The 115,343-nt window shown below is 54.2% G+C and carries 105 protein-coding genes, 2 tRNA genes, 1 other RNA gene, 2 pseudogenes and 1 other annotated feature (1 of these 111 running past the window's edge); of the genes and pseudogenes, 63 read left to right on the top strand and 47 right to left on the bottom strand.

The genetic code is table 11. The features are described from left to right. The 3 genes from nirB to ACOTX7_RS11375 form a co-directional block, all read left to right on the top strand. Positions 1-2,922 carry the 3' portion of a nitrite reductase large subunit NirB gene (gene nirB, locus ACOTX7_RS11385; RefSeq protein ID WP_221256097.1) on the top strand. 1,065 nt of this gene lie to the left of the window's left edge, so 2,922 of the gene's 3,987 nt are visible here — the last part of the coding sequence; the start codon falls outside the window, past its left edge; its stop codon occupies positions 2,920-2,922. After that, the gene (locus tag ACOTX7_RS11380; RefSeq protein WP_221256096.1) at positions 2,919-5,396 is read left to right on the top strand and encodes a nitrate reductase; all 2,478 of its coding nucleotides are present in this window, start codon (positions 2,919-2,921) and stop codon (positions 5,394-5,396) included. The genes nirB and ACOTX7_RS11380 overlap by 4 nt, the downstream gene beginning before the upstream one ends. Positions 5,397-5,553: 157 nt before the next feature. After that, positions 5,554-6,972 (top strand): YchO/YchP family invasin, encoded by a 1,419-nt coding sequence (locus ACOTX7_RS11375; protein WP_006810900.1) that lies wholly within the window; start codon positions 5,554-5,556, stop codon positions 6,970-6,972. Position 6,973: 1 nt separating this feature from the next. On the opposite strand, the gene narL is transcribed toward ACOTX7_RS11375, so the two are convergent. Then, positions 6,974-7,624, bottom strand: coding sequence for a two-component system response regulator NarL (gene narL, locus ACOTX7_RS11370; protein ID WP_003856701.1), 651 nt, complete (start codon positions 7,622-7,624; stop codon positions 6,974-6,976). Beyond that, positions 7,617-9,413, bottom strand: coding sequence for a nitrate/nitrite two-component system sensor histidine kinase NarX (gene narX / locus ACOTX7_RS11365; protein ID WP_047353346.1), 1,797 nt, complete (start codon positions 9,411-9,413; stop codon positions 7,617-7,619). Before narX ends, narL begins: the two co-directional genes overlap by 8 nt. A 309-nt stretch (positions 9,414-9,722) precedes the next feature. On the opposite strand from narX, the gene ACOTX7_RS11360 reads away from it, so the two are divergent. The 5 genes from ACOTX7_RS11360 to narI all read left to right on the top strand — a co-directional run bounded on the left by ACOTX7_RS11360 (position 9,723) and on the right by narI (position 18,162). Beyond that, positions 9,723-11,120, top strand: a complete 1,398-nt coding sequence (locus tag ACOTX7_RS11360; protein WP_221256095.1) for a NarK family nitrate/nitrite MFS transporter — start codon at positions 9,723-9,725, stop codon at positions 11,118-11,120. 382 nt (positions 11,121-11,502) lie between these two features. Further along, a complete protein-coding gene (locus tag ACOTX7_RS11355; RefSeq protein WP_221256094.1) occupies positions 11,503-15,246 on the top strand; it encodes a nitrate reductase subunit alpha in 3,744 nt (1,247 codons plus the stop codon). Beyond that, positions 15,243-16,778 (top strand): nitrate reductase subunit beta, encoded by a 1,536-nt coding sequence (gene narH, locus ACOTX7_RS11350; protein WP_017384243.1) that lies wholly within the window; start codon positions 15,243-15,245, stop codon positions 16,776-16,778. Before ACOTX7_RS11355 ends, narH begins: the two co-directional genes overlap by 4 nt. After that, on the top strand, positions 16,775-17,485 hold the full coding sequence (narJ, locus tag ACOTX7_RS11345) for a nitrate reductase molybdenum cofactor assembly chaperone (RefSeq protein WP_221256093.1): 711 nt from the start codon (positions 16,775-16,777) through the stop codon (positions 17,483-17,485). The genes narH and narJ overlap by 4 nt, the downstream gene beginning before the upstream one ends. Next, complete coding sequence (gene narI, locus ACOTX7_RS11340) at positions 17,485-18,162, top strand: respiratory nitrate reductase subunit gamma (RefSeq protein ID WP_006810894.1); 678 nt, start codon at positions 17,485-17,487, stop codon at positions 18,160-18,162. Before narJ ends, narI begins: the two co-directional genes overlap by 1 nt. 237 nt (positions 18,163-18,399) lie before the next feature. Here narI and ACOTX7_RS11335 read toward each other — a convergent pair. The 5 genes from ACOTX7_RS11335 to ACOTX7_RS11315 all read right to left on the bottom strand — a co-directional run bounded on the left by ACOTX7_RS11335 (position 18,400) and on the right by ACOTX7_RS11315 (position 20,286). Continuing rightward, a non-coding RNA gene (locus ACOTX7_RS11335) (RtT sRNA) lies at positions 18,400-18,530 on the bottom strand. Between the two features lie 45 nt (positions 18,531-18,575). After that, positions 18,576-18,660, bottom strand: a tRNA-Tyr gene (locus ACOTX7_RS11330). A gap of 35 nt (positions 18,661-18,695) precedes the next feature. Further along, positions 18,696-18,780 (bottom strand) — tRNA-Tyr (locus tag ACOTX7_RS11325). 157 nt (positions 18,781-18,937) lie between these two features. Continuing rightward, entirely contained in the window at positions 18,938-19,780 is an 843-nt protein-coding gene (gene purU, locus ACOTX7_RS11320; RefSeq protein WP_003856715.1) for a formyltetrahydrofolate deformylase, read from the bottom strand. A gap of 41 nt (positions 19,781-19,821) precedes the next feature. Next, a complete protein-coding gene (locus ACOTX7_RS11315; RefSeq protein WP_023303849.1) occupies positions 19,822-20,286 on the bottom strand; it encodes a YchJ family protein in 465 nt (154 codons plus the stop codon). A 113-nt stretch (positions 20,287-20,399) separates the two neighbouring features. Here ACOTX7_RS11315 and rssA point away from each other — a divergent pair, with 113 nt between their 5' ends. From rssA to galU, 3 genes are all read left to right on the top strand, one after another. Continuing rightward, positions 20,400-21,302: a patatin-like phospholipase RssA gene (gene rssA, locus ACOTX7_RS11310; RefSeq protein WP_006810892.1), complete on the top strand. Its 903-nt coding sequence runs from the start codon at positions 20,400-20,402 to the stop codon at positions 21,300-21,302. An 89-nt stretch (positions 21,303-21,391) separates the two neighbouring features. Further along, complete coding sequence (gene rssB / locus ACOTX7_RS11305; RefSeq protein WP_221256092.1) at positions 21,392-22,405, top strand: two-component system response regulator RssB; 1,014 nt, start codon at positions 21,392-21,394, stop codon at positions 22,403-22,405. Positions 22,406-22,604: 199 nt separating this feature from the next. Beyond that, positions 22,605-23,510, top strand: coding sequence for a UTP--glucose-1-phosphate uridylyltransferase GalU (gene galU / locus ACOTX7_RS11300; protein WP_047353343.1), 906 nt, complete (start codon positions 22,605-22,607; stop codon positions 23,508-23,510). Between the two features lie 203 nt (positions 23,511-23,713). Here galU and hns read toward each other — a convergent pair whose 3' ends face one another. Next, positions 23,714-24,127 carry a histone-like nucleoid-structuring protein H-NS gene (gene hns / locus ACOTX7_RS11295; protein WP_003856724.1) on the bottom strand — a complete coding sequence of 138 codons (414 nt, stop codon included), beginning with the start codon at positions 24,125-24,127 and terminating at the stop codon, positions 23,714-23,716. Between the two features lie 550 nt (positions 24,128-24,677). On the opposite strand from hns, the gene tdk reads away from it, so the two are divergent. After that, positions 24,678-25,292 (top strand): thymidine kinase, encoded by a 615-nt coding sequence (gene tdk / locus ACOTX7_RS11290; RefSeq protein ID WP_205921670.1) that lies wholly within the window; start codon positions 24,678-24,680, stop codon positions 25,290-25,292. A 69-nt stretch (positions 25,293-25,361) separates the two neighbouring features. Here tdk and adhE read toward each other — a convergent pair whose 3' ends face one another. Beyond that, positions 25,362-28,043: a bifunctional acetaldehyde-CoA/alcohol dehydrogenase gene (adhE, locus tag ACOTX7_RS11285; RefSeq protein WP_205921669.1), complete on the bottom strand. Its 2,682-nt coding sequence runs from the start codon at positions 28,041-28,043 to the stop codon at positions 25,362-25,364. Positions 28,044-28,523: 480 nt separating this feature from the next. On the opposite strand from adhE, the gene ACOTX7_RS11280 reads away from it, so the two are divergent. The 7 genes from ACOTX7_RS11280 to ACOTX7_RS11250 all read left to right on the top strand — a co-directional run bounded on the left by ACOTX7_RS11280 (position 28,524) and on the right by ACOTX7_RS11250 (position 36,404). Next, a complete protein-coding gene (locus tag ACOTX7_RS11280) occupies positions 28,524-29,171 on the top strand; it encodes a YchE family NAAT transporter (RefSeq protein ID WP_006810888.1) in 648 nt (215 codons plus the stop codon). A gap of 769 nt (positions 29,172-29,940) precedes the next feature. Next, positions 29,941-31,572, top strand: coding sequence for an oligopeptide ABC transporter substrate-binding protein OppA (gene oppA / locus ACOTX7_RS11275; RefSeq protein WP_006810885.1), 1,632 nt, complete (start codon positions 29,941-29,943; stop codon positions 31,570-31,572). 82 nt (positions 31,573-31,654) lie between these two features. Then, a complete protein-coding gene (oppB, locus tag ACOTX7_RS11270) occupies positions 31,655-32,575 on the top strand; it encodes an oligopeptide ABC transporter permease OppB (protein WP_006810884.1) in 921 nt (306 codons plus the stop codon). A gap of 12 nt (positions 32,576-32,587) precedes the next feature. After that, positions 32,588-33,496, top strand: a complete 909-nt coding sequence (oppC, locus tag ACOTX7_RS11265; RefSeq protein WP_003856740.1) for an oligopeptide ABC transporter permease OppC — start codon at positions 32,588-32,590, stop codon at positions 33,494-33,496. A gap of 11 nt (positions 33,497-33,507) precedes the next feature. Beyond that, the gene (locus ACOTX7_RS11260) at positions 33,508-34,521 is read left to right on the top strand and encodes an ABC transporter ATP-binding protein (protein ID WP_017384234.1); all 1,014 of its coding nucleotides are present in this window, start codon (positions 33,508-33,510) and stop codon (positions 34,519-34,521) included. Beyond that, the gene (oppF, locus tag ACOTX7_RS11255; RefSeq protein WP_003856743.1) at positions 34,518-35,522 is read left to right on the top strand and encodes a murein tripeptide/oligopeptide ABC transporter ATP-binding protein OppF; all 1,005 of its coding nucleotides are present in this window, start codon (positions 34,518-34,520) and stop codon (positions 35,520-35,522) included. The genes ACOTX7_RS11260 and oppF overlap by 4 nt, the downstream gene beginning before the upstream one ends. A 45-nt stretch (positions 35,523-35,567) precedes the next feature. Continuing rightward, on the top strand, positions 35,568-36,404 hold the full coding sequence (locus ACOTX7_RS11250) for an ion transporter (RefSeq protein ID WP_221256091.1): 837 nt from the start codon (positions 35,568-35,570) through the stop codon (positions 36,402-36,404). Positions 36,405-36,435: 31 nt separating this feature from the next. Here the strand turns inward: ACOTX7_RS11250 and ACOTX7_RS11245 are convergent, their stop codons facing one another. After that, positions 36,436-36,765, bottom strand: a complete 330-nt coding sequence (locus tag ACOTX7_RS11245) for an HI1450 family dsDNA-mimic protein (RefSeq protein ID WP_023292232.1) — start codon at positions 36,763-36,765, stop codon at positions 36,436-36,438. 33 nt (positions 36,766-36,798) lie between these two features. Next, a complete protein-coding gene (cls, locus tag ACOTX7_RS11240; protein WP_003856750.1) occupies positions 36,799-38,259 on the bottom strand; it encodes a cardiolipin synthase in 1,461 nt (486 codons plus the stop codon). Positions 38,260-38,401: 142 nt separating this feature from the next. On the opposite strand from cls, the gene ACOTX7_RS11235 reads away from it, so the two are divergent. The 4 genes and pseudogenes from ACOTX7_RS11235 to leuE all read left to right on the top strand — a co-directional run bounded on the left by ACOTX7_RS11235 (position 38,402) and on the right by leuE (position 39,945). Next, entirely contained in the window at positions 38,402-38,575 is a 174-nt protein-coding gene (locus ACOTX7_RS11235; RefSeq protein WP_017384232.1) for a YciY family protein, read from the top strand. A 131-nt stretch (positions 38,576-38,706) separates the two neighbouring features. Further along, positions 38,707-38,820: pseudogene (locus tag ACOTX7_RS11230) on the top strand (KPN_01571 family protein); the annotation flags it as partial. An 11-nt stretch (positions 38,821-38,831) separates the two neighbouring features. Continuing rightward, complete coding sequence (locus ACOTX7_RS11225) at positions 38,832-39,242, top strand: Exc2 family lipoprotein (protein WP_047353338.1); 411 nt, start codon at positions 38,832-38,834, stop codon at positions 39,240-39,242. A gap of 67 nt (positions 39,243-39,309) precedes the next feature. Further along, complete coding sequence (gene leuE, locus ACOTX7_RS11220; protein ID WP_006810877.1) at positions 39,310-39,945, top strand: leucine efflux protein LeuE; 636 nt, start codon at positions 39,310-39,312, stop codon at positions 39,943-39,945. A 34-nt stretch (positions 39,946-39,979) separates the two neighbouring features. Here leuE and ACOTX7_RS11215 read toward each other — a convergent pair whose 3' ends face one another. Continuing rightward, positions 39,980-40,276 (bottom strand): YciI family protein, encoded by a 297-nt coding sequence (locus tag ACOTX7_RS11215; protein ID WP_221256090.1) that lies wholly within the window; start codon positions 40,274-40,276, stop codon positions 39,980-39,982. Between the two features lie 221 nt (positions 40,277-40,497). Between ACOTX7_RS11215 and tonB the strand changes: the two genes are divergently transcribed. After that, on the top strand, positions 40,498-41,226 hold the full coding sequence (gene tonB / locus ACOTX7_RS11210; protein ID WP_032673866.1) for a TonB system transport protein TonB: 729 nt from the start codon (positions 40,498-40,500) through the stop codon (positions 41,224-41,226). Between the two features lie 38 nt (positions 41,227-41,264). Here the strand turns inward: tonB and yciA are convergent, their stop codons facing one another. From yciA to ACOTX7_RS11185, 5 genes are all read right to left on the bottom strand, one after another. After that, a complete protein-coding gene (gene yciA / locus ACOTX7_RS11205; protein ID WP_006810875.1) occupies positions 41,265-41,660 on the bottom strand; it encodes an acyl-CoA thioester hydrolase YciA in 396 nt (131 codons plus the stop codon). Positions 41,661-41,758: 98 nt separating this feature from the next. Further along, complete coding sequence (locus ACOTX7_RS11200; protein WP_313771850.1) at positions 41,759-43,900, bottom strand: TonB-dependent siderophore receptor; 2,142 nt, start codon at positions 43,898-43,900, stop codon at positions 41,759-41,761. A gap of 224 nt (positions 43,901-44,124) precedes the next feature. After that, positions 44,125-44,664, bottom strand: a complete 540-nt coding sequence (locus tag ACOTX7_RS11195) for a septation protein A (RefSeq protein WP_047353334.1) — start codon at positions 44,662-44,664, stop codon at positions 44,125-44,127. Positions 44,665-44,677: 13 nt separating this feature from the next. After that, positions 44,678-45,421, bottom strand: coding sequence for a YciC family protein (locus ACOTX7_RS11190; RefSeq protein ID WP_045347760.1), 744 nt, complete (start codon positions 45,419-45,421; stop codon positions 44,678-44,680). Between the two features lie 25 nt (positions 45,422-45,446). Next, the gene (locus ACOTX7_RS11185) at positions 45,447-45,851 is read right to left on the bottom strand and encodes a YkgJ family cysteine cluster protein (protein ID WP_214591960.1); all 405 of its coding nucleotides are present in this window, start codon (positions 45,849-45,851) and stop codon (positions 45,447-45,449) included. A 282-nt stretch (positions 45,852-46,133) separates the two neighbouring features. Between ACOTX7_RS11185 and ompW the strand changes: the two genes are divergently transcribed. Further along, positions 46,134-46,766, top strand: coding sequence for an outer membrane protein OmpW (gene ompW / locus ACOTX7_RS11180; RefSeq protein WP_006810871.1), 633 nt, complete (start codon positions 46,134-46,136; stop codon positions 46,764-46,766). 39 nt (positions 46,767-46,805) lie between these two features. Here ompW and ACOTX7_RS11175 read toward each other — a convergent pair whose 3' ends face one another. The 9 genes from ACOTX7_RS11175 to trpL form a co-directional block, all read right to left on the bottom strand. Then, positions 46,806-47,087: a hypothetical protein gene (locus ACOTX7_RS11175; protein WP_226865019.1), complete on the bottom strand. Its 282-nt coding sequence runs from the start codon at positions 47,085-47,087 to the stop codon at positions 46,806-46,808. A gap of 479 nt (positions 47,088-47,566) precedes the next feature. Continuing rightward, positions 47,567-47,800 carry a sulfurtransferase-like selenium metabolism protein YedF gene (gene yedF, locus ACOTX7_RS11170; protein WP_003856774.1) on the bottom strand — a complete coding sequence of 78 codons (234 nt, stop codon included), beginning with the start codon at positions 47,798-47,800 and terminating at the stop codon, positions 47,567-47,569. Beyond that, positions 47,797-49,008: a selenium metabolism membrane protein YedE/FdhT gene (yedE, locus tag ACOTX7_RS11165; RefSeq protein ID WP_221256088.1), complete on the bottom strand. Its 1,212-nt coding sequence runs from the start codon at positions 49,006-49,008 to the stop codon at positions 47,797-47,799. Before yedE ends, yedF begins: the two co-directional genes overlap by 4 nt. Before the next feature lie 175 nt (positions 49,009-49,183). Further along, the gene (gene trpA, locus ACOTX7_RS11160; protein ID WP_006810867.1) at positions 49,184-49,993 is read right to left on the bottom strand and encodes a tryptophan synthase subunit alpha; all 810 of its coding nucleotides are present in this window, start codon (positions 49,991-49,993) and stop codon (positions 49,184-49,186) included. Next, on the bottom strand, positions 49,993-51,186 hold the full coding sequence (gene trpB, locus ACOTX7_RS11155) for a tryptophan synthase subunit beta (protein WP_221256087.1): 1,194 nt from the start codon (positions 51,184-51,186) through the stop codon (positions 49,993-49,995). The genes trpA and trpB overlap by 1 nt, the downstream gene beginning before the upstream one ends. Positions 51,187-51,196: 10 nt before the next feature. Next, on the bottom strand, positions 51,197-52,555 hold the full coding sequence (gene trpCF / locus ACOTX7_RS11150; protein WP_221813579.1) for a bifunctional indole-3-glycerol-phosphate synthase TrpC/phosphoribosylanthranilate isomerase TrpF: 1,359 nt from the start codon (positions 52,553-52,555) through the stop codon (positions 51,197-51,199). Positions 52,556-52,558: 3 nt separating this feature from the next. Next, positions 52,559-54,154 (bottom strand): bifunctional anthranilate synthase glutamate amidotransferase component TrpG/anthranilate phosphoribosyltransferase TrpD, encoded by a 1,596-nt coding sequence (trpD, locus tag ACOTX7_RS11145; RefSeq protein ID WP_221256085.1) that lies wholly within the window; start codon positions 54,152-54,154, stop codon positions 52,559-52,561. Next, entirely contained in the window at positions 54,154-55,716 is a 1,563-nt protein-coding gene (locus ACOTX7_RS11140; RefSeq protein ID WP_205921661.1) for an anthranilate synthase component 1, read from the bottom strand. Before ACOTX7_RS11140 ends, trpD begins: the two co-directional genes overlap by 1 nt. A gap of 23 nt (positions 55,717-55,739) precedes the next feature. Next, positions 55,740-55,833: a sequence feature (Trp leader region), on the bottom strand. Next, a complete protein-coding gene (gene trpL, locus ACOTX7_RS11135; protein WP_125357719.1) occupies positions 55,810-55,854 on the bottom strand; it encodes a trp operon leader peptide in 45 nt (14 codons plus the stop codon). (Overlaps the previous feature by 24 nt.) Before the next feature lie 127 nt (positions 55,855-55,981). Between trpL and rnm the strand changes: the two genes are divergently transcribed. From rnm to rluB, 3 genes are all read left to right on the top strand, one after another. Then, entirely contained in the window at positions 55,982-56,875 is an 894-nt protein-coding gene (rnm, locus tag ACOTX7_RS11130; protein ID WP_221256084.1) for an RNase RNM, read from the top strand. Further along, complete coding sequence (locus ACOTX7_RS11125) at positions 56,872-57,492, top strand: L-threonylcarbamoyladenylate synthase (RefSeq protein ID WP_003856793.1); 621 nt, start codon at positions 56,872-56,874, stop codon at positions 57,490-57,492. Before rnm ends, ACOTX7_RS11125 begins: the two co-directional genes overlap by 4 nt. A 97-nt stretch (positions 57,493-57,589) precedes the next feature. Then, positions 57,590-58,465, top strand: a complete 876-nt coding sequence (gene rluB, locus ACOTX7_RS11120) for a 23S rRNA pseudouridine(2605) synthase RluB (RefSeq protein WP_003856794.1) — start codon at positions 57,590-57,592, stop codon at positions 58,463-58,465. 35 nt (positions 58,466-58,500) lie between these two features. On the opposite strand, the gene cobO is transcribed toward rluB, so the two are convergent. Both cobO and ACOTX7_RS11110 read right to left on the bottom strand, forming a co-directional pair. Further along, entirely contained in the window at positions 58,501-59,091 is a 591-nt protein-coding gene (cobO, locus tag ACOTX7_RS11115) for a cob(I)yrinic acid a,c-diamide adenosyltransferase (RefSeq protein ID WP_221256083.1), read from the bottom strand. Continuing rightward, positions 59,088-59,849 (bottom strand): YciK family oxidoreductase, encoded by a 762-nt coding sequence (locus tag ACOTX7_RS11110; RefSeq protein ID WP_006810847.1) that lies wholly within the window; start codon positions 59,847-59,849, stop codon positions 59,088-59,090. Before ACOTX7_RS11110 ends, cobO begins: the two co-directional genes overlap by 4 nt. 252 nt (positions 59,850-60,101) lie before the next feature. Here ACOTX7_RS11110 and sohB point away from each other — a divergent pair, with 252 nt between their 5' ends. Then, complete coding sequence (gene sohB, locus ACOTX7_RS11105) at positions 60,102-61,148, top strand: protease SohB (protein ID WP_221256082.1); 1,047 nt, start codon at positions 60,102-60,104, stop codon at positions 61,146-61,148. Positions 61,149-61,183: 35 nt separating this feature from the next. On the opposite strand, the gene ACOTX7_RS11100 is transcribed toward sohB, so the two are convergent. Further along, positions 61,184-61,435, bottom strand: coding sequence for a YciN family protein (locus tag ACOTX7_RS11100; protein ID WP_003856804.1), 252 nt, complete (start codon positions 61,433-61,435; stop codon positions 61,184-61,186). A 398-nt stretch (positions 61,436-61,833) separates the two neighbouring features. Here ACOTX7_RS11100 and topA point away from each other — a divergent pair, with 398 nt between their 5' ends. The 6 genes from topA (at position 61,834) to acnA (ending at position 69,319) form a co-directional block, all read left to right on the top strand. Next, entirely contained in the window at positions 61,834-64,431 is a 2,598-nt protein-coding gene (topA, locus tag ACOTX7_RS11095) for a type I DNA topoisomerase (RefSeq protein ID WP_221256081.1), read from the top strand. 186 nt (positions 64,432-64,617) lie between these two features. Then, positions 64,618-65,592, top strand: a complete 975-nt coding sequence (gene cysB, locus ACOTX7_RS11090) for an HTH-type transcriptional regulator CysB (protein ID WP_006810844.1) — start codon at positions 64,618-64,620, stop codon at positions 65,590-65,592. Between the two features lie 336 nt (positions 65,593-65,928). Continuing rightward, positions 65,929-66,069: a YmiA family putative membrane protein gene (locus ACOTX7_RS11085; protein ID WP_213083754.1), complete on the top strand. Its 141-nt coding sequence runs from the start codon at positions 65,929-65,931 to the stop codon at positions 66,067-66,069. Positions 66,070-66,077: 8 nt separating this feature from the next. After that, complete coding sequence (locus ACOTX7_RS11080; RefSeq protein ID WP_162183706.1) at positions 66,078-66,242, top strand: hypothetical protein; 165 nt, start codon at positions 66,078-66,080, stop codon at positions 66,240-66,242. 137 nt (positions 66,243-66,379) lie between these two features. Beyond that, the gene (ymiC, locus tag ACOTX7_RS11075; RefSeq protein ID WP_241017413.1) at positions 66,380-66,478 is read left to right on the top strand and encodes a small membrane protein YmiC; all 99 of its coding nucleotides are present in this window, start codon (positions 66,380-66,382) and stop codon (positions 66,476-66,478) included. Positions 66,479-66,643: 165 nt separating this feature from the next. Beyond that, positions 66,644-69,319: an aconitate hydratase AcnA gene (gene acnA, locus ACOTX7_RS11070; protein WP_047353321.1), complete on the top strand. Its 2,676-nt coding sequence runs from the start codon at positions 66,644-66,646 to the stop codon at positions 69,317-69,319. Between the two features lie 37 nt (positions 69,320-69,356). On the opposite strand, the gene ribA is transcribed toward acnA, so the two are convergent. After that, positions 69,357-69,947: a GTP cyclohydrolase II gene (gene ribA, locus ACOTX7_RS11065; RefSeq protein ID WP_003856813.1), complete on the bottom strand. Its 591-nt coding sequence runs from the start codon at positions 69,945-69,947 to the stop codon at positions 69,357-69,359. Positions 69,948-70,144: 197 nt separating this feature from the next. Here ribA and pgpB point away from each other — a divergent pair, with 197 nt between their 5' ends. The 5 genes from pgpB to yciH all read left to right on the top strand — a co-directional run bounded on the left by pgpB (position 70,145) and on the right by yciH (position 73,793). Continuing rightward, the gene (gene pgpB / locus ACOTX7_RS11060; RefSeq protein ID WP_205923771.1) at positions 70,145-70,912 is read left to right on the top strand and encodes a phosphatidylglycerophosphatase B; all 768 of its coding nucleotides are present in this window, start codon (positions 70,145-70,147) and stop codon (positions 70,910-70,912) included. A 148-nt stretch (positions 70,913-71,060) separates the two neighbouring features. Next, positions 71,061-71,369: a LapA family protein gene (locus ACOTX7_RS11055; RefSeq protein ID WP_006810839.1), complete on the top strand. Its 309-nt coding sequence runs from the start codon at positions 71,061-71,063 to the stop codon at positions 71,367-71,369. Positions 71,370-71,375: 6 nt separating this feature from the next. Continuing rightward, positions 71,376-72,545: a lipopolysaccharide assembly protein LapB gene (gene lapB / locus ACOTX7_RS11050; RefSeq protein ID WP_006810838.1), complete on the top strand. Its 1,170-nt coding sequence runs from the start codon at positions 71,376-71,378 to the stop codon at positions 72,543-72,545. Between the two features lie 184 nt (positions 72,546-72,729). Further along, on the top strand, positions 72,730-73,467 hold the full coding sequence (gene pyrF / locus ACOTX7_RS11045; RefSeq protein ID WP_221256080.1) for an orotidine-5'-phosphate decarboxylase: 738 nt from the start codon (positions 72,730-72,732) through the stop codon (positions 73,465-73,467). After that, positions 73,467-73,793, top strand: a complete 327-nt coding sequence (yciH, locus tag ACOTX7_RS11040) for a stress response translation initiation inhibitor YciH (protein WP_221256079.1) — start codon at positions 73,467-73,469, stop codon at positions 73,791-73,793. The genes pyrF and yciH overlap by 1 nt, the downstream gene beginning before the upstream one ends. Before the next feature lie 104 nt (positions 73,794-73,897). Here the strand turns inward: yciH and osmB are convergent, their stop codons facing one another. From osmB to ACOTX7_RS11025, 3 genes are all read right to left on the bottom strand, one after another. After that, positions 73,898-74,116 (bottom strand): osmotically-inducible lipoprotein OsmB, encoded by a 219-nt coding sequence (gene osmB / locus ACOTX7_RS11035; RefSeq protein ID WP_003856823.1) that lies wholly within the window; start codon positions 74,114-74,116, stop codon positions 73,898-73,900. A gap of 262 nt (positions 74,117-74,378) precedes the next feature. Next, positions 74,379-75,131, bottom strand: a complete 753-nt coding sequence (locus ACOTX7_RS11030) for a DNA-binding transcriptional regulator YciT (RefSeq protein WP_032673861.1) — start codon at positions 75,129-75,131, stop codon at positions 74,379-74,381. A gap of 37 nt (positions 75,132-75,168) precedes the next feature. Then, the gene (locus ACOTX7_RS11025) at positions 75,169-75,351 is read right to left on the bottom strand and encodes a hypothetical protein (protein ID WP_205921655.1); all 183 of its coding nucleotides are present in this window, start codon (positions 75,349-75,351) and stop codon (positions 75,169-75,171) included. Positions 75,352-75,542: 191 nt separating this feature from the next. Between ACOTX7_RS11025 and ACOTX7_RS11020 the strand changes: the two genes are divergently transcribed. Beyond that, complete coding sequence (locus ACOTX7_RS11020; RefSeq protein ID WP_221813580.1) at positions 75,543-76,187, top strand: crotonase/enoyl-CoA hydratase family protein; 645 nt, start codon at positions 75,543-75,545, stop codon at positions 76,185-76,187. Here ACOTX7_RS11020 and pdeR read toward each other — a convergent pair. From pdeR to ACOTX7_RS10995, 5 genes are all read right to left on the bottom strand, one after another. Further along, the gene (gene pdeR / locus ACOTX7_RS11015; RefSeq protein WP_047353318.1) at positions 76,184-78,175 is read right to left on the bottom strand and encodes a cyclic di-GMP phosphodiesterase; all 1,992 of its coding nucleotides are present in this window, start codon (positions 78,173-78,175) and stop codon (positions 76,184-76,186) included. The two genes, ACOTX7_RS11020 and pdeR, sit on opposite strands and share 4 nt — an antisense overlap. 204 nt (positions 78,176-78,379) lie before the next feature. Continuing rightward, positions 78,380-80,314 (bottom strand): exoribonuclease II, encoded by a 1,935-nt coding sequence (locus ACOTX7_RS11010; protein WP_006810830.1) that lies wholly within the window; start codon positions 80,312-80,314, stop codon positions 78,380-78,382. Between the two features lie 88 nt (positions 80,315-80,402). Next, on the bottom strand, positions 80,403-81,389 hold the full coding sequence (locus ACOTX7_RS11005) for a CMD domain-containing protein (RefSeq protein WP_221256078.1): 987 nt from the start codon (positions 81,387-81,389) through the stop codon (positions 80,403-80,405). Between the two features lie 147 nt (positions 81,390-81,536). Beyond that, positions 81,537-82,325 (bottom strand): enoyl-ACP reductase FabI, encoded by a 789-nt coding sequence (gene fabI, locus ACOTX7_RS11000; protein WP_003856831.1) that lies wholly within the window; start codon positions 82,323-82,325, stop codon positions 81,537-81,539. Between the two features lie 285 nt (positions 82,326-82,610). Beyond that, a complete protein-coding gene (locus ACOTX7_RS10995; RefSeq protein ID WP_047353315.1) occupies positions 82,611-83,012 on the bottom strand; it encodes a RidA family protein in 402 nt (133 codons plus the stop codon). A 131-nt stretch (positions 83,013-83,143) separates the two neighbouring features. Here ACOTX7_RS10995 and ACOTX7_RS10990 point away from each other — a divergent pair, with 131 nt between their 5' ends. Further along, complete coding sequence (locus tag ACOTX7_RS10990) at positions 83,144-83,734, top strand: TetR/AcrR family transcriptional regulator (protein WP_221256076.1); 591 nt, start codon at positions 83,144-83,146, stop codon at positions 83,732-83,734. Here the strand turns inward: ACOTX7_RS10990 and sapF are convergent. The 6 genes from sapF to pspF all read right to left on the bottom strand — a co-directional run bounded on the left by sapF (position 83,731) and on the right by pspF (position 90,091). Further along, complete coding sequence (gene sapF / locus ACOTX7_RS10985) at positions 83,731-84,537, bottom strand: putrescine export ABC transporter ATP-binding protein SapF (protein WP_006810825.1); 807 nt, start codon at positions 84,535-84,537, stop codon at positions 83,731-83,733. The two genes, ACOTX7_RS10990 and sapF, sit on opposite strands and share 4 nt — an antisense overlap. Position 84,538: 1 nt before the next feature. After that, entirely contained in the window at positions 84,539-85,531 is a 993-nt protein-coding gene (gene sapD, locus ACOTX7_RS10980; RefSeq protein WP_003856840.1) for a putrescine export ABC transporter ATP-binding protein SapD, read from the bottom strand. Beyond that, positions 85,531-86,421 carry a putrescine export ABC transporter permease SapC gene (gene sapC / locus ACOTX7_RS10975; RefSeq protein ID WP_006810824.1) on the bottom strand — a complete coding sequence of 297 codons (891 nt, stop codon included), beginning with the start codon at positions 86,419-86,421 and terminating at the stop codon, positions 85,531-85,533. The genes sapD and sapC overlap by 1 nt, the downstream gene beginning before the upstream one ends. Beyond that, positions 86,408-87,373 carry a putrescine export ABC transporter permease SapB gene (sapB, locus tag ACOTX7_RS10970; RefSeq protein WP_032648486.1) on the bottom strand — a complete coding sequence of 322 codons (966 nt, stop codon included), beginning with the start codon at positions 87,371-87,373 and terminating at the stop codon, positions 86,408-86,410. The genes sapC and sapB overlap by 14 nt, the downstream gene beginning before the upstream one ends. Continuing rightward, positions 87,370-89,010 carry an ABC transporter substrate-binding protein SapA gene (sapA, locus tag ACOTX7_RS10965; protein WP_221256073.1) on the bottom strand — a complete coding sequence of 547 codons (1,641 nt, stop codon included), beginning with the start codon at positions 89,008-89,010 and terminating at the stop codon, positions 87,370-87,372. Before sapA ends, sapB begins: the two co-directional genes overlap by 4 nt. An 88-nt stretch (positions 89,011-89,098) precedes the next feature. After that, the gene (pspF, locus tag ACOTX7_RS10960; RefSeq protein ID WP_214591971.1) at positions 89,099-90,091 is read right to left on the bottom strand and encodes a phage shock protein operon transcriptional activator; all 993 of its coding nucleotides are present in this window, start codon (positions 90,089-90,091) and stop codon (positions 89,099-89,101) included. A 151-nt stretch (positions 90,092-90,242) separates the two neighbouring features. On the opposite strand from pspF, the gene pspA reads away from it, so the two are divergent. The 15 genes and pseudogenes from pspA (at position 90,243) to ACOTX7_RS10885 (ending at position 104,681) form a co-directional block, all read left to right on the top strand. Further along, entirely contained in the window at positions 90,243-90,911 is a 669-nt protein-coding gene (gene pspA / locus ACOTX7_RS10955) for a phage shock protein PspA (protein ID WP_221256072.1), read from the top strand. A gap of 49 nt (positions 90,912-90,960) precedes the next feature. Then, the gene (gene pspB, locus ACOTX7_RS10950; protein ID WP_003856853.1) at positions 90,961-91,185 is read left to right on the top strand and encodes an envelope stress response membrane protein PspB; all 225 of its coding nucleotides are present in this window, start codon (positions 90,961-90,963) and stop codon (positions 91,183-91,185) included. Then, on the top strand, positions 91,185-91,544 hold the full coding sequence (gene pspC, locus ACOTX7_RS10945; RefSeq protein WP_006810819.1) for an envelope stress response membrane protein PspC: 360 nt from the start codon (positions 91,185-91,187) through the stop codon (positions 91,542-91,544). Before pspB ends, pspC begins: the two co-directional genes overlap by 1 nt. A 12-nt stretch (positions 91,545-91,556) precedes the next feature. Next, positions 91,557-91,781, top strand: coding sequence for a phage shock protein PspD (pspD, locus tag ACOTX7_RS10940; protein ID WP_221256071.1), 225 nt, complete (start codon positions 91,557-91,559; stop codon positions 91,779-91,781). 195 nt (positions 91,782-91,976) lie between these two features. Next, positions 91,977-93,674 (top strand): sugar phosphorylase, encoded by a 1,698-nt coding sequence (locus tag ACOTX7_RS10935; protein ID WP_421626079.1) that lies wholly within the window; start codon positions 91,977-91,979, stop codon positions 93,672-93,674. 13 nt (positions 93,675-93,687) lie between these two features. Then, positions 93,688-94,980 (top strand): ABC transporter substrate-binding protein, encoded by a 1,293-nt coding sequence (locus tag ACOTX7_RS10930; RefSeq protein ID WP_350364010.1) that lies wholly within the window; start codon positions 93,688-93,690, stop codon positions 94,978-94,980. A gap of 21 nt (positions 94,981-95,001) precedes the next feature. Beyond that, complete coding sequence (locus ACOTX7_RS10925; RefSeq protein ID WP_003856862.1) at positions 95,002-95,883, top strand: carbohydrate ABC transporter permease; 882 nt, start codon at positions 95,002-95,004, stop codon at positions 95,881-95,883. Then, the gene (locus ACOTX7_RS10920; protein WP_221256068.1) at positions 95,870-96,712 is read left to right on the top strand and encodes a carbohydrate ABC transporter permease; all 843 of its coding nucleotides are present in this window, start codon (positions 95,870-95,872) and stop codon (positions 96,710-96,712) included. Before ACOTX7_RS10925 ends, ACOTX7_RS10920 begins: the two co-directional genes overlap by 14 nt. A 28-nt stretch (positions 96,713-96,740) precedes the next feature. After that, on the top strand, positions 96,741-97,793 hold the full coding sequence (locus ACOTX7_RS10915) for a zinc-dependent alcohol dehydrogenase (RefSeq protein ID WP_221256067.1): 1,053 nt from the start codon (positions 96,741-96,743) through the stop codon (positions 97,791-97,793). 17 nt (positions 97,794-97,810) lie between these two features. Continuing rightward, positions 97,811-98,607 (top strand): annotated as a pseudogene (locus ACOTX7_RS10910) (sugar phosphate isomerase/epimerase family protein). 11 nt (positions 98,608-98,618) lie between these two features. Then, positions 98,619-99,677 carry a Gfo/Idh/MocA family protein gene (locus ACOTX7_RS10905; protein WP_214591975.1) on the top strand — a complete coding sequence of 353 codons (1,059 nt, stop codon included), beginning with the start codon at positions 98,619-98,621 and terminating at the stop codon, positions 99,675-99,677. Then, positions 99,671-101,950, top strand: coding sequence for a glycoside hydrolase family 65 protein (locus ACOTX7_RS10900; protein ID WP_221256065.1), 2,280 nt, complete (start codon positions 99,671-99,673; stop codon positions 101,948-101,950). Before ACOTX7_RS10905 ends, ACOTX7_RS10900 begins: the two co-directional genes overlap by 7 nt. After that, a complete protein-coding gene (pgmB, locus tag ACOTX7_RS10895; RefSeq protein ID WP_221256064.1) occupies positions 101,940-102,605 on the top strand; it encodes a beta-phosphoglucomutase in 666 nt (221 codons plus the stop codon). The genes ACOTX7_RS10900 and pgmB overlap by 11 nt, the downstream gene beginning before the upstream one ends. A gap of 13 nt (positions 102,606-102,618) precedes the next feature. Next, a complete protein-coding gene (locus ACOTX7_RS10890; RefSeq protein ID WP_006810808.1) occupies positions 102,619-103,701 on the top strand; it encodes an ABC transporter ATP-binding protein in 1,083 nt (360 codons plus the stop codon). 65 nt (positions 103,702-103,766) lie between these two features. Beyond that, the gene (locus tag ACOTX7_RS10885; protein ID WP_047353305.1) at positions 103,767-104,681 is read left to right on the top strand and encodes an OmpG family monomeric porin; all 915 of its coding nucleotides are present in this window, start codon (positions 103,767-103,769) and stop codon (positions 104,679-104,681) included. 33 nt (positions 104,682-104,714) lie between these two features. Here ACOTX7_RS10885 and ACOTX7_RS10880 read toward each other — a convergent pair whose 3' ends face one another. After that, positions 104,715-105,725: a LacI family DNA-binding transcriptional regulator gene (locus tag ACOTX7_RS10880; RefSeq protein WP_000075349.1), complete on the bottom strand. Its 1,011-nt coding sequence runs from the start codon at positions 105,723-105,725 to the stop codon at positions 104,715-104,717. Positions 105,726-105,880: 155 nt separating this feature from the next. Between ACOTX7_RS10880 and ACOTX7_RS10875 the strand changes: the two genes are divergently transcribed. From ACOTX7_RS10875 to tyrR, 3 genes are all read left to right on the top strand, one after another. After that, entirely contained in the window at positions 105,881-107,278 is a 1,398-nt protein-coding gene (locus ACOTX7_RS10875) for a YcjX family protein (RefSeq protein ID WP_221256063.1), read from the top strand. Further along, positions 107,275-108,327 carry a YcjF family protein gene (locus ACOTX7_RS10870; RefSeq protein ID WP_006810805.1) on the top strand — a complete coding sequence of 351 codons (1,053 nt, stop codon included), beginning with the start codon at positions 107,275-107,277 and terminating at the stop codon, positions 108,325-108,327. The genes ACOTX7_RS10875 and ACOTX7_RS10870 overlap by 4 nt, the downstream gene beginning before the upstream one ends. Before the next feature lie 111 nt (positions 108,328-108,438). Beyond that, positions 108,439-109,980 (top strand): transcriptional regulator TyrR, encoded by a 1,542-nt coding sequence (gene tyrR / locus ACOTX7_RS10865; RefSeq protein WP_221256062.1) that lies wholly within the window; start codon positions 108,439-108,441, stop codon positions 109,978-109,980. 34 nt (positions 109,981-110,014) lie between these two features. Here the strand turns inward: tyrR and tpx are convergent, their stop codons facing one another. Then, positions 110,015-110,521 carry a thiol peroxidase gene (gene tpx / locus ACOTX7_RS10860; RefSeq protein ID WP_221256061.1) on the bottom strand — a complete coding sequence of 169 codons (507 nt, stop codon included), beginning with the start codon at positions 110,519-110,521 and terminating at the stop codon, positions 110,015-110,017. Positions 110,522-110,626: 105 nt separating this feature from the next. On the opposite strand from tpx, the gene ycjG reads away from it, so the two are divergent. Next, positions 110,627-111,592: an L-Ala-D/L-Glu epimerase gene (gene ycjG, locus ACOTX7_RS10855; RefSeq protein ID WP_221256060.1), complete on the top strand. Its 966-nt coding sequence runs from the start codon at positions 110,627-110,629 to the stop codon at positions 111,590-111,592. On the opposite strand, the gene mpaA is transcribed toward ycjG, so the two are convergent. After that, the gene (gene mpaA, locus ACOTX7_RS10850) at positions 111,583-112,296 is read right to left on the bottom strand and encodes a murein tripeptide amidase MpaA (RefSeq protein WP_032673856.1); all 714 of its coding nucleotides are present in this window, start codon (positions 112,294-112,296) and stop codon (positions 111,583-111,585) included. The genes ycjG and mpaA overlap by 10 nt on opposite strands. A 183-nt stretch (positions 112,297-112,479) precedes the next feature. Here mpaA and ACOTX7_RS10845 point away from each other — a divergent pair, with 183 nt between their 5' ends. Beyond that, positions 112,480-114,096, top strand: a complete 1,617-nt coding sequence (locus tag ACOTX7_RS10845) for a peptide ABC transporter substrate-binding protein (protein WP_221256059.1) — start codon at positions 112,480-112,482, stop codon at positions 114,094-114,096. 612 nt (positions 114,097-114,708) lie between these two features. Then, positions 114,709-115,200, top strand: coding sequence for a type VI secretion system contractile sheath small subunit (gene tssB, locus ACOTX7_RS10840; protein WP_003856899.1), 492 nt, complete (start codon positions 114,709-114,711; stop codon positions 115,198-115,200). Positions 115,201-115,343 lie beyond the last annotated feature (143 nt).

Below are 115,343 nucleotides of genomic sequence, written 5' to 3'. Positions count from 1 at the left end.
CTGATGGGCGACTGCCGCAGCGCGGCAACCTTTACCGATTTACTGGCAACGGCTGCGCCCGCACATGCGGACTGGCTGTTCGATCGTTTCACTACGCAACCGCGGGTTGCAGGACAGAACGCTATGACAAAACCTACTCTGGTGGTGGTTGGGCACGGTATGGTCGGCCATCATTTCCTCGAAGACTGCGTTAACCGCAATCTGCATCAGCAGTATCAGATTGTTGTCTTTGGCGAGGAGCGCTATGCCGCCTATGACCGCGTACATCTGTCGGAATATTTTGGCGGCCGCAGCGTGGACTCGCTCTCGCTGGTGGAGGGGGATTTCTTTGCCGACAACGGCATTGAGCTACGCCTCTCGCAGCAGATCGTCGCTCTCGATCGTGATGCACACGTAGTGCGTACCGCCAGCGGGCATGAAACCCACTGGGACAAGCTGGTGCTGGCGACCGGCTCATATCCGTTCGTCCCGCCCGTGCCGGGCAACGATCTGCCGGGCTGCTTTGTCTACCGCACCCTTGACGATCTGGACAACATTGCGGCCCATGCGGCAGGCTCTCGCCGCGGCGTGGTGATTGGCGGCGGCCTGCTGGGGCTGGAGGCGGCGAATGCCCTGAAACAGCTCGGGCTGGAAACCCACGTGGTGGAGTTTGCGCCGAATCTTATGGCGGTGCAGCTCGACAATGACGGCGCGGCAATGCTGCGCAGGAAAATTGAGGCGCTGGGCGTAGGGGTACACACCAGTAAATCGACGACGGAGATTGCCAACGCAGACGGCGGGCTGGTGCTGCGCTTTGCCGATGGCGAGCAGCTGGAAACGGATATGGTGGTCTTTTCTGCCGGTATTCGCCCGCAGGACGCGCTGGCGCGCAGCAGCGGGCTGGCTACAGGTGAGCGCGGCGGGATCTGTATTGACGACGGCTGCCGGACCTCCGATCCGGACGTGTTCGCCATCGGCGAATGCGCCCTGTGGGAGGGGAAAATCTTTGGCCTGGTGGCACCGGGCTACCAGATGGCGCGCGTGGCCGCCGCTGTGCTGGCGGGTGAAGATAAAACCTTCACCGGCGCGGATATGAGTACCAAACTCAAGCTGCTCGGCGTCGACGTGGCCTCGTTCGGGGATGCTCACGGTCGCACGCCGGGGGCGCTGAGCTACCAGTGGACGCACGGCCCGCAGCAAATCTACAAGAAAATTGTGGTCAGCCACGACGGCAAAACCCTGCTGGGCGGCGTGCTGGTGGGTGACGCCAGCGAATACGCCACGCTGGTGCAGATGATGCTCAACGGCATCAGTCTGCCGAAAGAGCCGGAAACGCTGATTTTGCCCGCGCTGTCAGGCAGCGCGCCGAAAGCGCTGGGCGTGGCGGCGCTGCCGGAAAGCGCGCAGATCTGTTCATGTCATAACGTCAGCAAAGGGGATATCTGCCAGGCAGTAAGCGCGGGCGCAACGGATATCGGCGCCATTAAACAGTGCACCAAAGCGGCAACCGGCTGCGGAGGCTGTAGCGCGCTGGTGAAGCAGGTCATGGAGTGCCAGCTTGCGGAGCAGGGCGTGGAGGTGAAAAAGGATATCTGCGAACACTTCCCGTACTCGCGTCAGGAGATTTACCACCTGGTGCGCGTCAACCATATCCGCACCTTCGACCAGCTTATCAGCCGCTACGGTCAGGGGCACGGGTGCGAGATCTGTAAGCCGCTGGTGGGATCGGTGCTGGCGTCCTGCTGGAACGAGTATCTGCTGAAACCGGCTCACCTGCCGTTGCAGGACACCAACGACCGTTATTTCGCCAATATTCAGAAGGACGGAACGTACTCCATTGTGCCGCGGATGCCCGCAGGGGAAGTGACCGCCGACGGGCTGATCGCCATCGGCCAGATTGCGAAACGCTATAGCCTGTACAGCAAAATCACCGGCGGGCAGCGTATTGACCTGTTTGGCGCCACGCTCGAACAGTTGCCTGAGATCTGGCAGGCGCTGGTGGAGGCCGGGTTTGAGACCGGGCACGCCTACGGGAAATCCCTGCGCACGGTGAAATCCTGCGTCGGGTCAACCTGGTGTCGCTACGGCGTGCAGGACTCCACCGGCCTCGCGGTCCGGCTGGAGCACCGTTACAAGGGTCTGCGCGCGCCGCACAAAATCAAAATGGCGGTCTCCGGCTGTACCCGCGAGTGCGCGGAGGCGCAGAGCAAAGACGTGGGGGTGATTGCCACGGACAAAGGCTGGAACCTCTATCTGTGCGGCAACGGCGGGATGAAGCCGCGCCATGCAGATCTCTTCGCCAGCGATCTGGACGACGAAACGCTGATCCGCACCGTTGACCGTTTCCTGATGTTCTACATTCGCACGGCAGATCGTCTGCAACGCACCAGTACCTGGATGGATAACCTGGAAGGCGGGCTCGACTATCTGCGCGAGGTGATCCTGAACGACAGCCTCGGCATCGCCCACGAACTGGAGCAGGAGATGGCCCGGGTGGTGGAGACCTACCAGTGCGAGTGGCAAACCACCCTTAACGATCCCGATCGCCTGGCGCTGTTCCGCACCGCCGTGAATGCCCCTGCCGGGGAGGAGAACAAGCGCTGGCAGGAAATTTGCGCTATCGACGAGATCCCGGAGCAGGCGGGCATCGGCGCGCATCTTGGGCACAAACCGATTGCGCTGTTCCGCTTTGGCAAAACCGTTTATGCCCTCGACGATCGGGAGCCGGGCAGCCGCGCGAACGTGCTCTCGCGCGGCATCCTTGGCGATGCAGCGGGTGAACCGGTGGTGATCTCGCCGCTCTACAAGCAACGTATTCGTCTGCGCGACGGGTGTCAGGCTGAGAGCGGGGCGCCTGCGGTGCGTGCCTGGCCGGTAAAAATTGAAAACGGCAGGGTGTGGGTTGGAAATGAAGAGCTGGTGATGCGTGCGGAGGCCTCATGACGGAAACCCGGACAACGTGCCCATACTGCGGTGTGGGCTGCGGCGTGGTCGCCAGCACAGACGGTGAAAAGGTGAGTATTCGCGGAGATGAAACCCATCCTGCGAATTTCGGTCGCCTGTGCGTAAAAGGCTCTGCCCTTGGGGAAACCACAGGGTTGCAGGGACGCCTGTTGCGCCCGGTTGTCGACGGCCTGGAGGTGGAATGGACGCAGGCGCTGGGCGAAGCGGGCGAGCGGCTGCGGAACATCATTAACGAATGGGGGCCGCAGGCGGTGGCGTTTTACGCCTCCGGCCAGCTGTTGACCGAGGATTACTATGCCGCCAACAAGCTGATGAAAGGCTTTATCGGGGCGGCGAACATTGATACCAATTCGCGGCTGTGTATGTCGTCGGCGGTGGTGGGCTACAAGCGCGCCTTCGGTGAAGACGTGGTGCCGTGCAGCTACGAGGATGTGGAAAACAGCGATCTGGTGGTACTCGTTGGATCAAACGCGGCCTGGACGCATCCGGTGCTGTATCAGCGGCTGGTGCAGGCAAAACACAACAATCCGCAGATGAAAGTGGTCGTGATCGATCCGCGTAAAACCGCCACCTGCGATATCGCTGACCTGCATCTGGCGCTTAAGCCCGGCAGCGACGCCGGGCTGTTTGTGGGGTTGCTCAATCTGATTCAGGGCACCGATGAGTGGCCGGTCCCTCGCGTGGCGGCGTTTTGCGATCTGCATTCAGACGAGACTGGCACCTTCTACGACTGGTTTGTCACCGCGCCTCGCGCCATTACGCTCTACACCATGGGGATCAACCAGTCCTCCAGCGGCAGCGACAAGTGTAACGCCATCATTAACGTGCATCTTGCCAGCGGGAAGTTCAACCGTCCGGGCTGCGGCCCGTTTTCGCTGACCGGACAGCCAAACGCCATGGGCGGGCGGGAAGTGGGCGGGCTGGCGAACCAGCTGGCAGCGCACATGAACTTCGAGCCGGACGATCTCTCGCGGGTGGCGCGTTTCTGGGGAACGGAACGGCTGGCGCAGACGCCGGGTCTGATGGCGGTGGAATTGTTTGACGCCATTGCCCGCGGCGAGGTGAAGGCGGTGTGGATCATGGGCACCAATCCTGCCGTGTCGCTTCCCGACAGCCACGCGGTGTGCCAGGCCCTGGCGACCTGCCCGCTGGTTATCGTATCTGAGGTGATGCAGGAGACCGACACCAGCCGGTTTGCCCATATTCGTTTTCCCGCCCTGGGCTGGGGCGAGAAAAACGGCACGGTGACCAATTCTGAACGCCGTATCTCCCGCCAGCGCGCCTTTCTGCCAGCGCCGGGCGAGGCTAAACCGGACTGGTGGATCATCGCCCGGATCGCAGAGCAGCTCGGCTATGGCGATGCCTTCGCCTGGGAACATCCTCAGGAGATATTTTGTGAACATGCGGCGCTGACGGCGTTTGAAAATAACGGCGAACGGGCGCTGAATCTGCGCGAACTGGCGTCGCTGACGCGAGAGGCGTGGGACGGGCTGGCGCCGTACCAGTGGTGTGCGGGGGATTTCCCGCAAAGAACGATTGTTCCGGTCAGCCCGTCCTCGCATGGGGCAGGAGTCGACGAATTGTATCCCCTGATACTGAACACCGGGCGGATCCGCGATCAGTGGCACACCATGACGCGCACGGGGTATGTTCCGCGCCTGATGCAGCATATCGACGAGCCTGTTGTTGAGATGAACGCAAACGATGCGGCGCGCGCCGGGATGACGGACGGCCAGCTGGCGCGGATAAGCTCCCCGCGCGGGGTCATGGTGGCCAGAGTCCATATTTCCTCCTGTCAGCGTGCGGGAGAACTGTTCGCGCCGATGCACTGGAACGCGCAGTTTGCCCGGCAGGGAAAGGTCAATGCGCTGGTGGAAGGGCGGGTGGATGCCTGCTCCGGCCAGCCGGAGAGTAAACAAACCGCGGTGAGGATCATGCCCTGGCTACCCGCCTGGCAGGGGGAGCTGTATGCCCGCGAGCTGCCAGCGTTGCCGTCGTCGGTCTGCTGGTGGCGTAAGGCCTCACGTCTGACGGTGGCGGGGGATAGGCCGTTGTTGTCGTGGGTGATGGAGTATGCCAGCGGTCGGGGCTGGCAGCTACAGGTGGCACAGACGGGGGAACGCAGCAGCGTGCTCGCCTGGCATCACGGCGCGCTGATGCTGGGCTACTGGGAAGGCCATACGCTGCCAGCGCTGGCGCATGCGTTTATTGAAGACGCCTTCGCCGCTGCGCCCGTACAGATCGCTGAACGCCATGCGCTGCTGCACGGACAACGGCCGGGCGAAAGTGCCGATCCCGGGCGAATTATCTGTAGCTGCTTTAGCGTGGGTGAAAATACGATACGTAAGGCGATAGCCGAAGGCTGTGATTCTGCCGCAGCGCTGGGAGCGAAGCTGCGCTGCGGCACGAACTGCGGCTCCTGCGTGCCGGAGTTGAAAGGGCTGTTTGGATAAGAGTGTAAGGGCGTCGGGTGGCGGCGTTGCCTTACCCGACCTACGGGCCGCCACCCGACAATTCTGTTCAGGATATTCCTGAAATTTACGTTAAGACTGGTTTTCAGGGCTTATGGCGTTAACATAATACGTGTTTGTTCATAAACACAGGTTCTGATTGACGACGTTGAAGGCTGTATCGTCCCGCATCCGTTTTCTTCTGTTACTCCCCCTTCTTACGGCTGGAGCCGTTCACGGTGCGCCGAAATCCTTCGTGCAGCAGGCGCAAAATCCGTTTGATAACAACGGCGACAGTCTGCCGGATCTGGGTATGGCGCAACCGACCAGCGAAGGTGAAAAGCACCTGGCTGAAATGGCAAAAGCCTTCGGGGAAGCCAGTATGACCGATAACGGCCTGACGGCCGGGCAGCAGGCGCGACAGTTCGCGTTCGGTCAGGTGCGGGATGCCGTCAGCGGGGAGGTTAACGAGCAGATCGAATCCTGGCTTTCACCCTGGGGGAACGCCAACGTCAATGTATTGGTGGATGACGACGGTAACTTCAACGGCAGCAGCGGAAGCTGGTTTATCCCCTGGAACGATAACAGCCGTTATCTGAGCTGGAGCCAGCTTGGCCTGACGCAGCAGACAGACGGGCTGGTGAGCAACATCGGGGCAGGCCAGCGCTGGGTTGCCGGTGACTGGCTGTTGGGCTACAACACTTTTTACGACAATTTGCTTGAAGACAACCTGCAACGTGCCGGATTGGGGGCTGAGGCGTGGGGGGAAAACCTGCGTCTGTCGGCCAATTACTACCAGCCGTTCGCTGGCTGGCAGCCGCGTTCCGACATCCGTGAGCAGCGCATGGCGCGCGGATACGACGTGACGGCCAAAGCCTGGCTTCCCTGGTTTCATCATCTGAACACCAGCGTCAGCTTTGAACAGTATTTTGGCGATAACGTCGATCTGTTTAACAGCGGTACGGGGTATCACAACCCGGTGGCGGTCAACCTGGGGCTGAACTATACCCCCGTTCCGCTGGTCACCCTGACGGCTGCCCATAAGCAGGGGGAGAGCGGCGTTAGCCAGAATAACCTCGGGCTGAAACTCAACTATCGCTTTGGCGTGCCGCTGGCGAAACAGCTTTCCGCCGGTGAAGTGGCAGCGACGCGCTCGCTGCGGGGCAGCCGCTATGATTCACCCGAGCGCGATAATCTCCCGGTCATGGAATTTCGTCAGCGCAAGACCCTTTCTGTCTATCTGGCTACGCCGCCGTGGGATCTTAAACCGGGCGAAACTGTCATGCTGAAGCTGCAAATTCGCAGCACGCACGGTATCCGTCAGATCCACTGGCTGGGTGATACCCAGGCCCTGAGCCTGACTTCACCGACAAACAGCAACAGCAGCGATGGCTGGAGCGTAATCATGCCCGCCTGGAACGACGCGGAAGGGGCGAAAAACGAATGGCGGCTCGCGGCCGTGGTGGAAGATAAGGATGGGCAGCGTGTCTCTTCCAATGAGATCACGCTTTCCGTGGTGCAACCGCTCGTCGCAATGCCTGACGACGATCCACGGTGGAAGTTGCTGCCGGATGAGTAAGTTAAAAAATGCGCTCCTGATGCACCCAGACGGCGGCTTCGACGCGGGATTTTAGCTTCATTTTCTTCAGCATGTGTTTCACATGCACTTTGACCGTACTCTCGGTGATGTCCAGACGGCGGGCGATCATTTTGTTAGGCAGACCCTGGGCAATCAGCTTCAGAATGTCGCGTTCGCGCGGGGTCAACTGGCTGACGTCACGGTCAGACGTGGCGCGGTTCGCACGCAGGCTGGCGGCCAGCACCGGCGTTAACGCTTCACTCAGCACCATCTCGCCTGCGGCAGCCTGTTGCAGCGCCTTGAGCAGATCTTCCGGCTCCATATCTTTCAGCAGATAGCCGTCTGCCCCACGCTTGAGGGCCGTGACCACGTCTTCTTCATGGTTGGAAACGCTAAAGACCACCACCCGGCCAGAGAGGGATTTCTCCCGCAGCTTGTCGAGGGTTTCAAGGCCATTCATGCCCGGCATGTTGAGATCGAGCAAGATCAAATCAGGATCGAGCGATTCGGCAAGTTCAATACCCTGTTCGCCATTGCTGGCTTCCCCGACGACGGTGATATCTGGCGCCATGCTGACAAGCTGTTTAACGCCGGTACGCAGCATCGGATGATCGTCAATCAACAGGATAGATGCCGGTTCCTGATTAGTCATGGTTTTCTCCTTGAGCAGTTATGAGGGGCTTTTCGGGTATAAAGGTGACCACGACTTCGGTGCCACCTGACTCTCCCCGGCGAACCTGGCAATCACCGCGCAGGCTTTGCGCGCGGTCTCGCATGATAATTAAACCATAGTGGTTCGTTCGTTCGGCATTTTCCGGCACGCCGCGGCCGTTATCCTGAACCCTGAGCTTGACCTGATTGTCCTGGCAACTGACGGTCACCGTGACGGCCGTCGCTTCGGCATGCTTGAGCACGTTGCTCAGGGCTTCACGGGCAATTTGCAGCAAATGGATCGCCTGGTGAGAGGGGACAAAACGCGGTGGAAGCTGGTAATCCAGCTTCACCGGGAAGCCCAGCCGGGCGCTAAATTCCTGACAGCTGGATTCCAGCGCAGGGCGCAGCCCCGGCTCGGTGAGCTGCAAACGGAAGGTGGTCAGCAGCTCGCGAAGCTGTATCCACGAGGTGTTCAGTTCGTTGCGGATTTGGCTGAGCAACGCTTTGTTGCTCTCGGGCATCCCTTCGTCCTGCATTTGCAGGCAGCTCACCTGCATCTTCATGCAGGAGAGGGACTGGGCAATGGAGTCATGCAGCTCGCGGGCGATGGTGGCGCGCTCCTCCATGACGATCAGCTGCTGCTGTTTTTCCTGGTGACGGTCGAGCGCCAGCGTGGCCGTGAGCTGCTCAACCAGCGTATCCACCAGCTGCTGCTGGTCGTGGCTGAGATGGCGCCCCGCAGGCAAGGTTGCCAGTAAAATACCGTATTGGGTATGAGCGTCCATCAGCCGCCACTTCAGGGTTGTGCCGCTGGTGGTGAGCGGAGGCAACCCGCGCGGGCACAGATGACACCCTTTATCGTCGCAGGAGATATCCGACTGGCAGGTAAATTCCTGGTGGTTTTCCTCATCTTCAACGTCGTAAACCCGTAGCTCAAGATCGTGGAGCAGCGTCAGGTTTTGCAGGCCGTTCAGTACCGGCGAGAGACGCTCGCAAAGCGGGACCTGCATATGCAGGCGGCGGTTCGCCTGCCACAGGAAAGAGAGGATCTCGTTTTTCTGCTCAAGCCCGGCGGTTTTTTCCTGGACGCGTTTTTCCAGTACCGCGTAGCTTTCTGATAGCTCCGCCGACATGGTATTGAGCGCCTCGCCGAGCATCGCCATTTCGTTGCGTCCGCTGATGTGCGTGCGTTGGGTAAAATCGCGCTGGGTGACGGCGCGGGCCATCGCCAGCAGCTGTTTCCAGGGATTAAGCAACCGTGCGCGCAGCCAGATCACCGTGAAAATCAGCAGTAAGCCCATAAACAGCGCCATTGCGCGGTGAACCATCACCACACGGTCAATGCGTAACTCTGTGGTGCGATCGAACGAGGAGACAAGATGATCGATACGTGACACAAACCCGGCGACATCCTGGGCGACCGTTTCCCGATCTTTCGCCCGCTTTAACCCGGGCTCCAGCTGGGTATGCCAGTAGCCCTGAAGTGCCTTAAGCTGCAACTGCTGACCGTCACGGATCGCGGCTCTTTCCAGCTCAGGGCTGAATGCGGTACGCTCCATTTCGTCGATAAGCGATTGGTCAGCCTGCGTCAGCGGTACCGACGCCAGCAGCCGGTAACTCTGCATACGTAACGAGCCTGCCTCGTTGATGGCATGCGCATTACCCTGTACACCCTGTACCAGCCAGCCAGAAATAGCCATGCCGGTCACACCAATTGCGGTGGACAGCAGAACAATGAGCGCCAGCTGGTTAACCAGCGTCAGCGGGGATAAACATCTTTTTAACATAGAGTTGCCGGGCTCCTGACGTGACCTGATTGCAGGAATGGCGCTATTCTGGTGCATACCCTGGAGTATACCCATACCAATAAAGGATTACCTCTAAATTGCCAGAGGGGTAACGGTTAGTGGGTGGACGAAGCAGGGATGCGTCAGCACCGTGAAAAACCACACCTTTTTTACGTTTTGCATCTACTCATTAAGAGTGATGGCTTTTTTTTCGCCGCAAAACCTCCCACTTTTCCTTTGATTTATATCAACTTACCGCCGCTCTAAAGCCCTAATGTTTGCAGCATCATTCGAGAATCAGAGGTGTCTATGAGTCACTCTTCCGCTCCCGAAAGGGAAACTGATGCCGTAATTACAGACTGGCGTCCAGAGGATCCGGCGTTCTGGCAACAGCGCGGCCACCGTGTAGCAAGTCGTAATCTGTGGATTTCCGTTCCATGTCTGTTACTGGCGTTTTGCGTCTGGATGTTGTTCAGTGCGGTTGCGGTTAACCTGCCAAAAGTGGGCTTTACCTTTACCACCGATCAGCTGTTTATGTTGACCGCGTTGCCGTCGCTTTCAGGCGCACTGCTGCGTGTTCCTTATGCCTTTATGGTGCCGGTCTTTGGCGGTCGCCGCTGGACGGCTTTCAGTACCGGGATCATGATCGTGCCGTGCGTGTGGCTCGGTTTTGCGGTGCAGGATACCTCCACGCCGTTTAGCGTATTCGTGATTATCTCTCTGCTGTGCGGTTTTGCCGGGGCGAACTTTGCGTCCAGTATGGCAAACATCAGCTTCTTCTTCCCGAAAGCGAAGCAGGGCGGCGCGCTGGGCATTAACGGTGGCCTGGGTAACATGGGCGTGAGCGTGATGCAGCTGATTGCTCCGCTGGCGATCTCTGTCTCTATCTTTGCAGCCTTTGGTGGCGGCGGTGTGACGCAGCCCGACGGCTCTGTGCTGTTCCTGCAAAACGCCTCCTGGATTTGGGTTCCGTTCCTGGTGGTCTTTACCCTGGCGGCGTGGTTCTTCATGAACGACCTGTCCGCGTCCAAAGCGTCCCTGAGCGAGCAGCTGCCGGTTCTGAAACGCGGCCACCTGTGGGTGATGGCGCTGCTGTATCTGGCGACCTTCGGCTCGTTCATCGGTTTTTCCGCAGGCTTTGCCATGCTGTCGAAAACCCAGTTCCCGGACGTGCAGATCCTTCAGTTTGCCTTCTTCGGTCCGTTTATTGGTGCGCTGGCACGTTCGCTGGGCGGCATGATCTCCGACCGTCTGGGTGGGACGCGCGTTACGCTGGTGAACTTTGTTGTAATGGCGATCTTCTGTGCGCTGCTGTTCCTGACGCTGCCTGCGGGTGGTGAGGGCGGTAACTTCTTTGCCTTCTTCGGCGTCTTCATGGTGCTGTTCCTGACGGCCGGGCTGGGCAGTGCGTCTACATTCCAGATGATCTCTGTCATCTTCCGCAAGCTGACCATGGACCGCGTGAAAGCGCAGGGCGGAAGCGACGAGCAGGCGATGCGTGAAGCCGCCACCGATACCGCTGCGGCGCTTGGGTTTATCTCTGCGATTGGCGCAATTGGCGGCTTCTTCATTCCAAAAGCGTTCGGTATCTCACTGGATCTGACCGGCTCTCCGGCGGGTGCAATGAAGGTATTCCTCGTCTTCTATATCGCCTGCGTGGTTATCACGTGGCTGGTATATGGCCGTAATACCAAGAAAAACAAGTAAGCTTGATTATCCGTTTGCGCGGCCTGAGTGCCGCGCTTTTTTTATTCTCACAATAGTTACAACATACTAATGAATCTTACAGAGTTCGCACGCAGGTCACGCTGTGATCTCCATCGCTTTGCAGGTGTCTCTACCCCTTAATACCTAAGATGTTAAATTTTGCCTCGCTTATTGTACGATAAATAAAATATATCCATATAAATCATAAAGTTAAAAAATATTAACGGCTACCGCTTTGGTGGTATTTGATCTAATACCCCCCCCTCAGAGACCCCCTCCGCCTTGATCGTTATCAATTCTCACCATCTTTCATAGCGTTACCTTCGCTGCAAATCAGCAATGTCGATTTAGAGAGCCACAGGCTCCATACAGGAGATACCCGATGAGCAAATTTTTGGACCGGTTTCGCTACTTCAAACAGAAGGGTGAAACTTTTGCCGATGGGCACGGCCAGGTTCTGGATACCAACCGGGACTGGGAAGACGGTTACCGTCAACGCTGGCAGCATGACAAAGTTGTCCGTTCTACCCACGGCGTAAACTGCACTGGCTCATGTAGCTGGAAGATTTTCGTTAAAAACGGTCTGGTGACCTGGGAAATGCAGCAGACCGACTATCCGCGTACCCGTCCGGATATGCCGAACCATGAACCGCGCGGCTGCCCGCGTGGGGCCAGCTACTCCTGGTATCTCTATAGCGCCAACCGTCTGAAATACCCGCTGATGCGTAAACGCCTGATGAAAATGTGGCGTGAGGCGAAAGTACAGCACAGCGATCCGGTTGATGCCTGGGCCTCCATCATTGAAGATGCCGACAAAGCGAAAAGCTTTAAGCAGGCGCGTGGTCGCGGTGGTTTCGTTCGCTCTTCCTGGAAAGAGGTGAACGAGCTGATTGCGGCGTCCAACGTCTACACCGTGAAAACTTACGGTCCTGACCGCGTGGCAGGCTTCTCGCCAATCCCGGCGATGTCGATGGTCTCTTACGCCTCTGGCGCGCGCTATCTTTCGCTTATCGGCGGGACCTGCCTGAGCTTCTACGACTGGTACTGTGACCTGCCGCCTGCATCTCCGCAGACCTGGGGCGAGCAGACCGACGTGCCGGAGTCCGCTGACTGGTACAACTCCAGCTACATCATTGCCTGGGGCTCTAACGTTCCGCAGACCCGTACCCCGGATGCGCACTTCTTTACCGAAGTCCGTTACAAAGGGACCAAAACCGTCGCGGTGACCCCGGACTACGCCGAAATCGCCAAACTGTGCGACCTGTGGCTGGCACCGAAACAGGGTACCGATGCCGCAATGGCGCTGGCGATGGGCCACGTCATGCTGCGTGAATTCCATCTCGACAAGCCAAGCCAGTACTTCACCGATTACGTGCGCCGCTACACCGACATGCCAGTGCTGGTGATGCTTGAAGAGCGTGACGGCTATTATGCGGCGGGCCGTATGCTGCGTGCCGCGGATCTGGTGGACGCGCTGGGTCAGGATAATAACCCTGAGTGGAAAACGGTCGCCTGCAACAGCAACGGCGAGCTGGTGGCGCCAAACGGTTCTATCGGTTTCCGCTGGGGCGAAAAAGGCAAATGGAACCTGGAACAGCGTAACGGCACCACCGGTGAAGAGACGGAACTTCGCCTCAGCATGCTGGGCAGCCAGGACGAGATCGCCGATGTCGGCTTCCCGTACTTTGGTGGCGAAGGTTCCGAGCACTTCAACAAGGTTGAGCTGCAAAACGTTCTGATGCATAAACTGCCGGTGAAGCGCCTGCAACTGGCCGATGGTTCTACCGCTCTGGTCACCACGGTTTATGACCTGACCATGGCGAACTACGGCCTGGAGCGCGGTCTGAACGACGAAAACTGCGCGACCAGCTATGACGACGTGAAGGCTTACACCCCCGCCTGGGCGGAGCAGATCACCGGTGTGCCACGCGCCCAGATCACCCGTATCGCCCGCGAATTTGCGGAAAACGCCGACAAAACCCACGGTCGCTCCATGATCATCGTCGGCGCGGGTCTCAACCACTGGTATCACCTCGATATGAACTATCGCGGGCTGATCAACATGCTGATCTTCTGCGGCTGCGTCGGTCAGAGCGGCGGCGGCTGGGCGCACTACGTGGGCCAGGAAAAACTGCGTCCGCAGACCGGCTGGCAGCCGCTGGCGTTTGCCCTCGACTGGCAGCGTCCGGCACGTCACATGAACAGCACCTCCTACTTCTATAACCACTCCAGCCAGTGGCGCTACGAGACGGTCACCGCGCAGGAGCTGCTGTCGCCGATGGCGGATAAATCCCGCTACAGCGGCCACCTGATTGACTTCAACGTGCGCGCTGAACGCATGGGCTGGCTGCCGTCTGCGCCGCAGCTGGGCACTAACCCGCTGCGCATTGCGGAAGCGGCGAAGCAAGCGGGCATGTCGCCGGTGGACTACACCGTTAAATCCCTCAAAGACGGCTCAATCCGCTTCGCGGCAGAACAGCCGGAGAACGGTAAAAACCATCCGCGTAACCTGTTCATCTGGCGCTCCAACCTGCTGGGCTCGTCCGGTAAAGGGCACGAGTACATGCTGAAATACCTGCTGGGTACCGAGAACGGTATTCAGGGTAAAGATCTCGGCAAGCAGGGCGGCGTGAAGCCGGAAGAGGTGGAATGGAAAGATAACGGTCTCGACGGCAAGCTGGATCTGGTGGTGACGCTGGACTTCCGTCTGTCCAGTACCTGCCTGTACTCCGATATCGTGCTGCCGACTGCCACCTGGTACGAAAAAGACGACATGAATACCTCGGATATGCATCCGTTTATTCATCCGCTGTCCGCGGCCGTTGACCCGGCGTGGGAATCAAAGAGCGACTGGGAAATCTATAAAGACATCGCGAAGAAATTCTCCGAAGTCTGCGTGGGTCACCTGGGCAAAGAGACCGACGTGGTGACGCTGCCCATCCAGCACGACTCCGCTGCCGAACTGGCGCAGCCGCTGGACGTGAAGGACTGGAAAAAAGGCGAGTGCGACCTGATTCCGGGTGTGACCGCGCCGCACATTATTCCGGTTGAACGTGATTACCCGGCGACCTACGAGCGCTTTACCTCTATCGGTCCGCTGATGGAGAAAATCGGTAACGGCGGCAAAGGCATCGCCTGGAACACCCAGAGCGAAATGGACCTGCTGCGCAAGCTCAATTACACCAAAGCAGACGGCCCGGCAAAAGGCCAGCCAATGCTGAACACGGCGATTGATGCCGCAGAGATGATCCTGACCCTGGCCCCGGAAACCAACGGCCACGTGGCGGTGAAAGCCTGGGCGGCGCTGAGCGAGTTTACCGGTCGTGACCACACGCATCTGGCGAAGAATAAAGAGGAAGAGAAAATCCGCTTCCGCGATATCCAGGCCCAGCCGCGCAAAATCATCTCCAGCCCGACCTGGTCAGGGCTTGAAGATGAGCATGTGTCTTACAACGCCGGTTATACCAACGTTCACGAGCTGATCCCATGGCGCACGCTTTCTGGCCGTCAGTCTCTGTATCAGGATCACCAGTGGATGCGCGACTTCGGTGAAAGCCTGCTGGTTTACCGTCCGCCAATCGACACCCGCTCCGTGAAAGCGGTGATGGGGGCGAAATCGAACGGTAATCCTGAGAAGGCGCTGAACTTCCTGACGCCGCACCAGAAGTGGGGTATCCACTCCACCTACAGCGACAACCTGCTGATGCTGACCCTGTCGCGCGGCGGTCCGATTGTCTGGATGAGCGAAGCGGATGCGAAAGATCTGGGTATCGAAGATAACGACTGGATCGAAGTGTTCAACAGCAACGGTGCCCTGACGGCCCGTGCGGTGGTGAGCCAGCGTGTCCCGGCCGGAATGACCATGATGTACCACGCGCAGGAACGTATCGTTAACCTGCCGGGGTCGGAAATCACCGAGCAGCGCGGCGGTATTCACAACTCCGTGACCCGTATTACGCCGAAGCCAACCCACATGATCGGTGGCTATGCGCAGCTGGCCTACGGCTTTAACTACTACGGCACCGTAGGATCGAACCGCGATGAGTTCGTGGTGGTACGTAAGATGAAGAATATTAACTGGTTAGATGGCGAAGGTAATGACCAGGTACAGGAGAGCGTAAAATGAAAATTCGTTCACAAGTCGGCATGGTGCTGAATCTGGATAAATGCATCGGCTGTCATACCTGCTCGGTCACCTGTAAAAACGTCTGGACCAGCCGCGAAGGTATGGAGTATGCCTGGTTCAACAACGTCGAAAGCAAGCCGGGCACCGGCTTCCCGACCGACTGGGAAAACCAGGAGAAGTGGAAGGGCGGCTGGATCCGTAAAATCAACGGCAAACTGCAACCGCGCATGGGTAACCGTGCCATGCTGCTCGGTAAAATCTTTGCTAACCCGCATCTGCCGGGCATTGATGATTACTACGAGCCGTTTGATTACGACTATCAGAACCTGCACAACGCGCCGGAAAGCAAACACCAGCCGATCGCCCGTCCTCGCTCGCTGATCACCGGTCAGCGGATGGACAAAATTACCAGCGGTCCTAACTGGGAAGAAATTCTGGGCGGCGAGTTCGAAAAACGCGCCAAAGACCAGAACTTCGAAAACATGCAGAAGGCGATGTACGGCCAGTTCGAAAATACCTTCATGATGTATCTGCCGCGCCTGTGCGAGCACTGCCTCAACCCGGCGTGCGTGGCGACCTGCCCAAGCGGCGCCATCTACAAGCGTGAAGAAGACGGTATCGTCCTGATCGACCAGGATAAGTGCCGCGGCTGGCGTATGTGCATTACCGGCTGCCCGTACAAAAAAATCTACTTCAACTGGAAGAGCGGTAAGTCTGAGAAGTGCATCTTCTGCTACCCGCGTATCGAAGCCGGTATGCCGACCGTCTGCTCGGAAAGCTGCGTAGGCCGTATCCGCTACCTCGGCGTGCTGCTGTACGACGCGGACGCAATTGAAAATGCCGCAAGCACCGAGAACGAGAAAGATCTGTATCAGCGCCAGCTGGACGTCTTCCTCGATCCGAACGATCCGAAGGTGATTGAGCAGGCGCTGAAAGACGGCATTCCGCAGAGCGTGATTGACGCAGCGCAGCAGTCCCCTGTGTACAAAATGGCGATGGACTGGAAGCTGGCCCTGCCGCTGCACCCGGAATACCGCACGCTGCCGATGGTCTGGTACGTGCCGCCGCTGTCTCCAATTCAGTCTGCGGCGGACGCGGGTGAACTGGGCAGCAACGGCATCCTGCCGGACGTTGAAAGCCTGCGTATCCCGGTTCAGTACCTGGCGAACCTGCTCACCGCAGGGGATACCCAGCCGGTGCTGCTGGCACTGAAACGTATGCTGGCGATGCGTCACTTCAAACGTGCAGAAACCGTTGATGGCGTTAACGATACCCGCGCGCTGGAAGAGGTTGGTCTGACCGAAGCGCAGGCGCAGGAGATGTACCGCTACCTGGCGATTGCTAACTATGAAGATCGTTTCGTGGTGCCGAGCAGCCACCGCGAGCTGGCTCGCGAGGCCTTCCCGGAGAAAAGCGGGTGTGGCTTTACCTTTGGCGATGGTTGCCACGGGTCAGACAGCAAATTCAACCTGTTCAACAGCCGCCGCATCGACGCGATGGATGTGACCAGCAAAACGGAGCCGCACCAATGATTGAACTCGTCATTGTTTCGCGTCTGCTCGAGTACCCGGATGCTGCACTTGTGCAGCATCAGCATGAACTCTTTGATGCACTCGCGTCATCTGAAAATCTGGATAAAGAGGATGCCCAGCGGCTTGGCGTTTTCCTCCGCGACCTGCTGGCGCGCGATCTGCTCGATGCGCAGGCGGACTACAGCCAGCTGTTTGACCGTGGCCGCGCGACGTCGCTGCTGCTGTTCGAACACGTTCACGGTGAATCCCGCGACCGTGGTCAGGCGATGGTGGATCTGATGGCCCAGTACGAGCAGCACGGTTTGCAACTCGACAGCCGCGAGCTGCCGGATCATCTGCCGCTATATCTGGAATATCTGGCACAGTTGCCGAAAGAGGAAGCGCTGGGTGGGTTGCAGGACATCGCCCCCATTCTGGCGTTGCTCGGCGCGCGTCTCCAGCAACGTGAGAGCAGCTATGCAGTGCTGTTCGACCTGCTGGTGAAACTGGCTAACGCCTCGGTGGACAGTCAAAAAGTGGCGGAAAAAATCGCGGATGAAGCCCGTGACGATACCCCACAAGCGCTGGATGCGGTCTGGGAAGAGGAGCAGGTTAAATTCTTTGCTGACCAGAACTGTGGCGAATCTGAAATCTCAGCGCATCAGCGTCGTTTTGCCGGCGCGGTGGCTCCGCAATATTTGAATATCTCTAACGGAGGACAGCACTAATGCACTTCCTGAATATGTTCTTCTTTGACATTTACCCGTATATCGCGGGCACCGTGTTCCTGGTGGGAAGCTGGCTGCGTTATGACTATGGTCAGTACACCTGGCGTGCTGCCTCCAGCCAGATGCTGGATCGTAAAGGGATGAACCTGGCGTCAAACCTGTTCCACATCGGGATTTTAGGGATTTTCGCCGGTCACTTCCTGGGGATGCTGACGCCGCACTGGATGTACGAAGCGTGGCTGCCGATTGAAGTGAAGCAGAAGATGGCGATGATCGCCGGTGGTGCCTGCGGTGTGATGACTCTGGTGGGTGGTCTGCTGCTGCTGAAACGCCGTCTGTTCAGCCCACGCGTGCGGGCGACCACCACGGGCGCGGACATTCTGATCCTCTCCCTGCTGATGGTGCAGTGTGCGCTGGGCCTGCTGACCATTCCGTTCTCTGCACAGCATATGGACGGCAGCGAAATGATGAAGCTGGTGGGATGGGCGCAGTCCGTGGTGACCTTCCACGGCGGAGCGTCTGAGCATCTGGACGGCGTGGCGTTTATCTTCCGCGTTCACCTGGTGCTGGGGATGACGCTGTTTGTGCTGTTCCCGTTCTCCCGCCTGGTGCACATCTGGAGCGCGCCGGTGGAGTACCTGACGCGCAAATATCAGATTGTGCGCGCGCGTCGCTGATTCGATGTTGTGATACAACCCCGCATTTGCGGGGTTTTTTTTGTCCTGGAGCCAGGGATTCGTGCGGATGTCGCTGTGGATGCCGGGTGGCGGCTGCGCCTTACCCGGCCTACAGACCCTATTTGTAGCCCCGGTAAGCGAAGCGCCACCGGGGAAAACAGGCAGGGAAGGATTACTCCCGGCATCGAGAAATATGGTGCATTGTGCTTGAGTGAGTGCTTAAGAATCTGGAAGTGATGGTGGTGGGGGAAGGATTACTCAGCGCTTCGCGCTTCGCCCTTCGGATCGTTGCCTGCAGCAACGCTTTCTCGCTACGCTCGAATCGAACCTTGGTCGAAGCTTCTCATCCTTCCCCGCATCGGGAAAACATAGAGCATTATGCTTTTGGATAGTGCCAGAGAATCTGGAAGTGATGGTGGTGGGGGAAGGATTCGAACCTTCGAAGTCGATGACGGCAGATTTACAGTCTGCTCCCTTTGGCCGCTCGGGAACCCCACCAGGGGTAATTCAAATTTTGAGGTCTTGCTGAGAGATGGTGGTGGGGGAAGGATTCGAACCTTCGAAGTCGATGACGGCAGATTTACAGTCTGCTCCCTTTGGCCGCTCGGGAACCCCACCACGGGGTAATGCTTTTAACTGGCCTGCTTCCTGTTGGAAGCGGGGCGCATCATATCAAATGAGACGCCCCTGTAAAGCATTCCTTTAGGGAAATGAAGTTGTTTGCCTGCTTTTTATCCGTAAAGGCGTAAAGCTAATCAATTCATTTTCCGAAGGATTAAAGAATAATCGTTCTGTTGCCGTAAACAAAGACTCGCTGAGCCAGCACCTGATAGAGCGCACGACTTAACACGTTCTTCTCAACGTCACGGCCTGCACGCATCATATCTTCCGCCGTGTAGGTGTGATCCACGTGAATCACGTCCTGCATAATGATTGGACCTTCGTCCAGATTGTCATTCACGTAGTGCGCGGTTGCGCCGATAATCTTTACGCCGCGCTCGTATGCCTGGTGATACGGACGCGCGCCAATAAAGGCTGGCAGGAAGGAGTGGTGGATGTTGATAATCTTGTTCGGGAAACGCGCCACGAATGACGGCGTCAGCACGCGCATGTATTTTGCCAGCACCACATAGTCCGGGTTATGCGCTTCAATGGCAGCAGCCATCAGGTTGTCGTGCTCTTCACGGGTATGACCCTCGTGGCTGACCAGCTCAAACGGAATATCGAAACGCTCAACCAGCGTACGCAGGGTTTCGTGGTTGCCAATGACGGCGGCAATTTCGACGTCCAGGCCACCGTAGTTAGCTTTCATCAACAGATCGCCCAGGCAGTGTGCCTCTTTGGTAACCAGAATCACAATGCGGCGGCGGCCCGCCGGGTTAAGCTCACGCACCGAGCCTTCCGGCAGGGCGCTGTCCAGATCGGCAAGCAGGGTTGTGTCGTTGAAAATCCCTTCCAGTTCAGTACGCATAAAGAAGCGACCGGTACGGTGGTCAACGAACTCGTTGTTCTGCACGATATTCAGTTCATGTTTGTAGCAAATGTTGGTGATTCGTGCGATCAGCCCTTTTTGATCGGGACAGATAGTGCGCAGAACTTTACGTTGTAATGATTGCATCGCCGGGAAATCCTGTTTATGTATTTGCGAAGTCTGAGTTGTCAGGCATTACTGCCGCAACACTTTTTGAATTTTTTTCCTGAACCACAGGGGCAGGGATCGTTACGACCGAATTGCGGACGTGTGCCGTCAATATAATACCATTGCCCGCTGTCCTTTAAGAACCGTGAGCGTTCAATGATGGCGCCGGGTTTGTTTTGTTCGCTAAAGCGGGCGACAAAACTGACATAGCCTTCGTTGGCATCGCGGCCTGGAGCGGCTTCAAAGACGGTGAGGCCCAGCCAGACGGTGTTGGCAAATCCGGCTTCAATCTCTTGCCGAAAATCGGCAGCATGGCAGGACGGATGCCAGGTTTTAATCAGGTAGTCTGCGTTTTTGATCACAAAAGCAGTATACCGCGAGCGCATAAGGTGTGACGGGTCTGGTGCAACCTGCTCGCCAGAAAGATATCGCTGGCAACATAGGCTATACTCCAGAGCGCTACCACAGGGGCAGAGTTGAGACACGATTCTCTTCCTGGAACAAAAAATAAGGCGTTAAACGCTTAAGGTAGCAATATGTTAACTGAGCAGGTGCGTTGACGCTATGTCGGGAATCCAGGGGAAGTAAAACAGGGCTAATGAGAAAGGTAAAAATTGGACTGGCGTTGGGCTCAGGTGCAGCCCGGGGTTGGTCCCATATTGGCGTTATCAATACCTTAAACCAGATGGGGATTGACGTTGATATTGTCGCAGGATGTTCTATCGGGTCGCTGGTCGGATCCGCGTACGCCTGCGGTAAGCTTCCGGAGCTTGAAAGCTGGGTGCGCTCCTTCAGTTACTGGGATGTGCTGCGCCTGATGGATCTCTCCTGGCAGCGTGGCGGCCTGCTGCGCGGTGAACGCGTGTTCAATCAGTTTCGTAAGATAATGCCGCTCGCAGACTTCAGCCACTGCCAAATGCCTTTCGGTGCCGTTGCAACCAACCTCAGTACGGGCAGGGAATTATGGCTCACCGAAGGGGATATTCATCTCGCCGTCCGAGCCTCCTGTAGCATGCCTGGGTTAATGGCGCCTGTCCCTCACAACGGCTACTGGCTCGTTGATGGTGGCGTAGTGAATCCTGTGCCCATCTCTCTGACCCGCGCTATGGGGGCGGATATCGTCATTGCCGTGGATTTACAGCACGACGCTCACCTTATGCAGCAAGATTTGATGCCTGTTAATCTTCAGAGCGATGACGCTGAAAAAGAGAAACTTGCCTGGCATGCGCGTTTACGCGGCAGAATAGGGCGCCTGACTGCCCGTCGCGCGGTAACCGCGCCGAACGCCATTGAAATCATGACGACCTCTATTCAAATTCTTGAGAATCGCCTGAAGCGAAACCGTATGGCTGGCGATCCTCCGGATATTCTTATTCAACCGTATTGTCCACAAATCTCTACCCTTGATTTCCACCGGGCTGAGGCCGCCATAGCAGCGGGCTCGTTAGCCGTCGAAAAGAAAATAGATGAACTGTTGCCTTTTGTGCGTACAGCACGTTGAGCACTTTTTTGATTACTTCAGCAAAATCTGACAGGCGATAGTACCAATAGCATGCCACTATTGAGTAACTGTCAGCCAGGGGAGGAACCATGACACAGCCATTGGCCGGAAAACATATTTTGATAGTTGAAGACGAGCCCGTTTTCCGATCGCTACTGGATTCGTGGTTATCCTCACTGGGTGCAACCACGTCCCTTGCCGAAAATGGCGTCGAGGCACTGGAAAAGATGGCCAGCATGGCGCCGGATCTGATGATCTGCGATCTTGAGATGCCGCGTATGGACGGATTAATGCTGGTGGAAAACCTGCGTAATGAAGGTTATCAGACACCGATACTCGTGATCTCGGCCACCGAAAATATGGCGGATATTGCTAAGGCGCTGCGTTTAGGTGTGCAGGATATTTTGCTTAAACCGGTCAAAGATTTGAACCGACTGCGTGAAACGGTATTGGCCTGCCTGTATCCCAATATGTTTAATTCCCGGGTTGAAGAAGAAGAACGTCTTTTCCAGGACTGGGATGCTTTAGTCAGTAATCCACTCGCGGCTGCGAAGCTGCTTCAGGAACTCCAGCCGCCTGTGCAGCAAAATATCTCTCATTGCAGAGTAAATTATCGCCAACTGGTAGCGGCTGACCAGCCTGGACTGGTGCTGGATATTGCGCCGTTATCGGATTCCGATCTCGCCTTTTATTGCCTTGATGTTACCCGGGCGGGAGATAACGGCGTTTTGGCGGCCTTATTACTCCGTGCGCTCTTTAATGGATTGCTTCAGGAACAATTATCCCATCAGGGGCAACGGCTTCCTGAGTTAGGCAGTTTACTCAAACAGGTGAACCAACTTTTTCGTCAGGCCAATTTGCCGGGGCAGTTCCCGCTTCTGGTTGGCTATTATCACAGCGGGTTGAATAACCTTATTCTGGTGTCGGCTGGATTAAATGCCACACTCAATACTGGCGAACACCATATTCAGGTGAGTAACGGCGTGCCGTTGGGAACGCTGGGAAATACTTACCTTAATCAAATTAGCCATCGCTGCACCTCCTGGCAGTGCCAAATTTGGGGTGCGGGAGGGCGGTTACGCTTAATGTTGTCCACGGAGTAAGCAGTCAGCTTTTATTTTTCAGATTGCTTTACCTGTGTTTTTGCTGGCAGTGCTACTATCGCTGCAAGTTTCATGCGTATTTGTCTTAATTGATCGGCAACGCGTTCTTTTCAGACCCGTATTAGTGGCTGAGACTGTATACTCAACGCGTTATTCAATGCATAAAAGTTCAAAACTTGAACAGTTCAGGAGAATTTCAATGGCTGCCCTAAATTCGAAAGTCAGAAAGGCCGTTATCCCGGTGGCGGGATTGGGTACCAGGATGTTGCCAGCGACGAAGGCAATCCCAAAAGAGATGCTGCCTCTGGTTGATAAGCCATTAATCCAGTATGTCGTGAATGAATGTATTGCAGCAGGTATCACCGAAATTGTGCTGGTGACGCATTCATCTAAAAACTCTATCGAAAACCATTTCGATACCAGTTTCGAACTCGAAGCAATGCTGGAAAAACGCGTTAAGCGCCAGCTGCTGGAGGAAGTACAGTCTATTTGCCCTCCACACGTTACCATTATGCAGGTTCGTCAGGGCCTGGCGAAAGGCCTGGGGCACGCCGTATTGTGCGCGCATCCGGTAGTGGGTGATGAGCCGGTCGCGGTTATTCTGCCTGACGTTATTCTTGATGAGTACGAATCCGATCTTTCTCAGGAAAACCTGGCGGAAATGATTAAGCGCTTCGACGAAACCGGCAGCAGCCAGATTATGGTTGAGCCAGTCGACGACGTGACTGCCTATGGTGTGGTTGACTGCAAAGGCGTTGATCTGCAACCTGGCGAAAGCGTACCGATGGTTGGCGTTGTTGAAAAACCTAAAGCGGACGTCGCACCGTCTAACCTTGCTGTCGTGGGCCGTTACGTACTGAGTGCCGAAATTTGGGCGCTGCTGGCGAAAACGCCTCCAGGTGCGGGCGATGAAATCCAGCTGACAGATGCTATCGATATGCTGATCGAGAAAGAGACCGTGGAAGCCTATCATATGAAAGGTAAGAGCCATGACTGCGGGAATAAGCTCGGTTATATGCAGGCATTCGTCGAATATGGTATTCGCCATAACAGCCTGGGTGAAGAATTTAAAGCCTGGCTCAAAGGTAGCATGGGTATTAAGTAATAAGACTCACAGCCCAGTGAACAAGACCGGTGTGGCAATGCCCACCGGTTTTTTTATGCCTGTCGCACCGTAATTGGTGGGGGATTGTCAAGGACGTTAAATAGTGAACCTCACAATATGACAGAATGTAAGGAGATGTTCGGGCGAATAATACAGGCAAAAAAAATCCCGCATTAAGCGGGATTTTTCAGAATCTTTCCAGATTAATCCTTGATCAGGAAGTCATCCAGTTGTTTACCTTGTTCGTCCATTGCTTTCTTGATTACCGCAGGAGTACGACCCTGGCCGGTCCAGGTTTTCTCTTCGCCGTTCTCATCGATGTAGCTATATTTAGCAGGACGTGCCGCGCGTTTTGCTTTGGTACCGGTTTTAGCCGCAGCCATGCTGTTCAGCAATTCGTTTGGATCGATACCATCGGCAATCAGCATTTCACGATATTGTTGCAGTTTACGTGTACGTTCTTCGATTTCAGCCGCAGCTGCGCTTTCTTCTTCACGACGTTCGTTAACTACAACTTCTAATTTTTCGAGCATTTCTTCAAGCGTCTCAAGGGTACATTCTCTTGCCTGCGCACGAAGAGTACGGATGTTGTTCAGAATTTTAAGTGCTTCGCTCATTGTAGTAATCTCAAACTTATAATGGGGGTGGGTTTGTTGTCCTAATAATAGAGCCTTAATTTCACTTGTGCAATAGGTGGGAATGTAAGGAATTCAAAAAATACAAAATTAACGTCGCTATTATTAATTACGCTAACTTAAATTTCATTGTTTGTCGGGACTGTGAGATATCGTTTCAAACGGCAAAAGTGCATCATTTGCATGTTTGTTTTGTGACTTTTACCTCAGGAATTATAGTTGCGGTTGATAAATATCAGCCTTTTGTATTACCCCGGGGAAGCGTAGCGAAGACAAGAATAGTTAATAAATAGTGAATTTTAATGAACGAAGAAGCCACTATAAAAAGAAGTGTTATCTCCGGCCATGGGTTCAGCTTATTGTCAGTGCTAAATGCCTTTACTGCCTGTTTTAACGCATTATTTTGCACTATTCGCGAAGGGTTTACCGGTGTCTCACCGCCTGACGTGTGCAGCCCACCGCTGATAACAGTACAAAATATGGTACAATGATCCATCGGGAATATTACACATTGATTAGGGTTCTTCGGCCAATGGCACAACTTTATTTCTACTATTCGGCAATGAATGCCGGGAAATCAACGGCGTTACTGCAATCCTCATACAATTATCAGGAGCGGGGGATGCGTACCGTTGTTTATACCGCCGAAATCGACGATCGCTTTGGGGCAGGGAAGGTGAGTTCAAGAATAGGGCTCTCGTCGCCTGCAAGGCTGTTTAACCCTGAAACGAACCTGCTGGAAGACATTCGTGCCGAGCATGCCGCTAAGCCTGTCCATTGCGTGCTGGTTGATGAAAGCCAGTTCCTGACCCGAGAGCAGGTCCATGCGCTTTCAGAGGTTGTTGATGAGCTGGATATTCCCGTGCTTTGCTATGGATTACGTACCGATTTTCGTGGTGAGCTATTTGCTGGCAGCCAGTATCTTCTTGCCTGGTCGGATAAACTGGTTGAGCTGAAAACGATCTGCTTTTGTGGCCGTAAGGCAAGTATGGTTCTGCGCCTGGACCAGTCTGGCAAACCCTACGCTGATGGCGAGCAGGTGGTGATAGGAGGCAATGAACGTTATGTCTCGGTCTGCCGCAAGCATTATAAAGAGGCGCTGGCTGTAGGCTCGCTGACGGCGTTACAGGGCGACAATCGAAAATAATAAGAAAGTTTTACTGATTCTCAGATATAAAAAAACCCGCCATCGGCGGGTTTTTTGTCAAACTGTCAATCAAGCATTTTTCTTCGCTTTCTTGTCAGCCTTTACCACTGCGGGGATATCAACTTTCACAGCAGCGACATCGCTTTCAGTGAAGTTACGACCGTAATAGGTATCCAGCAGGATCTGTTTCAGTTCGGAAATCAGTGGGTAGCGCGGGTTAGCACCAGTACACTGGTCATCGAATGCATCTTCAGACAGCTTATCTACGTGAGCGAGGAAGTCAGCTTCCTGAACGCCCGCTTCGCGGATAGATTTTGGAATACCCAGTTCAGCCTTCAGGCTTTCCAGCCATGCCAGCAGTTTCTCGATCTTCGCGGCAGTACGGTCGCCCGGTGCGCTCAGACCCAGGTGATCGGCGATTTCAGCATAGCGACGGCGAGCCTGTGGACGGTCGTACTGGCTGAATGCAGTCTGCTTGGTTGGGTTGTCATTAGCGTTATAACGGATAACGTTGCTGATCAACAGGGCGTTCGCCAGACCGTGAGGAATGTGGAACTGTGAACCCAGCTTGTGCGCCATGGAGTGACAGACACCCAGGAAGGCGTTAGCAAACGCAATGCCCGCGATGGTTGCTGCACTGTGTACACGTTCACGCGCTACAGGGTTTTTCGAACCTTCGTTGTAAGATGCTGGCAGGTTTTCTTTCAGCAGTTTCAGCGCCTGCAAAGCCTGACCGTCAGAGAACTCAGAAGCCAGTACGGAAACGTAAGCTTCCAGAGCGTGAGTCACCGCATCCAGACCACCGAACGCACACAGTGATTTCGGCATTTCCATGACCAGGTTGGCGTCAACGATAGCCATGTCTGGCGTCAGTGCGTAGTCAGCCAGCGGATATTTCTGACCGGTTGCATCATCAGTCACAACGGCAAATGGCGTCACTTCTGAACCAGTACCGGAAGTGGTGGTGACGGCGATCATTTTCGCTTTCACGCCCATTTTCGGGAACTTGTAGATACGTTTACGGATATCCATAAAGCGCAGCGCCAGTTCTTCGAAGTGCGTTTCCGGATGCTCGTACATGACCCACATAATTTTCGCAGCGTCCATTGGGGAACCGCCACCCAGTGCGATGATCACATCTGGTTTGAAGGAGTTCGCCAGTTCAGCACCTTTACGTACAACGCTCAGGGTTGGGTCAGCTTCAACTTCAAAGAAGACTTCAGTTTCGACGCCAGCCGCTTTCAGAACAGAGGTGATCTGGTCTGCATAGCCATTGTTGAACAGGAAACGGTCAGTCACGATGAGCGCACGTTTGTGGCCATCAGTAATCACTTCATCCAGCGCGATTGGCAGAGAGCCGCGGCGGAAGTAGATAGATTTCGGAAGTTTGTGCCACAACATGTTTTCAGCTCGCTTAGCAACGGTTTTCTTGTTGATCAGGTGTTTTGGACCAACGTTTTCAGAGATGGAGTTACCACCCCAGGAACCACAACCCAGAGTCAGGGAAGGTGCGAGTTTGAAGTTGTACAGGTCACCGATACCACCCTGAGAAGCAGGGGTGTTAATCAGGATACGTGCCGTTTTCATCTTCTGACCGAAGTAAGCAACGCGCTCAGGCTGGTTATCCTGGTCAGTGTACAGGCATGAGGTGTGACCGATACCGCCCATGGCAACCAGTTTCTCGGCTTTTTCTACCGCGTCATCGAAATCTTTCGCACGGTACATTGCCAGCGTCGGGGACAGTTTTTCGTGAGCAAATGGCTCACTTTCATCAACGACTTTAACTTCACCAATCAGAATTTTGGTGGTAGCAGGAACGCTAAAGCCCGCGAGTTCAGCAATTTTATACGCTGGCTGACCTACGATAGCCGCGTTCAGCGCACCATTTTTCAGAATCACGTCCTGAACGGCTTTCAGTTCTTTACCCTGCAACAGGTAGCCGCCATGGCTGGCGAAACGTTCACGCACGGCGTCGTATACTGAATCAACCACGACAACAGACTGTTCAGATGCGCAGATAACGCCGTTATCGAAGGTTTTTGACATCAGCACAGAAGCAACAGCGCGCTTGATATCAGCCGTTTCGTCAATCACCACAGGGGTATTACCTGCGCCTACACCGATGGCAGGTTTACCGGAACTGTATGCGGCTTTAACCATACCAGGACCACCGGTCGCCAGAATCAGGTTAATGTCCGGGTGATGCATCAGGGCGTTGGACAGTTCAACAGAAGGTTGGTCGATCCAGCCGATCAGATCTTTCGGTGCACCTGCTGCAATGGCAGCCTGAAGCACAATATCTGCTGCTTTGTTGGTGGCTTCCTTCGCACGTGGATGCGGGGAGAAAATGATTGCGTTACGTGTTTTCAGGCTGATAAGAGATTTGAAGATGGCGGTAGAGGTTGGGTTAGTGGTTGGAACGATACCGCAAATGATGCCGATCGGTTCTGCAATGGTGATGGTGCCGAAAGTATCGTCTTCTGACAGCACACCGCAGGTTTTCTCATCTTTATAGGCGTTGTAGATATACTCTGAAGCAAAGTGGTTTTTGATCACTTTATCTTCAACGATACCCATACCGGATTCGGCAACGGCCATTTTAGCGAGAGGAATTCGAGCATCAGCAGCAGCCAGAGCGGCCGCGCGGAAGATTTTATCAACCTGTTCTTGGGTGAAATTGGCATATTCACGCTGGGCTTTTTTCACGCGCTCGACGAGGGCGTTCAGTTCAGCGATATTAGTAACAGCCATAATGCTCTCCTGATAATGTTTAAACTCTTTTAGTAAACCAGCGCTCGATACGTCTGACAGTATAGTCAGAGCCGATCCCACTTGCGTAACACACAGTAAAACAAAGGATTACTCACTGCTTCCGCTCACTAATTTACTAAAAGAGCCTTACCTTAGCATCATACCTTTTTGATAGGTGATCTCCCTGGTGGCGTAATCAAGATTACTCACTTCTGAGTACGGAAATCATGATCAGGATCAATTTTGTCCTAAGCTGATACCTTTCAGCAGGGTTATTTTGTGCTAATTATTCCACTGTTAAATAATTAAGTAACTATTGGAAGTGACGCTATCATTGATTACACAAATGTTTAACATCATGAATTGATAATGTTTTAGAACAGATTTCTGGTGAAGTGTGCGGCTAAAAAGCGTATCTTCAGCGCGGATTTATCATGACACGCTGTCATTCCCTGGCCATGCTCAATTGCGGAGCTTAATGTGATTCAAACGCTCTTTGATTTCCCTACATATTTTAAGTTTTTTATCGGCTTGTTTGCCCTGGTCAACCCGGTAGGGATCATCCCTGTCTTCATTAGTATGACCAGCTATCAGACGGCCGCCGCACGAAATAAAACCAACCTGACAGCAAACCTGTCGGTGGCGATCATTTTGCTTACGTCTCTTTTTCTCGGGGACGCCATTCTACAGGTCTTCGGCATCTCGATTGATTCGTTCCGTATAGCGGGTGGGATCCTGGTGGTGACGATAGCGATGTCGATGATCAGCGGCAAGCTGGGGGAAGATAAACAGAACAAGCAGGAAAAATCAGAGACCGCGATCCGCGAGAGTATCGGCGTGGTGCCTCTGGCACTGCCGCTGATGGCAGGCCCGGGGGCGATCAGTTCCACCATTGTCTGGGGAACGCGCTACCACAGCCTGATGCACCTGATTGGCTTTTCAGTCGCCATTGCGCTGTTCGCGCTGTGTTGCTGGGGCGTTTTCCGTATGGCGCCGTGGCTGGTTCGCTTGCTGGGTCAAACGGGTATCAACGTGATTACCCGTATCATGGGCCTGTTGTTAATGGCGTTGGGCATCGAATTTATCGTTACCGGTATAAAAAGTATATTCCCCGGATTATTACATTGACTTTCATTTGAAAGAACGGAGCCAGCGGCTCCGTTTTTTTACGTGATTATCTGCAAATCATATAAATAAAGTTGAAATGGGCGTCAGCCATAATAAGTTCTACTAATAACTCTATTTTGTTGTTTTTCAATAGGTTGTTTATTTTCATTTCCCCCTTCCGCCCATAAAACCTTCAAACACTCTGTTATTTTACTCACATGATACTCTGGGGCTTGCTGACAGATAACCGAAATGATATTAGTAATTTCGACGCATACCCAGACGAATGTGCTAAATAATAACCAGTTGTTAAATTATCGTGAAAATTTGTTCAGAAAGGCCATGTCGCTGCGTCTGAAGTAAGAAGTTTCTGTAACCATTTGAAAATTATCTATTTTTGCTGATTTTTGCATGAGTGCGGGTTGGTGTCATAGATGTGCCAACCATCGTAAAAGAGAAATGCTTAACAAATTTGCAAAATGTATTGGCGAGAGTTGGCACCATTTGGTACTTTCCGGCCTTATATTTCGCACCATTAAACAAGTTGATGAGAACTATTTTCATATAGCCCTCACCTGAGATATCCAACGCATCTCTCTGACAGGGGAGAGGTGTGAAGAATCGACGCAAGACCGCCATACGAGCGGTCAGTAATAATGAAGTCGGTGATAGCAAGAAGTAAAAAAACAACCTGACAGTAGCAAAAAAAACTCCTGCGCTGTACAGGCCCCAACAGGGGATTACACAACTGGCGAAGGCCAGTCATTATAATGAGTGGAGTATCAACACAATGTCCATCATCACAAAAAAAAGTCTGGTAGCGGCGGGGATTTTAACTGCGCTAATCGCGGGCAACGCTGCAATGGCTGCGGACGTTCCTGCTGGTGTTCAACTGGCTGAGAAGCAAACGCTGGTCCGTAATAACGGTGCGGAAGTGCAGTCACTTGATCCGCACAAAATTGAAGGTGTTCCAGAGTCTAACGTTAACCGCGATCTGTTTGAAGGTCTGCTGGTGACTGACGTCGACGGCCACCCGGCTCCGGGTGTGGCAGAAAAATGGGACAACAAAGATTTTAAAGTCTGGACCTTCCATCTGCGTAAAGATGCCAAATGGTCCGACGGTACGCCGGTTACCGCCGAAGATTTCGTGTACAGCTGGCAGCGTCTGGCGGATCCTAATACCGCCTCCCCGTATGCGAGTTATCTCCAGTATGGTCATATTGCCAATATCGATGAGATCATCACGGGTAAAAAGCCCGTTACCGACCTGGGCGTCAAAGCCATTGATGCCAACACCTTTGAAGTGACGTTGAGCGAACCTGTTCCGTACTTCTACAAGTTGCTGGTTCACCCGTCCGTCTCCCCGGTACCAAAATCCGCAGTTGAAAAGTTTGGTGAAAAATGGACCCAGCCTGCGAACATCGTGACAAACGGTGCTTATAAGCTGAAGGACTGGGTCGTTAACGAACGCATGGTGCTGGAGCGCAACCCGCAGTATTGGGATAATGCGAAGACCGTTATCAATCAGGTGACTTACCTGCCAATCTCTTCTGAAGTGACGGACGTAAACCGCTACCGCAGCGGTGAAATCGACATGACCTATAACAACATGCCGATTGAACTGTTCCAGAAGCTGAAAAAAGAGATCCCGAAAGAAGTTCACGTCGATCCGTATCTGTGCACCTACTATTACGAAATTAACAACCAGAAAGCACCGTTTACCGACGTACGTGTTCGTACCGCACTGAAGCTGGCTCTGGATCGCGACATTATCGTGAATAAAGTGAAGAATCAGGGCGACCTGCCAGCTTACAGCTATACGCCGCCTTACACCGACGGTATGAAACTGGTTGAACCTGAATGGTTCAAATGGTCCCAGGAAAAACGTAACGAAGAAGCGAAAAAACTGCTGGCTGAAGCTGGCTACACCGCCGACAAGCCGCTGACCTTTAGCCTGCTGTACAACACCTCCGATCTGCATAAAAAACTGGCTATCGCCGTCGCGTCAATCTGGAAGAAAAACCTCGGCGTGAACGTGAAGCTGGAAAACCAGGAATGGAAAACCTTCCTCGATACGCGTCATCAGGGTACCTTTGACGTGGCACGTGCAGGATGGTGCGCGGACTATAACGAACCGACCTCATTCCTGAACACCATGCTGAGCGACAGTTCGAACAATACCGCACACTATAAGAGCCCGGCGTTTGATAAGCTGATTGGCGACACCCTGAAGGTGGCAGATGACGCCCAGCGCGCCGATCTGTACGCCAAATCAGAACAACAGCTCGATAAAGACTCTGCGATCGTTCCGGTCTACTACTACGTTAACGCCCGCCTGGTGAAACCATGGGTAGGGGGTTATACCGGTAAAGACCCGTTGGATAATATTTCCGTTAAGAATCTTTATATTATCAAGCATTAATGGCAATACGTGGGGCGAGCGAGCTTGCCCCACTGTGTCTACTTTGTAACATTCATCAGGCACACGCCAGAAGGTACGGGCAATGTTGAAATTTATCCTGCGTCGCTGTCTTGAAGCGATTCCAACGTTATTTATTCTAATTACAATTTCCTTCTTCATGATGCGTCTTGCGCCGGGCAGTCCATTTACCGGTGAACGTACGCTTCCGCCAGAAGTTATGGCCAACATCGAAGCGAAATACCATTTAAACGATCCCATTACCACGCAGTACTTCAACTATCTGAAGCAGCTTGCACACGGTGATTTTGGGCCATCATTCAAATATAAAGATTATTCCGTTAACGACCTGGTGGCGTCCAGCTTCCCGGTATCGGCTAAATTAGGTGCTGCGGCATTTATCCTGGCCGTTGTTCTCGGCGTCACCGCAGGCGTCATCGCCGCGTTAAAACAAAATACCAAATGGGATTACGCCGTAATGGGGGTCGCAATGACCGGGGTGGTTATCCCCAGCTTCGTTGTCGCGCCGTTGCTGGTGATGATATTTGCCATAACCCTGAAATGGCTGCCCGGGGGCGGCTGGAACGGCGGGGCGCTGAAGTTCATGATATTGCCGATGGTGGCATTATCTCTGGCGTACATCGCCAGCATCGCCCGTATTACCCGTGGTTCAATGATTGAAGTCCTGCACTCGAACTTCATCCGTACCGCCCGTGCGAAAGGGCTGCCGATGCGCCGGATTATTTTCCGTCATGCGCTCAAGCCTGCACTGTTACCGGTGCTCTCCTATATGGGGCCAGCTTTCGTCGGCATTATTACGGGTTCCATGGTAATTGAAACCATTTATGGCCTGCCGGGTATTGGTCAGCTGTTTGTTAACGGGGCGCTTAACCGTGACTACTCTCTGGTCCTGAGCCTGACGATCCTCGTGGGCGCGCTGACCATTCTGTTTAATGCCGTTGTCGATGTGCTGTATGCCGTTATCGACCCGAAAATCCGTTACTAACTGGAGTACGCCATGATGTTGAGTAAGAAAAACAGCGAGGCGCTGGAAAACTTCAGTGAAAAGCTGGAGGTCGAAGGTCGTAGCCTTTGGCAGGACGCCCGCCGTCGTTTTATGCATAACCGTGCTGCCGTTGCCAGCCTGGTCGTGCTGGTGCTTATCGCGCTGTTCGTCACCCTGGCCCCAATGCTGTCTCAGTTCACCTATTTCGATACGGACTGGGGCATGATGTCCAGCGCGCCGGATATGGAATCCGGGCACTATTTCGGCACCGATTCCTCCGGCCGTGATTTGCTGGTGCGTGTGGCGATTGGTGGCCGTATCTCTCTGATGGTCGGCATCGCGGCGGCGCTGGTGGCGGTGATCGTCGGCACGCTTTACGGTTCGCTGTCCGGTTACCTCGGCGGCAAAGTGGACTCCGTGATGATGCGTCTGCTTGAAATCCTGAACTCGTTCCCGTTCATGTTCTTCGTCATTCTGCTGGTGACCTTCTTTGGTCAAAATATCCTGCTGATCTTCGTGGCGATCGGGATGGTGTCCTGGCTGGATATGGCGCGTATTGTGCGCGGCCAGACGCTGAGCCTCAAACGTAAGGAGTTTATCGAAGCCGCACAGGTTGGTGGCGTCTCTACCGCCAATATTGTGGTGCGTCATATCGTTCCTAATGTGCTGGGCGTGGTGGTGGTATACGCCTCCCTGCTGGTGCCAAGTATGATCCTGTTCGAGTCTTTCCTGAGCTTCCTGGGATTAGGTACGCAAGAGCCGCTAAGTAGCTGGGGCGCTCTGTTAAGTGATGGCGCAAACTCCATGGAGGTGTCACCATGGTTGCTGCTGTATCCGGCGGGCTTCCTGGTCGTCACCCTGTTCTGTTTCAACTTTATCGGCGATGGCCTGCGTGATGCCCTCGACCCGAAAGACCGTTAAGGAGCGCCGTCATGACCATTATTGAAACGGCAACCGCGCCACAGGCGCAACAGCGGACCAGCGCTCTGCTGGACGTAAAAGATCTCCGCGTGACGTTTAAAACCCCCGACGGTGATGTGACTGCCGTTAACGATCTCAATTTCGACCTGCGTGCCGGTGAAACGCTGGGCATTGTGGGCGAATCGGGATCCGGTAAATCCCAGACCGCCTTCGCGCTGATGGGCCTGCTGGCCTCAAACGGCGTCATCGGTGGTTCAGCGACGTTTAACGGGAAAGAGATCCTGAATTTGCCGGAACATGAGCTGAACAAGCTGCGCGCCGAGCAGATCTCCATGATTTTCCAGGATCCGATGACGTCCCTGAACCCGTATATGCGGGTGGGCGAACAGCTGATGGAAGTGCTGATGCTCCACAAGGGGCTGGGTAAAGCCGAAGCGTTTGAAGAGTCTGTCAAAATGCTGGATGCGGTGAAAATGCCTGAAGCGCGCAAGCGCATGCGTATGTATCCGCACGAGTTCTCCGGCGGTATGCGCCAGCGCGTCATGATCGCGATGGCATTGCTTTGCCGGCCGAAACTGCTCATCGCTGATGAACCGACCACTGCTCTGGACGTGACCGTTCAGGCGCAGATCATGACGCTGTTGAACGAGCTGAAGCGCGAGTTCAATACCGCCATCATTATGATCACCCACGATTTAGGCGTCGTTGCCGGGATCTGCGACAAAGTGTTAGTCATGTATGCAGGCCGCACGATGGAATACGGTAATGCACGCGATGTGTTCTACCAGCCAGCCCATCCGTACTCTATCGGGCTGCTGAATGCCGTTCCGCGCCTTGATGCGGAAGGGGAGTCGCTGCTGACGATCCCGGGCAACCCGCCAAACCTGCTGCGTCTGCCGAAAGGCTGTCCGTTCCAGCCGCGCTGTCCGCATGCGATGGAGATCTGTAACAGCGCACCGCCGCTGGAAGCGTTTGCCCCAGGCCGTCTGCGCGCCTGCTTTAAGCCGCTGGAGGAGCTGGTATGAACGCAATCGACGAAAAAAGAAATGTACTGCTCGAAATCGCTGACCTGAAGGTCCATTTCGATATCAAAGACGGTAAACAGTGGTTCTGGCAGCCAGCCAAAACCCTGAAAGCGGTGGATGGCGTCACGCTGCGTCTGTACGAAGGGGAGACCCTGGGCGTGGTGGGCGAATCCGGCTGCGGCAAATCGACATTTGCGCGAGCGATCATCGGCCTGGTGAAAGCCACCGACGGGAAAGTGGCCTGGCTTGGCAAAGATCTGCTGGGGATGAAGCCGGATGAATGGCGCGACGTGCGCAGTGATATCCAGATGATTTTCCAGGATCCGCTGGCGTCCCTGAACCCGCGTATGACCATTGGCGAAATCATTGCCGAGCCGCTGCGCACCTATCATCCGAAGATGCCGCGCCAGGAAGTTCGCGATCGGGTGAAAGCGATGATGCTGAAGGTGGGTCTGTTGCCTAACCTCATCAACCGCTACCCACACGAGTTTTCCGGCGGTCAGTGCCAGCGTATCGGTATCGCACGGGCATTGATCCTTGAGCCGAAACTGATTATCTGTGATGAGCCGGTTTCGGCGCTGGACGTTTCCATCCAGGCCCAGGTGGTTAACCTGCTACAGAAACTGCAACGGGAAATGGGGCTGTCGCTGATCTTCATCGCCCACGATCTGGCGGTGGTAAAACACATTTCAGACCGTGTGCTGGTCATGTACCTGGGCCACGCCGTGGAGCTGGGCACGTATGATGAGGTGTACCACAATCCGCTGCACCCTTATACCAAAGCCCTGATGTCTGCGGTGCCCGTTCCGGATCCCGATCTGGAAAAAAATAAAACCATCCAGCTTCTGGAAGGTGAACTGCCATCCCCAATCAACCCGCCTTCAGGCTGCGTATTCCGTACGCGATGCCCAATAGCCGGGCCGGAATGTGCTAAAACACGGCCGGTTCTGGAGGGCAGTTTCCGACATGCGGTTTCCTGCCTGAAAGTAGACCCGTTATAATCGTAAGGGCTGACATGATGTCAGCCCTTATTTTTCGAGGTTAATGTGTCGCGATTATTCACGTCGGCCCGTCAGCGGCTGTATCACCTTTTATTTGATCCTGAAACGGTTTCCGGTCGCCGCTTCGAAGGTCTGTGTGGTTTATTTGCGCTGATTAGCGTCATTATTATCTTTATCGAATCCGGCGCCGGAACGCAGTACCACATGACGTATGAGGAGTGGCACGTTTTCGTCTGGCTGGAATTGGTTGTCACGCTGGTGTTTACCGCAGAATATGTACTGAGAGTCATTAGCTGGCCAAATCCGGCGAAATACGTTTTCAGCTTCTGGGGATTTATTGATTTAGCCACCATCCTGCCGCTGTATGTCATGTGGCTGTGGCCTGAGATTAGCCTGAATTATGTGTTTGCCTGGCGCGCAATGCGGGCGATTCGCGTGTTACGAATTCTGAAACTGCTGCGCTTTATGCCGTCGCTACGGGTTTTTTGGGTCGCCATTGTCAGCGCCCGCCACCAGCTTATTCTCTTCTATTCGTTTATTGCTATCGTGATGATCGTTTTTGGTACGCTGATGTATTTAATCGAAGGGCAGAAATACGGTTTTGCCACGCTTAATGCGTCTGTCTACTGGGCTATCGTTACGGTGACGACCGTGGGCTATGGCGATATTACGCCGCATACACCGCTGGGACGGATTGTGGCATCGGTACTGATCCTGATTGGCTATTCGGTGATAGCGATACCGACGGGGCTAATTACCACCCATATGAGCAGCGCTTTTCAGAACAGCAAACAGCAACGCAAATGTCCGAAGTGTCAGCAGGGGAATCATGAACCCGGCGCGCGGTTTTGTCACCGCTGTGGAAATGCTTTATCGGATTAAATAAAAAAGGCTGCAATCGCAGCCTTTTTTATTATTCGCGCCAGAGTATGTGGCACAGCTTATGGTCTTTCTCGCGGCACAGCAGGACGCGGGCAAAGACATCGTTAATTTCTCCGCCGTCTTCATCTGCCAGACCAATGACCACCTCGGCGAAGAAGTCCGGGTTAAGGTCAAAATCGACGTGTTCGGCCCAGTCTTCAGACGGATCGAACAGCTCAGCACCGCCACGCTCTTCAAATTGCAGGTTGAAAAGAATGACGTCAGCAGGGTCGAGATTATCGACCGCCAGCTCGAGAAAAATATCGTAGGCCTGTTCGAGCGTTTCGTCTTCGGTCAGGCGATTGTTCAGATCCATTTCCATGATGACTACCTGTTAAACATCGTTGGGCACGTTTTACAGCAACGGACTAAAGAAGTAAAACAGTCGTTCGGCAATTCGCTGCCACAGCGGACGTTTCGCCCACAGTCTGGCGTCCAGCAGGCGTGAGCGGGAGATATAATCGTCCTGCACCGCCGCCAGATCGCCGCCGAACCCGGCGTCATCAATGACCAGCGTAATTTCAAAATTCAGCCATAAACTGCGCATATCGAGGTTGACGGTACCCACCAGGCTCAGCTCGCCGTCCACCAGCACGCTCTTGGTGTGTAACAACCCGCCTTCGAACTGATAAATTTTAACCCCTGCGGCCAGCAGTTCACTAAAGAACGCGCGGCTTGCCCAGCCGACCAGCAGCGAATCGTTCTTGCGCGGCATAATAATGCTCACATCAACCCCGCGCTGCGCCGCAGTACAGATGGCATGCAGAAGGTCGTCGCTGGGAACGAAATAGGGCGTCGTCATGATCAAATATTCCCGCGCGGAGTACGCGGCGGTCAGCAGTGCCTGATGGATCAGATCTTCCGGGAAGCCAGGACCAGAGGCGATGGTGTGGATAGTGTGCCCGCTGGCTTCTTCAAACGGCATGATATTGCCGTCCGGCGGTGGGGGCAGAATACGTTTACCGGTTTCAATTTCCCAGTCGCAGGAATAGACGATGCCCATTGAGGTTGCGATCGGTCCTTCCATACGTGCCATCAGATCGATCCATTGCCCCACGCCGGAATCCTGCTTGAAGAAGCGAGGATCAACCATATTCATGCTGCCGGTGTAGGCGATATAGTTATCGATCAGGACCATTTTACGGTGCTGGCGGAGATCCATGCGGCGCAGAAAGACGCGGAAAAGATTCACTTTCAGCGCCTCGACCACCTCAATACCGGCGTTGCGCATCATGCCTGCCCACGGGCTACGGAAAAAGGCCACGCTGCCCGCGGAATCCAGCATCAGGCGGCAGTGGATACCGCGACGTGCAGCAGCCATCAGCGATTCGGCGACCTGGTCCGCCATGCCGCCCGGCTGCCAGATATAAAACACCATCTCAATATTATGCCGGGCGAGCTGAATGTCACGGATCAGCGCCTGCATCACATCATCGGAAGAGGTCATCAGTTGCAACTGATTGCCTTTTACCCCAGCAATACCCTGGCGGCGTTCGCACAGCTTGAACAGGGAGGCGGCCACGCTGCTGTTCTCTTCGGCGAAGATATGCTTGCAGGCTTTGAGATCGGCAAGCCATTTCGCCGTGGAAGGCCACATGGCGCGGGCGCGTTCGGCACGGCGTTTACCCAGATGAAGTTCACCGAAAGAGAGATAGGCGATGATGCCCACCAGCGGCAGAATGTAGATAATCAGAAGCCAGGCCATGGCGGAAGGGACCGCTCTGCGTTTCATCAGAATGCGTAACGTCACCCCGGCAATTAACAGCCAGTATCCTAAAATGACCAGCCAACTCACCACGGTGTAGAAGGTTGTCATAAATAAAAAATCCTTTTGAAAGCGTATTGTTATGAGTTTACGCATCAGGATTCATCTGGCAAATAAAAAGGCAGATAAAAGCGCTGGTTTGCCGCCTGCTTAGGCATATAATGGCATCTCTGTTAGAGAAAGAGTTGTAGACATGAAGCGCAGTAGAACTGAAGTTGGGCGCTGGCGCATGTTGCGACAGGTGAGTCGTCGTAAGGCTCGTTGGCTGGAGGCACAATCCCGCCGCAATATGCGTATCCACGCCATCAGAAAATGTGGCCTGAACAGACACCGTAACGCGCTGTTGTTCGCGGTCCAGGACATCTGAAAAGCATGAGGGGCACCGTAAAGGTGCCCATTAAACATCCAGGCTATCAATTTTTGCAGTCTCCTCCCATCTGCTTCCACGATATACTAAGTCCCCTAACGTCATGATATTAAAAGACGAATCCTTATCTCTGCATTTTTATCGTACTTATGGCGCTCGATGCGCTCAGGGAAGACTCAGGACTTTCGTCAGTTTCCTCATTGGCAAATTATGTTTTCGCATGGGGAAGACATTGGCTTTATTAAAGGAAAAAAGGATGAACGTAAAAGTGATAGCAGCACTCTTCGGGATTGCGATATTAAGCGGTTGTGCCAGCAGCAAAACCTCACCTGAACGGCACGCGTTTTATTTCGTGTCGCATCAGTCCAGCTTTACTGGCGGCAATTACACCTCCAGCGTGCAGAAAAATTATCAGCTGAACGTGGCGCAGTTCCGCGAGCTTTATGCGCAGGGCAAAGCTGACCGCGCGGAAGGGCGGACTCAGGCTGAAGCCAGTGAATATGCGCAAAGCATTCGCGATCAGCTGAAAGAGAATGCGAAGTCGCAGGAATTGTTTGCAGGCAATGCGAAGGATAAATGGTCTTCGGATATGGACAGTAAAGATGCCATATTATTTGGTAACGAACTGGCCGCGACTTATCTTGATGGCTATAACGGCGTACAATAGCGCAACTGATTTAGGGGATACCGTAATTACCGGTATCCCCGCTGTTTTTAAGCAAAAGGAGTAAGACGTGTTTGCGGAGTTTGGTGTACTGAATTTCTGGACCTATGTTGTCGGCGCATTCTTTATTGTGCTGGTTCCAGGACCGAACACCTTGTTTGTGCTGAAAACAGGGATTGGCCACGGCGTTAAAAAAGGCTATCTGGCAGCCACCGGTGTGTTTATTGGTGACGCCGTGCTGATGTTTCTGGCCTGGGCGGGCGTCGCCGCGTTGATCCAGACCACGCCGGTTTTATTTAATATTGTCCGCTATCTGGGCGCGTTTTATCTGCTGTGGCTCGGCGGAAAAATGCTCTGGTCCGTTATGACGCGTCAAAAAAATGCGCACGAAAGTAGCGCCGAACCGGCAAGCGCGATCCTTAAACGTTCGCTGGTGCTGAGCCTGACGAACCCGAAAGCGATTCTCTTTTACGTGTCGTTCTTCGTACAGTTCATTGATGTTAATGCGAAGAATACCGGCACATCGTTCCTGATCCTCGCCACAACGCTTGAGCTGATCAGCTTCATGTACATGAGCTTCCTGATTTTCTCTGGCGCGTTTGTTACGCGTTACCTGAAAACCAAAAAGAAACTGGCGAAGCTGGGGAACGGGCTGATAGGCCTGCTGTTTGTCGGATTTGCGGCGAGGCTGGCGTCGCTGCACTGAATGAAGAAAAGGCTCCTGAGGGAGCCTTTTCGTTTCAGAACACTTTTTTATACGGGCGAATCGTGACTTTCTCGTACACGCCAGCTGCGACGTACGGGTCTGCTTCTGCCCAGGCCTGCGCGGCTTCCAGAGATTCAAACTCGGCAATCACCGTGGAGCCGGTAAAACCCGCCGCGCCCGGATCGTTGCTGTCAACGGCAGGCATCGGACCTGCGGTCAGCAACCGGCCTTCATCCTGTAGCAACTGTAGGCGCGCCAGATGGGCAGGGCGAACGGAAAGACGTTTTTCCAGAGAACCAGGTACATCTTCAGCGTAAATCACGTAAAGCACGGCAAAGCTCCTTAAGCGGTAAAAGTGACAATTACGTTATGTGAAAGCACAAATGACTGCAATGTAAAGATAATAACAATGTTAAAACCCTGATCTGGATGCCCCTTTTTTGCCCTCTTGTACGCTTAAATTGCGCCAGAACAAAGTGTCTTATTGAATATGATTGCTATTTGCATTTAAAATCGAGGTTCGGTTTTTTAACGTTGATGATTATGACTTCGATGACCCTTGATTTACCTCGCCGCTTTCCATGGCCGACGCTGCTTTCCGTCGTTATTCACGGTGCTGTCGTGGCGGGTCTACTCTATACCTCGGTTCATCAGGTTATTGAAATGCCAGCGCCAGCGCAGCCAATTTCTGTGACCATGGTATCGCCTGCGGATCTTGAGCCGCCACAGGTTGCGCCGCCACCGCCACAGCCCGTTGTTGAACCTGAGCCGGAACCCGAGCCGATTCCTGAACCGCCTAAAGAAGCGCCGGTGGTGATCCACAAGCCAGAGCCGAAACCGAAGCCGAAACCGAAGCCAAAACCCAAGCCGGTTAAAAAGGTGGAAGAACGCCCGAAACGTGAAGTGCGGCCGGTAGAGCCACGCGCCACGCAGCCGGTTGAAAACACCGCCCCGTCGCGTCCGCTGATGAATAACACCACGACCGCGACAAAACCGACGGTAACGGCGCCAGCAGGCCCGCGCGCACTGAGCCGAAACCAGCCGCAGTACCCGGCGCGTGCTCAGGCGTTACGTATTGAAGGGCGTGTACGGGTGAAATTTGACGTTACGGCTGATGGACGTGTGGATAATGTGGAAATTCTGTCCGCACAGCCCGCGAATATGTTTGAGCGTGAAGTCAAATCGGCCATGCGCAGGTGGCGCTATGAAGCCGGTAAACCCGGCAATGGGTTGATTGTGAACATTGTCTTCCGCCTGAACGGCGGGGCACAGATGGAATAAAAGAAGCCTCCGCAAGGAGGCTTCTTTTTACCTGAGGATCAGTCCCGTGGGAGCTGACGAGGCTTACCGTCGCTATCCACCGCGACATAGATGAATAATGCCTCTGTCGCCTTATAGCGCTGACCAATCGGTTCAGAAGAGACTTTTTTCACCCACACCTCAATGTTGATGGAGACAGACGTATTGCCGCGTTTTACGCAGCGTGCGTAACAGCACACTACATCACCCACCGCAACCGGACGCAGGAAGGTCATGCCATCTACCCGGACGGTTACCACGCGCCCATGCGCAATCTCTTTGGCCAGGATTGCACCGCCCATATCCATTTGCGACATCAACCAGCCGCCAAAAATATCGCCATTGGCATTCGTATCCGCAGGCATTGCCAGTGTGCGTAAAACCAGTTCGCCCTGAGGGGCGTCATTTGTTGTCATTGTTTTTAAACTCGTAACTGAAGACTTCAGGCGGGATGCTACTATGATTTCTGGCTGGAGAGAATAGGGTTAGCGCCCGCAGAGCAGGCGCCTGAGGGTCAGAAGGAGAGGGTCACGCCTGCGTAATACGCACGGCCTGGTTCGTTATAGGTCGATGCACCGTCATTTTCTCGGTAAATCTGCTTATCAAAGAGGTTGCTGATCCCGGCATTCAGGCGGAGATCTTTTGTCAGCTGATAATTGCTGCCGATCCCAACGATGGAATAGGCGCCAATCTCTTTATCTGACATCGCATTCTGCTCTTTGCGGATTTCAGCATTTTCTCTTGGCTTCTGGCGGCCATACATCGTCCAGCTAAGGTTCGCTGAAAGTTTACTGTTAACCTGCCAGTCGAGCATCGTGTTGACGGTATATTTTGGAATAATCGACAGAGGGTTGCCGGTGTCTTTACTTTCAGACTGAATCATATACGTCGCATTGGTACGCCAGGTTAGCGTGTCGCGGATAACCGGGACGGTGAGGTTGCCTTCCAGCCCCTCAACAACAGCCTTTCCTCCGTTCTGCCACTGAAGGATATTTGCGCCGCTGCTTGTCTGGCCCAGCACATTCGTTCCTGAAACAATCTTGTTTTTGTAATCGTTGCGGAACCAGGTTATGCCAGCCTCGTAGCCTTCCAGCGCAAAGGCCAGGCCAATCTCTTTGTTCACGCTGATTTCAGGATCCAGATCCGGGTTACCTAACAGGTAACAGCTTCCTTCGGAAACGTTGTTCGGGCAGCCATTTCCGCGGGTGGAAAGCAGATAGCCTTCGCTGGATTGATACAGGTTTGGCGCTTTAAATACCCGAGCGATACCTGCTTTAACCTTGAACATGTCGCCCAAATCCTGAGAGAGGTTCAGGCTCGGGCTCCAGTTGCTGCCAAACTGATTGTGATAATCAAAGCGGATCCCTGGGATCAGGTTGGTGCCCTGGCGCGCTTCAATATTATCCTCAAGATAGATGCCAGTGAGGTCAGCGCTGTTTTTGCTGTTGCGCTCAGAAGCCGTACCGGGAACGCCGTTAATCACTTCTCCCGACACATTTGTCGCCTGCATTGAGGCCGGATCGTTCAGTTCATCACGGTTCCATTCTGCACCGACGGTTAGCGTCTGTTCGACCAGCCAGAAGAAAGGAATGTTCAGTTCACCCGTTGAACGGTATGACTCCAGCCGGCTGGTATCGTATTTATCGCTATTGATCATCCCCTCAACTTTGCCCGTAGAGCCTTCTTCCAGGCGGGTGTTGTTGGTCTTTTCATAATAAACACCGAACTTTGACTGACCCCAGTCCCAGATGCCGTTGTGCGTAATGCCATAAGACTGGCGGTACATTCGGTTCGTTTCGTGTCCATACAGGGACGACACCAAACCGTCAGGGCTGACGTTGCTGTTGCTGTATTGAGTATCACCCGCGTAGATATTGCCCTGGCGGCTGTAGCTGTAGTCGAAATCGATAATCTGCTGTGGCGTGAGTTTCCAGGAGAGCAGGGCATTAATGTCCTTGTTGCGCACGCCTTCACGTCCGGCGGCGTAAGAGCCATTTTGCGCGGTGTTGATGTCCTGCGCATCTGCGTCAGTTTTGTTGATATTCCCGTACAGGCGCATCGTTAACGCATCGCCCGCAAGGGGGCCGCTCAGATCAAAATTAGCGCGTTTCGTCGCTCCCTCTTTATCATTTTCAGGCTGGTTAGTGTACAGGGAGAGCGAGCCGTGCCAGTCGTTGGTCGGGCGTTTGGTAATGATGTTGACGACGCCGCCAGCCGCCCCCGAACCATAGCGGGCGGCAGCAGGTCCCCGGAGCACTTCAATGCGCTCAACCATCTCTGGCGGAACCCAGTTGGTATCTCCGCGGGTGTCGCGCTCCCCGCGCCAGCTGTAGCGCACCGAGTTACGTGACGTCACCGGCACACCGTCAATCAGAATCAGCGTGTTCTCCGGCCCCATACCGCGGATGTCGACCTGGCGATTGTTACCGCGGCTGCCTGTCGCGCTGTTTCCGGTGAGGTTAACCCCGGGCATTTTGCGAATAATTTCAGAAAGATCGTTAACCGGTGGATCCTTTTCTATGTCCTTTGCCGTGATGATGGAAACCCCCGGCTGTTGCTTCAGCGCCTCTTCAGCGGTGGCCTGAACAACCATTGTTTCACCATCGGCGAGAGGATCTTCCGCTGCGTGTGCGCTCTGGTATAACGTTGAAAGAATGGCGAGCGTAAGTTTGCCGGGGCAAATCTTATTATGTTATTCATCAACTCATTTCCATTTGTTAAAAATGCGATGACGAATATTAATGATAGTCATTCTCATTACAATAAAGTGACAGCAATCTCCATAAAATCTTCATGATTCAGCCATTTTCGCAGGAAGGTTGTAGAGAAAAGAGGAGGCGGGAAAAGAGGCCAGATCGCGCGGCGATCTGGCCCGAAGGATTACTGCTTGTCATCCTGCGGCATGTGGCGATAAATATAAACGCCGCTGAGCAGGGTGAAGATAAGGGTCAGTGCCGTCAGGCCAAACACCTTGAAGTTGACCCAGATATTCTGCGGCAGCCAGAAAGCGATGTAGATATTCGCCAGACCACAGAGAATAAAAAATAGCGCCCAGGCGATATTCAGACGTCCCCACACTGCCTGCGGCAGCGTCAGTTCTTTCCCCAGCATGCGCTGGATCAGCGGCTTCTTCATCACCCACTGGCTGATGAGCAGCGCGCCCGCAAACAGGCCGTAAATCACCGTGACCTTCCATTTGATAAATTCATCATTGTGGAAGAACAACGTCAGACCACCAAACACCGCCACCATCAGGAAGGTGATAAGCGCCATCTTTTCAACTTTGCGATAGCGAACCCAGCTGTAAATCAGCACCACAGCCGTTGCCACAATCAGCGCCAGCGTGCCGGCATAAATGTCGTACAGCTTATAAAAAGCGAAAAATACGATCAGCGGTAAAAAATCAAGAAACTGCTTCATTCTGCGATCCCAGTTACTGACGAATTAACATGTACAGGCGGAACAAATAGACCAGCAGCACGGCTGAAATCAGATTGCTCAGCGTATTGGCGACAACCGCTCCGACGTTTGGCGTTAACACCGCAAAATTCGGCGCAAACAGCAATAGCAGAGTCTTGGCCAGCAACCAGCTGATAACGGCCGGGGCAACCAGACGCATATTCGCCCACGCGAGCCTTATGCTGCTGCGCATGGCGGTGAAAATGCCCATTTTGTCCTGCACAACCATTACTGGCGCGAATGAAAGTACGATAGCCAGCAGCACGCCCGGAACAACCACCAGCATTATCCCCATCTGGACCAGCAGCGTGGTCAGGAAAATGAGGATAAACAGTTTCGGCAGTACCGGCGCACTGGCCCCGATTGCACGTAACGCGCTGACGCGTTGTCCGGCAGACACCAGCTGGATCATCAGCAGCACGCCACCCGCCAGAATGGCGTTGCCAATCAGGCCCGAGAAGGTAGAGGCCGCAGATGCGCGCAGCAAGATTTGCTGTTGCTCTGGCGTCATATTCTGCACAAGGTCAAACAACCCTGCGCTGCCTGCAAGATGATCCCCCTGGCTCAGCGTGGCAATCTGTTCATCACTGGGTGAGAACGCATGACCCAGCACCACCGTAATAAAGGCGCACAACAACGCGATCAGTAAAAAGGTAATGAACTGATTGCGGAAAAAATTTCCCGTGTCACGGTAGACAGACTTCGCCGTGATAGACATGCACTCTCCTTGAGTATTGCAGGTGTTAATTAGCCGGCAATTGTACACCGGATAACACGCTGGTGGCAGCATCAAGGCTTGTATGGAAAAGCATATCTTTGTAAAGCGGCGGTAATCCATAGCGGGCGCGGGCGCGATTGCATGCCTCATTGACCTGTCCATCCTCTCCCGACATCGCGAAAGCGCGACACGGGCTGGGGCGATCCGCGTAAATAGAACAGCGTGTGGATACCCCAGGCTCACCTTGCAGCGCCACACAGCGGCTCTGTTTTTGGTTCGTGCCGCGCATACAGCGCAGAAAAGGGGTTAAGGGTTCTGTGAGATCAACCGGAACGGTGCCGCCGCCATCGCTGGCTTCAGCCCAGTAGAAAGAGACTCGAAAATACGCACAACAGGCTCCGCACGTCATGCACGGGTTATGATCACTCATGGCACACCTGCAAAAGAAGAACGCATCAAATCACATTGTGAGAGCGATAAATTATCCAGCCGCTACAGGAAGCGCAAGAGAGGGGAAACAGAAAATTTTGTAACCATGAAATGCCAAAAATTGACGTCGTAACAACTTATTGCTTTATGAGGCGTCACTAAAAATTAACCTAGATCAATGAATGTTAACTTACTGGTTTTAATGTGATCTGTGTTAGATCACTTATTACTCATTTGTGAGTATATTCTCCTCCGCAATTAAAACCACAACGATGGAGCGGATATGAAAAAATTAGCGGTGGCAGCCCTTATCTTAAGCAGTCTCTCTGGCGGCGCGTACGCGCATGAAGCAGGCGAATTCTTTATTCGTGCCGGTTCGGCAACGGTACGTCCAACGGAAGGGTCCGACAATGTACTGGGTATGGGCGGGTTCAACGTCAGCAATAACACCCAGTTAGGCCTGACGTTTACGTATATGGCAACGGATAACATTGGCGTCGAGCTTTTAGCCGCCACGCCATTCCGTCACCGCGTCGGTTTAGGTCCGACCGGGGACATTGCCACGGTTCACCATTTACCCCCAACGCTGATGGCGCAGTGGTACTTTGGCGATTCCAGCAGCAAGGTGCGCCCTTATATTGGGGCAGGTGTTAACTACACCACCTTCTTTGATGAGAAATTTAACGATACCGGAAAAGAGGCCGGGCTTTCCGACCTTAGTCTGAAAGACTCGTGGGGCGTGGCGGGGCAGGTTGGTCTGGATTACCTGATTAACCGTGACTGGCTGATCAACGCCTCGGTCTGGTACATGGATATTGATACCGACGTTCGCTTCAAGGCGGGCGGTGAGCAGCAGAGTATCAGTACCCGTCTGGATCCGTGGGTATTTATGTTCTCTGCGGGTTACCGTTTCTGATGCGTAAAAAACTGGCCGCATAGCGGCCAGTGTCGAACGTCAAAAGAATGGATAAACGGGGCGTTCGTCCAGCTTCATGCAGTGCCTGAGCGTCGATTCGCCATCATACAGGTAGCTGAACGCATCGCGTGAAATGGAATGGAAAAGAACATCCCCGTTTGCAAAAGGAATAATTTCGGTATCACCGACACGCTTATGACCCGCGCCGGTTTCAAAATGCCCGGGCCACTTTTCCTGGGTGTGGTCGTAGACGTGCAGAATGACTTCGACCAGGCCGCGTTCCGGGCAGTTCAGCCGCAAAAACGTCGATGAGAAATTCAAAGACGAAACGTGAAATGAGATAAAAAAAAGCAAAAATCCAAAACATCTAAACAACATCAACTCATTAAAGCCATACTCAAACCAGACGTAAGATTTTACTTAAGTATAAAATTTTCCTGTTGCTGTGGATCAATAAGAGTTACTTTTCAATAACGTATATATTAAGCCTTCCTTGCCCGGTATTTCTCTGGAAACGATATATCCCTGAAAGGACGTTAATTGCTGTAAGGTGGTTCTTCCATTCATCTGGCTGGAGGGAATATCCCCAACATCAAATTTGAGTGTCCGGTATGTGCAGGCAAACAGTTTCATTTCACCACGTTTAGCCCGACGTACAGCCAACCTCATGGTGCGGTCTGTTCAGTTTGCGGTACCCGCCTCACCCCCCATTCATGCCTCCCCAAACTTAAAAGGCGACGGTGGCTAAAGCCAGCAAGCTGAAACAAGGCCTCCCGTAGAGGCCTTTTTTGTACCGGGAGTTACTTCTGAATCAAATACCGTATGGTCGGCCCGTCCTGCTGGATATCCAGCACGGTATAGCCGTGGTTTTTGGCATCAAGCGGAATGTTATTGATGGATTGCGGACAATCGCTCACCACCTCCAGAATTTCCCCTTTTTTGAGCTGCGGTAGCGCTTCAAGCGTGGCGACGGCCGGGTAAGGGCAAGGTTCACCCACCATATCGAGACGATAGTCAGGCACGATCTCTTTCATGCGGCATTCTCCTGGGTTTCAATTTTGACGGTGGCGCGTCGGAAGAAGCGCTTCTCTTGCGCAACAACCAGCAAGAAGGCGATCAGCAGCAGGGCATAGGTCACCATCAGTCCTCCGAGCGGACCAAAGGTATTCAGCAGATTAACCTTGTCCCAGTTTGTTGCCAGTAACGGTGAGACGTCATCCCAGTAGTACGCCAGGACGGTAGAGCCAATCACATTACCCAGACCGACCCACCAGTAATGCACCTGACCTTCCACGGCGCGATACATCCAGCCAGTTTCACACCCGCCCGCCAGCACGATGCCGAAACCAAACAACAGCCCGCCAATGACCGCATTAGGACCGGTCCACATGATTTTCGGTTCCACACCGAGCTGAACGTAGCTGAAGATGCCGATCGCGCTCACGGCCATCCCGGCAATAATGGCTTTCGCCATCATGGTGCGTCCGGTGATCCACATATCGCGAAACGCGGAGGTGAAGCAGATCTGCGCGCGTTCAATCAGCAGACCAAAACCGACGCCGAACAGCATGGCCAGGCCGAGTTTTGGCTGATTCATTGCCGTGCAAATCGCCCAGGCAACCATGGCAAAAAAGACCAGCATACCGAGGCGAAAGCGACGACGCGCCTGATCGGGCTTTTGCGTTAACGGAGAGGCAGCGCTGACTTTCGTCATTTTCACCGGAATACGGAACAGCGGCAGCAGGGTAAATTTCGCACCGAAGTATGAGCCGATGGCGGTGGCGACGGCAAAGAACCAGGCATGCAGCGAGAACTGCGGAATACCGGTGAAGAACGCGGCAAGATTACAGCCCATCGCCAGACGAGCGCCAAATCCGGCAATGATGCCGCCAGCCACGGCCTGCAAAATGCGGATGCGGCTTTTCGGCAGGCGCAGCTTAACGTTATTGGCCCACAGCGCGGCCGCAAAACAGCCGCCGAACATGCCAATGATCATCATCCCGTCGATGCGGGTCAGGGGGGTGCCCTCAAGATGGATCAGTTTGAAATAGCCCCACTCTTCGGCATGTACGCCTGCCAGCTGCAATAGCTGCCCACCCCAGCGGGTAAACTCGCCCGTCACAGCCCAGAAGGTGCCGGTGATACCGAAATAATAAGTAGAGAGAATGCCTGCCGCGATAACGGCCGGAACGGGTGACCAGAACTTAACCAGGTAAGTCTGTTTGAAGGAATGCCATGACATGAATAACCTCTGAACTCAGAAGGGTAACGCTAAAAAGAGTCCAGATCATACGCTTACGCGAAAGATTGAAAAGTCATTCACGCTAAAAATATCGACAGGATCAATTCTGACCTGTTCTTTCGGGGAGAGTGAGAGGGGAAAACCGTCTGACGCCGGGGCCAGACGGTGTTAACGGTTACGCTTTGCGCGTGGCCGCTTTCATTGACGTGACGAATGCGTGTAACTCAGCCAGCATCTGCTCTGGCTTATCTACGTTCTTCTCAATAATTTTCACGATAGCCGAACCGGAAATGGCCCCGGCGGCTTTCGCGTCAATTGCCGCAGTAACCTGCTCCGGAGAGGAAATCCCGAAGCCCTGAAGCGGCGGTGCGGCATGGTATTCTGCCAGCTTCTCCACCAGATGATGCAGCGGCAGCGCGGCTTTGTTTTCCGCACCGGTGACGCCCGCACGTGAGAGCAGGTAGGTATAACCCCGTCCGTAAGAGGCAATCTGGCGCATCAGAACGTCATCGGCATTCGGTGGACAGATGAAAATCGGCGCAACGTTGTGGCGCATCGCCGCCTGACGGAACGGCGCAGACTCTTCAACCGGCACGTCTGCCACCAGCACCGAGTCGACACCCACTCGGGCACATTCGGCATAAAATTCATCAATACCGCGGCTGAACACCAGGTTGGCGTACATCAGCAGGCCGATCGGAATGGTCGGGTGCTTCTGACGAATTGCCGCCAGCATTTCGAAGCACTGGCTCGGCGTCACGCCCGCGGCAAACGCACGAAGCGTCGCGTTCTGGATGGTCGGGCCATCCGCCAGCGGATCGGAGAAGGGAATACCCAATTCCAGCGCGTCGGCACCGGCATCAATCAGGGTGTCGATAATCTTCAGCGACTGCTCCGGGCCGGGGTCGCCCAGCGTCACGAAGGGAACGAACGCGCCTTCCTGGCGGGCTTTCAGTTGTGCAAATGCGTTGTCGTAGCGTTCCATCAAATTTCCCCTCGTGCTTTCAGAATATCGTGAACGGTAAAGATGTCTTTGTCCCCGCGACCGGAAAGGTTCACCACCAAAAGCTGCTCTTTCTCCGGGTTCGCTTTCATCATTTTCAGCGCGTGCGCCAGAGCATGGGAAGACTCAAGCGCCGGGATGATCCCTTCACTGCGGCACAGCGTTTTGAAGGCCTCCAGCGCTTCGTCATCGGTGATGGAGACGTAATCCGCGCGGCCGGTGCTGTTGAGGAACGCGTGCTGCGGCCCCACGGACGGGAAATCCAGCCCGGCAGAGATCGAGTAAGACTCCTCAATCTGACCTTCCTCGGTCTGCATCATCGGGGCCTTCATACCGAAGTAGATCCCCACGCGGCCATGCTTCAGCGGCGCACCGTGCTCGCCCGTTTCAATCCCGTGACCGGCAGGCTCAACGCCAATCAGCCCAACGCTGGTTTCATCGATAAAGTCGGCAAACATGCCAATGGCGTTAGAGCCGCCGCCAACGCAGGCGATCACCGCATCCGGCAGGCGACCCTCTTTTTCGAGGATCTGCGTTTTGGTCTCTTCACCAATCATGCGCTGGAATTCGCGCACGATGGTCGGGAACGGGTGCGGGCCCGCCGCGGTGCCGAGCATATAGTGCGCGGTTTCGTAGCTGCCAGACCAGTCGCGCAGCGCTTCGTTACAGGCATCTTTCAGCGTCGCGGAACCGCTGTGCACCGGGATCACTTCCGCCCCCATCAGACGCATGCGGAACACGTTCGGCGACTGGCGCTCAACGTCCTTCGCCCCCATATAGATGCGGCACTTCAGGCCGAGCAGGGCGCTGGCGAGGGCGGAGGCCACACCGTGCTGTCCCGCGCCGGTTTCGGCGATGATTTCGGTTTTCCCCATCCGCTTCGCGAGAAGCGCCTGGCCAAGCACCTGGTTAGTTTTATGCGCGCCGCCGTGCAGCAGATCTTCACGCTTAAGATAGAGCGTGGTTTTGGTGCCTTCGGTCAGGTTACGGCATTTGGTCAGGGCAGTTGGACGGCCTGCATAGTTTTTCAGCAGGTCAGTAAACTCCGCCTGAAACGCCGGATCTTTCTGGGCGTTCACGAACGCTTCTTCCAGCTGGCGCAGCGCGGGCATCAGGATTTGTGGGACGTACATCCCACCGAACTCACCAAAATACGGGTTAAGTAATGTCGTCATCTTCTCTTCCTTAATATGCACGCAGAGTTTTAAATACCGAGGCCAGCTTACTGGCGTCTTTTATGCCCGGTTGGGACTCTACGCCTGAATTGAAATCGAGGCCGGCGCAGCCGGTTTTGGCCGCTTCCACACAGTTATCGGGGCTTAATCCCCCCGCCAGCAGGACATTGTCCAGCACTTCGCCACGCAGCAGTGACCAGTCGAAACGCTGCCCCGTGCCGCCCTGGCCGTTGTCGAGCACGTATTTAGCCACATGGTTCAGGTTACGCGCGGGCAGGGTGGCGCCAACTCTTTGCGCTTTCCAGATCTGAATCTGAGGCGCCAGAACATGTCGCAGAGCATCGATGTATGCCTGATCTTCATCGCCGTGCAGCTGAACCGCGCTCAGGGATAACGCGTCCGCTTTTGCCGCAACAATGTTGATATCCGCATTGCGGAACACGCCCACGTAGCTGAGTGGAGCAGCCGCCATCACCTTGCGCGCCTGCTCCTCATTAACGGCACGAGGCGAGGACTCAACAAAGATCAGACCGCCATAGATTGCGCCTGCTTCATACGCGGCCTGCGCGTCCTGTTCACGGGTCAGGCCGCACACTTTGTTCTCACCCAACAGCACGCGGCGCACCGCTGCATTAAGATCATCATGTTCCATCATGGCGGAACCAATCAGGAAACCGTTGGCAAAGTGGCTGAGTTCACGCACCTGGGCGTAGCTGTTAATCCCGGATTCGCTGATCACCGTGACGCCCGCGCCCAGACGCGGCGCAAGCTGGCGCGTACGGTTGAGGTCAATCGACAGGTCGCGCAGGTCGCGGTTGTTAATGCCGACCACTTTGGCTTCCAGTGCAATCGCGCGCTCAAGCTCTTCTTCATTACTCACTTCGGTCAGCACGCCCATATTCAGGCTGTGCGCGACGGCGGAGAGCTGGCGATACTGTTCGTCGTCCAGCACTGAGAGCATCAGCAGGCAGGCATCGGCCTGGTAAAAGCGCGCCAGCCAGATCTGATACGGGTCGATAATAAAGTCTTTGCACAGAATCGGCTGCGGCGCGATGCCGCTGACAACAGGCAGAAAATCGAAGCTGCCCTGGAAATATTTCTCATCCGTCAGCACAGAAATGGCAGACGCATGATGCCTGTAGATACCGGCAATACGCGCCGGGTCGAAATCGTCACGGATCACGCCTTTGGACGGAGACGCTTTTTTACACTCCAGAATAAACGCGGTACGCGCGCCCTGGAGCGCATCATAAAAACGACGGCTGCTCGGAACGACGTCATTCTGAAAACTGGCGAGCGGCTGCTGTTGCTTACGGGCTTCCACCCAGATGGCCTTATCGGCGACGATTTTCGCTAAAACGGTCTGCATTATTTACCCTCTTGCCGCAAGTGCGGTAACGCGATCGTAAGCTGCACCGGAGCGCAGTACATCCAGAACTTTTTGGGCGTTGGCTTTCAGATCTTCCTCGCCATGTAAACGCATCAGCATGGCAACGTTGGCCGCCACGGCGGCCTCATGGGCGGCCTCACCTTTACCTTGTAATAAGCGCGTGAGAATGTCACGGTTTTCTTCCGGCGTACCGCCCGCCAGGGCGTCCTGATGGTACGGGGTCAAACCGAAGTCAGCGGCCTCAAGCTGATAGTTCAGCACTTCGCCGTTAATCAGTTCGGCCACCAGCGTCGGTGCATGCAGAGAAACTTCATCCATCCCGCCGCTGTGTACCACGGCGGCACGTTTGTAACCCAGGACGCGCAGCGTCTCCGCAATCGGCAGCACCAGTTCCGGGCTGTAAACGCCGATCAGCGCCAGCGGCGGGTGTGCCGGGTTAATGAGTGGACCGAGCACATTAAACAGCGTGCGGGTTTTAAGCTGCTGGCGAACCGGCATCGCGTGGCGGAAACCGGTGTGATACTTCGGCGCAAACAGGAAACAAACGCCCAGGTCATCCAGCGCTTCACGGGAACGCTCGGCGTTCATCTCCAGGTTGATGCCGAAAGCCGCCAGCAGGTCGGACGATCCGGAGCGGCTGGAGACACTGCGGTTGCCGTGTTTCGCTACTTTCAGACCGCACGCCGCAGCCACAAAGGCGCTGGCGGTAGAAATATTGATACTGTTACTGCCGTCGCCACCGGTCCCGACAATGTCGGCAAACGGATAGTCTGGGCGCGGGAACGGGGCGGCATTTTCCAGCAGAGCCGTGGCCGCACCGGCGATCTCCTGCGGGCTTTCGCCGCGCACCTTCATGCTTACCAGCGCAGCGGCCAGCTGCTCAGGCTTCAGCTCGCCACGCACGACGGCGGAGAAAAGCTGGTGGCTCTCCTGCTGGCTCAGGGTCTGGGCCTGATACAGTTTTTCCAGAATCGGTTGCAGGGTGTTGGTCTGCTCCAGCTTTTGCAGCGCCCAGTCAAGCGTTTGCTCCAGCAGGCGCGCGCCGTTCGAGGTCAAAATAGACTCCGGGTGGAACTGCATCCCGCAGACGCGATCCGCATCGTGACGCACCGCCATCACCATCCCTTCAAACGAGGCGTTAATGGTCAGCCCGGCCGGAATGTTGCTGCCGACAAGCGAGTGGTAACGCGCCACCGGAAGTGGGTTTGGCAGCCCGGCAAACATCGCCTGACCGTCATGTTCAATACTTGACGCTTTGCCATGCAGGATCTCCCCTGCCTGACCCACGTAACCGCCGTAGGCTTCGACAATCGCCTGGTGACCAAGGCAGATACCGATAATTGGCAGCTTGCCGCGCATACGGGTCAACAGCTCAGGCATACAGCCCGCTTCGCTCGGCGCGCCTGGCCCCGGGGAGAGCATCAGCACCGGGTTTTGCATGGTCGCCAGACGGTCTATCAGCGTCTGGGCGGGAACGTGGTTGCGATAGATAACGACGTTGTGACCATTCGCACGCAGCTGATCTGCCAGGTTATAGGTAAAGGAGTCGATATTATCGAGCAGCAGAATGTCAGCCATCAGAAAATCTCCTGTGCATGGTGAGCGGTAGCAATGGCACGCAGTACCGCGCGCGCCTTACTGCGGGTTTCGTCAGCTTCCGACTGCGGAACAGAATCCAGCACAATCCCGGCCCCGGCCTGGACGGTAGCAATGCCGTCTTCAACGTAGGCGGAGCGGATCACAATGCAAGTATCAAGATCGCCGTGAGCGGTGAAATAGCCCACGGCGCCACCGTAGCTGCCGCGACGGCGTCCTTCCGCTTCGGCGATAAGCTGCATCGCACGGACTTTCGGCGCGCCGCTCAGCGTGCCCATGTTCATGCAGGCGCGGTAGGCGTGCAGAACGTCGAGGTCGTGGCGCAGCTCACCCACAACGCGGGAGACCAGGTGCATGACGAAGGAGTAGCGGTCGACTTTGGTCAGGTCTGCCACATAGCGGCTGCCCGGCGTGCAAATACGCGCCAGATCGTTACGCGCCAGATCGACCAACATCAGGTGTTCGGAGAGTTCTTTGTGGTCGGTACGCATCTCCAGTTCGATGCGGCTGTCGAGATCGCGATCCAGGGAGCCATCGGCACGACGACCGCGCGGACGGGTGCCCGCAATCGGGTAGATCTCAATCTGGCGGCTGGTGGCGTCATATTTCAGCGAGCTTTCCGGCGAGGCGCCGAACAGGGTGAAATCGTTGTCCTGCATGAAGAACATATACGGGCTTGGGTTGCTTTTCTTCAGCACGTCGTAGGCCGCCAGCGGTGACGGGCAGGGCAGTGAGAAGCGGCGGGACGGCACCACCTGGAAAATTTCCCCGGCACGAATCGCTTTTTGCATCTGGCGAACCACCGCGCCGTATTGATCGTCGGTCTGGTTAACATCGCATGTCATCTTTTCCACGCGCTGTACGGGCAGCGCAGGTGGCGCTTCGGTCATTTGCTGTTGCAGTTGAGCGATGCGCTGCTCAAGGCGGTTTTTCTCAGAGGCCGACGGCGTGAACAGGCTGGCCTGGATGCGGGTATATTTTTTCTGATGGTCGATCACCAGCAGGGTTTCGGCCAGGTAGAAGCAGTAGTCCGGGCAACGGTTACCCTGCTCGGTTTCCGGTAAATCCTCAAAACCGGCAACCAGGTCGTAAGCGAACAGCCCGCCAAAAAACATCGCTTCGCGCTCATCTTCCGGCACGGTCACCAGATTTTGCAGCAGGCGGAAAGCGTCGAAAACGGACAGCGAGCAGAGGCGGGCATCTTCATCCAGCAGCTGGCTTACCGGTGGGAAATGCAGAATTCGCAGATCCGGGTGGCGCTCATTTTCAATGCCTGAAGGCAGAGCCGCATCCAGCAGCGGCAGCAGCGATGCGCCATTGTCAGACAACGCCTTAATGGTGACGGTGTCACCCAATGCGGTAATGCGCAGCGCGCTGTCAACCAGCAGCAGGCTTTTGAGATCGTCCTTGCTGTCGATGTCAGCCGATTCCAGCAGCAGTGTCGCGGGACGTGCGCCGCACACCTGATGAAACAGCGCGGTAGGGTTATGGCGATAGGCCGCCTCGCAGGTCAGCAGTTCGAGATGTGGTTTGGCTGTTTGCATGTTGTTGTTCTCATATTCTGTTCAAAAAAAAGCCCGCTTGAAGCGGGCCGGGTATCTGTTTGCTTTTCGCAGACGCGTGACACTGCCCGAAGATCAGGAAGTACGCCACCAACCGTGCAGAGCAAAATGTGTTGTCATTTTCAGATACCTTTCTCGTGTGAACTTGCGTACTAGTTAACTAGTTCGATAGCGTGTTGTCAACCCCTGATTTCAGTATTTCACGGTTAGTCGGTATCATAGGGGCTTCGGATGTCTCCAACCTGTTATGGGAAGTGCTTTGAGCGATACCACCTACGCCGTAATTTATGATTTACACAGCCATACGCAGGCTTCAGATGGCCTGCTGACACCCGAAGCCCTGGTCCACCGTGCCGTTGAAATGCGTGTCGGCACGCTGGCGATAACCGATCACGATACCACTGACGGCATTCCCGCCGCGCGCGCCGAGATTGCCCGCAGCGGGCTGGCGCTGAATCTGGTGCCCGGGGTCGAGATCTCGACGGTCTGGGAAAACCACGAAATTCATATCGTTGGCCTGAACATCGATACAGAACATCCGGCAATGCGGGCTTTTTTGCAAGAACAAAAAACACGCCGCAATCAACGCGCGGAGATGATTGGCGAACGTCTGGAAAAAGCGCATATTCCCGGTGCGCTGGAAGGCGCGCAAAAGCTGGCGAACGGCGGGGCGGTAACACGCGGCCATTTCGCCCGTTTTCTGGTTGAAACCGGTAAGGCAACGACCATGGCAAATGTCTTTAAAAAGTATCTGGCGCGCGGGAAAACCGGATACGTTCCCCCACAGTGGTGTACAATAAAACAAGCTATTGATGTGATTCATCATTCTGGCGGTAAGGCCGTACTGGCCCATCCGGGGCGGTATAATCTTTCTGCTAAATGGCTGAAAAGACTGCTGGCGCACTTTGCCGAATGCGGCGGTGAGGCGATGGAAGTTGCCCAGTGTCAGCAGGCACCCAATGAGCGTTCGCAACTCGCGACCTACGCCCGTCAGTTTGGCCTGCTTGGGTCACAGGGTTCAGATTTCCATCAGCCCTGCGCGTGGATTGAACTGGGGCGCAAGCTCTGGTTACCCGCTGGCGTTGAGCCTGTCTGGCAGCTCTGGGAACAGCCACAGAAAATTGAAGAGAGGGAAGTATGAGTCAGTTTTTTTATATCCATCCGGATAACCCCCAGCCACGCCTGATTAATCAGGCCGTGGAAATCGTCCGCAAAGGCGGCGTTATTGTCTACCCAACCGATTCTGGCTACGCGCTGGGCTGTAAAATCGAGGACAAAGGGGCGATGGAGCGCATCTGTCGCATCCGCCAGCTGCCGGACGGCCACAACTTCACCCTGATGTGCCGCGATCTCTCCGAGCTGTCGACCTATGCGTATGTGGATAACGTGGCGTTTCGTCTGATCAAAAACAACACGCCGGGTAACTACACCTTCATCCTGAAGGGAACGAAAGAGGTGCCGCGCCGACTGTTGCAGGAAAAACGCAAAACCATCGGGATGCGTGTGCCATCTAACCCGATTGCCCAGGCCCTATTGGAAACTCTGGGGGAGCCGATGCTCTCCACTTCGCTGATGCTGCCCGGCAGTGAGTTTACCGAGTCCGACCCGGAAGAGATCAAAGATCGTCTGGAGAAGGTGGTGGAGCTGATTATTCATGGCGGCTATCTCGGCCAGCAGCCAACCACCGTGGTGGATCTCACCGAAGACGCACCAGAAGTGATTCGTGAAGGCGTGGGCGATGTTAAGCCTTTCTTGTAAGGGTGTAAGCAGATATACTACGCGGCCATCAAAGCAGGGCGCCGCCCTGTTTTTGACCTGATTCGACGCCTGTGAAGGCGACACCTGAGGAAGCTCAATGAGCGAGAAGTTACAGAAAGTGCTGGCGCGCGCTGGCCACGGTTCGCGCCGTGAAATCGAAGCCATTATTGAAGCAGGCCGCGTGAGTGTGGACGGTAAAATCGCCACGCTCGGTGACCGCGTAGAAATCGTACCGGGGCTTAAGATCCGCATTGACGGCCATCTTATCTCCGTGAAAGAGTCTGCTGAACAGATCTGCCGCGTGCTGGCTTACTACAAGCCGGAAGGCGAACTGTGTACCCGCAACGATCCGGAAGGCCGCCCGACGGTGTTTGACCGTCTGCCAAAACTGCGTGGCGCCCGCTGGATTGCCGTGGGGCGTCTGGACGTGAACACCTGCGGCCTGCTGCTGTTCACCACTGATGGTGAACTGGCAAACCGTCTGATGCACCCGAGCCGTGAAGTGGAACGTGAATACGCCGTGCGTGTTTTCGGCCAGGTTGATGAGAACAAACTGCGCGATCTGTCGCGTGGCGTTCAGCTTGAAGACGGTCCTGCGGCGTTCAAAACCATCAAATTTACCGGTGGTGAAGGCATTAACCAGTGGTACAACGTTACCCTGACAGAGGGACGTAACCGTGAGGTGCGTCGTCTGTGGGAAGCGGTCGGTGTGCAGGTAAGCCGTTTGATTCGCGTTCGCTATGGCGACATTCTCCTGCCGAAAGGTCTGCCACGCGGTGGGTATACCGAGCTGGATCTGACGCAAACCAACTACCTGCGCGATCTGGTTGGCCTGACGCCAGAAACCACATCGAAAGTGGCGGTGGAAAAAGATCGTCGTCGCATGAAGGCGAATCAGATCCGCCGGGCGGTGAAGCGTCACAGCCAGGTCAGCAGCAATCGCCGCTCTGGCAGCCGTAATAACAACGGTTAATTGAAAAGCCCGGTGAATATACCGGGCTTTTTTCTTTAGTAATCAATCCCAATTTGCGCTTTGATACCCGCATCGAACGCATGCTTAACCGGACGCAGTTCGCTGACGGTATCTGCCAGCTCCAGAATATCCCGATGACACCCACGCCCCGTGACGATCGCCGTCTGGTGCGCAGGACGATTCCTTAGCGCTTCAAGCACCTCTTCCAGCGGCAGGTAGTCATAGGCCACCATATAGGTGATTTCATCCAGCAATACCATGTTTAGCGACGGGTCGGAGAGCATTCTTTTGGCATGCTCCCAGACGGCGAGGCAGGCTGCGGTATCGGTTTCCCGGTTCTGGGTATCCCACGTAAAACCGGTCGCCATCACCTGGAACTCAACGCCATGCGGTTCGAGCAGATTGCGCTCGCCGTTGGGCCATTCACCCTTGATAAACTGGATCACACCCACTTTCTGCCCATGCCCGACCGCGCGGGTGGCGGTACCAAAGGCAGCAGTGGTTTTGCCTTTGCCGTTTCCGGTGAAGACGATGAGGATCCCGCGCTCGTCCTGGGCTGCCGCCACACGTGCATCAACCTGTTCTTTCAGACGCTGCTGGCGCTGCTGATGACGGTCTTCACTCATTGCGATATCCCCGGTTTGCGGCCTGGCTGGGCATCAAAAGTCATTCCGGTTTTACGACGGCTGTCGTCACCCATCAGCCACAGGTAAAGGGGCATGATATCGGCCGGGGTTTTAAGCTTCTGCGGATCTTCTGTCGGGAACGCGCTGGCGCGCATTTTGGTTCGCGTACCGCCCGGGTTAATACAGTTAACCCGCAGGTGGCGGCTCTGGTACTCTTCGGCCAGTACCTGCATCATTCCTTCAGTGGCAAATTTTGAGGCTGCGTAAGCCCCCCAGTTCGCACGACCCTGACGCCCCACGCTGGAGGAGGTAAACACCAGCGAACCGGAATCGGAGTTAAGTAATAAAGGAAGCAAGGCCTGGGTCAGGAAAAATGTCCCGTTGACGTTAACCTGCATCACCTGCTGCCAAATCTCCGGATCCTGTTCATCCATCGGGCGCACTTCGCCCAGTAAACCCGCGTTGTGCAGCACGCCGTCCAGACGTGGATAATGCGTGCTAATGCGCTGGGCAAGGGCCTGACATGACGCTGGCGTGCAGGTCAACAGATCGAGCGTATACCAGGGCGTGGGCGTACCGCTGGCGTTTTCGATTTCACGGGCGACGGCTTTGAGCTTTTCTTCATTACGTCCCAGCAGAATCAGGCTCGCACCGTATTCAGAATAGGTCAGGGCCGCTTCGCGACCAATCCCGTCGCTGGCTCCGGTAACCAGAATAATGCGGTTCTGTAGAAGGTTTTTTTGTGGCTGATAATGCACGGTGGCTCCTCAGGCGCATTGGGCGTGACTTGCACCTTTATTTATGACTTTTCGGCTTTATGCCCGAAACAGCGTCAGAATTCAATCAGTCTACAGGACAGAACGCTGGGAAATTAACAATTTGCAAAGATTTAAACCAGATGCGAGGGATTCCTGAAGCCGCCTCGCACAGGTAATGTCCTGAGCGAGACGCCTGCGCAGGGCTGTTGTACACTGGCGTGAAAGAGTCGTGGTTAAATCAAGGTGGAACGCGTGGAATTACTTTCTCAATATGGGTTATTTTTGGCCAAAATCGCGACGGTGGTTATTGCTATCGCGGTGATCGCCGTTCTGATTGTCAACCTGACGCAGCGTAAGCGTCAGCGTGGTGAGTTACGCATTACCCGCCTGAGTGAGCAGTATAAAGAGATGCAGGAGGAGATGTCTCTGGCGCTGCTGGACGATCATCAACAGAAGCTGTGGCTAAAGGCCCAGAAGAAAAAACATAAGCAGGACGCCAAAGCCGCGAAGGCGAAAGCAAAGCTCGCTACGCCACAGGCTGACACAAAGCCGCGCGTCTATGTGCTCGATTTTAAAGGTAGCATGGATGCGCATGAAGTCTCCTCTCTGCGCGAAGAAGTGACGGCGGTGCTGGCAGTAGCGACAGCGCAGGATCAGGTGGTGGTACGCCTTGAAAGCCCGGGCGGGGTCGTGCATGGGTATGGACTGGCGGCTTCGCAGTTACAACGTCTGCGGGATAAACAGATCCCGCTCACCGTGGCGGTCGATAAGGTTGCGGCGAGCGGCGGCTATATGATGGCGTGCGTGGCGGATAAAATCGTCGCGGCACCGTTCTCGATTATCGGCTCGATTGGGGTGGTCGCGCAGATCCCTAACTTTAATCGTTTCCTGAAAAACAAAGAGATCGACATCGAACTGCACACGGCAGGTCAGTACAAACGCACGCTGACGCTGCTCGGTGAAAATACCGAAGAGGGACGGCAGAAGTTCCGGGAAGACCTGAACGAAACACACCATCTGTTCAAAGATTTCGTGCATCGCATGCGCCCAACGCTGGATATTGAGCAGGTGGCGACGGGCGAACACTGGTACGGCACACAGGCGCAGGAGAAAGGGCTGGTGGATGAAGTGGGTACCAGCGACGACCTGCTGATCAACCTGATGGAAGGCCGCGAGCTGGTGGGGGTGCGCTTCACCCGACGCAAGCGCCTCTTGGACCGTTTTACCAACAGTGCGGCAGAAAGTGCGGATCGTCTGCTGCTAGGCTGGTTGCAGCGCGGACAAAAGCCGCTGCTGTAAAGAAAAACGCGAGGCTGATGCCTCGCGTTTTCGTTTTAATCGACCAGGTGGTACTTCTCTGAGAGGGTATGCGCCAGGTATTTGAACATGTTAAACACGGCGGTGCTTTTCGGGGTGGGTAACCCTTGTTCATCAAGGAAGTATTCACCGCTGAATACCAGCACGCCATTACGTTGTTCCACGCCAGTCGCTTCAATCCCCGCCAGGGTGTCTTCATGGTCGCGAATGAGTTTGTTTGCTTCGATAAGCAGAGAAGCTCGGTCAATGGGTTGGGTTGTATTCTGCATATTCCACTCCTTAAACAGTGACAATAGTCTACGCCTGGGTCGCTTCAGGGGCAAATTTTCCCTGTTATCCGAGGGGATAAGGAAAGGGGGCTGGCTGGCGGGATTTGCTTTTGCATGCTAATAAAGTTGCGTAACGAATTTTATCAGGTACAGTGTGCGCTTTCGTCATTCTGGCAACAGAATTGCTTGACATTCGACCGGGAATTCGTCACGAATGAACTTTGATGTGAGAAAAATACCCGAAAACTCAATGACCTGGATGTCGCCATTCTGACGTTCGGTAAAACATAGGGGTTGATATCCCCTGATGACGTCGCAATATCAATGGCTCGTCGTCAGCGGAAGGGAAATCAACGTGCGGCGTATTCCTGGAAGAATTAAATTAGGTAAAGGTGAATATGGGTAAAGCTCTCGTCATCGTTGAGTCCCCGGCAAAAGCCAAAACGATCAATAAATATCTGGGCAATGACTACGTGGTTAAGTCCAGCGTTGGTCACATTCGCGATTTGCCGACCAGTGGCTCAGCCAGCAAAAAGAGCGCAGACTCTACCTCCACCAAAGGGGCTAAAAAGCCTAAAAAGGATGAACGTAGCGCGCTTGTCAACCGCATGGGTGTTAACCCATGGCACAACTGGGATGCACAATACGAAGTGCTGCCAGGCAAAGAAAAAGTCGTTAATGAGCTGAAACAGCTCGCTGAAAAAGCAGACCACATTTATCTCGCAACCGACCTTGACCGCGAAGGGGAAGCCATCGCATGGCACCTGCGGGAAGTGATCGGGGGTGATGACAAACGCTACAGCCGCGTAGTGTTTAACGAAATTACGAAGAATGCGATTCGTCAGGCGTTTGAGAAGCCGGGTGAACTGAATATTGACCGTGTTAACGCTCAGCAGGCGCGTCGCTTTATGGACCGCGTTGTAGGCTACATGGTCTCGCCGTTGCTGTGGAAAAAGGTTGCTCGCGGCCTGTCTGCGGGGCGTGTGCAGTCCGTGGCGGTTCGTCTTGTTGTAGAACGTGAACGTGAAATCAAAGCGTTCGTCCCGGAAGAGTTCTGGGAAGTGGATGCGAATGTCACCACGCCAGGCGGCGATGCGCTGCCGTTGCAGGTGAGTCACCACCACGACAAACCGTTCCGTCCTGAGAATCGCGATCAGACCATGGCCGCCGTGGCGCTGCTGGAAAAAGCGCGTTATCAGGTTCTGGATCGTGAAGACAAACCGACCAGCAGCAAGCCTGGCGCTCCGTTTATCACGTCAACTCTCCAGCAGGCGGCAAGCACGCGTCTGGGTTACGGCGTGAAGAAAACCATGATGATGGCCCAGCGTTTGTATGAAGCGGGTTACATTACCTACATGCGTACTGACTCCACCAACCTGAGCCAGGACGCTGTTAACATGGTGCGCGGCTATATCGAGGACAACTTCGGTAAAAAATACCTGCCGGACAGTCCTAATCAGTACGCCAGCAAAGAGAATTCTCAGGAAGCGCACGAAGCGATTCGTCCTTCTGACGTTTCCGTCCTGGCAGAATCGCTGAAAGATATGGAAGCGGACGCGCAGAAGCTGTATCAGCTGATCTGGCGTCAGTTCGTGGCCTGCCAGATGACGCCAGCGAAATACGACTCCACCACGCTGACCGTTGGTGCGGGCGACTTCCGCCTGAAAGCGCGTGGCCGTATTCTGCGCTTCGACGGCTGGACCAAAGTGATGCCTGCGCTGCGTAAAGGTGATGAAGACAGAACGCTGCCTTCAGTCAACAAAGGTGACGAGCTGTCGCTGGTTGATTTGGTCCCGGCTCAGCACTTCACTAAGCCACCTGCGCGTTTCAGCGAAGCCTCGCTGGTGAAAGAGCTGGAAAAACGCGGCATTGGTCGCCCGTCTACCTATGCGTCAATCATTTCGACCATTCAGGATCGTGGCTACGTTCGCGTTGAGAACCGTCGTTTCTATGCTGAAAAAATGGGTGAGATTGTCACCGACCGCCTGGAAGCGAACTTCCGCGAGTTGATGAACTATGACTTCACCGCGCAGATGGAAGACAGCCTCGATGAGGTTGCCAGCCATAAGGCGGAGTGGAAGAAAGTTCTCGACAGCTTCTTCAGCGATTTTACCAACCAGCTTGAAAAAGCTGAGAAAGATCCTGAAGAGGGCGGCATGCTGCCTAACCAGATGGTACTGACCAGCATCGACTGCCCAACCTGTGGCCGTAAAATGGGGATCCGTACCGCGACCACGGGCGTGTTCCTCGGCTGTTCCGGGTATGCACTGTCGCCGAAAGAGCGTTGCAAAACCACCATCAACCTCGTGCCGGAGAACGAAGTTCTCAACGTGCTGGAAGGTGACGATGCGGAAACCAACGCACTGCGCGCAAAACGCCGCTGTAAGAAATGCGGCACGGCGATGGACAGCTACCTGATCGATCCAAAACGTAAACTGCACGTTTGCGGTAATAACCCGACCTGCGATGGTTATGAGATCGAAGAAGGTGAGTTCCGCATCAAGGGCTATGACGGTCCGATCGTTGAGTGTGAGAAGTGTGGTTCCGAAATGCACCTGAAAATGGGACGTTTCGGTAAGTACATGGCATGCACCAACGACGACTGTAAAAATACGCGTAAGATCCTGCGTAACGGTGAAGTTGCCCCGCCGAAGGAAGATCCGGTTCCGCTTCCTGAGCTGCCGTGCGAGAAGTCTGACGCTTATTTCGTGCTGCGTGACGGCGCTGCCGGGGTATTCCTGGCGGCCAACACCTTCCCGAAATCGCGCGAAACCCGCGCGCCGCTGGTAGAAGAGCTGTACCGCTTCCGCGATCGTCTGCCGGAGAAACTGCGCTACCTGGCCGATGCGCCACAGCAGGATCCGGAAGGCAACAAAACCGTGGTGCGCTTCAGCCGCAAAACGAAGCAGCAGTACATTGCGGCTGAAAAAGAGGGTAAAGCGACCGGCTGGTCAGCCTTCTTTGTCGACGGTAAATGGGTTGAAGGCAAAAAATAATCTTCTCTTACCGTAACTTACCTGTGAAAGGGCCGGACTTCCGGCCCTTTTTTATTACGTTATTATTATTTTTTGTTCCGTACTATACAGCCTGGCTATAAATGATATAGTGGTTATAGTTAACCCGTTTCTTATTATCAAATCGTCTTAAGCGATTGACGCATGCGCTAAATCGGATGGTCTAGCATGAAATTACAGCAGCTTCGCTATATCGTTGAGGTCGTCAATCATAACCTCAATGTCTCTTCCACCGCAGAAGGTCTTTATACCTCACAGCCCGGCATCAGTAAGCAGGTGCGTATGCTGGAGGATGAGTTAGGTATTCAGATATTTGCCCGCAGTGGTAAGCACCTGACTCAGGTCACGCCAGCAGGACAGGAAATTATTCGTATCGCACGGGAAGTGCTCTCCAAAGTCGACGCCATTAAATCCGTCGCCGGGGAACATACCTGGCCGGATAAAGGCTCTCTGTATATTGCCACCACGCACACCCAGGCGCGTTATGCGCTTCCCGGGGTCATCAAAGGTTTCATCGAACGCTATCCCCGCGTTTCCCTGCATATGCACCAGGGCTCGCCGACGCAAATCGCAGAGGCCGTGTCCAAAGGTAATGCAGACTTTGCCATCGCGACCGAAGCCCTTCATCTGTACGATGATCTGGTCATGCTGCCGTGCTACCACTGGAACCGCTCCATTGTCGTGACTCCTGACCACCCGCTGGCAGGGAAGGGAGAAGTGACAATTGAAGAGCTGGCGCAATATCCGCTGGTGACCTATACCTTCGGCTTTACGGGCCGTTCTGAGCTGGACACCGCGTTTAACCGCGCCGGATTAACACCACGGATTGTCTTTACGGCGACAGACGCGGACGTCATAAAAACGTACGTGCGTCTGGGCCTGGGCGTGGGAGTTATTGCCAGTATGGCGGTGGATCCAGTATCAGACCCGGATCTGGTGCGTCTGGATGCGCATGATATTTTCAGCCACAGCACCACCAAGATAGGTTTTCGCCGCAGCACGTTCCTGCGCAGCTATATGTATGATTTTATTCAACGCTTCGCGCCCCATTTAACGCGGGACGTGGTGGATACCGCTGTGGCGTTACGCTCTAATGAAGACATAGAAGAGATGTTTAAAGACATCAAACTTCCCGCCAAATAATCACACCCGGTATCTTTCTCGTGCGGAAAGATACCGTCATTCCCCTTCAAACCTGAATTAGAATTATCATCATCTACGCCCACTGTCATATATCGTCATAACCCATTTAATGACTATGGTTTTACTGTCGCAAATTTGCGACAAAAGTAGAAACTAATTTACAGGTGTGCAAATTATTCTTTTCAATTATTTATTTCTGGTCAAAAGATTGAATTTTCCCAGGCCCAGATACGTAAATTCACTGGCTTTTCGGCTAAAGTTTCTTTAGGATTTATCTCATCAGATGATTACTTGTGCCAATTGTTTGGTCTCTAAATGATAAGCGATGTCGATTGTATGAGGTTAGCAATGCCGTCAGGAAGTGAAGAACCGCAAAGGGATCCCGCGCTTAAGCGTAAAGCCTGGCTGGCGGTATTTCTTGGCTCTGCCCTGTTCTGGGTGGTGGTTGCTCTTCTTGTCTGGAATTACTGGGGTTGATTATGGTCATGACGGTGCGTACAGAAGCGAGAAAAGAGATGTGTCAGCTTCGTGACAATGCTCACAAAGCCCGTAAAGCGCCAGCAACCAGCGTGCCAGCCTCCTGGAAACTGACGCCTCAGCAGCAGGCCTTTATTGATGTGTTCGCGGAAGACGAACCCAAAAAACAATAATTTCGGTTTTTGCGTAACGATGCAAATAGTCTGAATAAAGACTGTGCACTTTTGTACTCTTTAATAAATACACATCAGCAATATAGAACGAGGGCAGACCTCGCAACCTTAAATAATTAAAGTCTGGTGTCCCTATGATGAATAACATGACAACCGTAAAATACTGGTCATGGCTCGGCGTATTCTCGGCGTCGATCCTCTTCTGGTGTCAGCTCATCTGGCTGGCCTTACACTAAATCGTAAAACCTCGCCACGGCGGGGTTTTTTGTTTTATCACTCGCGTTGGACCATTCCTAAATTTATCAATTTGGGTTGTTATCAAAACGTTACGACATCTTTGTGTTATCTTTAATTACAGCCCTGATGATTGTCAGGACATCCCTGTTTTTAAGGAGGAGCTTATGTCGTTAACCCTACGCGAAGCCAGTAAGGACACATTACAGGCGGAAAATAAAACCTGGCGCTACTACAGCTTACCGCTGGCGGCCAGAACGCTTGGGGACATTTCGCGGTTACCCAAGTCGTTGAAAGTCTTACTGGAAAACCTCTTGCGCTGGCAGGATGGCGACTCGGTTACCGAGGAGGATATCCAGGCTCTGGCAGGGTGGCTGAAAAATGCTCATGCAGACAGAGAAATTGCCTATCGCCCGGCCAGGGTGTTGATGCAGGATTTCACCGGCGTACCGGCGGTTGTGGATTTGGCTGCCATGCGTGAAGCCGTTAAGCGTCTTGGGGGCGATACCGCTAAGGTTAATCCCCTGTCCCCGGTAGACCTCGTCATCGACCACTCCGTCACCGTCGACCACTTCGGTGATGACGACGCTTTCGGCGAAAACGTCCGTCTGGAGATGGAACGCAACCACGAACGCTACGTATTCCTGAAATGGGGTCAGCAGGCGTTCAGCCGCTTCAGTGTTGTTCCCCCGGGAACCGGAATTTGCCACCAGGTTAACCTGGAATATCTTGGCAAAGCCGTCTGGAGTGAATTGCAGGATAAAGAGTGGGTGGCTTACCCGGATACGCTGGTGGGCACCGACTCACACACCACCATGATTAACGGCCTTGGCGTACTCGGCTGGGGCGTTGGCGGTATCGAAGCGGAAGCGGCCATGCTCGGCCAGCCGGTATCAATGCTCATTCCGGATGTGGTGGGCTTTAAGCTGACCGGTAAGCTGCCCGAAGGCATTACCGCCACGGATCTGGTCCTGACGGTCACCCAGATGCTACGCAAGCATGGCGTGGTAGGTAAATTTGTTGAATTTTATGGCGATGGCCTGGATTCACTGCCGCTGGCGGACCGCGCCACCATCGCCAATATGGCGCCGGAATACGGCGCGACCTGCGGCTTTTTCCCGATTGATAGCGTAACGCTTGAGTATATGCGTCTCAGCGGTCGCAGCGAGGAGCAGGTGGCACTTGTTGAGGCTTACACCAAAGCGCAGGGCATGTGGCGTAACCCGGGTGATGAGCCGGTATTTACCAGTACGCTGGAACTGGATATGGGCACCGTTGAGGCAAGCCTCGCAGGGCCTAAGCGTCCCCAGGACCGCGTCGCCCTGAGCAACGTTCCGAAAGCGTTTGCCGCCAGCAATGAGCTGGAGGTCAATGCCGCGCAAAAAGATCACCGTCCGGTGGACTACGTTCTGAACGGGCATCAGTATCAACTCCCTGACGGCGCCGTAGTGATCGCCGCTATTACCTCCTGTACCAACACGTCCAACCCGAGCGTGTTAATGGCAGCCGGGCTGCTGGCGAAAAAAGCGGTAGAGTTGGGACTTAAGCCACAGCCGTGGGTGAAAGCCTCCCTGGCGCCTGGTTCAAAAGTGGTTTCCGATTATCTGGCGCAGGCCAGACTCACGCCTTACCTCGACGAGCTGGGCTTTAACCTGGTGGGTTACGGCTGTACGACCTGCATCGGTAACTCTGGTCCATTGCCTGAACCTATTGAAGTGGCGATCAAGCAAGGTGATTTGACCGTTGGCGCGGTGCTTTCCGGTAACCGAAACTTTGAAGGGCGTATTCATCCGCTGGTGAAAACCAACTGGCTGGCCTCGCCGCCGCTGGTTGTGGCCTATGCTCTGGCCGGAAACATGAACATTAATCTGGCGACCGATCCGATTGGTCACGATCGCAAGAATGAACCGGTTTATCTGAAAGACATCTGGCCATCATCGCGTGAAATTGCGCGCGCGGTCGAGAAAGTCTCCACGGAGATGTTCCGCAAAGAATATGCCGAAGTATTTGAAGGTACGGAGGAATGGAAAGCGATCGACGTGGTGGGTTCCGATACCTATGACTGGCAGAATGACTCCACCTATATTCGCCTGTCTCCATTCTTCGATGAGATGCTGGCGGAGCCTGCACCGCTGAAAGATATTCACGGCGCGCGGATCCTGGCGATGCTGGGGGATTCCGTCACAACCGACCATATCTCTCCGGCGGGGAGTATCAAGGCGGACAGCCCGGCTGGTCGGTATCTGCAAAGTCGAGGCGTGGAACGTCGCGATTTCAACTCCTACGGTTCGCGTCGCGGTAACCATGAAGTGATGATGCGCGGGACATTTGCCAACATCCGCATTCGTAATGAAATGGTGCCGGGCGTGGAAGGGGGCATGACGCGCCACCTGCCGGATACGGAGGTCATTTCGATTTATGACGCTGCCGTGAAGTATCAGCAGGAAGGGACGCCGTTGGCGGTTATTGCCGGGAAGGAATACGGTTCCGGCTCCAGCCGTGACTGGGCGGCGAAAGGCCCGCGTCTGCTTGGGGTTCGCGTGGTCATTGCCGAATCCTTTGAACGTATCCACCGTTCAAACCTGATCGGAATGGGGATCCTGCCGCTGGAATTTCCACAGGGCGTGACGCGAAAAACGCTGGGACTGACCGGGGAAGAGCAGATTGATATCAGCGGCCTGCAAAATCTGCAACCGGGTAAAACGGTGCCCGTGAAGTTAACGCGTGCAGATGGTACATCAGAAGTGCTGGAATGCCGGTGTCGTATAGATACGGCCACGGAGCTGACCTATTACCAGAACGACGGCATTTTGCATTATGTAATCCGTAAGATGCTGGACTGATAAAACTCGCCCGGCACATGTGCCGGGCGTTTTGCATTTACTCGCTCAACAGGTGGCCCATTTTGGCGGCTTTAGTATCAAGATAGTGCGCGTTTTTCGGGTTGCGGCCAACAATCAGCGGCACGCGTTCCACGATATTGATGCCCGCTTCAGTGAGGATCTCCACTTTCTTCGGGTTGTTAGTCAGCAGGCGCACTTCGTCCACGCCCAGCAGCTTGAACATATCTGCGCACAGGGTGAAATCGCGCTCGTCGGCAGCAAAGCCGAGCTGATGGTTCGCTTCGACAGTATCGTAGCCCTGATCCTGCAACGCATAGGCGCGGATTTTATTCAGCAGGCCGATATTGCGTCCTTCCTGACGGTGATACAGCAGAACGCCACGTCCTTCCTCTGCGATATGAGAAAGGGCGGCTTCGAGCTGGAAACCGCAGTCGCACCGCAGGCTGAACAGCGCGTCACCGGTCAGACACTCTGAATGAACGCGGGACAACACCGGCGTTTGCCCCGAAATGTCGCCGAATACCAGAGCGACGTGATCTTGCCCGGTTGCCAGTTCTTCAAAACCCACCATCAGGAAATCGCCCCATGGGGTTGGCAGTTTGGCTTCTGCCACACGTTTAAGCTGCATGTGATTCTCCAGACCAGGCTGACACGTTTCGTGCCTTTGCCCCATTTTGCTTTCTGTATTGGACTATTTTGCCACAAGCCCGGCAACTTCACCTAATCGCCACCACGTTATACGGACGTTAAACGCACGATCCGACATCTCCACCAGAATGATGAAATTCAGTTATGATTGTGGTGCTTAGTGAAAAAGGAGAGGACATGCTTTCAATTGCCAGACGAACGGCCGCAGGCGCCGCCGTATTGCTTGTTATACCCCTGGTCGTTTGGTTCTCCGGCTGGATGTGGCAGCCAGGACAAAACGAGACGTGGCTGAAAGCCTTATACTGGATAACCGAGACGGTCACCCAGCCGTGGGGGATTATTACGCACGTGCTGCTCTGTGCCTGGTTCCTGTGGTGCCTGCGCTTTCGCCTTCGCGCGGCGCTGGTACTCTTTGCCATTCTTGGCGGAGCCATACTTATCGGGCAGGGGGTGAAGTCGTGGGTGAAAGATCGCGTGCAGGAACCCCGTCCTTTCGTCGTCTGGCTGGAAAAAACGCACCATGTTCCGGTGGATGAGTTCTACAATTTAAAGCGTAAAGATCGCGGTGCGCTGGTAAAGGCGCAGCTTGCAGAACAACAGGATATCCCGACTTTTTTACGCAAACACTGGCAAAAAGAGACCGGCTTTGCGTTTCCTTCCGGGCATACCATGTTTGCAGCCAGCTGGGCGTTACTTGGCGTGGGTCTGCTGTGGCCGCGTCGGCGTACCCTCACGATTGCGATTTTGCTGGTCTGGGCGACAGGCGTAATGGGCAGCCGGATGCTGCTGGGAATGCACTGGCCGCGTGATTTGGTGGTGGCAACGCTGATCTCGTGGGTACTTGTGACGCTGGCGTCCTGGCTTGCACAACGTTTCTGTGGACCACTGACGCCGCCGCCGGAAGAGAAGGAAGAAATCGCCGAAAGGGAGTCTGGCGGAATCTGAAGGTTGATATTCCGCACTTTGACCATAAATCCATGTAGGGCGCGCTACTTTTTCCGTTTCGCGTCCGTCACTAAAATGGTAGCTTATAAGGCTGATTGCAGTGAGTTGAACACGCTTTATACGCTCGAACCACATAACGGGAAGTCATGTGAAATATTTACTCATTTTCTTACTGGTGTTGGCGATTTTTGTCATTTCAGTCACATTGGGCGCGCAAAACGATCAACAGGTAAGTTTCAACTATCTGCTGGCGCAGGGCGAGTACCGGGTGTCGAGCCTGCTGGCTGTGTTATTCGCGGCGGGATTTGTCATTGGCTGGCTTGTATGCGGCCTGTTCTGGCTGAAGGTTCGTGTTTCTCTTGTTCGCGCTGAACGTAAAATTAAACGACTTGAACATCAACTTACGCCTGCGACTGACATTCCGGCGAGCTCTGGTGTGCCGGTAGTCAAGGAATAATCGAATATGCTGGAGTTGTTGTTTCTGCTTTTGCCTGTCGCCGCAGCCTATGGCTGGTATATGGGCCGCAGAAGCGCGCAACAAACAAAACAGGATGAAGCGAACCGACTCTCCCGTGACTATGTTGCGGGGGTGAACTTCCTGTTGAGCAATCAGCAGGATAAAGCGGTGGATCTGTTCCTCGACATGCTTAAAGAGGATACCGGCACCGTAGAGGCGCATCTTACCCTGGGTAACCTGTTCCGCTCGCGCGGCGAGGTTGACCGTGCCATTCGTATCCACCAGACCCTGATGGAAAGCGCGTCGTTGACCTATGAGCAACGGCTGCTGGCCGTGCAGCAACTGGGACGGGATTACATGGCCGCGGGGCTTTACGATCGCGCCGAGGATATGTTCTCCCAGCTCGTGGATGAGACTGACTTCCGCATCGGTGCGCTTCAGCAACTTCTGCAAATCTACCAGGCCACCAGCGACTGGCAAAAAGCGATTGATACCGCCGAACGGCTGGTCAAACTCGGCAAAGATAAACAGCGCGTCGAAATTGCCCACTTCTACTGCGAGCTGGCCCTTCAGCAGATGGGTAGCGATGACATGGATAAAGCCATGGCGTTGTTAAAGAAAGGCGCCGCGGCCGATCGCAACAGCGCCCGCATCTCGATTATGATGGGTCGGGTCTTTATGGCTAACGGCGATTACGCCAAAGCCGTGGAGAGCCTGCTTCGCGTTATCGATCAGGACAAAGAGCTGGTCAGCGAAACGCTGGAAATGCTGCAAACCTGCTATCAGCAGCTTGATAAGCAGGACGAGTGGGTGGCGTTCCTGCGCCGCTGTGTTGAAGAAAACACCGGGGCCACAGCCGAGCTGATGCTTTCTGATGTCGTTGAACAGCACGAAGGGAGTGATACTGCACAGGTTTATATTACCCGTCAGTTGCAGCGTCATCCTACGATGCGCGTCTTCCACAAACTGATGGACTACCATCTCAATGACGCGGAAGAAGGGCGCGCTAAAGAGAGCCTGATGGTGCTGCGAGACATGGTGGGCGAACAGGTACGGAGCAAACCGCGCTATCGCTGCCAGAAATGCGGCTTCACCGCGTACTCGCTCTACTGGCATTGTCCTTCATGCCGTGCCTGGTCCACCATTAAGCCAATCCGTGGCCTGGACGGGCAGTGATTTTTTAAAACGCCGCAATTTAGTTACAACATACTAATGGTTGCAGTAACTTCGTCAGCACCGTGCGGTCTGGGGTTCAGCAGGAAAAGCATTCGATTCTGTTCATTTACCCCGAGGGCAGGTAGAATGCACGCCGTTTATCTGTTCCGCGCCGCTGCGCGCCCATAGACGAAAAGGGCTGGTCATGACGTCTGTTACATCCTCCACTTCCCGCGTAGTTACCGATTCTCCCGTAGTTGTTGCTCTGGATTACAATAACCGTGACGCTGCACTGGCCTTTGTAGAGGGTATTGATCCCCGCGATTGCCGTCTGAAAGTAGGCAAAGAGATGTTTACGCTGTTCGGTCCGCAAATCGTCCGCAATCTGCACCAGCGTGGTTTCGACGTTTTCCTCGACCTGAAATTCCACGATATTCCGAATACCACTGCGCATGCCGTGGCTGCGGCGGCTGAACTGGGCGTGTGGATGGTTAACGTTCATGCATCTGGTGGGGCACGCATGATGACGGCGGCGCGTGAAGCGCTGGTGCCGTTCGGCACTGACGCTCCGCTTCTGATCGCCGTCACCGTGCTGACCAGTATGGATGAATCTGACCTGCGCGACCTGGGTGTGACGTTGTCACCTGCCGGGCACGCGGAGCGTCTCGCGCGTCTCACGCAACAGTGTGGGCTTGATGGCGTGGTCTGTTCAGCGCAGGAGGCGGTTCGCTTCAAATCTGAGTTAGGCCGCGATTTTAAACTGGTGACGCCAGGTATCCGTCCGGCAGGCAGCGCAACAGGGGATCAGCGACGCATCATGACGCCAGAACAGGCGTTAAGCGCGGGGGTGGATTATATGGTGATTGGCCGTCCGGTGACGCAAGCCGCTAACCCGGCAGAGGCCCTGAAAGCAATTAATGCATCACTGAAAAAGGGGGCATAATGCGTGACGCCAACAGTCGTCTGGTCTTTTCAACCGATACCGGGCGCATAGAAGAGCCAAAAGAGAAAGCCGAACGTCCGAAAGGCGATGGCATCGTGCGTATTCAGCGCCAGACCAGCGGCAGAAAAGGTAAAGGCGTTTGCCTTGTCACCGGCCTTGATCTGGATGATGCAGACCTGGCAAAACTCGCCGCTGAGCTTAAAAAGAAGTGCGGATGCGGTGGGGCAGTAAAAGATGGCATTATTGAGATTCAGGGTGATAAACGGGATTTAATTAAAACGCTGCTGGAAGCCAAGGGAATGAAAGTCAAACTGGCGGGCGGCTAAAATAAATGAGCCACGGACATTGCCGTGGCTCTTTTTTTTACGTGCGTAAGTCAGACCTGAAAATATAAAATATATTATTTTACCGGTGAGAGCCGTTATGGTGATTATTTGCCCACCTGGTGACCGATAATACCACCTACGGCAGCACCACCTAATGTACCCAGCGTACTACCATCCGTTAATACTGCACCACCAAGCGCACCAGCACCGGCACCAATCGCGGTGTTACGGTCACGTTTAGACCAGTTAGAGCAAGCGCTCAGGGACATTGCTACAGTGATTGCCAGAACAGCGGCGGCTAATTTTTTGCTGGTAAAGGTCATAATACTTTCTCCTGAATTATCGATTCACGGAAAGGAATGCACTTTAAGTATAGACAATATCCATACTTAAATTCTTTTCCCGTGAAAGCTGGTCGCGCAGGCGTTTCATCATCACGCAGGTGATAGTCACTTCCTGTTATATCGCTAATATTAATTTTACGTGTTTAGAACGGTTTCAACAGGTAAAAACTCTTAAAGGAAGGGTCGGAATACTCTCAGAGAAAGGTTTAAGTGCGCCCATTATTCGGGCGCAGCAGGATAATCAGGCCGTTTTTTTCACAATATCGACCGTCAGGCCGTCTTGTTCTAATTGCTGGCGATATTCATCTCGCAACCGCTCATCCGTAATCACACGGCTGAAGCGCGAAGCCGGACCCATCGTATAGGGGTGCACGGCGCCAAACTTAGAGCTGTCGGTCAGCACAATCGCTTCACACTCTTTGGCGAGCACGGCGTTAACCACGTCGGTACGCATCATGTCGCGCCCGGTAAAGCCGGTCTCAGGCTGCCAGCCGTCAATACCAATGAACGCTTTGCTGAAGTGGACCTGTTGAACATATTGACGCGTTAAAGGTCCCACCATGCTTTCGCTTTTCTTCTGGTAAATGCCGCCCAGCAGAATCACCTCGCAGCGAGTTTCCTTTAACAGGTGGGCGATATAGCTACTGACGGTGATGATGGTAATGTCTTTTTGTTCGGCAAGCGTGCGTGCCAGAAGGGCGTTACTGCTGCCATTTTCAATAAAGACGGTCTCACCGTTATTCACCAGGGATGCAGCAAACTCCGCCAGTTCCCGCTTGAGCGCATAATTATTCATCATGCGGGTTTCAACATCCTCACTGTCCAGTGGGACGGCATAACCGTGCGCACGACGCAGGTAGCTCTGTTTTTCCAGAAGATTCAGATCCTGGCGGATGGTGACTTCAGAAACGCCGGTGGCTTTAGCGAGATCGACCACGCTCACGCGTCCCTGATCGATCACCATCTGCAAAATGATTTGTTGTCGGGAATTCATAGCATCCATTTAAAAGGCTAGGGCGGAAACGACGTGGTTACACTTCCCACGGGGCTTTTGGTTGAGTGGATTCTGGTGCGTTATCAGCGCCGTTCTCAGCCAGCAGTTCAGACTTGAGGATCTCAAGATTACGGATAGCAGAGTGATAATCGCCCGCGACGAGAATATCCAGCACAGTATCAATACGCTGTGCCACGGCTGCTGCATCAATGTTAGACATAAGCTCACCCTGAAGCGAAAAGTTAATATTATCAATGATGCAGAAAATTGATTCAAAAGAGAAGGTAAAAAATGCAATAACCAAAGTTCATCAATGAGAGTGATAAATTTAACCCCCGTATGCTGCGGGTTGTAGGGGTGGATTAGTCTAAAACTGCGCGCAACGCGCTTTTTTATAAGAGGAATTCGACTATGACAGTTATCAACCAGACAACCTGCACCTTGTTTACTGATGCTGAACGATTCACTCAACTGGCGGCTTATTATGAGGCCGAACGGCGCACGGTGTGGATGTTGTTACGTGCCGCCTCGCGAGGGTTTGACACCGGTGCTGTCACGCTGGCCATGGTGGAAGGAAGCGCCTTAGGGGGCGGGTTTGAGGCTGCGCTGGCGCACCATTTCATACTGGCCCAGCGCGATGCCCGTTTAGGCTTTCCTGAAATCGCGTTCAATCTTTTCCCGGGTATGGGGGGCTATTCACTGGTGGCGCGTCGTGCTGGCATGAAAATGGCGGAGGAGCTGATCTATAAAGGTGAGTCGCATACGGCGGAATGGTATGAGCAGCACGGCCTTGTGGATGTCTTATTCGAGCCGTTACAGAGCTATATGTCGGTGCGGACATTTATCGATACGCTGCAACCGAAGCTGAACGGCGTCAGGGCCATGTTGCGCGCCCGTACGCGTGTGTTGCCTCTTCCAAGGAGCGAACTGATGGACATTACCGAGGATTGGGTTGATGCCGCTTTCTGCCTTGAGCCGAAAGATATCGCCTACATGGAGCGGCTGGTTATGCTGCAAAATCGCCATCAGGCGACGGGCTTACGCAAAGCCAGCTAACGGACATGCCTGGCCTGATAACGCTTTAGCCATCGCTCGAATGCGGCAGCGGGCATGGGCTTAGCAAACAGATAACCCTGCCGTTCGTTGACGCCATTCTTCGTCAGAAAGGCGTCTTCTTTTGCGCTCTCCACGCCTTCAGCAATGACCTGCAAATTCAGCGCCTGCGCCACGGCGACTATCGCGCGCACCAGCGACTGTGAAATGGACTGTTTATGGATATCCCGCACGAAAGACTGGTCGAGCTTAATGGCATCGATAGGGAATCGCGCCAGTTGCGACAGGGAAGAGTAGCCCGTACCGAAGTCATCCAGATGAATTTGCGCACCCAGACGGCTGAATTGCTGGATCACTGACAGGGCCAGCTCTTCATTTTCGATGAGACAGCTTTCGGTCAATTCCACGTCAATCGGGCAGTATTCAAAATTCAGATCTTTCAGCGCCTGCTTCAGGTCACTGAATATGGTCTGGTCCGCCAGCTGACGGGCAGAAACGTTGACCGCGACGCGCAGGTTGATCCCCTTGTCGCGCCATTTTGCCACCTGCCGCACCACATCGAGCATAACCCAGCGGCCAAGAGGCACAATTAGCCCCGACTCCTCGGCGTAGGAGATAAATTCCATCGGCGGGATCAGGCCACGTTCTGGCGACTGCCAGCGCACCAGCGCCTCCAGACTTCTGACTTCGCCGCGCCAGGTCATTTTCGGCTGGTAGTGGATCAGCAGTTGATCGTTATCCAGTGCTTTACGCAGGTTGGTATCCAGCCAGAGATATTCAAATACCCGCTGGTTCATCTCTGGCGAGAAAACGCAGAATTTACCCCGACCATTTTCTTTGGCGGTGTACATGGCGGTGTCGGCATTGCGAATGACGCTTTCGCGATCGTTACCATGCTGGGGCGCAAGCGCAATGCCCAGCGAACAGCCGGTGTAAACCTCGATCAGCCCGATGCGGAAAGGCTGACGCAGTCGGGTCAGAATGCGTGACGCCATGGCTTCCAGCGCGCCCTGCGAGGTATCGGTGGCCAACACGATAAACTCATCCCCGCCCAGGCGCGCCAGGGTTTGTCCTTCGTCCAGGCAGCTCAGGATCGCCAGCGCAACGGCCTGGAGTAACTGGTCGCCAAACATGTGCCCATAGGCGTCGTTCACTTTTTTAAAGTTATCCAGATCGAGATAGACCACGCCCACCTGCGAGTCACCCCGTGCGGTGATGGAATCGGAGATCAGCTCATGGATGGCATTTCGGTTAGGCAAACCGGTTATCGTATCCGTATTGGCGAGAACGCGCAGGCGTTCCTGGGCCCGGCGCTCTTCCGTTATGTCGGTACCCGAACAGATGAGGAAAATTTCATTTTTCCCGCTGCCGCTGTGAACGAATTTATTTCTGAAGAGAAACAGGCGTTGCCCCTTGCGGGTCTTGATCCAGCGTTCGACTTCGTACGAACTGCCGTTACGAAAAAAACCGGTGATGTTGCGTTTGGAGGCGGCGGCTTCGCTACGGCTCATAAACAGTTTGAACACGTTTTGTCCGATGACTTCCTGTTCCTTCAGGCCCGTATATTCTTCACTTAAACGGTTGAAGCGCTGAATATTCCCGTTCTGGTCGAGGATCACAATCACGGAGTTAGCCTCGGAAACCACCTGTTCGGCGAAGGAGAGCCCTTGCGCCAGGTCGCGCGCCACGGAAGGGGTATCGTTCCAGGCTGATGCCGTTCCTGCCCACTCATTTTTGTTAATTTTACGGCCAACAAGATGGACGGGAACCTCCACACCGTACAGTGGCAGGGTCATGGCAATGCTGGAGGTGATCACAGTTAGCTGGCGAATCAGCGCGGCCTGCTCATCATCCAGCGCAACGACCTGTATGATGTCAGCGCTTTCACTGGCAGCAAGATGCAGAGCATTGCTGTCTGCTGTCAGTCGCCACCAGGGGCTATGCGTACCCATGTAACGAAACAGCAAATTCTGCTCCAGATCGTCCAACACGTTTTCTCCCGCGTCTGCTGAGTAGCGCACACATTATTCAGTTGCAGTCGACAATGACGGCTCTCTTTTACTGTAGATAATTCTGGCGAAATGTGGCGGCGGGAAAACGAAAAGTGTGAGAAAAAACGATGATTTTTCGGGAGATAATACAGGAGAGAACTCCCGGCAGCCCCTGAACGGGAAGGCCGGGAGTTTGCGCGGTTATCAGGCGACAGGGCGCGCGATAATGCTGCGGGTTTCCATACGGACTTCAGCGATGGTGACATCAATCACGTCTGTGACCTTGTATACCGTTTCGCCTTTAATTTGCACGGTCCCGTTTTCCTGGCTACAAACCAGTTCATCGCGAACGGCGTGCAGGAACGGGGCAGGGATAAAGGCAACGGCGCCATTATCTACCAGACGAACGCGCATACCGCCGCGGCTGATATCAATGATTTCAGCCGGGAAGCGGGTGTCAGTCCCCGCCTTATCATTCAGGAAGCGCGCGTACAACCAGTCACCGACATCACGCTCCGCCATACGGTTGAGACGGCGACGCTCTGCCATCTGCAACGTCGTATCATCCTGAGGGCGCGCAACAGATTCACCTTTAATGATCGCTTTCAGCAGACGATGGTTCACCATGTCGCCGTACTTACGGATCGGAGAGGTCCAGGTCGCGTATGCCTCAAGACCGAGACCAAAGTGCGGGCCTGGCTCGGTGCTGATTTCCGCAAAGGACTGGAAGCGGCGAATACGGCTGTCAAGGAACCCTGACGGCTGTGCGTCCAGCTCGCGGCGCAGTTTGCAGAAACCCTGAAGGGTAAGCACTTCCTCAGGATCAACGTGTACGTCATGAGTTTTCAGTAGGGCAGCCAGCGCTTCGGTGTTCGCCGGATCAAACCCGGTGTGCACGTTGTAAATGCCAAAGCCTAATTTGTCGCGCAGCACGCGTGCGGCACAAATGTTGGCGGAAATCATCGCTTCTTCAACGATGCGGTTGGCAATACGGCGCGGCTCAGCGACGATATTCAGCACTTCACCTTTTTCACCCAGCACAAAACGGTAGTCCGGACGATCTTTGAAGACCAGCGCATGGGTTTGACGCCATTCGCTGCGGCTCAGACAGACGCGGTGCAGCAGACGAATTTGTGCAGCAATAGTGTCGGACTCGGGTTTCCAGCTGCCCGTATTCTCCAGCCAGTCGGATACGTTGTCATAGGCCAGCTTGGCTTTGGATTCGATGGTGGCGGCGAAGAACTCGATGTCCTCTTCAATGGTACCGTCAGCCGCGATGGTCATGCGACAGGCGAGCACCGGACGCACTTCATGCGCACGCAACGAGCAAAGATCGTCGGAGAGTTCACGCGGCAGCATCGGAATGTTAAAGCCCGGCAGGTAGTTGGTGAACGAACGCACTTTGGCCATCTCGTCCAGCTTGCTGCCTTCAACAATCCATGCGGTAGGATCGGCGATGGCGACGGTCAGATGCAGTTTGCCATCGGCTGTCTCTTCGGCATACAGCGCATCGTCCATATCCTCGGTGCTGGCGCTGTCGATGGTGACAAAGTCCAGCGCCGTCAGATCGCGACGTTCCAGACCTTCGTCCTGCATTTCAGTTGCCACGCCATCAGGGGCTTCTTTTTCGAGGTTGTGGCGCGCCAGCGTCACCCACCAGGGGACGAAATGGTCGTCGCCGAAGGTGATGTACTGGGTTAGCTCTGCGTAGAAACCGCGATCGCCTTTTAACGGATGACGGCGCATCTCAGCCACCGCCCAGTCACCCTCAACAAAATCATGCTCAACGCCACGCGCGGCGCGGCACGGAATAGCATCTTTCAGGAGAGGATGATCCGGCACGACAGAAAGACGATCGTCTTTTTTATGCACTTTCCCGACAAAGCGGGTCAGGAAAGGTTCGATCAGTGCTTCCGGCTCGGCAGACTCTCGTTCCTTTTCGGTATGAATAACGGCCGAAATGCGGTCGCCATGCATCACTTTCTTCATCTGAGGAGGCGGAATGAAGTAGCTCTTCTGACCGTCAACTTCAAGAAAGCCAAAGCCCTTTTCCGTGGCTTTTACGACCCCTTCTGCACGCGGCGTCTGGGAATGCAGTTGCTGTTTAAGCTGCGCTAGCAGCGGGTTGTCCTGAAACATAATGTTCTATTTTCGTAGCCATTGAGCGGCTGACAGTTTTACGCGAAACTCACTGCTACAGCAAGCGCTCTTTAGGTAAAGAGTATGGTTATTCCTCTTTGCCGAGCGCCATGCGCAGACGGTCCAGCCAGCCATAAAATGCCGATCGGGTTAACAGGCTGATGACCTTTTCTGGCGAGAGACCTGACTCGGTCAGGGGCGTTAACTGGGCAGCGCTAAAGCGATCCGGAGACGCGACGAGCAGCGCATGGGCGGCGGTGAGCATCGACGACGCCTGGCCTTCGCTTCGCGGAAGGTTAACCAGAATTTCGCCCGTCATATTAAGCAGCATCGGTTCATGACACAGCACCGGCGTGAGCGCTTCAAGCGCCGGTTCCGCCTGCCAGCGTGAGAGTGCCTCAAGCTGAAGCGTACTGGCATATTTGAGTTCAACCGGGGGAAGCGTGGCGGTCCATTTGCTGAAGCTTACCGGCAAGGTATGGGGCTGAATGTGGTGTCCAGGAAGCCAGCGTACCGGATGGCCAAGCAACGCCTGAAATGCCGCGACCACTCGCGCCTGAAAACCGACAAAGCCGATGATATGGTTAATAAGCACAATGTCATACGTCGTAAGTCCAACTTCATCAAGCTGGTTTTGGGCTTTGTTATCGATGACATCGGGTGAGCTGGCTAACTGGCGGGCATACTGGGTAATTTCTGCAAGGCGTCGATTGCTTTCCCGGGAGGAATCAGGCCCCGGAAGAGGCGCGAGGAGAGCAGCGTAGTGGTTACAGAGCCGCTGAACGCCACACGCCTGGGCAACCGTTAATGCCGTGCTCAGCCTGTCGTAGGCGCTGAGTGTATGCAGACGGTTCACGGGTGTTTCGAGTGGGAACAAAAGATGACACAGGTTTCGGGCAGGCGTAAGCCAGCCAGCACAGCGTGCGAGAAAAGCTTCGGGCAGGGCTAAATCGAGCAAAAAACGATCGTCGACGTTAGCAGCTTCGGGCACCAGCGGCAGAACGTCCCTCTGCGAATGATTTGACTGGGTTTCATGATACCAGTGGCCTTTGCCGGAAAAACGGCGCTGTTCCATGGGCGTTCCTTGATCTCAAAATGGCGATCAATATCCTGGCGTAAGGCGGATGAGGGGAAAAATATTGTTAGGTGATAACAAATAGCAGAACGGAATAACGAAGGGGGGGGAGAAACTCTCTTCCCTGGCGGGAAGAGAGTGACAAGCTTATTTGATTTCCAGCTCGTTCATTGCAGCGATGTTGAAGCCGCCGTCAACGTGAACCACTTCACCGGAGATACCTGCGGAAAGGTCAGAGCACAGGAATGCCGCAGAGTTACCCACATCTTCAATGGTAACGGTACGACGAATCGGGGTAACCGCTTCGCAGTGTGCCAGCATTTTACGGAAATCTTTGATACCGGACGCGGCCAGGGTACGGATTGGGCCCGCAGAAATAGCGTTAACACGCACGCCTTCAGGACCCATTGCGTTCGCCATGTAGCGCACGTTAGCTTCCAGAGAGGCTTTTGCCAGACCCATAACGTTGTAGTTAGGGATTGCACGTTCTGCGCCAAGGTAAGACAGGGTCAGCAGGGCTGCGCCCGGATTCAGCATCGCGCGGCAGGATTTTGCCATCGCAACGAAGCTGTAGGAGCTGATGTCGTGTGCGATTTTAAAGCCATCACGGGTAACCGCGTTCACATAGTCGCCGTCCAACTGGTCGCCAGGTGCGAAGCCGATGGAGTGAACAAAACCGTCGAATTTTGGCCATGCTTTTGCCAGTTCAGCAAACATGCCATCAATGCTTTCGTCTTGTGCAACGTCACATTCCAGAACAATGCTGGAACCCAGCTGCGCGGCAAATTCTTCAACACGGCCTTTCAGCTTGTCGTTCTGGTAGGTGAACGCCAGCTCAGCGCCTTCGCGATGCATAGCCTGTGCGATGCCGTATGCGATGGACAGTTTGCTGGCAACGCCAGTCACCAGAATGCGCTTACCGGAAAGAAAACCCATAGCTTTAATCCTTATATTCATTGCTTATTTTGCCTTGTAATTCATAGCGTTACAGGCAGTATTTCAAAATCATTCGAAATTAGCTCGAAATTATAGCCCACTCACAGCCCCTTGTGTCACGATATTTCTCGCTCCTGCGTCGTGACTGGGTTCACGGAAGACGTTGAACTGACTCTTCGTCAGGCTGTTTTGTGTGTATTCCAGCAGTATATCACCGCGCGCTGGGTTCGCCTCATCCAACCAGACACTGGCCGAAGCTGCACGCTTATACTGCCGGAACGAATATTAGTTCGCTGGCGAGGGAATTCTGGCAATAACTTTAATTTCAAAATCAAATCCGGCCAGCCAGTTAACACCGATAGCCGTCCAGTTTGGATAAGGAGGGTGCGGAAACGCCAGTTTTTTCGCCTCCATGATGGCGGGGAACTGGTTTTCAGGATCGGTATGGAACGTCGTGACGTCAATCAGATCGTCAAAAGTACATCCCGCGGCTGCCAGAGTCGCCCGTAAATTATCGAACGCCAGCTGCACCTGAGCGGGGAAATCAGGCTCAGGCGTGCCATCACTGCGGCTGCCAACCTGACCGGAAACAAATAACAGATCGCCAGAGCGGATTGCAGCTGAATAGCCATGCTCTTCATAAAGGGCATGACGGTTGGCCGGGAATACAGGATCACGTGAGTGCATGGCTTTTCCTTTTCTGTCAGAGGTATTGTTGTGGTTACGCAGTGGAAGTAACATACGCGATGTATGTCAAAAATGTAATTCACATACGTCGCGTATGTCAAATTAAAAGATCGCTTAATGAAGGAAGTCCTATGGCTACAAAACGTCGCGCTGAAACAGCCCAGGAAAATCGCGAGAAAATGATTCAGGCGGCGCGGAAGGCATTTGCTGAAAAAGGCTATGCCGCAGCGTCGATGGATGAACTGACGGCAAGAGTGGGGTTAACACGCGGCGCGCTGTATCATAATTTTACCGATAAGAAAGGGTTACTGGCGGCGGTAGTCGCGCAGATAGACGGCGAAATGGCAGCAAACGCGAAAGCCGTTGCCGCCGCCGCAGAAGATGACTGGGAACGATTGCTGGCGGAAGGCATTGCCTATATTAAAATGGCGCTGGTTCCGGAAGTTCAGCGTATTGTACTGCTTGACGGCCCGGCTGTTCTGGGCGATCCGGCGCAATGGCCCAGCCAGAACAGCTGCCTTGACTCCACCCGTCAGACCATTGAAAAAATGATCGAATGCAAGGTGCTTAAAAAGATGGATGCCAGAGTCGCAGCCCATCTGTTAAATGGTGCTGCGCTGAATGCGGCTCTGCTGATTGCTGCCAGTGATGATCCGCAGAAGACGCTACCGCATGCCATAGAGGTGTTTACTCTGCTGGCAAGCGGATTACGTAACGGCTAACGATCTTTACGCCACGCGTCCGCCGTCAACGCTTCACCAAAGTGTCCGGCAATCAGGCGTTTTGTCAGGTCATGGAGTGGGGAGGCCAATACGTCAGCGGTACTGCCGCGCTCAACGACTTCGCCCTGGTGCATCACCAGCACCTGATCGCTGATATGCTTCATCATGCCCAGGTGCTGAGTGACGTAGATATAGGAGATCCCCTGTTTCTCCTGTAACTCCAGCATCAGGTTAATGAGCTGCGAACGCATCGACATATCTAGCGCCGCCAGCGCTTCGTCGGCGATAATGACCTTCGGGCGCAGGATCAGCGCGCGGGCCAGACCGAGACGCTGTTTTTGCCCCGGGGCCAGCATATGTGGGTAATAGCTGACATGGTCGGGCAGGAGGCCTACCAGACGCAGGGTTTCGACAATCCGTTTGCGACGCGCTTCCGGCTCCAGGTCGGTATTCAACCGCAGCGGGAAATCCAGGATCTGGGAAATTCGCTGGCGCGGGTTAAGGGAGGTCGACGGATCCTGAAAAATCATCCTGATGCGCTGACTGCGGAAAGAGTAGTCCCCGAATTCCAGAGGATGATCGTCAATCAGTATTTCACCGCCGCTCGGCTCGACCATGCCCGCAAGCATTTTTGCCAGGGTCGATTTGCCCGAGCCGTTTTCACCAATAATCGCTAGCGTCTGTTTTTCGCGCAGCATAAAGCTCAGCGGTTTAACCGCCTCGACGGTCTGACGGTGAAACAGGCCGGTGCGATAGCGAAAGGTCTTACTCAGGTTACGCACTTCCAGTAAGGTTTCGACCATTTCACTCTCTCTCCATGTTCAGCGGGAAATGACAGGCAAACAGATGGTTTTTCGGCCCTGTCAGGCGCGGTGTTTCAATGCATTTACGCTGAGCATACGGGCAACGCGGACCCAGACGGCAGCCAATGGGCAGCGATTCCAGCAGCGGTATCGCGCCTGGCAGGGTATTCAGACGGCTCTTGTGCGGCATCGCGCTGCCAAAGTCAGGGATTGCCCGGATCAGCGCCTGGGTATAGGGATGATGCGGCGTCGTCACCAGGTCTTCACTTGGCGCGGTTTCTACCGTCTGGCCGCAATACATCACGTCAATTTTATCCGCCCACTTGCTCAACATTTGCAGGTCATGGCTGATCAGCAAAATAGTGGTGTTGTTATTCTGGTTCAGCCGCGTGAGCAGGCGGAAGATCTGGGCCTGAGTGGTTGGCTCCATCGCGTTCGTCGGTTCGTCCGCAATCAGCAGACGCGGCTGATTCGCCAGGGCGATAGCAATCATCACTTTCTGGCATTCACCGTCGGTCAGTTCGTAGGGGAAACTGCGCATCGCGTCTTTATGATCTTTGATCCCGACACGGTGCAACAGCTCAATGGCACGGCGTTTACGCCAGCCGAAACGCTGCCACCAGCGGCCTTTATAGGTCCAGCCGGGAATGTTCTGCATCAGCTGTTTCCCGACGCGCTCGGACGGGTCGAGACAGGATTGCGGCTCCTGGAAAATCATCGAGACGTTATGACCCACCAGCTTGCGGCGTTCGCGTGGGGAAAGACGCAACAGATCGATGTCGTCGAAACGCATACGATCGGCGGTCACCCGCCAGTTGTCCTTCGCCACGCCGCAAATGGCTTTGGCGATCAGACTTTTCCCCGAACCCGATTCGCCCACCAGCCCGCGGATTTCGCCCTCAGCGAGCGTGATACTGATGCGATCCACGGCCTTGACCCAGCCTTCGCCCGTTTTAATTTCGATCGTGAGGTTGCGGATATCAAGTAACGGCATTATTGCACCCCCGCATTGATGGCGCGGCGGATCCCGTCGCCCAGCAGGTTAACGAGCAGCACGCTCACCATGATGGCCGCGCCCGGCAGCATCACCGTCCACGGCGCGACGTAAATCAGCTCCAGCGCATCGCCGAGCATAGCGCCCCATTCCGGGGAGGGGAGCTGCGCGCCCAGGTCCAGGAAGCCCAGCGCCGCGATATCCAGAATCGCCATCGACAGGGCACGGGTGATCTCCGTCACCAGCCCGGCGGCAATATTTGGCAGCACGGCAAACCAGAGAATATTGAAGGTGGTGGCGCCATCCAGACGGGCGGCGACGACATACTCTTTCTCCAGTTCGTCGTGAACCAGACTATAAACCGAGCGCACCATGCGCGGCAGAATGGCCAGCCAGACGGCAAACATCGCATGCGTGAGATGTGGCCCCGCGAAGGCCACAACGATAATCGCCAGCAGCAGCGAAGGAATCGAGAGCAGGGTATCAAGAATATGGTTAAGCACGGCTGACCGCAGCCCGTGGGTTGAGCCGGCAAAAATACCCAGCGCAAGGCCGCAGATCGCGGCGGCCAGCGTCACCACAAACGCGCCACCCACAGTGGGGGCCGCGCCGCTCAGTAAACGGCTTAGGACGTCGCGTCCGAGATCGTCAGTCCCCAGGAAGAAAGAAACCTCCCCGTAGCGCGACCACGACGGCGGTAAAAGCTGGTAGCCAAGGAACTGCTGATCGATGCCATACGGGGCAAACCACGAGCCAAAAACACATAGCAACACGAGGCCAATACAGCCGTAAAAGCCGATCATCGCCGTGGTGTCCCCGTAAAAATTACGCCACACGGTACGTAACGCACCGGGCGTGCGCTTTTCGCTGTAGACGTTATCGTAAGGCATACCATTCCTTATGCTTCAACGGGTTGGCCATGGCACCCAAAATATCGGAAACAACGTTAACAATAATGACCAGGGAACCTATCACCATCACCCCGGCGGAGATCGCAGCGTAATCCTGCTGGCGAATGGCGTTGATCATCCAGCGTCCAAGGCCCGGCCAGCTGAAAACCATCTCGGTGATCATGGCGAGCGTCAGCATGGTGGAAAATTGCAGCCCAAGACGTGGGATAACCGGTGGCAACGCATTGTGCAGCACATGGCGACGCAAAATCGTCAGGCGAGACAATCCGCGCGTGGCGGCAGCCTTAACATAGTTTTGATCGAAGACGTCGATGGTACTGATACGCATCAGGCGGATCACTTCGGTCGTTGGCGCGACGGCCAGCGTAAGCACTGGCAGCACCATGTGGCGCAGCGCGCTCACGATCATTTCGTCGCGCCAGACCGAATCAGAAAGCCAGGCGTCAACGATGGCGAAGCCGCTCACCGTTTGCACGTTATAGAGCAGGTCAAAACGGCCAGACACCGGCAGCCAGCCTAACGTCAGTGAGAAGAAGAGGGTAAGCAGCAGCGCCAGCCAGAAAACAGGGATGGAAAAACCAATTAAGGCAAGCGCGCTGATAAATTTATCCTGCCATTTATTGCGATAAATTCCCGCCAGCATCCCCACCGGGATCCCCACCATAAGGGCAAAGCCAAAGGCGAGTATACACAGCTCCATGGTGGCCGGGAAAACGACTTTCAGCTGCTCGGAGATAAGCTGTCCGTTGATGCTGGACACGCCAAAATCCCAGTGCAACAGGCCGTTAAACCAGAACAGCCAGGCGTCCCAGAGGGAGGAGCCCTGAAGCGGGGCGTGCGGCGTAAAGTAGCTAAGGCTAAAGCCGACAAAGGTCAGGAAGAACAAGGTGACCAGCAATAACAGCAGCCGACGCAAGGTAAAGATAATCATGGTTTTTTCACCTCTTGTTCTTTCTCACGGGTCACGCCCGCGAAGGAGGCGTTACCAAACGGGCTGAGTACCAGCCCTTTGATATCGTAACGGTAGGCCTGGAGGCGCAGGGAAGAGGCAAGCGGCAACACGGGAAGTTCTCTGGCCAGAATATTTTGCGCTTCATCGTAGGCTTCAATGCGGGAAGCAAGCTGTTGAGACGCCAGCGCTTTTTGCAGTACGGCATCAAATTCCCGGTTACACCAGTGAGCGTAGTTGGTCTGGGAGTTGATCGCCGCACAGCTCAATAGCGGACGGAAGAAGCTGTCCGGGTCGTTACTGTCGGTGGACCAGCCAGCCAGCGTTAAGTCGTGATTCATGTCCATCAGACGCGCCTCCTGGAAACGGCCTTCGACAGGCACGATGATCACCTTAACGCCCACTTGCGCCATATCGGCCTGTAACAGTTCGGCCGTTTTCAGCGGGCTGGGGTTCCACGCCTGAGAGCTGGTAGGTACCCACAGCTGTAGCGTCAGGTTCTCTGCCCCCAGCGCTTTAAGCTGTTCGCGCGCTTTTGCCGGATTGTATTCCGTGATCTTCGCCTCGCCGTCATAGGCCCAGGAGGCGCGCGGCAGAATAGAGGCGGCGGTTTCCGCAGTACCGTAGTAAATCGACTGCATCAGACGCTGGTTGTTGATCGCTAACGCCAGCGCATGGCGCACGGCCGGGTTATTGAGCGGCGGCTTATCGGTATTAAATGCCAGATAAGCGATGTTCATTCCCGGGCGCAGGGTCAGGCGCAGGCGAGGATCGTCGCGCAAAATAGTCAACTGACTGGCCGCAGGCCAGGCAAGGACGTCGCACTCACCAGTCAGCAGTTTAGAGAGTCGCCCTGTTCCGCCCGAGCCCAGATCAACAATTACCTGCGGCATCAGCGGTTTGCCGCGCCAGAAATGATCGTGACGTTGCAGGCGAATGTATTGTCCGGCGCGGTACTCTGCTAACTGAAACGGACCTGTGCCCACAGGTTCACGATCGAGACGTTCCTGACGATCCTTTTTCGTCAGCTGATCCGCATACTCGGCTGACATGACCGAGGCGTAATGGGTTGCCAGGTGCCAGAGGAAGGAGGCGTCCGGGCGTGTCAGGCGAAATTCCACCGTACGGTTATCCAGCTTACGAACGCTTTTGACCGTATCAGCAAACTGCAAACTGTCGAAATAGGGGAAGTTGTCGCCGTTGACGTTGTGCCATGGATGATTGCGGTTGAAGATGCGCTGGAAGGTGAAAACCACGTCATCCGCGTTGAGTTTACGGGTTGGGCTAAACCACGGGGTGTGCTGAAAAGCGACATCATCGCGTAGACGGAAGCGGTACGTGGCGCCGTTATCCATCACTTCCCAGCTCTCGGCAAGTTCCGGGACCAGCCGATAGGTGTAAGGATCGACATCAAGCAGGCGATCGTAAAGCTGTGCGGCCAGCGTATCAACAATCAGGCCGCTCCCCGCCTTTTGCGGATTAAAGGTATCAACTTGCCCGCTGACGCAGTAGACGAAACCACTATCACGGATATCAGGGGGCACAGCGCGATCGGGCGCAGCAAAGGCCAGATTGCTGAACAGACCGAGTGCAAACAGGGACGATAAAACCAGGCGCATAGTTTTTAAGGTTTTTAGATTCGATCTGCAAAGTGTATCGCACTTACGCCTGCTTCGTAAAAATGTCTGGGGGTAAGTGCTGATAATGTCAGCGCATTTGATGTTTTTTGAGCAATGCCCTTAACTGATGGTAGGTCAGACCCAGCAGTTCAGCCGCCCGTTTCTGGTTATATTTTGCCTCTTTCAGGCTCTGCTCAAGCAGTTGCTGTTCCTGCTGATGCTGGAACTGCCGTAAATCAAGCGGTAACGCCGGACCGTGCTGGTGCGTCGTTGAAGCCGGAGGCTGTTTAACCTCGCGCCGAAACGGATCGAGAATAATGTTGTCCAGCTCGGTCTCGCTGGTGCCATGACGGTAAACAGACCGTTCCACCACGTTTTTCAGTTCACGAATATTTCCCGGCCAGTGGTAACCGAGCAGTGTCTCGGTGGCCTGTTCGCTGAAGCCCGGGAAGAGCGGCAGGCCCAGCTCCCGGCACATCTGAATGGCAAATTGATCGGCCAGCAACATGATATCGCTGCGCCGCTCCCGCAGTGGCGGCAGCTGAACGACATCGAAAGCAAGCCTGTCCAGCAGGTCGGCGCGGAATTTGTCTTCTGCCACCATCGCGGGCAGATCGGCGTTGGTGGCGCACACCAGGCGAACGTTGACCTGGAGCGGCTGACTTCCGCCAACGCGTTCCAGTTCGCCATACTCAATGACGCGCAGCAGCTTTTCCTGCACCAGCATCGGCGCTGTCGCCAGCTCGTCGAGGAAAAGGGTTCCGCCATCGGCACGTTCAAAGCGTCCGGGATGCCGTTTTTGCGCGCCGGTAAATGCCCCAGCTTCATGACCAAACAGCTCGGTGTCGAGCAGATTTTCATTCAACGCCGCGCAGTTAAGGGAAATAAAGGGTCCGTCCCATCGGCCCGACAAAAAATGCAGACGGTTAGCGATAAGTTCTTTACCCGTTCCCCGCTCGCCAATAATCAGGACCGGTTTATTCAGCGGTGCCAGGCGAGAGACCTGCTCAAGCACTTCCAGAAAACTATTGGCTTCGCCAAGCAAATTATCTTTATATTCAGCCATGATGAAATTAACCACTCCTTAGTGATATTCACCAGGTGAGCATAGCTGTCGGCTGGATAAATATCAATCACATACAGTAAAATCAATAAGATAAAAAGTTGGCATGGCATTTGTATTAACTGTTCAGCAGGGCATCGCCCGATAACAGAACTATGAGGATTGAATTATGGGTATTTTTTCTCGTTTTGCCGACATCGTGAACGCCAACATCAACTCGCTGCTGGAGAAAGCGGAAGATCCGCAGAAGCTGGTGCGCCTGATGATTCAGGAGATGGAAGACACGCTGGTTGAAGTACGCTCCACCTCCGCCCGCGCGCTGGCAGAGAAAAAGCAGTTGACGCGTCGTATCGAGCAGGCGACCGCCCAGCTCAACGAGTGGCAGGAAAAGGCCGAACTGGCGCTGCGTAAAGATAAAGAAGATTTGGCTCGCGCTGCGCTGATTGAAAAACAGAAGCTGAGCGATATGGTCACCACCCTGGAACATGAATTGACGCTGGTGGATGATACGCTGACGCGTATGAAGAAAGAGATCGGTGAGCTTGAAAACAAACTCAGCGAAACCCGCGCACGTCAACAGGCGCTGGCGCTGCGCCACCAGGCGGCAAGCTCGTCCCGCGACGTGCGACGCCAGCTGGACAGCGGCAAACTGGATGAAGCGATGGCGCGTTTCGAATCGTTTGAACGCCGTATCGACCACATGGAAGCGGAAGCTGAAAGCCACAGCATCGGTAAGCAGAAAACCCTGGATCAGCAGTTTGCTGACCTGAAAGCCGATGACGAAATTAGCGAGCAGCTGGCTGCGCTGAAAGCCAAAATGAAACAAGACAACCAATAATAATTCCTGCGGCACCTGAGCGTGCCGCATCGTAAGACAAGGAGTACACATGAGCGCGCTTTTTCTGGCTATACCCCTGACCATTTTTGTGCTGTTTGTTCTGCCCATCTGGTTATGGCTGCACTACAGCAACCGCTCTTCACGCGGTGAGCTGTCCCAGAGTGAACAGCAGCGGCTGGCGCAACTCTCTGCGGAGGCAAATAAAATGCGCGAACGTATTCAGGCGCTGGAAGCTATCCTGGATGCGGAACACCCGAACTGGAGGGAGCGATAATGGCTGGACTGAATTTGAATAAAAAACTGTGGCGCATCCCGCAGCAGGGCATGGTACGGGGCGTTTGCGCCGGGCTGGCACACTATCTGGATGTTCCGGTAAAACTGGTGCGTGTGGTCACCGTGTTGTCGATTTTCTTCGGCCTGGCCTTTATTACGCTGGTGGCTTATATCATTTTGTCGTTTGTGCTCGATCCGATGCCGGAAGGTGAACTGGATGCAGAGAACACGCCAACCAGCAGCGATCTCCTTAACGCGGTCGATGAACAGCTAAGCGCAGGGGAGAAGCGATTGCGCGAGATGGAACGTTATGTCACCTCCGATACCTTTACGCTGAGAAGTCGTTTTCGTCAGCTTTAAGAGAGAACTTACATGAAACAACACTGGCAACAGGCCGGTCAGAAGGTAAAACCCGGCCTGAAAATCGCAGGTAAACTGGTTCTGATGACGGCGTTACGTTATGGCCCGGCTGGTGTGGCGGGTTGGGCGATCAAATCTGTTGCCCGTAAGCCGGTCAGAATGTTGCTGGCGGTCGCTCTGGAGCCGCTGTTACAGAAACTGGCAAAACGCGTTTCCCGGCGCTACTTTTCACGTTAGTCCCTCCCGCATACGCCCTTTCTCGCCAGGAGAAGGGGCATGAGTTCCCCCTCTGCGTTTCTTCTGCTTTTCTTCTTTCTTTGCGGCAGCTCACAATAATGCGTTGCGCTGCTCTGAGATTGCGGCTTTCTGCGCCCGGGTCCGTTGACAGATATTTTTCATGGGAGTAGATTGCCACCTCGTGGGACCGCTACCATGGAAAATAATGTGAACGCGAAAATTAAAAAACTTATCAATCATATTTACGGTGAATCATTTTCAGATGCACACCTGGACGTGTTATTAACTAAGCTTGAAAAAGTGGCGGTTAATATTACGGAAAAACGTAAGTCAGGCTGGGATGAAAAAGACGTGGTGCTGATTACGTATGCCGATCAGTTCTCCGCGAAAGGAGAGAAAGCGTTGCCGGTATTCACCCGGTTCTATAATGAATGGCATTCCCGTACGTTTTCCCATGTCCATCTGTTACCGTTTTATCCATGGTCTTCGGACGATGGATTTTCCGTTATCGATTATCACGAGGTGGCACCTGAAACCGGAACCTGGCAGGATGTTGCGGAATTAAAACAGTCAGCAAGCTTAATGTTTGACTTCGTTTGCAACCATATGTCAGCGAAAAGTGAATGGTTTGCTAATTATCTGGCGCAGAAGCCAGGCTACGAAGATTTCTTTATTTCTGTCGATCCCGAAACCGATTTATCCGCCGTGACGCGTCCACGCGCATTACCGCTGCTGACGCCATTCACGCTTCATGATGGCAGCGTTCGTCATCTGTGGACCACCTTCAGTGAGGACCAGATCGATCTCAATTTCGCCTCGCCGCAGGTGCTGATTGCCATGGTTGACGTTCTGCTGCATTACCTCATGGAAGGGGCGCGTTATATCCGTCTGGATGCGGTTGGGTTTATGTGGAAGATCCCGGGAACAACCTGCATTCATCTGGAACAAACCCATTGCCTTATCCAGCTGTTCCGCGCCATTACGGATGCCGTGGCGCCTGGAACGGTGATCATCACTGAGACAAATGTTCCCCACAAAGACAATATCTCTTACTTCGGTAATGGCGAAAATGAAGCCCAGATGGTCTATCAGTTTTCCTTACCTCCGCTGGTGCTGCACGCCGTTCATTGTCAGGACGTTAAAGCCCTGTGCCAGTGGGCGGGGTCACTGGCGCTGCCTTCAACACACACCACATGGTTTAATTTCCTGGCCTCGCATGATGGTATCGGTTTGAACCCATTACGCGGCATCCTTCCGGAATCCGAGATCCTCTCGCTGGTCGACAAGCTTCAGCAGGAAGGCGCGCTGGTTAACTGGAAAAATAATCCAGACGGAACGCGAAGCCCTTATGAAATTAATGTCACCTATCTTGATGCGTTAAGTTTACGAGACAGTTCAGATGATGAGCGCATTGCCCGATTCATCCTGGCGCATGCTGTGTTGTTAAGTTTCCCTGGCGTACCGGCTGTTTATATTCAAAGCATTCTCGGTTCGCGTAACGATTATGAAGGGGTTGAGCGTCTCGGATATAACCGTGCGATAAACCGGAAGAAATATACCGCAGGTCAGGTTGATCGGGAACTCAATAATAAGAAGAGTATTCGTTATCAAATTTATTCTCGTTTGAGTGAGCTTATCGCTATTCGTCGCGGAGAGAGTGCGTTCCATCCCGACGGTCAGGCTATTTTTGACGCAATGGGTGAACATATTCTTAAAATTGTTCGTGTTGCTAAAAATGGCGAGCGAATAACAGCATTATTTAATTTTAGCAATAAAATGCAGACCGTTTATGAACAAACGCACTTCGGTAAAGAATTACTATCAGGACAAGATATTAGCGGTACGGAACTGACCCTCAATCCATGGCAGGTCATGTGGATTAAAGAAAACTAAAAAGGACCCTAAAATGAAAATGCCCAAAATTGTGCTGTTATCAGCACTGGTTTCGTGCGCCCTGTTATCAGGCTGTAAGGACGATAAAGCATCTCAGGTCACCATTGAGTTTATGCACTCGTCGGTAGAACAGGAGCGTCAGGCAGTTATTACGAAACTGATCGAAAAATTCGAAAAAGAGAACCCGACTATCACGGTGAAACAGGTTCCCGTTGAGGAAGATGCCTATAACACCAAAGTCATTACGTTGGCCCGTACCGGCGCGCTGCCGGAAGTGATTGAAGTCAGCCATGACTACGCCAAAGTCATGGATAAAGAGCAACTGCTGGACCGTGAAGCGATCGGCAACGCGATCAAAGCCGTTGGCGAAGACACGTTCTACGACGGCATTTTACGCGTTGTTCGCACTGAAGACGGTACCGCATGGACAGGGGTGCCGGTTAGCGCCTGGCTGTCTGGTGTCTGGTATCACAAAGATGCGCTCGCGGCAGCGGGGATCGAAGAACCGCACAACTGGGAGCAACTGCTGAAAGCCAGTCAGGCGCTCAACGATCCGGCGAAAAAACACTACGGTATCGCGCTTCCAACCGCAGAAAGCGTCATGACGGAGCAGGCCTTCTCGCAGTTTGCACTCTCAGGCGGAGCCAACGTCTTTGATGCAAACGGCAACGTGAAAATCGAGACCCCTGAAATGTCGAAAGCGTTGGCGTTTTATCGGGCACTGGCCGCGAACACCATGCCGGGCTCGAATGATGTCATGGAGATCAAAGACGCCTTCATGAACGGCTCTGCGCCTATGGCGGTTTATTCCACCTATATCCTGCCCGCGGTCTACAAAGATGGTAATCCGGCCAACCTGGGGTTCGTGGTCCCGACGGAAAAATCATCTGCCGTGTACGGCATGATCACCTCGTTGACGATCACGACCGGTCAGACCGAAGCAGAAACGCAGGCGGCCGAAAAATTTGTGACCTGGATGGAGCAGGCGCAGAACGCCTCTGACTGGGTGATGATGTCCCCTGGCGCGGCGCTGCCAGTGAACAAACTCGTGGTGGGCACTGAAAGCTGGAAAAACAACGACGTGATCAAAGCCTTCGGCCAACTGCCTTACGAGCTGATTGCGCAGTTCCCGAACGTCCAGGTGTTTGGTGCGGTGGGGGACAAAAACTTCACCCGCATGGGAGACGTTACCGGGTCCGGCATTATCAGTTCCATGGTGCATAACGTGACGGTGGGTCAAAAAGATCTCAATGCGACGTTAAGCAACAGCCAGAAAAAACTGACTGACCTGATCTCACAACGATAGGAGCGCTTTGCGAAGGGAATTATGAAGACGTTGTTTTCTGGTCGTTCAGATATGCCTTTCGCCATGCTGCTGTTGGCCCCCAGCCTGATTTTGCTGGGGGGCCTGGTGGCCTGGCCAATGATTTCCAACATTGAAATCAGTTTTTTACGTTTACCGCTGAACCCGCGTATTGATGCGGTGTTTGTCGGCCTTGATAACTACATTCGCATCCTGGGTGATGCTGCATTCTGGCACTCGCTGTGGATGACGTTCTGGTACACGGCGCTGGTCGTGCTCGGCAGCACCGGGCTGGGGCTGGCCGTAGCGATCTTCTTTAACCGTGAATTCCGCATGCGGAAAACGGCACGTTCACTGGTGATCCTGTCCTATGTGACGCCGTCTATTTCACTGGTGTTTGCCTGGAAATACATGTTCAACAACGGCTACGGGATTGTGAACTATCTGGGCGTTGATCTGCTGCATCTCTACGATCAGGCGCCGCTGTGGTTCGATAACCCTGGCAGCAGTTTTGTGCTGGTAGTGCTGTTCGCCATCTGGCGTTACTTCCCGTATGCCTTTATCTCGTTCCTCGCGATTTTACAGACCATTGATAAATCGTTGTACGAAGCGGCAGAGATGGACGGGGCGAATGCCTGGCAGCGTTTCCGTATCGTGACGTTGCCCGCCATCATGCCAGTGCTGGCAACGGTGGTCACGCTGCGCACCATCTGGATGTTCTACATGTTTGCGGATGTTTATCTGCTGACCACGAAGGTCGATATTCTGGGCGTGTATCTCTACAAAACCGCCTTTGCATTCAATGATCTGGGTAAAGCAGCCGCCATTTCCGTTGTGCTGTTTGTGATCATCTTCGCTGTCATTCTGCTAACCAGAAAAAGGGTAAACCTCAATGGCAACAAATAAACGCGTTCTGGGCCGTATCGGTTTTTATCTGGGACTGGCGCTATTTCTGATTATCACGCTGTTTCCGTTTTTTGTGATGTTGATGACGTCGTTCAAAAGCGCGAAAGAGGCGATCTCGCTGCACCCGACCATTCTGCCGCAGGAATGGACGCTCCAGCACTATGTCGACATCTTTAATCCGCTGATTTTCCCGTTTGTGGATTACTTCCGTAACAGCATGGTGGTGTCGCTCACCTCGTCGATCATTGCGCTGTTTCTCGGCACGCTGGGTGCTTACGCGTTATCCAAGCTGCGCTTTAAAGGGCGCACGACGATCAATGCGAGCTTCTATACCGTTTATATGTTCTCCGGGATCCTGCTGGTGGTGCCGCTGTTCAAAATCATCACCGCGCTCGGCATTTATGACACCGAGCTGGCGCTGATCATCACCATGGTGACGCAGACGTTGCCTACCGCGGTCTTTATGCTGCGCAGCTATTTCGACACCATCCCGGACGAAATAGAAGAGGCCGCGATGATGGATGGCCTGAACCGCCTGCAAATTATCTTCCGCATCACCGTGCCGCTGGCGATCTCTGGTCTGGTGTCGGTCTTTGTCTACTGCTTCATGGTGGCGTGGAATGACTATCTGTTCGCCTCTATTTTCCTGTCCAGCGCCAGCAACTTCACCTTACCGGTGGGGCTGAACACGCTCTTCAGCACGCCAGATTACATCTGTGGTCGCATGATGGCGGCATCGCTGGTGACGGCACTTCCGGTCGTCATTATGTATGCCCTGTCTGAACGTTTTATTAAAAGTGGTTTGACCGCCGGCGGTGTGAAGGGCTGAGGCGGCCGATTTTAACAAGGAGTGAGTCATGAAAAAATTAGTTGCGACAGCGCCTCGTGTAGCGGCGCTGGTGGAATACGAAGATCGTCCTGTAGCAGCACATGAAGTCAAAATTCGTGCCCGTTATGGTGCTCCGAAACATGGCACCGAAGTCGTGGATTTCCGCGCGGCAAGCCCGTTCATCGATGAAGAGTTCAACGCTGAGAGGCAGATGTTTACACCCCGTGAAGAAGGGGCAGCGCGCGGCATCGAATTTGGTAAATTCCAGCTGGGAAATATGATCGTCGGCGACATCATCGAATGTGGTGCGGACGTGACGGATTACCAGATTGGCGACAGCGTCTGCTGCTACGGCCCGTTGCAGGAAACGGTCATCGTTAACGCGGTGGACAACTACAAGCTGCGCAAAATGCCGCAGGGCGCTTCCTGGAAAAACGCGGTTTGCTACGATCCGGCACAGTTCGCCATGAGCGGCGTGCGTGATGCTAACGTCCGCGTAGGGGATTTCGTCGTGGTTGTAGGACTGGGCGCGATTGGCCAGATTGCGATCCAGCTGGCGAAAAAAGCCGGTGCGTCAGTGGTTATTGGCGTCGATCCTATCGAACACCGCTGTGAGATCGCCCGCCGTCACGGTGCAGACCACTGCCTGAACCCAATCGGTACGGATGTCGGTCTTGAAATTAAGAAACTGACCGGCAAGCAGGGCGCGGATGTGATCATCGAAACCAGCGGTTTTGCAGATGCGCTGCAATCTGCACTGCGCGGTCTCGCCTACGGCGGAACGATCTCCTACGTGGCTTTCGCCAAGCCGTTTGCGGCAGGCTTCAACCTGGGTCGCGAAGCACACTTCAACAACGCGAAAATTGTCTTCTCCCGCGCATGCAGTGAACCCAACCCGGACTATCCGCGCTGGAGCCGCAAGCGTATTGAAGAGACCTGCTGGGAATTGCTGATGAACGGTTATCTCAATTGTGAAGATCTGATCGACCCGGTCGTCACCTTCACCACCAGCCCGGAAAGCTATATGAAGTATGTCGATCAGCACCCGGAACTCAGTATCAAAATGGGCGTTACTTTTTAAGCTAAGGACAGCAAATCATGAAAATCGCAACACAAAACCAGGCCTTTTTCCCGACCGCTATCATGGAAAAATTCGAATACATCAAAGCGATGGGTTTTGATGGCTACGAAATTGATGGCCGACTGCTGGTGGATAACCTCGACGAAGTGAAAGCGGCTATCAAAGCCACCGGTCTGCCGGTAACAACGGCATGTGGCGGATACGATGGCTGGATCGGGGACTTCATCGAAGAACGCCGTTTAAACGGTTTACAGCAGATTGAACGCATTCTGGAAGCGCTGGCAGAAGTGGGCGGCAAGGGGATTATCGTGCCAGCTGCCTGGGGAATGTTTACCTTCCGTCTGCCGCCAATGACTTCGCCACGTAGCCTCGAAGGCGACCGCAAAGCGGTAAGCGCCTCCCTGCGCTGGCTGGATGAGGTCACCGCGCGTACCGGGACCACCGTCTACCTCGAGCCGCTGAACCGCTGAACCGCTATCAGGATCATATGATCAACACCCTGGCCGACGCGCGTCGTTATATCGAAGAGAACGACCTGAAGCACGTGCAGATCATCGGTGATTTCTACCATATGAACATTGAAGAAGACTCGCTCACGGAAGCGCTGCATCACAACCGCGATCTGCTGGGTCATGTGCACATTGCTGATAACCACCGCTATCAGCCGGGCAGCGGCAGTCTCGATTTCGCCAGCCTGTTCGACCAGCTGCGTGCCGATAACTATCAGGGTTATGTCGTATACGAGTGCCGGGTTCGTGCCGACGATCCGGCTAAGGCCTATAAGGACTCTCTCACTTACTTGCGTGAATGCTAAGGATGACGAGCGTGATGAGTGCTTCTACACCTTTGCCTCTGCGCGTCGCCATCATTGGCGCCGGGCAGGTTGCAGACAAAGTGCATGCCTCGTATTACGCCACGCGCAGTGATGTTCAAATGGTGGCTGTCATGGACAGCCGCCTTGAGCAGGCACAGGCGTTCGCGGAACGTTATGCCATTCCATCGGCATGGCAGGACGCTCACGAGATGTTGCAGGAAGTAAAACCGGATGTGGTGAGCGTCTGTTCGCCTAACCGGTTCCATTTTGAACATGTGATGGCGGCTCTCGAGGCAGGCTGTCATGTGATGTGCGAAAAGCCGCCAGCGATGACGCCGCAACAGGCTGATGAGATGTGCATCGCGGCGCGCAAGGCAGGAAGAGTCCTGGCATACGATTTTCACCATCGCTTTGCCCTGGATACCCAGCTCCTGCGCGATGCGGTTATGAACGGTACGCTGGGTGAAATTTACTTCACCTCCGCGCAGGCGCTGCGTCGCTGCGGTGTGCCGGGGTGGGGCGTGTTCACCAATAAATCGCTCCAGGGCGGCGGACCGCTGATCGATATCGGCATTCATATGCTGGATGCCGCGATGTATGTGCTGGGCTTCCCGGCGGTAAAACGGGTGACCGCGCACAGCTTCCAGAGACTGGGAAACCGGAAACACACCGGCCAGTTCGGCGAGTGGGATCCTGCTCAGTTTACCGTGGAAGATGCCCTGTTTGGCACGATTGAGTTCTGCAACGGCGGCATTCTGCGTCTGGACACCTCTTTTGCGCTTAATATCCGCGAGCAGTCCCTCATGAATGTCACTTTCTGCGGTGAGAAGGCGGGTGCAACGCTGTTCCCGGCACACATTTATAACGACGAAGCCGGTGTTTTGCAGACGCTGACCCAGCGTGAAGAGGCGGACGATCGTCGACATCAGCGCAGTATGGACGCGTTTGTTCGCCACGTATTGGGCGAGTCGGTCATGATTGCCGATGCGGAGCAGGGGCTGGTGATCCAGCAATTAGTCGCGGCGTTATACGAAGCCGCGGAAACAGGGGAAAGCGTGACGTTATGCTGAACCAGTCTGTATTAACCGATCCGGGCTTTTGCCCGCACAGCCTGAATAAATACGCGTCCATTATGGCCTGCGGCAATGGCTATATGGGCCTTCGCGCCACGCATGAAGAAGATTACACCCAGCAGACCAGAGGGATGTATCTCGCCGGGCTGTATCATCGCGCGGGACGCAACGAAACCACAGAACTGATCAATCTGCCGGATATCACCGGGATTGATGTTGAGCTGGACGGCGTCAATTTCACGCTCCTTTCAGGCGACATTCTTGAGTGGCAGCGCGAGCTGGCCTTTGCTAACGGCGAACTGCATCGTAACGTGGTCTGGCGTTCGCCGGACGGTAAACGCTATCGCCTGGAGAGCCGTCGTTTTGTTTCGCTGGATCAGCTGCCCTTAGTGGCAATGCAGCTCTCCATCACACCGCTTGATGGTGCCGTACAGGCCGTGCTGAAAACCGGCATTGATGCAACGCAAACGAACAGCGGCAGGCAGCATCTGGATGAAATCTCGGTCAGGGTCTTTGACCAGCACTACATGCAGGGTGTCTATGAAACGCAGGACCGGGCGTCTGAAGTTGTTGTTTCGGCGTTTTGTCAGCTTTCCGCTAAAAGCGACAGCTGTTTCACCGCCAAAAATCGCCGTCTCAGCGTTCATCATTCTCTGACTATTTCGCAAGGTGACACTGTCACGCTTGAGAAAATCGTCTGGCTGACGCATCGCAGCGATAAATCGCTATCGCAGGAGTCCTTCGCTCGCAACGCGCTGGCCGATCTCAAAGTCTGCGCGGCAAGAGGCTACGATGCGTTGCTTGAGAGTTCAGCGTATGCCTGGGAAACGGTCTGGCGTGACGCCCGGGTGGAAGTGGCTTCCGCAGAGCATCAGGATCAGCTGGCGCTGGATTACGCCGTCTGGCATCTGACGACAATGACGCCTGCCCATGATGAACGAAGCAGTATTGCGGCGAAAGGGCTGACGGGCGAGGGGTACAAGGGGCACGTCTTCTGGGATACCGAAATTTTCCTGCTGCCGTTCCATCTGTTTACCCGTCCACAGATTGCCCGCAGCCTGCTGCGCTATCGCTGGCTGAATCTCTCAGGCGCACGTGAAAAAGCACGCCGTAACGGTTGGCCGGGCGCGTTGTTCCCGTGGGAAAGCGCTGCCAGCGGACAGGAAGAGACGCCAGAGTTCGCGGCAATTAACATCCGTACCGGAGTTCGCCAGAAAGTCGCGTCAGCCCTCGCTGAACACCACATCGTGGCTGATATTGCCTGGGCCGTTGTCGCTTACTGGCAGGCGACACACGATGATGCCTTTATGCGAAATGAAGGCCTGACGCTGCTGATGGAAACCGCTTCGTTCTGGATGGGACGCGCGACGGAAATTAATGGTCGTCTTGAGATCCATGACGTGATCGGACCGGATGAATACACCGAGCATGTCAACAACAATGCCTACACCAACTATCTGGCCTGGCATAACGTAGCCTGTGCGCGTCACTTTATGGCGATGTTTGGCCGTGAAGATGCGCGTTTTACGGAGAATGCCGGGAAGTTTCTGGCGCGCCTGTGGCTGCCGGAGGCCGACGCGGAGGGTGTGATCCCGCAGGATGATACCTTCATGGCTAAACCAGCCATCGATCTAAGCCGCTATAAAGCTAAAGCGGGTAAGCAAACCATTCTGCTTGATTACTCCCGCGCGGAAGTGAACGAGATGCAGATCCTGAAGCAGGCCGATGTGGTGATGCTTAACTACCTGCTGCCGGAACGGTTCACACCAGAGCAATGTGCTGCCAACCTGGCGTTTTATGAGCCACGCACCATTCATGATTCCTCCCTGAGCAAAGCCATTCACGGCATTGTGCTCGCGCGCTGCGGTGACACCGAAGGGGCGTATGCCTTCTGGCGTGACGGTATCGCGATTGACCTGGGGGACGATCCGCACAGCAGCGATGACGGTATACATGCCGCCGCCACCGGAGCGATCTGGTTGGGTGCCATTCAGGGATTTGCTGGCCTGCACATTAGCGAAGGGGAACTGCATCTTGCGCCAAAGCTGCCTGCTCACTGGCAGAAACTCGCCTTCCCGCTGCGGTGGCGGAACGCAACAATGCACATTACCTGTGAAAGTGACCAGTTAACCATTGAAACCACCGCACCTGTCACGTTGACGCTGTGGGGCAAAACGCTGCACGTATCGGGGCGTAAAGTCTGTGCGTATAAGGACTTTATTGCACCTGTTAATGGGACCGCTACCAGGGAGGTGCGCCATGACGCTTAACGCTGTTGTATTCGATCTGGACGGGGTGATCACCGATACCGCGCACCTTCATTTTCTGGCCTGGCGCGCGGTGGCGGAGGAGATTGGTATCACCTTCGACGAAGTGTTTAACGAACAGCTGAAGGGAATAAGCCGCATGGATTCCCTCCAGCGCATTCTGAAGCACGGCGGGAAAGAGGGGATGTTCAGCGAGGAGCAGTGTCTGGCGCTGGCGACGAAAAAAAACGCGCTCTACGTCCAGTCGCTGGCGTCACTGACGCAGGATTCGCTCCTGCCGGGAATTCTTGACGTGCTGGCGGATATTCGCGCCGCGAAGGTCAAAATTGGACTGGCATCCGTATCGCTTAATGCCCCCGGGATTTTGCACGCGTTGGGTATTCACCAGGCTTTCGATTTTTGCGCCGATGCTTCGCGCATTTCCCGCTCAAAGCCGGACCCGGAAATCTTCCTTGCGGCCTGTAAAGGACTGAACGTGCGTCCTGAAGAGGCCATTGGAATCGAAGATGCCGCCGCAGGGGTAGATGCGATCAACGCCGCAGGAATGCTGTCGGTCGGGATTGGGCCTGGCCTGAACCATGCGGGATTACAACTTCATTCAACGCAGGAACTGACCTGGGAACGTCTGACGGCGTTCTGGGCATCCCGGGCGTTTTGATAAGGAATTAATAATGGCTCAACTGTCTCTGAAACACATTCAGAAAATCTATGATAACCAGGTCCACGTGGTTAAGGATTTCAACCTCGAAATTGAAGACAAAGAGTTTATTGTCTTCGTCGGTCCATCGGGCTGTGGGAAATCCACGACGCTACGAATGATTGCCGGCCTTGAGGAGATCAGCGCGGGTGAACTGATTATTGACGGGGTTTGCATGAATGATGTTCCCGCCAAGTCCCGTGATATCGCGATGGTCTTCCAGAACTATGCGCTCTATCCGCATATGACGGTCTACGACAACATGGCGTTTGGCCTGAAAATGCAAAAAATCGCGCCCTCCGTCATTGAAGAACGCGTTAACTGGGCCGCACAGATCCTGGGCTTACGCGACTATCTCCAGCGTAAACCTGGCGCGTTGTCCGGCGGTCAGCGCCAGCGCGTGGCGTTAGGCAGGGCGATAGTGCGCGAAGCGGGGGTCTTCCTGATGGATGAACCTCTGTCTAACCTCGATGCCAAGCTTCGTGTACAGATGCGCGCTGAAATCAGCAAGCTGCACCAGAAGCTTAATACCACCATGATTTACGTGACGCACGATCAGACGGAAGCCATGACGATGGCAACCCGCATCGTGATTTTAAAAGACGGCATCATTCAGCAGGTAGGCGCGCCGAAGCAGGTCTACAACGAGCCAGCGAATATGTTCGTAGCAGGGTTTATTGGCTCACCTGCGATGAACTTCATTCGTGGCGCGATCGACGACCGCTACTTTGTGACCGAAACGCTGCGTCTGGAGATCCCGGAGGACAAGCTGGCCGTACTGAACGCGCAAGGTTACCAGCGTAAAGCGGTCGTCTTTGGGATCCGTCCGGAAGACATTCTCACCCCGCAGCGCAACGGTGAAAACATCACGGCGAAAATCAGCGTTGCCGAGCTGACCGGCGCTGAATTTATGCTGTATGCCACCGTGGGTGGGCATGAACTCGTTGTCCGTGCGGGAGCGGCGGATGATTACGTTGCAGGAAATAATATCGGCATTCAGTTCGATATGAATAAATGCCATTTCTTCGATGCTGATACTGAAACAGCTATTAGATAAGAAAGGTGTTCACCGGAAATGAAAATTTCCGGTTTTTTGTGTGTTAATTATAAAGGAATATTTTAATGAGTACTCTACTAAGAAGTGCTGCGCTCGTTCTGTGCGCAGGAGTGAGCTGCGCGCAAGCAACTGAATCAGCCAAACACTGGGAATTTAATATTGGTGCCATGTATGAAATTGAAAACGTCGAAGGTCAGGCCGACGATAAAGATGGATTATATGAACCTTCCGTGTGGTTTAATGCCACATGGGATGCCTGGACCCTTTCTCTGGCTATGTATCAGGAGGGGCCGGTCGATTACAGTAGCATGACGCGCGGCACCTATTTTGATCGTCCGGAATTTGAATTACGCTATCGCTTTATCGGCACCGATGATTTTACGTTCGGCCTGACCGGTGGCTTCCGTAATTATGGCTATCACTTTAAGGATGAGCACGGTGCTAAAGACGGCAGTGCCAATATGCAGCGCTACAAAGTTCAGCCTGACTGGGATATTAAATTAACCGATGACTGGCGTTTTGGCGGCTGGTTTGCCATGTATCAGTTTGCCAACGATCTGGAAAAAACCGGCTATTCTGACAGCCGCGTCGAGACCGAAACCGGCTTTACCTGGACAATTAACGAAACCGTCTCGGCAAAAGTTAATTACTATTTAGAGCGCGGTTTCAATATGGACGGCTCACGTAATAACGGTGAATTCGCCACTCAGGAAATTCGCGCCTATCTGCCGATTTCGTTGGGGCAGACTACGTTAACGCCTTATACCCGTCTGGGACTCGATCGCTGGTCTAACTGGGACTGGCAGGACGATCCTGAGCGCGAAGGACATGATTTCAACCGTCTGGGTATGCTGTACGCCTATGACTTTAACAATGGTTTATCCATGACCCTGGAATATGCCTATGAATGGGAAAACCATGACGAAGGTGATAGCGATCGCTTCCACTATGCAGGCGTCGGCGTGAATTACGCGTTCTGATAACCTGTTGCCAGGGGCGTAAGTCCCTGGTTTTTAGCGTAACGAAGTCGCATCGGAAAAATGCGTTTCAACCAATACCTTATGCGGCGCAGATTTACCCGCAATGCACTTGAACAACAAATTGCAGCTCTCTTCGCCCAGCTTTCTCGTGGGGATATCAAAGCCGCCTGGCGCAGGGGTTAAAATCAGAGAGAGCATCGGATCGCTGTATCCTGCCATTGCGACCTGTTCCGGTATCGTCAGATTTAACTCATCCGCGGCACGATAAAGACTCAGCAATTTCATACTGTCAGTCGCAAAAACCGCATCGGGTGGGTTGTCTGAAGAGAGTAGCTGGCAGGCCGCCTGAAGCGCGCTTTCATGGGTATATCCGCCATCGATCACCCAGTCCGGGTTAATCGCAATACCCTGCTTCTCAAGGCTCGATTTATAACCCGCAAGGCGATCGATAGAAACGTGATAATCGAGCGGGGCATGCAGGCAGGCAATTTTAGTGCGGCCATGTTTGATAAAAGAGTCTGTTAATATGGCGCTGTCGTGGAAATTATCCGTGTCGACAGAATAGATATTCTGGTAAATGCCTTCCACTTTACCAATAACGACTACGGGGACACCGTATCCGTCCAGCGTCGCGAAAAAAGACTCGTTCGCTGGCGAGCTTAGCATGATGATCCCCTTGATCATCTTCTGCTTTATTTTACCTACGCATTTTTGCAGATCATCTTCACTGCTTTTGCTCGTTTGCAAAATAACATCAAACCCTTCCTCTTCTGCTTTTGCCGTTATGGCATGCAATACATCAGAGAAAAACGGATTTCCCGCGGTGGTTTTGGTTGAACGGGTCGAAATAACCATAATGGCGTCGAAGCCAGAAGAGGTGAGTGCGCGGGCAAGCTTATTAGGTTGATAATTTAATTCATCTATCGCCTTCAACACTTTTTCGCGCGCTTCAGGAGAAATATTCGTTTGTTTATTCAGAACGCGCGACACGGTTGATTTCGAAACGCCAGCAACGCGTGCAATATCATAGATGGTGGGTGACATACACCTTACTCACTCCGGACGGACAGCAATTGCGCCCATCTTACTGGAGAGAAAACGGCAATAGCAATAATTAAGAATTGATAATCAACGATCTGCCCCAATTTACTGTATTCTGAAGTGACTTTTTTCAGGGTTCCAGGCAATGAAGGACGGCGATGAAGCGACTTAAAAACGAATTCAATTCTCTGGTGAACCGTGGCGTTGATCGCCATCTGCGTCTTGCCGTGACGGGACTGAGCCGCAGCGGTAAGACGGCATTCATTACGGCGATGGTCAATCAGCTGTTGAACCTTCACGCAGGGGCGCGGCTGCCGCTGCTTAGCGCGGTGCGCGAGGAGCGGTTGTTGGGCGTGAAACGCGTACCGCAACGTGATTTTGGCATCCCCCGTTTCACCTATGATGAAGGTCTGGCGCAGTTATACGGGGAGCCTCCTGCCTGGCCCACCCCGACGCGTGGCGTGAGCGAAATTCGCCTTGCGCTTCGTTTCCGCTCGAATGAATCCCTGATGCGCCACTTCAAAGAAACCTCCACGTTGTATCTCGAAATTGTGGATTATCCGGGAGAATGGCTGCTCGACTTACCGATGCTGGCGCAGGATTACCTGAGCTGGTCCCGACAGATGACCGGTCTGTTGCAGGGGCAGCGGGCTGAGTGGTCGACCAAATGGCGCCAGCTTTGCGTGGGGCTGGATCCGCTGGCACCGGCGGATGAAAACCGTCTGGCCGTCATAGCCGAAGCCTGGACGGATTACCTGCACCAGTGCAAACAGGAAGGGTTGCATTTTATTCAGCCGGGCCGCTTTGTTCTGCCGGGTGACTTAGCCGGTGCTCCCGCGCTACAGTTTTTCCCGTGGCCGGACGTGGACAGCATCGGCGAATCGAAACTGGCGCAGGCGGACAAGACGACCAACGCCGGTATGCTCCGCGAGCGATACAATTACTATTGTGAGAAGGTGGTTAAGGGCTTTTATAAAAATCACTTTTTACGCTTTGACCGCCAGATCGTGCTGGTGGACTGCCTGCAACCGCTCAACAGCGGGCCGCAGGCGTTCAATGATATGCGACTGGCGCTGACGCAGCTGATGCAGAGTTTTCATTACGGCCAGCGTACGCTGTTTCGTCGTTTGTTCTCTCCGGTCATCGACAAGCTGCTGTTTGCCGCCACAAAAGCTGACCATGTTACGGTCGATCAGCATGCCAATATGGTATCCCTGCTGCAACAGCTGGTGCAGGATGCCTGGCAAAATGCGGCTTTCGAAGGCATCAGCATGGATTGTCTGGGTCTGGCGTCCGTACAGGCAACGCAGAGTGGGTTGATTGACGTGAATGGCGAGAAAATTCCGGCCCTACGGGGTAACCGTCTCAGCGACGGTGAGCCGCTCACGGTCTATCCGGGGGAAGTTCCTGCGCGCCTGCCGGACCAGGCTTTCTGGCAAAGCCAGGGTTTTCAGTTCGAAGCCTTCCGTCCGCAGAGCATGAACGTTGATCAGCCATTGCCGCATATCCGTCTGGATGCCGCGCTGGAGTTTTTAATTGGAGATAAATTGCGATGACGGAACCGTTAAAACCACGCATTGATTTTACCGGCCAGCTTGAGCAGTCCCCGCATGAGGCGTTTAAAACGGCGCAAACCTTCAGCGGCCCGCAGGCCGACAACTTTGCCCCCGTGCTGGCAGAGGAGCCGCTGGTAGAAGAGGGGCAGGCGGAAGCGGTTGTTGATGCGGCACTGCGCCCGAAACGCAGCCTGTGGCGCAAGATGGTGACCGCCGGGTTAGCTCTTTTTGGTGTGAGCGTCATCGGGCAGGGCGTGCAGTGGGGCGTCAATGCCTGGCAAACGCAGGACTGGGTGGCGCTGGGGGGATGCGCCGCCGGGGCGTTGATTGTTGGTGCGGGCGTCGGCTCAGTCGTCACCGAGTGGCGTCGCCTCTGGCGTCTGCGTCAGCGCGCCCACGAACGTGATGAAGCGCGGGATCTTCTGCACAGTCACGGCACAGGTAAAGGGCGTGCTTTTTGCGAAAAGCTTGCGGCTCAGGCCGGGATAGATCACTCTCACCCGGCGCTTCAGCGCTGGTATGCGGCGATCCACGAAACTCAGAATGACCGGGAAGTGGTCACGCTCTATTCCCATATGGTTCAGCCGGTACTGGACTCGCAGGCTCGCCGTGAGATCAGCCATTCGGCGGCGGAATCCACGCTGATGATCGCCGTCAGTCCACTGGCGATGGTGGACATGGCCTTTATCGCCTGGCGCAACCTGCGCCTGATCAACCGCATCGCCAGGCTGTATGGCATTGAGCTTGGCTATTACAGCCGTCTGCGCCTGTTCAAACTGGTGTTGCTGAATATCGCCTTCGCCGGGGCAAGCGAGCTGGTGCGCGAGGTGGGGATGGACTGGATGTCGCAGGATCTCGCGGCGCGTCTCTCTGCCCGGGCGGCACAGGGGATTGGTGCCGGTCTGCTGACGGCGCGCTTAGGTATCAAAGCGATGGAGGTCTGTCGTCCATTACCCTGGATCGATGGCGATAAGCCACGGTTGGGGGATTTCCGTCGCGAGCTGATTGGCCAGCTTAAAGAGACGCTCAACAAAAAACCTGCTCAGTGAGATTTTGTTCACTATTCGTGCTGGCTGTCAATATTTGTTGACAGCCACCTTCCCGAACACCGTGATCTGACATATCATTTTACTGTTATTGGCTTAAACGGTGAATTTCCCATGCGTCTGGAAGTCTTTTGTGAGGACCGTCTCGGTCTGACCCGCGAGTTACTCGATCTTCTTGTTTTACGTAGCATTGATTTACGTGGCATTGAGATCGACCCTGTCGGGCGAATTTACCTCAATTTTGCCGAAATTGAATTTAACACATTCAGTAGCCTGATGGCGGAAATCCGCCGTATCGCTGGCGTTACGGATGTACGCACCATCCCCTGGATGCCGTCCGAGCGGGAACATCTTGCGCTGAGCGCGCTGCTGGAAGCAATGCCGGAGCCGTTTCTTTCCCTCGATCTGAAAAATAAAGTCGAGCGCGTTAATCAGGCCAGCTGCCAGTTGTTTGCGCAGAGCCAGGAAAAACTTATCGGTCACCATGCCACGCAACTGATCGCCGGGTTTAATTTCCAGCGCTGGCTGGACAGTAACCCGCAAAATACCCATAGCGAGCATATCGTCATCAACGGACAGAATTTCCTGATGGAGATCACGCCGGTGTATCTGAAAGGGGAAAATGCCGCGCGGGTGCTGACCGGCGCAGTGATCATGCTGCGCTCCACGGTGCGTATGGGCCGCCAGTTGCAGAATCTTTCCAGCCAGGACGTCGGCGCATTCAGCCAGATTATTGCGGTGAGCCCGAAGATGCGTCATGTGATTGACCAGGCGCGCAAGCTGGCTAATCTCACGGCGCCGCTGCTGATTACAGGAGATACCGGTACGGGGAAAGATCTGCTGGCGCATGCTGTGCACATGGCCAGCCCGCGTGCGGCAAAACCGTATCTGGCGCTGAACTGCGCGTCAATTCCGGAAGATGCGGTGGAAAGCGAGCTGTTCGGGCATGCGCCGGAAGGCAAAAAAGGCTTCTTCGAACAGGCAAACGGCGGTTCGGTGCTGCTGGACGAGATTGGCGAAATGTCGCCACGCATGCAGGCGAAACTGCTGCGTTTTCTCAATGACGGCACGTTCCGCCGCGTGGGGGAAGATCATGAAGTACACGTCGACGTGCGCGTCATCTGCGCCACCCAGAAAATCCTGGTGGAGCTGGTGCAGAAAGGGGTATTCCGCGAAGATCTCTACTATCGTCTCAACGTTCTGACGCTCAATATCCCGCCGCTACGCGACTGTCCGCAGGACATCATGCCGTTGACGGAACTGTTCGTGGCCCGTTTTGCCGACGAGCAGGGCGTGCCGCGTCCGAAGCTCTCTGCCGACCTTGGCACCGTGCTGACGCGTTACGGCTGGCCGGGCAATATTCGTCAGCTAAAAAATGCGGTCTATCGCGCATTAACTCAGCTTGAAGGGTATGAACTGCGCCCTCAGGATATTCTGTTGCCGGATTACGATGCCGGGACGGTATCGGTAGGCGAAGAGGCAATGGAAGGCTCGCTGGATGACATCACCAGCCGTTTCGAACGTTCGGTGTTAACGCAGCTTTACCGTAGCTATCCGAGCACGCGCAAGCTGGCTAAACGTCTTGGGGTGTCACATACCGCGATTGCAAATAAACTGCGCGAGTATGGGTTAAATCAGAAGAAGGGTGACGAATAAACAAAAAAGCCTCTTTGCAGAGGCTTTTTTACGTTTAGGCTTTAAGCGTCTCAAGTGCAGCGGTGTAATCCGGTTCGGTGGTGATTTCGTTCACCAGTTCACTGAAAACAACGTTGTCGTTTTCGTCGATCACCAGCACTGCACGCGCCGCCAGACCTTTCAGCGCGCCTTCGGAAATGGCAACACCGTAATTTTCCAGGAAATCCGGGCTGCGCAGAGTGGAAAGGGTGATGACGTTGCTCAGGCCTTCAGCGCCGCAGAAGCGGGACTGGGCAAACGGCAGGTCAGCAGAAATGCACAGCACCACGGTGTTGTCCATTTCGGTCGCCAGTTGGTTGAATTTACGCACTGATGCAGCGCAAACGCCAGTATCGATGCTTGGGAAAATGTTCAGGACTTTACGTTTGCCCGCAAACTGGCTCAGCGTGACGTCAGACAGATCGTTAGCCACCAGAGTAAAAGGCTGTGCTTTGCTGCCAGACTGTGGGATGGAACCTGCAACAGCAACCGGGTTGCCCTGGAAATGAACGAGTTGTGACATAGATATCTTCCTGTTTACAAATAGTTAACGTCGTGGCTAGTGTATGTCATCCGCAGTTAGCACGGCAAACCAATTTTATGCCTACCGGCCTGCAAGGAGTCAGTGATGAGAAGCGTTAAGGTTTATGAAGAAGCCTGGCCATTGCACACCCCGTTTGTGATTTCGCGCGGCAGCCGCAGTGAGGCCTGCGTGGTCGTGGTTGAATGTGAAGAGGATGGCGTGAAAGGTGTCGGGGAATGTACCCCTTATCCTCGCTATGGAGAAAGTCTGGCGTCAGTCATGGCGCAAATTATGACGGTAGTGCCCGAATTGCAGGCGGGCCTGACGCGTGAGGCTCTTCAGCAGCGGTTACCGGCTGGCGCCGCGCGCAACGCGATTGACTGCGCGCTGTGGAGTCTGGAAGCGGCGAAACAACACAAACCGCTTCCTTCGCTGCTGAACATGACTCTGCCGCAATCGATCGTCACCGCGCAAACGGTGGTCATCGGTGAACCTGAGCAAATGGCGGCCAGCGCCCAGGCGTTATATGCCACCGGTGCAACCTTATTAAAGGTGAAGCTCGACGATCGTCTGATTAGCGAACGCATGGTCGCCATTCGTGCGGCGGTGCCTGATGCCACCCTGATCGTCGACGCGAACGAATCCTGGCACAGCGAAGGGCTGGCAGCCCGTTGTCAGCTTCTTGCCGATCTGAACGTTGCCATGCTGGAACAACCCCTCCCGGCAGAAGACGATGATGCGCTGGCGAATTTTATTCATCCGCTTCCAGTCTGTGCAGATGAAAGCTGTCATACCCGTGAGAGCCTGACTTCCCTCAAGGGGCGCTACGAAATGGTGAATATTAAGCTGGATAAAACAGGCGGATTAACCGAGGCCCTTGCTCTGGCAAAAGATGCGCAGGCGCAAGGGTTCACTCTGATGCTGGGCTGCATGTTGTGCACTTCCAGAGCGATTGGCGCTGCACTCCCGCTGGTAAACAGCGTGCGTTTTGCCGATTTGGATGGCCCAACCTGGCTGGCGGTTGATGTTTCACCTGCTCTGAATTTTACTTCCGGCGTACTTCATCTTTGAGGCTGCCAGCGCAGGAGATCTGTCATCGCCCGCAGGTATTTTTCGCTCGCTTCATCTGACGAGATGGGCGGAAACTCAGCGGTGATACAGTGAAGGCCGAGGTCCGCGCACCAGCTGCCAAACGACCCGGGTGTTTCATAGCCAACGCTGGTCACCAGAGGAAGCGCAAACGCATCCGCCAGCCACTGCCCGAGTGCCGTATGGCGAGGATCTTCAATACAGGCGAGGGGATCGTGGAAAGAGACAACCCAGGCCGGGTGGATCTTATGAATAAGCTGGCACAACGCCTGAGTTTCCGGTTCGGACCCAGGTTTATCTCCCGTGAGCAAAACCACATCTCGCTCCTGCGCCGAACTGTTCCAGCGATACACCGTTTCACCGGCGCGCCAGTTTGCCGCCGGGAAGTTCCTGTTAAGGTCAACGCCTCGTGCATTCGCCCGTAACCCAAGCTGACAACCGTCCGGGTTGACGGTCAAAATCACATGATGACGTCGTAAATCGGGAGACAGCGTACGTAGCGCGCACGAAAGCGTCACGACAGATGAGTTTTCGTCGCCATGGGTGCCCGCAATAATTAAGCCGCTATTACGATCGGCCTCGGGTGCCGGAAACCAGATCAGTGGCGCGCCTAAAAACGAGCGGCCATAATGTTCAGTTCCGGGCGGGAAGGCACCGCGTTCCGTTCTTGGTCGGGTAGTTGCCATATTAAACCCTGATAATAAAGTCACTTCTGGCAGTGTTGTGCAAAACCCGCGGTTAATCAAATAGTTTCCGTATGTGGTGAAAATTGCCTGGCATCAACTTTCCGGAGGAAGCATTTGCATTTCTCCGTTTCGAAACAAATAATTACGCATCTGCCTGTTACCTGACATCATTAAGGGGATCGTATGAAGCATCCTGTTTCGCTTCTTTGTACTGCGCTGTGGCTGTGCGGAGTTTCTTCACTTTCATATGCTGCGGTGGTTCCCGGGGGAACGGTTCTGGCGCAAAAGCAGGAGCTGGTTCGACACATCAAAGATGAACCCGCTTCGCTCGATCCGGCAAAAGCGGTGGGATTGCCCGAGATTCAGGTGATCCGAGACCTCTATGAAGGGCTGGTAAATCAGAACGAAAAAGGGGAGTTAGTGCCCGGCGTGGCGACGCGCTGGCAGAGTAATGATAACCGTGTCTGGACGTTCACGTTGCGGGATAACGCGAAATGGTCTGACGGTACTCCGGTGACGGCACAAGATTTTGTCTACAGCTGGCGTCGTCTGGTTGATCCCAAAACAACCTCACCTTTCGCCTGGTTTGCGGCGCTGGCGGGCATTAACAATGCCCAGGCCATTATCGATGGCAAAGCTGCTCCGGATACCCTCGGCGTGACGGCGGTTGATACTAAAACGCTGCGCGTGCAGCTGGACAAACCGCTACCCTGGTTCAGCAATCTGACGGCTAACTTCGCGTTTTATCCTGTTCAAAAGGCCAACGTGGAAAGCGGTAAGGAATGGACGCGCCCAGGCGCGCTCATTGGCAACGGTGCGTATGTGCTGAAAGATCGCGTCGTGAATGAAAAACTGGTGGTTGAGCCAAATTCACATTACTGGGATAACGCCAACACGGTGCTGAAAAAAGTCACCTTTGTGCCGATCAACCAGGAGTCTTCAGCGACCAAACGCTATCTGGCGGGCGATATAGATATTACAGAATCATTTCCGAAAAACATGTACCAGAAGCTGCTTAAAGATATTCCGGGACAGGTGTATACACCGCCACAGCTTGGGACTTATTACTATGCGTTTAACACGCAAAAAGGCCCAACCGCTGATGCCCGCGTACGTCTGGCGCTGAGCATGACGATCGATCGGCGCATTATGGCCGAAAAAGTCCTGGGAACCGGTGAGAAACCGGCCTGGCATTTTACCCCTGATGTTACTGCCGGTTTTACGCCGGAAACCTCGCCATTTGAGCAGATGTCGCAGCAGGAACTCAATGCACAGGCGAAAACGTTGCTCCAGGCAGCAGGCTATGGCCCTCAGCGTCCGCTTAAATTAACGCTGCTGTACAACACATCTGAAAACCATCAGAAGATTGCGATTGCCGTCGCCTCTATGTGGAAGAAAAATCTGGGGGTTGACGTTAAGTTGCAGAATCAGGAGTGGAAAACCTACATCGACAGCCGCAATACCGGCAATTTTGACGTCATCCGTGCGTCGTGGGTAGGGGACTACAATGAGCCGTCGACATTCCTGTCGTTGCTGACCTCCTCCCACAGCGGGAATATCTCACGATTCAACGATCCTGCTTACGATAAGATTATTCACCAGGCGACGCTCGAAACCACTGAAAAAGCGCGTAATGCAGACTACAACATGGCCGAGAAGATCCTCGCTGAAAAAGCGCCCATTGCTCCAATTTATCAGTACACCAATGGCCGTCTCATCAAGCCATGGGTAAAAGGTTATCCGATAAATAACCCAGAGGATGTTGCGTACAGTCGTACAATGTATATTGAAAAGCACTAAAACAGGCCAGGGCGCTACGTGGTTAAGATCTCTATCTGTTAACCGCATAAGCGCCCGAACCCCAGAGTTCATGGTTTTACTGCGTGGTTATTACCACCCATCCCTTCGTATCAGCCCATTATTCATTGTGTTGATGAATATTTTCAGTGCCATTCTTCTTCCAGTTTATCGAAAAGCGCGCAGTCATCTCTTCGCCATTCCTGTAGCAGCATTATTATTGCTATTTTAAGATTAAATTTGTCCGAAACAGGATTTTTTCATATTCAGACTATTTATTGAATTAAGGCGTTATTTCTCTGCGCTGTTACGGAACGTGTTAAAAAGTGCATTGATATAAATCAATCCTTCAACTTCATGGCACGATAAATTCAATATTGCCGATAAAAGCAGTCATTCCTGCCACATTATTGTAAATAAATAGTTAATATTTACTGCCTGTCAGACATGCCTGGCATTTATGAATGTATCAATTTAGTGGAATATTCTTAAGAAAAGTCCAATCTTGGATCTTTGATCTGAGGAGTTGATTTTGAATGGGCTTTTGCTCTAATATGGTTTTGTAAAGAAACGTCACTCACTTAACATTTATTTCTTTTAAAGAAAGGGATTGCTATGGCCGATTCATTCCAGAATGAGGTGCCCAAGGCACGCATAAACTTAAAGCTGGCTCTGCATACAGGTGGCGCGCAGAAGAAAATCGAACTGCCGCTTAAACTCCTCACCGTCGGTGATTTCAGTAATGGAAAAGAGAATCGCCCATTATCCGAAAGGGAGAAAATCAACGTCAATAAAAACAACTTCAACAGCGTACTTTCGGAATTTAACCCGGAAGTTAATCTGACGGTTCCAAACACAATGGCCGGGGATGGTTCGGAGGAGAGTATAAAACTGAATTTCTCCGATATTAAGGATTTCGAACCTGAACAGGTTGCCCGCCAGATCCCTCAACTCCGCGCCATGCTGGCCATGCGTAATTTATTACGCGATCTCAAATCCAATCTTCTTGATAACGCTACTTTCAGAAAAGAACTCGAGAAAATTCTTAAAGATCCGGCGCTGTCTCAGGAATTACGCGACGAAATGAGTGCACTGGCCCCGAAATAAGCGGCGTGCGTTATTTAATGGATTAACCGGGAATATGCTGATGTCTGTAAATACTGAAACCGCCTCCGCGCAGGGGCAGACCACCGTGGCTTTGTTGAATAAATCAGATTTCGGGTAAGTCTCCCCCGTAGCGGGTTGTGTTT

It is taken from the genome of Enterobacter cloacae complex sp. IR5418, from assembly GCF_049238105.1.
Taxonomy (GTDB): domain Bacteria; phylum Pseudomonadota; class Gammaproteobacteria; order Enterobacterales; family Enterobacteriaceae; genus Enterobacter; species Enterobacter hormaechei.
This window is presented reverse-complemented; position numbering and strand designations above follow the sequence as displayed.

Bases quoted from the DNA above. Each gene is read 5' to 3' on its own strand.
- ACOTX7_RS11380 (WP_221256096.1), top strand. From the start codon at position 2,919: ATGACGGAAACCCGGACAACGTGCCCATACTGCGGTGTGGGCTGCGGC.
- narL (WP_003856701.1), bottom strand. From the start codon at position 7,624: ATGACTAATCAGGAACCGGCATCTATCCTGTTGATTGACGATCATCCG.
- narX (WP_047353346.1), bottom strand. From the start codon at position 9,413: ATGTTAAAAAGATGTTTATCCCCGCTGACGCTGGTTAACCAGCTGGCG.
- ACOTX7_RS11360 (WP_221256095.1), top strand. From the start codon at position 9,723: ATGAGTCACTCTTCCGCTCCCGAAAGGGAAACTGATGCCGTAATTACA.
- ACOTX7_RS11355 (WP_221256094.1), top strand. From the start codon at position 11,503: ATGAGCAAATTTTTGGACCGGTTTCGCTACTTCAAACAGAAGGGTGAA.
- narH (WP_017384243.1), top strand. From the start codon at position 15,243: ATGAAAATTCGTTCACAAGTCGGCATGGTGCTGAATCTGGATAAATGC.
- narJ (WP_221256093.1), top strand. From the start codon at position 16,775: ATGATTGAACTCGTCATTGTTTCGCGTCTGCTCGAGTACCCGGATGCT.
- narI (WP_006810894.1), top strand. From the start codon at position 17,485: ATGCACTTCCTGAATATGTTCTTCTTTGACATTTACCCGTATATCGCG.
- purU (WP_003856715.1), bottom strand. From the start codon at position 19,780: ATGCAATCATTACAACGTAAAGTTCTGCGCACTATCTGTCCCGATCAA.
- rssA (WP_006810892.1), top strand. From the start codon at position 20,400: ATGAGAAAGGTAAAAATTGGACTGGCGTTGGGCTCAGGTGCAGCCCGG.
- rssB (WP_221256092.1), top strand. From the start codon at position 21,392: ATGACACAGCCATTGGCCGGAAAACATATTTTGATAGTTGAAGACGAG.
- galU (WP_047353343.1), top strand. From the start codon at position 22,605: ATGGCTGCCCTAAATTCGAAAGTCAGAAAGGCCGTTATCCCGGTGGCG.
- hns (WP_003856724.1), bottom strand. From the start codon at position 24,127: ATGAGCGAAGCACTTAAAATTCTGAACAACATCCGTACTCTTCGTGCG.
- tdk (WP_205921670.1), top strand. From the start codon at position 24,678: ATGGCACAACTTTATTTCTACTATTCGGCAATGAATGCCGGGAAATCA.
- adhE (WP_205921669.1), bottom strand. From the start codon at position 28,043: ATGGCTGTTACTAATATCGCTGAACTGAACGCCCTCGTCGAGCGCGTG.
- oppA (WP_006810885.1), top strand. From the start codon at position 29,941: ATGTCCATCATCACAAAAAAAAGTCTGGTAGCGGCGGGGATTTTAACT.
- oppB (WP_006810884.1), top strand. From the start codon at position 31,655: ATGTTGAAATTTATCCTGCGTCGCTGTCTTGAAGCGATTCCAACGTTA.
- oppC (WP_003856740.1), top strand. From the start codon at position 32,588: ATGATGTTGAGTAAGAAAAACAGCGAGGCGCTGGAAAACTTCAGTGAA.
- ACOTX7_RS11260 (WP_017384234.1), top strand. From the start codon at position 33,508: ATGACCATTATTGAAACGGCAACCGCGCCACAGGCGCAACAGCGGACC.
- oppF (WP_003856743.1), top strand. From the start codon at position 34,518: ATGAACGCAATCGACGAAAAAAGAAATGTACTGCTCGAAATCGCTGAC.
- ACOTX7_RS11245 (WP_023292232.1), bottom strand. From the start codon at position 36,765: ATGGAAATGGATCTGAACAATCGCCTGACCGAAGACGAAACGCTCGAA.
- cls (WP_003856750.1), bottom strand. From the start codon at position 38,259: ATGACAACCTTCTACACCGTGGTGAGTTGGCTGGTCATTTTAGGATAC.
- ACOTX7_RS11235 (WP_017384232.1), top strand. From the start codon at position 38,402: ATGAAGCGCAGTAGAACTGAAGTTGGGCGCTGGCGCATGTTGCGACAG.
- ACOTX7_RS11225 (WP_047353338.1), top strand. From the start codon at position 38,832: ATGAACGTAAAAGTGATAGCAGCACTCTTCGGGATTGCGATATTAAGC.
- tonB (WP_032673866.1), top strand. From the start codon at position 40,498: ATGACCCTTGATTTACCTCGCCGCTTTCCATGGCCGACGCTGCTTTCC.
- yciA (WP_006810875.1), bottom strand. From the start codon at position 41,660: ATGACAACAAATGACGCCCCTCAGGGCGAACTGGTTTTACGCACACTG.
- ACOTX7_RS11195 (WP_047353334.1), bottom strand. From the start codon at position 44,664: ATGAAGCAGTTTCTTGATTTTTTACCGCTGATCGTATTTTTCGCTTTT.
- ACOTX7_RS11190 (WP_045347760.1), bottom strand. From the start codon at position 45,421: ATGTCTATCACGGCGAAGTCTGTCTACCGTGACACGGGAAATTTTTTC.
- ACOTX7_RS11185 (WP_214591960.1), bottom strand. From the start codon at position 45,851: ATGAGTGATCATAACCCGTGCATGACGTGCGGAGCCTGTTGTGCGTAT.
- ompW (WP_006810871.1), top strand. From the start codon at position 46,134: ATGAAAAAATTAGCGGTGGCAGCCCTTATCTTAAGCAGTCTCTCTGGC.
- yedF (WP_003856774.1), bottom strand. From the start codon at position 47,800: ATGAAAGAGATCGTGCCTGACTATCGTCTCGATATGGTGGGTGAACCT.
- yedE (WP_221256088.1), bottom strand. From the start codon at position 49,008: ATGTCATGGCATTCCTTCAAACAGACTTACCTGGTTAAGTTCTGGTCA.
- trpA (WP_006810867.1), bottom strand. From the start codon at position 49,993: ATGGAACGCTACGACAACGCATTTGCACAACTGAAAGCCCGCCAGGAA.
- trpB (WP_221256087.1), bottom strand. From the start codon at position 51,186: ATGACGACATTACTTAACCCGTATTTTGGTGAGTTCGGTGGGATGTAC.
- trpCF (WP_221813579.1), bottom strand. From the start codon at position 52,555: ATGCAGACCGTTTTAGCGAAAATCGTCGCCGATAAGGCCATCTGGGTG.
- trpD (WP_221256085.1), bottom strand. From the start codon at position 54,154: ATGGCTGACATTCTGCTGCTCGATAATATCGACTCCTTTACCTATAAC.
- ACOTX7_RS11140 (WP_205921661.1), bottom strand. From the start codon at position 55,716: ATGCAAACAGCCAAACCACATCTCGAACTGCTGACCTGCGAGGCGGCC.
- rnm (WP_221256084.1), top strand. From the start codon at position 55,982: ATGGGAAGTGCTTTGAGCGATACCACCTACGCCGTAATTTATGATTTA.
- ACOTX7_RS11125 (WP_003856793.1), top strand. From the start codon at position 56,872: ATGAGTCAGTTTTTTTATATCCATCCGGATAACCCCCAGCCACGCCTG.
- rluB (WP_003856794.1), top strand. From the start codon at position 57,590: ATGAGCGAGAAGTTACAGAAAGTGCTGGCGCGCGCTGGCCACGGTTCG.
- cobO (WP_221256083.1), bottom strand. From the start codon at position 59,091: ATGAGTGAAGACCGTCATCAGCAGCGCCAGCAGCGTCTGAAAGAACAG.
- ACOTX7_RS11100 (WP_003856804.1), bottom strand. From the start codon at position 61,435: ATGCAGAATACAACCCAACCCATTGACCGAGCTTCTCTGCTTATCGAA.
- topA (WP_221256081.1), top strand. From the start codon at position 61,834: ATGGGTAAAGCTCTCGTCATCGTTGAGTCCCCGGCAAAAGCCAAAACG.
- cysB (WP_006810844.1), top strand. From the start codon at position 64,618: ATGAAATTACAGCAGCTTCGCTATATCGTTGAGGTCGTCAATCATAAC.
- ACOTX7_RS11085 (WP_213083754.1), top strand. From the start codon at position 65,929: ATGAGGTTAGCAATGCCGTCAGGAAGTGAAGAACCGCAAAGGGATCCC.
- ACOTX7_RS11080 (WP_162183706.1), top strand. From the start codon at position 66,078: ATGACGGTGCGTACAGAAGCGAGAAAAGAGATGTGTCAGCTTCGTGAC.
- ymiC (WP_241017413.1), top strand. From the start codon at position 66,380: ATGAATAACATGACAACCGTAAAATACTGGTCATGGCTCGGCGTATTC.
- acnA (WP_047353321.1), top strand. From the start codon at position 66,644: ATGTCGTTAACCCTACGCGAAGCCAGTAAGGACACATTACAGGCGGAA.
- ribA (WP_003856813.1), bottom strand. From the start codon at position 69,947: ATGCAGCTTAAACGTGTGGCAGAAGCCAAACTGCCAACCCCATGGGGC.
- pgpB (WP_205923771.1), top strand. From the start codon at position 70,145: ATGCTTTCAATTGCCAGACGAACGGCCGCAGGCGCCGCCGTATTGCTT.
- lapB (WP_006810838.1), top strand. From the start codon at position 71,376: ATGCTGGAGTTGTTGTTTCTGCTTTTGCCTGTCGCCGCAGCCTATGGC.
- pyrF (WP_221256080.1), top strand. From the start codon at position 72,730: ATGACGTCTGTTACATCCTCCACTTCCCGCGTAGTTACCGATTCTCCC.
- yciH (WP_221256079.1), top strand. From the start codon at position 73,467: ATGCGTGACGCCAACAGTCGTCTGGTCTTTTCAACCGATACCGGGCGC.
- osmB (WP_003856823.1), bottom strand. From the start codon at position 74,116: ATGACCTTTACCAGCAAAAAATTAGCCGCCGCTGTTCTGGCAATCACT.
- ACOTX7_RS11030 (WP_032673861.1), bottom strand. From the start codon at position 75,131: ATGAATTCCCGACAACAAATCATTTTGCAGATGGTGATCGATCAGGGA.
- ACOTX7_RS11025 (WP_205921655.1), bottom strand. From the start codon at position 75,351: ATGTCTAACATTGATGCAGCAGCCGTGGCACAGCGTATTGATACTGTG.
- ACOTX7_RS11020 (WP_221813580.1), top strand. From the start codon at position 75,543: ATGACAGTTATCAACCAGACAACCTGCACCTTGTTTACTGATGCTGAA.
- ACOTX7_RS11010 (WP_006810830.1), bottom strand. From the start codon at position 80,314: ATGTTTCAGGACAACCCGCTGCTAGCGCAGCTTAAACAGCAACTGCAT.
- ACOTX7_RS11005 (WP_221256078.1), bottom strand. From the start codon at position 81,389: ATGGAACAGCGCCGTTTTTCCGGCAAAGGCCACTGGTATCATGAAACC.
- fabI (WP_003856831.1), bottom strand. From the start codon at position 82,325: ATGGGTTTTCTTTCCGGTAAGCGCATTCTGGTGACTGGCGTTGCCAGC.
- ACOTX7_RS10995 (WP_047353315.1), bottom strand. From the start codon at position 83,012: ATGCACTCACGTGATCCTGTATTCCCGGCCAACCGTCATGCCCTTTAT.
- ACOTX7_RS10990 (WP_221256076.1), top strand. From the start codon at position 83,144: ATGGCTACAAAACGTCGCGCTGAAACAGCCCAGGAAAATCGCGAGAAA.
- sapF (WP_006810825.1), bottom strand. From the start codon at position 84,537: ATGGTCGAAACCTTACTGGAAGTGCGTAACCTGAGTAAGACCTTTCGC.
- sapD (WP_003856840.1), bottom strand. From the start codon at position 85,531: ATGCCGTTACTTGATATCCGCAACCTCACGATCGAAATTAAAACGGGC.
- sapC (WP_006810824.1), bottom strand. From the start codon at position 86,421: ATGCCTTACGATAACGTCTACAGCGAAAAGCGCACGCCCGGTGCGTTA.
- sapB (WP_032648486.1), bottom strand. From the start codon at position 87,373: ATGATTATCTTTACCTTGCGTCGGCTGCTGTTATTGCTGGTCACCTTG.
- sapA (WP_221256073.1), bottom strand. From the start codon at position 89,010: ATGCGCCTGGTTTTATCGTCCCTGTTTGCACTCGGTCTGTTCAGCAAT.
- pspA (WP_221256072.1), top strand. From the start codon at position 90,243: ATGGGTATTTTTTCTCGTTTTGCCGACATCGTGAACGCCAACATCAAC.
- pspB (WP_003856853.1), top strand. From the start codon at position 90,961: ATGAGCGCGCTTTTTCTGGCTATACCCCTGACCATTTTTGTGCTGTTT.
- pspC (WP_006810819.1), top strand. From the start codon at position 91,185: ATGGCTGGACTGAATTTGAATAAAAAACTGTGGCGCATCCCGCAGCAG.
- pspD (WP_221256071.1), top strand. From the start codon at position 91,557: ATGAAACAACACTGGCAACAGGCCGGTCAGAAGGTAAAACCCGGCCTG.
- ACOTX7_RS10935 (WP_421626079.1), top strand. From the start codon at position 91,977: ATGGAAAATAATGTGAACGCGAAAATTAAAAAACTTATCAATCATATT.
- ACOTX7_RS10930 (WP_350364010.1), top strand. From the start codon at position 93,688: ATGAAAATGCCCAAAATTGTGCTGTTATCAGCACTGGTTTCGTGCGCC.
- ACOTX7_RS10925 (WP_003856862.1), top strand. From the start codon at position 95,002: ATGAAGACGTTGTTTTCTGGTCGTTCAGATATGCCTTTCGCCATGCTG.
- ACOTX7_RS10920 (WP_221256068.1), top strand. From the start codon at position 95,870: ATGGCAACAAATAAACGCGTTCTGGGCCGTATCGGTTTTTATCTGGGA.
- ACOTX7_RS10915 (WP_221256067.1), top strand. From the start codon at position 96,741: ATGAAAAAATTAGTTGCGACAGCGCCTCGTGTAGCGGCGCTGGTGGAA.
- ACOTX7_RS10900 (WP_221256065.1), top strand. From the start codon at position 99,671: ATGCTGAACCAGTCTGTATTAACCGATCCGGGCTTTTGCCCGCACAGC.
- pgmB (WP_221256064.1), top strand. From the start codon at position 101,940: ATGACGCTTAACGCTGTTGTATTCGATCTGGACGGGGTGATCACCGAT.
- ACOTX7_RS10890 (WP_006810808.1), top strand. From the start codon at position 102,619: ATGGCTCAACTGTCTCTGAAACACATTCAGAAAATCTATGATAACCAG.
- ACOTX7_RS10885 (WP_047353305.1), top strand. From the start codon at position 103,767: ATGAGTACTCTACTAAGAAGTGCTGCGCTCGTTCTGTGCGCAGGAGTG.
- ACOTX7_RS10880 (WP_000075349.1), bottom strand. From the start codon at position 105,725: ATGTCACCCACCATCTATGATATTGCACGCGTTGCTGGCGTTTCGAAA.
- ACOTX7_RS10875 (WP_221256063.1), top strand. From the start codon at position 105,881: ATGAAGCGACTTAAAAACGAATTCAATTCTCTGGTGAACCGTGGCGTT.
- ACOTX7_RS10870 (WP_006810805.1), top strand. From the start codon at position 107,275: ATGACGGAACCGTTAAAACCACGCATTGATTTTACCGGCCAGCTTGAG.
- tyrR (WP_221256062.1), top strand. From the start codon at position 108,439: ATGCGTCTGGAAGTCTTTTGTGAGGACCGTCTCGGTCTGACCCGCGAG.
- tpx (WP_221256061.1), bottom strand. From the start codon at position 110,521: ATGTCACAACTCGTTCATTTCCAGGGCAACCCGGTTGCTGTTGCAGGT.
- ycjG (WP_221256060.1), top strand. From the start codon at position 110,627: ATGAGAAGCGTTAAGGTTTATGAAGAAGCCTGGCCATTGCACACCCCG.
- mpaA (WP_032673856.1), bottom strand. From the start codon at position 112,296: ATGGCAACTACCCGACCAAGAACGGAACGCGGTGCCTTCCCGCCCGGA.
- ACOTX7_RS10845 (WP_221256059.1), top strand. From the start codon at position 112,480: ATGAAGCATCCTGTTTCGCTTCTTTGTACTGCGCTGTGGCTGTGCGGA.
- tssB (WP_003856899.1), top strand. From the start codon at position 114,709: ATGGCCGATTCATTCCAGAATGAGGTGCCCAAGGCACGCATAAACTTA.